116 protein-coding genes (2 of these 116 cut by a window edge) are annotated in these 110,963 nt (G+C 70.2%); 84 read left to right on the top strand and 32 right to left on the bottom strand.

The genetic code is table 11. The features are described from left to right. The 8 genes from ACGFIS_RS16085 to ACGFIS_RS16050 form a co-directional block, all read left to right on the top strand. Positions 1-95 carry the end of an MCE family protein gene (locus tag ACGFIS_RS16085; protein WP_392971415.1) on the top strand. The gene continues 1,213 nt to the left of window position 1, outside the view, so only the last 95 of its 1,308 coding nucleotides appear in the window; its start codon lies off the left edge, out of view; it ends in the stop codon at positions 93-95. Next, the gene (locus ACGFIS_RS16080) at positions 92-1,414 is read left to right on the top strand and encodes an MCE family protein (RefSeq protein ID WP_392905522.1); all 1,323 of its coding nucleotides are present in this window, start codon (positions 92-94) and stop codon (positions 1,412-1,414) included. The genes ACGFIS_RS16085 and ACGFIS_RS16080 overlap by 4 nt, the downstream gene beginning before the upstream one ends. Then, entirely contained in the window at positions 1,411-2,901 is a 1,491-nt protein-coding gene (locus ACGFIS_RS16075; protein WP_392905520.1) for an MCE family protein, read from the top strand. Before ACGFIS_RS16080 ends, ACGFIS_RS16075 begins: the two co-directional genes overlap by 4 nt. A 19-nt stretch (positions 2,902-2,920) precedes the next feature. Beyond that, positions 2,921-3,409 (top strand): hypothetical protein, encoded by a 489-nt coding sequence (locus ACGFIS_RS16070; protein WP_392971412.1) that lies wholly within the window; start codon positions 2,921-2,923, stop codon positions 3,407-3,409. After that, a complete protein-coding gene (locus ACGFIS_RS16065) occupies positions 3,406-4,383 on the top strand; it encodes a hypothetical protein (RefSeq protein WP_392971409.1) in 978 nt (325 codons plus the stop codon). The genes ACGFIS_RS16070 and ACGFIS_RS16065 overlap by 4 nt, the downstream gene beginning before the upstream one ends. A gap of 539 nt (positions 4,384-4,922) precedes the next feature. Further along, positions 4,923-8,390, top strand: a complete 3,468-nt coding sequence (gene rpoB / locus ACGFIS_RS16060; protein WP_392905513.1) for a DNA-directed RNA polymerase subunit beta — start codon at positions 4,923-4,925, stop codon at positions 8,388-8,390. A gap of 20 nt (positions 8,391-8,410) precedes the next feature. Next, complete coding sequence (locus ACGFIS_RS16055) at positions 8,411-12,283, top strand: DNA-directed RNA polymerase subunit beta' (protein ID WP_392905510.1); 3,873 nt, start codon at positions 8,411-8,413, stop codon at positions 12,281-12,283. Between the two features lie 243 nt (positions 12,284-12,526). Then, a complete protein-coding gene (locus ACGFIS_RS16050) occupies positions 12,527-12,754 on the top strand; it encodes a hypothetical protein (RefSeq protein WP_392905507.1) in 228 nt (75 codons plus the stop codon). Between the two features lie 83 nt (positions 12,755-12,837). Here the strand turns inward: ACGFIS_RS16050 and ACGFIS_RS16045 are convergent, their stop codons facing one another. From ACGFIS_RS16045 to ACGFIS_RS16030, 4 genes are all read right to left on the bottom strand, one after another. Next, complete coding sequence (locus ACGFIS_RS16045) at positions 12,838-13,410, bottom strand: hypothetical protein (protein WP_392905505.1); 573 nt, start codon at positions 13,408-13,410, stop codon at positions 12,838-12,840. A gap of 251 nt (positions 13,411-13,661) precedes the next feature. Further along, positions 13,662-13,883: a hypothetical protein gene (locus ACGFIS_RS16040; RefSeq protein WP_392905502.1), complete on the bottom strand. Its 222-nt coding sequence runs from the start codon at positions 13,881-13,883 to the stop codon at positions 13,662-13,664. A 3-nt stretch (positions 13,884-13,886) separates the two neighbouring features. After that, positions 13,887-14,240 carry an ArsR/SmtB family transcription factor gene (locus ACGFIS_RS16035; RefSeq protein WP_392905500.1) on the bottom strand — a complete coding sequence of 118 codons (354 nt, stop codon included), beginning with the start codon at positions 14,238-14,240 and terminating at the stop codon, positions 13,887-13,889. Next, positions 14,227-14,664 carry an SRPBCC domain-containing protein gene (locus tag ACGFIS_RS16030; RefSeq protein WP_392971406.1) on the bottom strand — a complete coding sequence of 146 codons (438 nt, stop codon included), beginning with the start codon at positions 14,662-14,664 and terminating at the stop codon, positions 14,227-14,229. Before ACGFIS_RS16030 ends, ACGFIS_RS16035 begins: the two co-directional genes overlap by 14 nt. Positions 14,665-14,859: 195 nt before the next feature. On the opposite strand from ACGFIS_RS16030, the gene ACGFIS_RS16025 reads away from it, so the two are divergent. Then, on the top strand, positions 14,860-16,233 hold the full coding sequence (locus tag ACGFIS_RS16025) for an FAD-binding oxidoreductase (RefSeq protein ID WP_392971403.1): 1,374 nt from the start codon (positions 14,860-14,862) through the stop codon (positions 16,231-16,233). Positions 16,234-16,249: 16 nt separating this feature from the next. Continuing rightward, positions 16,250-17,800 (top strand): acetolactate synthase large subunit, encoded by a 1,551-nt coding sequence (locus tag ACGFIS_RS16020; RefSeq protein WP_392905493.1) that lies wholly within the window; start codon positions 16,250-16,252, stop codon positions 17,798-17,800. Here ACGFIS_RS16020 and ACGFIS_RS16015 read toward each other — a convergent pair. The 3 genes from ACGFIS_RS16015 to ACGFIS_RS16005 all read right to left on the bottom strand — a co-directional run bounded on the left by ACGFIS_RS16015 (position 17,769) and on the right by ACGFIS_RS16005 (position 21,584). Further along, entirely contained in the window at positions 17,769-19,400 is a 1,632-nt protein-coding gene (locus ACGFIS_RS16015; protein WP_392971400.1) for an FGGY-family carbohydrate kinase, read from the bottom strand. The two genes, ACGFIS_RS16020 and ACGFIS_RS16015, sit on opposite strands and share 32 nt — an antisense overlap. Positions 19,401-19,419: 19 nt before the next feature. After that, complete coding sequence (locus ACGFIS_RS16010; protein WP_392971397.1) at positions 19,420-20,820, bottom strand: pyridoxal phosphate-dependent decarboxylase family protein; 1,401 nt, start codon at positions 20,818-20,820, stop codon at positions 19,420-19,422. A gap of 119 nt (positions 20,821-20,939) precedes the next feature. Then, positions 20,940-21,584, bottom strand: a complete 645-nt coding sequence (locus ACGFIS_RS16005; RefSeq protein WP_392971394.1) for a CGNR zinc finger domain-containing protein — start codon at positions 21,582-21,584, stop codon at positions 20,940-20,942. A gap of 21 nt (positions 21,585-21,605) precedes the next feature. On the opposite strand from ACGFIS_RS16005, the gene ACGFIS_RS16000 reads away from it, so the two are divergent. Beyond that, positions 21,606-22,058 (top strand): VOC family protein, encoded by a 453-nt coding sequence (locus ACGFIS_RS16000; protein ID WP_392971391.1) that lies wholly within the window; start codon positions 21,606-21,608, stop codon positions 22,056-22,058. A 173-nt stretch (positions 22,059-22,231) separates the two neighbouring features. Here ACGFIS_RS16000 and ACGFIS_RS15995 read toward each other — a convergent pair whose 3' ends face one another. The 3 genes from ACGFIS_RS15995 to ACGFIS_RS15985 all read right to left on the bottom strand — a co-directional run bounded on the left by ACGFIS_RS15995 (position 22,232) and on the right by ACGFIS_RS15985 (position 25,109). Continuing rightward, positions 22,232-22,969, bottom strand: a complete 738-nt coding sequence (locus ACGFIS_RS15995) for a DUF2382 domain-containing protein (RefSeq protein ID WP_392971388.1) — start codon at positions 22,967-22,969, stop codon at positions 22,232-22,234. A 326-nt stretch (positions 22,970-23,295) separates the two neighbouring features. Beyond that, positions 23,296-23,949, bottom strand: a complete 654-nt coding sequence (locus tag ACGFIS_RS15990) for a response regulator transcription factor (protein WP_392905478.1) — start codon at positions 23,947-23,949, stop codon at positions 23,296-23,298. Further along, positions 23,946-25,109, bottom strand: a complete 1,164-nt coding sequence (locus tag ACGFIS_RS15985; protein WP_392905475.1) for a sensor histidine kinase — start codon at positions 25,107-25,109, stop codon at positions 23,946-23,948. Before ACGFIS_RS15985 ends, ACGFIS_RS15990 begins: the two co-directional genes overlap by 4 nt. Before the next feature lie 132 nt (positions 25,110-25,241). Between ACGFIS_RS15985 and ACGFIS_RS15980 the strand changes: the two genes are divergently transcribed. From ACGFIS_RS15980 to ACGFIS_RS15825, 32 genes are all read left to right on the top strand, one after another. Beyond that, complete coding sequence (locus ACGFIS_RS15980) at positions 25,242-26,558, top strand: ABC1 kinase family protein (RefSeq protein WP_392905472.1); 1,317 nt, start codon at positions 25,242-25,244, stop codon at positions 26,556-26,558. Continuing rightward, positions 26,555-26,977 carry an aldo/keto reductase gene (locus ACGFIS_RS15975; protein WP_392905975.1) on the top strand — a complete coding sequence of 141 codons (423 nt, stop codon included), beginning with the start codon at positions 26,555-26,557 and terminating at the stop codon, positions 26,975-26,977. The genes ACGFIS_RS15980 and ACGFIS_RS15975 overlap by 4 nt, the downstream gene beginning before the upstream one ends. Before the next feature lie 241 nt (positions 26,978-27,218). Continuing rightward, positions 27,219-28,841 carry a hypothetical protein gene (locus tag ACGFIS_RS15970; RefSeq protein WP_392971385.1) on the top strand — a complete coding sequence of 541 codons (1,623 nt, stop codon included), beginning with the start codon at positions 27,219-27,221 and terminating at the stop codon, positions 28,839-28,841. Positions 28,842-29,344: 503 nt separating this feature from the next. Continuing rightward, a complete protein-coding gene (rpsL, locus tag ACGFIS_RS15965; protein ID WP_358448900.1) occupies positions 29,345-29,719 on the top strand; it encodes a 30S ribosomal protein S12 in 375 nt (124 codons plus the stop codon). Next, positions 29,719-30,189 carry a 30S ribosomal protein S7 gene (gene rpsG, locus ACGFIS_RS15960; RefSeq protein ID WP_021597494.1) on the top strand — a complete coding sequence of 157 codons (471 nt, stop codon included), beginning with the start codon at positions 29,719-29,721 and terminating at the stop codon, positions 30,187-30,189. Before rpsL ends, rpsG begins: the two co-directional genes overlap by 1 nt. Before the next feature lie 42 nt (positions 30,190-30,231). Continuing rightward, positions 30,232-32,343 carry an elongation factor G gene (fusA, locus tag ACGFIS_RS15955; protein WP_392905467.1) on the top strand — a complete coding sequence of 704 codons (2,112 nt, stop codon included), beginning with the start codon at positions 30,232-30,234 and terminating at the stop codon, positions 32,341-32,343. Positions 32,344-32,425: 82 nt separating this feature from the next. Next, positions 32,426-33,619 carry an elongation factor Tu gene (gene tuf, locus ACGFIS_RS15950; protein ID WP_392905465.1) on the top strand — a complete coding sequence of 398 codons (1,194 nt, stop codon included), beginning with the start codon at positions 32,426-32,428 and terminating at the stop codon, positions 33,617-33,619. Positions 33,620-33,728: 109 nt separating this feature from the next. Beyond that, the gene (rpsJ, locus tag ACGFIS_RS15945; RefSeq protein ID WP_018657599.1) at positions 33,729-34,037 is read left to right on the top strand and encodes a 30S ribosomal protein S10; all 309 of its coding nucleotides are present in this window, start codon (positions 33,729-33,731) and stop codon (positions 34,035-34,037) included. Positions 34,038-34,051: 14 nt separating this feature from the next. Further along, positions 34,052-34,702 (top strand): 50S ribosomal protein L3, encoded by a 651-nt coding sequence (rplC, locus tag ACGFIS_RS15940; RefSeq protein ID WP_392905462.1) that lies wholly within the window; start codon positions 34,052-34,054, stop codon positions 34,700-34,702. Then, a complete protein-coding gene (gene rplD / locus ACGFIS_RS15935; RefSeq protein WP_392905459.1) occupies positions 34,699-35,301 on the top strand; it encodes a 50S ribosomal protein L4 in 603 nt (200 codons plus the stop codon). Before rplC ends, rplD begins: the two co-directional genes overlap by 4 nt. An 11-nt stretch (positions 35,302-35,312) precedes the next feature. Next, the gene (rplW, locus tag ACGFIS_RS15930) at positions 35,313-35,612 is read left to right on the top strand and encodes a 50S ribosomal protein L23 (protein ID WP_392905456.1); all 300 of its coding nucleotides are present in this window, start codon (positions 35,313-35,315) and stop codon (positions 35,610-35,612) included. 40 nt (positions 35,613-35,652) lie between these two features. Then, a complete protein-coding gene (rplB, locus tag ACGFIS_RS15925; protein ID WP_392905454.1) occupies positions 35,653-36,486 on the top strand; it encodes a 50S ribosomal protein L2 in 834 nt (277 codons plus the stop codon). Positions 36,487-36,498: 12 nt separating this feature from the next. Continuing rightward, positions 36,499-36,780, top strand: coding sequence for a 30S ribosomal protein S19 (gene rpsS / locus ACGFIS_RS15920; RefSeq protein WP_358448886.1), 282 nt, complete (start codon positions 36,499-36,501; stop codon positions 36,778-36,780). A 31-nt stretch (positions 36,781-36,811) separates the two neighbouring features. Continuing rightward, on the top strand, positions 36,812-37,192 hold the full coding sequence (gene rplV / locus ACGFIS_RS15915; RefSeq protein WP_358448884.1) for a 50S ribosomal protein L22: 381 nt from the start codon (positions 36,812-36,814) through the stop codon (positions 37,190-37,192). After that, entirely contained in the window at positions 37,192-38,058 is an 867-nt protein-coding gene (rpsC, locus tag ACGFIS_RS15910) for a 30S ribosomal protein S3 (protein WP_392905451.1), read from the top strand. The genes rplV and rpsC overlap by 1 nt, the downstream gene beginning before the upstream one ends. A 7-nt stretch (positions 38,059-38,065) precedes the next feature. Then, on the top strand, positions 38,066-38,485 hold the full coding sequence (gene rplP / locus ACGFIS_RS15905) for a 50S ribosomal protein L16 (protein ID WP_358448880.1): 420 nt from the start codon (positions 38,066-38,068) through the stop codon (positions 38,483-38,485). Beyond that, positions 38,485-38,724 carry a 50S ribosomal protein L29 gene (gene rpmC / locus ACGFIS_RS15900; RefSeq protein ID WP_392905447.1) on the top strand — a complete coding sequence of 80 codons (240 nt, stop codon included), beginning with the start codon at positions 38,485-38,487 and terminating at the stop codon, positions 38,722-38,724. Before rplP ends, rpmC begins: the two co-directional genes overlap by 1 nt. Next, the gene (gene rpsQ, locus ACGFIS_RS15895; protein WP_392905444.1) at positions 38,721-38,993 is read left to right on the top strand and encodes a 30S ribosomal protein S17; all 273 of its coding nucleotides are present in this window, start codon (positions 38,721-38,723) and stop codon (positions 38,991-38,993) included. The genes rpmC and rpsQ overlap by 4 nt, the downstream gene beginning before the upstream one ends. A gap of 77 nt (positions 38,994-39,070) precedes the next feature. Next, positions 39,071-39,439, top strand: a complete 369-nt coding sequence (gene rplN, locus ACGFIS_RS15890) for a 50S ribosomal protein L14 (RefSeq protein WP_358448874.1) — start codon at positions 39,071-39,073, stop codon at positions 39,437-39,439. Continuing rightward, positions 39,439-39,747: a 50S ribosomal protein L24 gene (rplX, locus tag ACGFIS_RS15885; protein WP_392905440.1), complete on the top strand. Its 309-nt coding sequence runs from the start codon at positions 39,439-39,441 to the stop codon at positions 39,745-39,747. Before rplN ends, rplX begins: the two co-directional genes overlap by 1 nt. Positions 39,748-39,752: 5 nt before the next feature. Further along, positions 39,753-40,343: a 50S ribosomal protein L5 gene (gene rplE / locus ACGFIS_RS15880; protein ID WP_392905438.1), complete on the top strand. Its 591-nt coding sequence runs from the start codon at positions 39,753-39,755 to the stop codon at positions 40,341-40,343. A gap of 4 nt (positions 40,344-40,347) precedes the next feature. Beyond that, positions 40,348-40,533: a type Z 30S ribosomal protein S14 gene (locus ACGFIS_RS15875; protein ID WP_018657585.1), complete on the top strand. Its 186-nt coding sequence runs from the start codon at positions 40,348-40,350 to the stop codon at positions 40,531-40,533. A gap of 145 nt (positions 40,534-40,678) precedes the next feature. Then, positions 40,679-41,077 (top strand): 30S ribosomal protein S8, encoded by a 399-nt coding sequence (gene rpsH / locus ACGFIS_RS15870; protein ID WP_358448868.1) that lies wholly within the window; start codon positions 40,679-40,681, stop codon positions 41,075-41,077. 16 nt (positions 41,078-41,093) lie between these two features. After that, positions 41,094-41,630 (top strand): 50S ribosomal protein L6, encoded by a 537-nt coding sequence (gene rplF / locus ACGFIS_RS15865; RefSeq protein WP_392905433.1) that lies wholly within the window; start codon positions 41,094-41,096, stop codon positions 41,628-41,630. Between the two features lie 2 nt (positions 41,631-41,632). Further along, a complete protein-coding gene (gene rplR / locus ACGFIS_RS15860) occupies positions 41,633-42,019 on the top strand; it encodes a 50S ribosomal protein L18 (RefSeq protein ID WP_392905431.1) in 387 nt (128 codons plus the stop codon). A 34-nt stretch (positions 42,020-42,053) separates the two neighbouring features. Next, the gene (gene rpsE / locus ACGFIS_RS15855) at positions 42,054-42,674 is read left to right on the top strand and encodes a 30S ribosomal protein S5 (RefSeq protein WP_373293705.1); all 621 of its coding nucleotides are present in this window, start codon (positions 42,054-42,056) and stop codon (positions 42,672-42,674) included. Continuing rightward, complete coding sequence (gene rpmD / locus ACGFIS_RS15850; RefSeq protein WP_021596720.1) at positions 42,671-42,853, top strand: 50S ribosomal protein L30; 183 nt, start codon at positions 42,671-42,673, stop codon at positions 42,851-42,853. Before rpsE ends, rpmD begins: the two co-directional genes overlap by 4 nt. 1 nt (position 42,854) lies before the next feature. Beyond that, positions 42,855-43,334, top strand: coding sequence for a 50S ribosomal protein L15 (rplO, locus tag ACGFIS_RS15845; RefSeq protein ID WP_392905427.1), 480 nt, complete (start codon positions 42,855-42,857; stop codon positions 43,332-43,334). A 226-nt stretch (positions 43,335-43,560) separates the two neighbouring features. Then, positions 43,561-44,859 carry a preprotein translocase subunit SecY gene (gene secY, locus ACGFIS_RS15840; protein WP_392905425.1) on the top strand — a complete coding sequence of 433 codons (1,299 nt, stop codon included), beginning with the start codon at positions 43,561-43,563 and terminating at the stop codon, positions 44,857-44,859. After that, complete coding sequence (locus ACGFIS_RS15835) at positions 44,859-45,509, top strand: adenylate kinase (RefSeq protein WP_392905422.1); 651 nt, start codon at positions 44,859-44,861, stop codon at positions 45,507-45,509. The genes secY and ACGFIS_RS15835 overlap by 1 nt, the downstream gene beginning before the upstream one ends. A 124-nt stretch (positions 45,510-45,633) precedes the next feature. Beyond that, positions 45,634-46,464 carry a type I methionyl aminopeptidase gene (gene map, locus ACGFIS_RS15830; protein ID WP_392905420.1) on the top strand — a complete coding sequence of 277 codons (831 nt, stop codon included), beginning with the start codon at positions 45,634-45,636 and terminating at the stop codon, positions 46,462-46,464. A gap of 73 nt (positions 46,465-46,537) precedes the next feature. Continuing rightward, positions 46,538-46,984, top strand: a complete 447-nt coding sequence (locus ACGFIS_RS15825; protein ID WP_392905418.1) for a DUF1707 domain-containing protein — start codon at positions 46,538-46,540, stop codon at positions 46,982-46,984. Between the two features lie 31 nt (positions 46,985-47,015). On the opposite strand, the gene ACGFIS_RS15820 is transcribed toward ACGFIS_RS15825, so the two are convergent. Continuing rightward, positions 47,016-47,831 carry a phosphodiesterase gene (locus tag ACGFIS_RS15820; RefSeq protein WP_392971381.1) on the bottom strand — a complete coding sequence of 272 codons (816 nt, stop codon included), beginning with the start codon at positions 47,829-47,831 and terminating at the stop codon, positions 47,016-47,018. Between the two features lie 264 nt (positions 47,832-48,095). Here ACGFIS_RS15820 and ACGFIS_RS15815 point away from each other — a divergent pair, with 264 nt between their 5' ends. After that, positions 48,096-48,662: a GNAT family N-acetyltransferase gene (locus ACGFIS_RS15815; protein ID WP_392905414.1), complete on the top strand. Its 567-nt coding sequence runs from the start codon at positions 48,096-48,098 to the stop codon at positions 48,660-48,662. A 17-nt stretch (positions 48,663-48,679) separates the two neighbouring features. On the opposite strand, the gene ACGFIS_RS15810 is transcribed toward ACGFIS_RS15815, so the two are convergent. Beyond that, entirely contained in the window at positions 48,680-49,276 is a 597-nt protein-coding gene (locus ACGFIS_RS15810; protein WP_392905412.1) for a hypothetical protein, read from the bottom strand. A gap of 264 nt (positions 49,277-49,540) precedes the next feature. On the opposite strand from ACGFIS_RS15810, the gene infA reads away from it, so the two are divergent. The 8 genes from infA to truA all read left to right on the top strand — a co-directional run bounded on the left by infA (position 49,541) and on the right by truA (position 54,583). Continuing rightward, positions 49,541-49,762 carry a translation initiation factor IF-1 gene (gene infA / locus ACGFIS_RS15805; RefSeq protein WP_018657567.1) on the top strand — a complete coding sequence of 74 codons (222 nt, stop codon included), beginning with the start codon at positions 49,541-49,543 and terminating at the stop codon, positions 49,760-49,762. 72 nt (positions 49,763-49,834) lie between these two features. After that, on the top strand, positions 49,835-49,948 hold the full coding sequence (rpmJ, locus tag ACGFIS_RS15800) for a 50S ribosomal protein L36 (RefSeq protein ID WP_021596712.1): 114 nt from the start codon (positions 49,835-49,837) through the stop codon (positions 49,946-49,948). 187 nt (positions 49,949-50,135) lie between these two features. Further along, entirely contained in the window at positions 50,136-50,516 is a 381-nt protein-coding gene (gene rpsM, locus ACGFIS_RS15795; protein ID WP_358449826.1) for a 30S ribosomal protein S13, read from the top strand. A 61-nt stretch (positions 50,517-50,577) separates the two neighbouring features. Next, a complete protein-coding gene (rpsK, locus tag ACGFIS_RS15790; RefSeq protein ID WP_021596710.1) occupies positions 50,578-50,979 on the top strand; it encodes a 30S ribosomal protein S11 in 402 nt (133 codons plus the stop codon). 19 nt (positions 50,980-50,998) lie between these two features. Further along, positions 50,999-51,625 carry a 30S ribosomal protein S4 gene (gene rpsD / locus ACGFIS_RS15785; RefSeq protein WP_392905408.1) on the top strand — a complete coding sequence of 209 codons (627 nt, stop codon included), beginning with the start codon at positions 50,999-51,001 and terminating at the stop codon, positions 51,623-51,625. Between the two features lie 119 nt (positions 51,626-51,744). Then, positions 51,745-52,758 (top strand): DNA-directed RNA polymerase subunit alpha, encoded by a 1,014-nt coding sequence (locus tag ACGFIS_RS15780; protein ID WP_392905405.1) that lies wholly within the window; start codon positions 51,745-51,747, stop codon positions 52,756-52,758. A 94-nt stretch (positions 52,759-52,852) separates the two neighbouring features. Next, positions 52,853-53,371 (top strand): 50S ribosomal protein L17, encoded by a 519-nt coding sequence (gene rplQ / locus ACGFIS_RS15775; protein WP_392905403.1) that lies wholly within the window; start codon positions 52,853-52,855, stop codon positions 53,369-53,371. 324 nt (positions 53,372-53,695) lie between these two features. Beyond that, positions 53,696-54,583 (top strand): tRNA pseudouridine(38-40) synthase TruA, encoded by an 888-nt coding sequence (gene truA / locus ACGFIS_RS15770; protein ID WP_392905401.1) that lies wholly within the window; start codon positions 53,696-53,698, stop codon positions 54,581-54,583. Here the strand turns inward: truA and ACGFIS_RS15765 are convergent. From ACGFIS_RS15765 to ACGFIS_RS15755, 3 genes are all read right to left on the bottom strand, one after another. Further along, positions 54,580-56,241 carry a hypothetical protein gene (locus ACGFIS_RS15765; RefSeq protein ID WP_392905398.1) on the bottom strand — a complete coding sequence of 554 codons (1,662 nt, stop codon included), beginning with the start codon at positions 56,239-56,241 and terminating at the stop codon, positions 54,580-54,582. The genes truA and ACGFIS_RS15765 overlap by 4 nt on opposite strands. A 24-nt stretch (positions 56,242-56,265) precedes the next feature. Further along, positions 56,266-57,318 carry a hypothetical protein gene (locus ACGFIS_RS15760; protein WP_392971377.1) on the bottom strand — a complete coding sequence of 351 codons (1,053 nt, stop codon included), beginning with the start codon at positions 57,316-57,318 and terminating at the stop codon, positions 56,266-56,268. 118 nt (positions 57,319-57,436) lie between these two features. Beyond that, entirely contained in the window at positions 57,437-58,360 is a 924-nt protein-coding gene (locus ACGFIS_RS15755; protein WP_392905394.1) for a CAP domain-containing protein, read from the bottom strand. 602 nt (positions 58,361-58,962) lie between these two features. On the opposite strand from ACGFIS_RS15755, the gene rplM reads away from it, so the two are divergent. The 3 genes from rplM to glmM all read left to right on the top strand — a co-directional run bounded on the left by rplM (position 58,963) and on the right by glmM (position 61,617). After that, the gene (gene rplM / locus ACGFIS_RS15750; protein ID WP_358448831.1) at positions 58,963-59,415 is read left to right on the top strand and encodes a 50S ribosomal protein L13; all 453 of its coding nucleotides are present in this window, start codon (positions 58,963-58,965) and stop codon (positions 59,413-59,415) included. A gap of 100 nt (positions 59,416-59,515) precedes the next feature. Beyond that, on the top strand, positions 59,516-60,034 hold the full coding sequence (rpsI, locus tag ACGFIS_RS15745) for a 30S ribosomal protein S9 (RefSeq protein ID WP_392905391.1): 519 nt from the start codon (positions 59,516-59,518) through the stop codon (positions 60,032-60,034). A gap of 239 nt (positions 60,035-60,273) precedes the next feature. Next, positions 60,274-61,617, top strand: coding sequence for a phosphoglucosamine mutase (gene glmM / locus ACGFIS_RS15740; RefSeq protein ID WP_392905388.1), 1,344 nt, complete (start codon positions 60,274-60,276; stop codon positions 61,615-61,617). Here glmM and ACGFIS_RS15735 read toward each other — a convergent pair. Beyond that, entirely contained in the window at positions 61,614-62,291 is a 678-nt protein-coding gene (locus ACGFIS_RS15735; protein WP_392971374.1) for an HNH endonuclease family protein, read from the bottom strand. The two genes, glmM and ACGFIS_RS15735, sit on opposite strands and share 4 nt — an antisense overlap. Positions 62,292-62,477: 186 nt before the next feature. On the opposite strand from ACGFIS_RS15735, the gene ACGFIS_RS15730 reads away from it, so the two are divergent. The 4 genes from ACGFIS_RS15730 (at position 62,478) to ACGFIS_RS15715 (ending at position 66,065) form a co-directional block, all read left to right on the top strand. Next, positions 62,478-63,422, top strand: coding sequence for an ABC transporter ATP-binding protein (locus ACGFIS_RS15730; RefSeq protein WP_392905383.1), 945 nt, complete (start codon positions 62,478-62,480; stop codon positions 63,420-63,422). Continuing rightward, complete coding sequence (locus ACGFIS_RS15725; protein ID WP_392905380.1) at positions 63,419-64,297, top strand: ABC transporter permease; 879 nt, start codon at positions 63,419-63,421, stop codon at positions 64,295-64,297. Before ACGFIS_RS15730 ends, ACGFIS_RS15725 begins: the two co-directional genes overlap by 4 nt. 107 nt (positions 64,298-64,404) lie before the next feature. Next, the gene (locus ACGFIS_RS15720) at positions 64,405-65,352 is read left to right on the top strand and encodes an ABC transporter ATP-binding protein (protein WP_392905378.1); all 948 of its coding nucleotides are present in this window, start codon (positions 64,405-64,407) and stop codon (positions 65,350-65,352) included. Next, complete coding sequence (locus ACGFIS_RS15715) at positions 65,349-66,065, top strand: ABC transporter permease (protein WP_392905375.1); 717 nt, start codon at positions 65,349-65,351, stop codon at positions 66,063-66,065. Before ACGFIS_RS15720 ends, ACGFIS_RS15715 begins: the two co-directional genes overlap by 4 nt. Before the next feature lie 21 nt (positions 66,066-66,086). Here ACGFIS_RS15715 and ACGFIS_RS15710 read toward each other — a convergent pair whose 3' ends face one another. After that, entirely contained in the window at positions 66,087-66,965 is an 879-nt protein-coding gene (locus ACGFIS_RS15710; protein WP_392971371.1) for an LLM class flavin-dependent oxidoreductase, read from the bottom strand. Beyond that, positions 66,950-67,543 (bottom strand): YitT family protein, encoded by a 594-nt coding sequence (locus ACGFIS_RS15705; protein WP_392971368.1) that lies wholly within the window; start codon positions 67,541-67,543, stop codon positions 66,950-66,952. The genes ACGFIS_RS15710 and ACGFIS_RS15705 overlap by 16 nt, the downstream gene beginning before the upstream one ends. 50 nt (positions 67,544-67,593) lie before the next feature. Between ACGFIS_RS15705 and ACGFIS_RS15700 the strand changes: the two genes are divergently transcribed. Further along, positions 67,594-68,079 carry a MarR family winged helix-turn-helix transcriptional regulator gene (locus ACGFIS_RS15700; RefSeq protein WP_392971365.1) on the top strand — a complete coding sequence of 162 codons (486 nt, stop codon included), beginning with the start codon at positions 67,594-67,596 and terminating at the stop codon, positions 68,077-68,079. A 140-nt stretch (positions 68,080-68,219) separates the two neighbouring features. Then, complete coding sequence (locus ACGFIS_RS15695) at positions 68,220-69,590, top strand: alkaline phosphatase PhoX (RefSeq protein ID WP_392971362.1); 1,371 nt, start codon at positions 68,220-68,222, stop codon at positions 69,588-69,590. Between the two features lie 70 nt (positions 69,591-69,660). Here ACGFIS_RS15695 and coaA read toward each other — a convergent pair whose 3' ends face one another. Both coaA and ACGFIS_RS15685 read right to left on the bottom strand, forming a co-directional pair. After that, positions 69,661-70,605, bottom strand: coding sequence for a type I pantothenate kinase (gene coaA, locus ACGFIS_RS15690; protein WP_392971359.1), 945 nt, complete (start codon positions 70,603-70,605; stop codon positions 69,661-69,663). 25 nt (positions 70,606-70,630) lie between these two features. Then, on the bottom strand, positions 70,631-71,836 hold the full coding sequence (locus ACGFIS_RS15685) for an RNA-guided endonuclease InsQ/TnpB family protein (protein ID WP_392905359.1): 1,206 nt from the start codon (positions 71,834-71,836) through the stop codon (positions 70,631-70,633). 137 nt (positions 71,837-71,973) lie between these two features. Here ACGFIS_RS15685 and glmS point away from each other — a divergent pair, with 137 nt between their 5' ends. The 3 genes from glmS (at position 71,974) to ACGFIS_RS15670 (ending at position 75,864) form a co-directional block, all read left to right on the top strand. After that, the gene (gene glmS / locus ACGFIS_RS15680; protein ID WP_392905357.1) at positions 71,974-73,818 is read left to right on the top strand and encodes a glutamine--fructose-6-phosphate transaminase (isomerizing); all 1,845 of its coding nucleotides are present in this window, start codon (positions 71,974-71,976) and stop codon (positions 73,816-73,818) included. Between the two features lie 101 nt (positions 73,819-73,919). After that, positions 73,920-74,867 carry an ATP-binding cassette domain-containing protein gene (locus ACGFIS_RS15675; protein WP_392905354.1) on the top strand — a complete coding sequence of 316 codons (948 nt, stop codon included), beginning with the start codon at positions 73,920-73,922 and terminating at the stop codon, positions 74,865-74,867. 7 nt (positions 74,868-74,874) lie between these two features. Beyond that, complete coding sequence (locus tag ACGFIS_RS15670) at positions 74,875-75,864, top strand: ABC transporter permease (RefSeq protein ID WP_392905352.1); 990 nt, start codon at positions 74,875-74,877, stop codon at positions 75,862-75,864. 161 nt (positions 75,865-76,025) lie between these two features. On the opposite strand, the gene ACGFIS_RS15665 is transcribed toward ACGFIS_RS15670, so the two are convergent. From ACGFIS_RS15665 to ACGFIS_RS15655, 3 genes are all read right to left on the bottom strand, one after another. Beyond that, positions 76,026-76,232, bottom strand: a complete 207-nt coding sequence (locus ACGFIS_RS15665; RefSeq protein ID WP_392905350.1) for a DUF397 domain-containing protein — start codon at positions 76,230-76,232, stop codon at positions 76,026-76,028. A 245-nt stretch (positions 76,233-76,477) separates the two neighbouring features. Further along, positions 76,478-76,699 carry a DUF397 domain-containing protein gene (locus ACGFIS_RS15660; RefSeq protein WP_392905348.1) on the bottom strand — a complete coding sequence of 74 codons (222 nt, stop codon included), beginning with the start codon at positions 76,697-76,699 and terminating at the stop codon, positions 76,478-76,480. Positions 76,700-76,737: 38 nt separating this feature from the next. Further along, positions 76,738-77,598 (bottom strand): helix-turn-helix domain-containing protein, encoded by an 861-nt coding sequence (locus ACGFIS_RS15655; RefSeq protein ID WP_392905346.1) that lies wholly within the window; start codon positions 77,596-77,598, stop codon positions 76,738-76,740. A 256-nt stretch (positions 77,599-77,854) separates the two neighbouring features. Between ACGFIS_RS15655 and ACGFIS_RS15650 the strand changes: the two genes are divergently transcribed. From ACGFIS_RS15650 to tsaD, 8 genes are all read left to right on the top strand, one after another. Then, complete coding sequence (locus tag ACGFIS_RS15650) at positions 77,855-79,342, top strand: NAD(P)H-hydrate dehydratase (protein ID WP_392905343.1); 1,488 nt, start codon at positions 77,855-77,857, stop codon at positions 79,340-79,342. A gap of 245 nt (positions 79,343-79,587) precedes the next feature. Next, complete coding sequence (gene alr / locus ACGFIS_RS15645; RefSeq protein WP_392971356.1) at positions 79,588-80,712, top strand: alanine racemase; 1,125 nt, start codon at positions 79,588-79,590, stop codon at positions 80,710-80,712. An 11-nt stretch (positions 80,713-80,723) separates the two neighbouring features. Beyond that, positions 80,724-81,791: an alpha/beta fold hydrolase gene (locus tag ACGFIS_RS15640; protein WP_392905337.1), complete on the top strand. Its 1,068-nt coding sequence runs from the start codon at positions 80,724-80,726 to the stop codon at positions 81,789-81,791. Between the two features lie 2 nt (positions 81,792-81,793). Next, the gene (gene tsaE / locus ACGFIS_RS15635) at positions 81,794-82,258 is read left to right on the top strand and encodes a tRNA (adenosine(37)-N6)-threonylcarbamoyltransferase complex ATPase subunit type 1 TsaE (RefSeq protein ID WP_392971580.1); all 465 of its coding nucleotides are present in this window, start codon (positions 81,794-81,796) and stop codon (positions 82,256-82,258) included. 130 nt (positions 82,259-82,388) lie between these two features. After that, complete coding sequence (locus tag ACGFIS_RS15630) at positions 82,389-83,543, top strand: hypothetical protein (RefSeq protein WP_392971353.1); 1,155 nt, start codon at positions 82,389-82,391, stop codon at positions 83,541-83,543. 67 nt (positions 83,544-83,610) lie between these two features. Beyond that, entirely contained in the window at positions 83,611-84,291 is a 681-nt protein-coding gene (tsaB, locus tag ACGFIS_RS15625) for a tRNA (adenosine(37)-N6)-threonylcarbamoyltransferase complex dimerization subunit type 1 TsaB (protein WP_392971350.1), read from the top strand. 20 nt (positions 84,292-84,311) lie between these two features. Beyond that, the gene (gene rimI / locus ACGFIS_RS15620) at positions 84,312-84,782 is read left to right on the top strand and encodes a ribosomal protein S18-alanine N-acetyltransferase (protein WP_392905974.1); all 471 of its coding nucleotides are present in this window, start codon (positions 84,312-84,314) and stop codon (positions 84,780-84,782) included. After that, positions 84,779-85,813, top strand: a complete 1,035-nt coding sequence (tsaD, locus tag ACGFIS_RS15615) for a tRNA (adenosine(37)-N6)-threonylcarbamoyltransferase complex transferase subunit TsaD (RefSeq protein ID WP_392905327.1) — start codon at positions 84,779-84,781, stop codon at positions 85,811-85,813. The genes rimI and tsaD overlap by 4 nt, the downstream gene beginning before the upstream one ends. On the opposite strand, the gene ACGFIS_RS15610 is transcribed toward tsaD, so the two are convergent. The 3 genes from ACGFIS_RS15610 to ACGFIS_RS15600 all read right to left on the bottom strand — a co-directional run bounded on the left by ACGFIS_RS15610 (position 85,810) and on the right by ACGFIS_RS15600 (position 90,462). Further along, complete coding sequence (locus ACGFIS_RS15610; RefSeq protein WP_392905324.1) at positions 85,810-86,754, bottom strand: phosphotransferase family protein; 945 nt, start codon at positions 86,752-86,754, stop codon at positions 85,810-85,812. The genes tsaD and ACGFIS_RS15610 overlap by 4 nt on opposite strands. 211 nt (positions 86,755-86,965) lie before the next feature. Next, entirely contained in the window at positions 86,966-88,615 is a 1,650-nt protein-coding gene (locus ACGFIS_RS15605) for a hypothetical protein (RefSeq protein WP_392905322.1), read from the bottom strand. A gap of 626 nt (positions 88,616-89,241) precedes the next feature. Beyond that, a complete protein-coding gene (locus ACGFIS_RS15600) occupies positions 89,242-90,462 on the bottom strand; it encodes an SAM-dependent methyltransferase (RefSeq protein ID WP_392971346.1) in 1,221 nt (406 codons plus the stop codon). Positions 90,463-90,704: 242 nt separating this feature from the next. On the opposite strand from ACGFIS_RS15600, the gene groES reads away from it, so the two are divergent. The 4 genes from groES (at position 90,705) to ACGFIS_RS15580 (ending at position 94,644) form a co-directional block, all read left to right on the top strand. Next, a complete protein-coding gene (gene groES / locus ACGFIS_RS15595; protein ID WP_205717442.1) occupies positions 90,705-91,016 on the top strand; it encodes a co-chaperone GroES in 312 nt (103 codons plus the stop codon). Between the two features lie 85 nt (positions 91,017-91,101). Then, on the top strand, positions 91,102-92,727 hold the full coding sequence (gene groL, locus ACGFIS_RS15590) for a chaperonin GroEL (RefSeq protein WP_392971343.1): 1,626 nt from the start codon (positions 91,102-91,104) through the stop codon (positions 92,725-92,727). Positions 92,728-93,133: 406 nt separating this feature from the next. Next, a complete protein-coding gene (locus tag ACGFIS_RS15585) occupies positions 93,134-93,721 on the top strand; it encodes a sigma-70 family RNA polymerase sigma factor (RefSeq protein ID WP_392905973.1) in 588 nt (195 codons plus the stop codon). Beyond that, positions 93,718-94,644 (top strand): hypothetical protein, encoded by a 927-nt coding sequence (locus ACGFIS_RS15580; RefSeq protein WP_392971340.1) that lies wholly within the window; start codon positions 93,718-93,720, stop codon positions 94,642-94,644. Before ACGFIS_RS15585 ends, ACGFIS_RS15580 begins: the two co-directional genes overlap by 4 nt. Positions 94,645-94,665: 21 nt before the next feature. Here the strand turns inward: ACGFIS_RS15580 and ACGFIS_RS15575 are convergent, their stop codons facing one another. After that, positions 94,666-95,055 carry a DUF5319 domain-containing protein gene (locus tag ACGFIS_RS15575; protein WP_392905312.1) on the bottom strand — a complete coding sequence of 130 codons (390 nt, stop codon included), beginning with the start codon at positions 95,053-95,055 and terminating at the stop codon, positions 94,666-94,668. A 231-nt stretch (positions 95,056-95,286) separates the two neighbouring features. Here ACGFIS_RS15575 and guaB point away from each other — a divergent pair, with 231 nt between their 5' ends. The 3 genes from guaB to ACGFIS_RS15560 all read left to right on the top strand — a co-directional run bounded on the left by guaB (position 95,287) and on the right by ACGFIS_RS15560 (position 100,083). Next, a complete protein-coding gene (gene guaB / locus ACGFIS_RS15570) occupies positions 95,287-96,783 on the top strand; it encodes an IMP dehydrogenase (RefSeq protein ID WP_392905310.1) in 1,497 nt (498 codons plus the stop codon). A gap of 353 nt (positions 96,784-97,136) precedes the next feature. After that, positions 97,137-98,252, top strand: a complete 1,116-nt coding sequence (locus ACGFIS_RS15565; RefSeq protein WP_392905971.1) for a GuaB3 family IMP dehydrogenase-related protein — start codon at positions 97,137-97,139, stop codon at positions 98,250-98,252. Positions 98,253-98,349: 97 nt separating this feature from the next. Further along, positions 98,350-100,083 (top strand): glycerol-3-phosphate dehydrogenase/oxidase, encoded by a 1,734-nt coding sequence (locus ACGFIS_RS15560; RefSeq protein WP_392905307.1) that lies wholly within the window; start codon positions 98,350-98,352, stop codon positions 100,081-100,083. A 138-nt stretch (positions 100,084-100,221) separates the two neighbouring features. Here the strand turns inward: ACGFIS_RS15560 and ACGFIS_RS15555 are convergent, their stop codons facing one another. Further along, positions 100,222-100,869, bottom strand: a complete 648-nt coding sequence (locus tag ACGFIS_RS15555; protein WP_392905305.1) for a TetR/AcrR family transcriptional regulator — start codon at positions 100,867-100,869, stop codon at positions 100,222-100,224. A 279-nt stretch (positions 100,870-101,148) separates the two neighbouring features. Here ACGFIS_RS15555 and ACGFIS_RS15550 point away from each other — a divergent pair, with 279 nt between their 5' ends. Beyond that, complete coding sequence (locus ACGFIS_RS15550; protein WP_392905303.1) at positions 101,149-102,729, top strand: succinic semialdehyde dehydrogenase; 1,581 nt, start codon at positions 101,149-101,151, stop codon at positions 102,727-102,729. Between the two features lie 9 nt (positions 102,730-102,738). Next, entirely contained in the window at positions 102,739-104,490 is a 1,752-nt protein-coding gene (locus ACGFIS_RS15545; RefSeq protein ID WP_392905300.1) for an FAD-dependent oxidoreductase, read from the top strand. Between the two features lie 155 nt (positions 104,491-104,645). On the opposite strand, the gene ACGFIS_RS15540 is transcribed toward ACGFIS_RS15545, so the two are convergent. Continuing rightward, positions 104,646-105,548: a zinc metalloprotease gene (locus ACGFIS_RS15540; protein WP_392905297.1), complete on the bottom strand. Its 903-nt coding sequence runs from the start codon at positions 105,546-105,548 to the stop codon at positions 104,646-104,648. A 147-nt stretch (positions 105,549-105,695) separates the two neighbouring features. Here ACGFIS_RS15540 and ACGFIS_RS15535 point away from each other — a divergent pair, with 147 nt between their 5' ends. Further along, positions 105,696-106,427 (top strand): DNA alkylation repair protein, encoded by a 732-nt coding sequence (locus ACGFIS_RS15535; RefSeq protein ID WP_392971337.1) that lies wholly within the window; start codon positions 105,696-105,698, stop codon positions 106,425-106,427. Here the strand turns inward: ACGFIS_RS15535 and ACGFIS_RS15530 are convergent. Continuing rightward, positions 106,415-107,374, bottom strand: coding sequence for a zinc metalloprotease (locus ACGFIS_RS15530; RefSeq protein WP_392905292.1), 960 nt, complete (start codon positions 107,372-107,374; stop codon positions 106,415-106,417). The two genes, ACGFIS_RS15535 and ACGFIS_RS15530, sit on opposite strands and share 13 nt — an antisense overlap. 226 nt (positions 107,375-107,600) lie before the next feature. Between ACGFIS_RS15530 and guaA the strand changes: the two genes are divergently transcribed. Beyond that, positions 107,601-109,202 (top strand): glutamine-hydrolyzing GMP synthase, encoded by a 1,602-nt coding sequence (guaA, locus tag ACGFIS_RS15525; protein WP_392971334.1) that lies wholly within the window; start codon positions 107,601-107,603, stop codon positions 109,200-109,202. A 210-nt stretch (positions 109,203-109,412) separates the two neighbouring features. Here the strand turns inward: guaA and ACGFIS_RS15520 are convergent, their stop codons facing one another. Both ACGFIS_RS15520 and ACGFIS_RS15515 read right to left on the bottom strand, forming a co-directional pair. Next, complete coding sequence (locus ACGFIS_RS15520) at positions 109,413-109,955, bottom strand: carboxymuconolactone decarboxylase family protein (RefSeq protein ID WP_392971331.1); 543 nt, start codon at positions 109,953-109,955, stop codon at positions 109,413-109,415. Between the two features lie 2 nt (positions 109,956-109,957). Next, a complete protein-coding gene (locus ACGFIS_RS15515) occupies positions 109,958-110,512 on the bottom strand; it encodes a peroxiredoxin (RefSeq protein ID WP_392971328.1) in 555 nt (184 codons plus the stop codon). A gap of 408 nt (positions 110,513-110,920) precedes the next feature. Here ACGFIS_RS15515 and ACGFIS_RS15510 point away from each other — a divergent pair, with 408 nt between their 5' ends. Beyond that, on the top strand, positions 110,921-110,963 hold the beginning of the coding sequence (locus tag ACGFIS_RS15510) for a Scr1 family TA system antitoxin-like transcriptional regulator (protein ID WP_392971325.1). It continues 1,268 nt past the right edge of the window; the window shows 43 of its 1,311 coding nt (coding positions 1-43); the start codon lies at positions 110,921-110,923; its stop codon lies off the right edge, out of view.

Raw genomic sequence — 110,963 nt, 5'->3', positions numbered from 1 at the left:
AGTCGGCGAAGCCGGGCGGCAGCAGGACCGGCGCCGCCGCGCCGCAGAGCAAGCCCAAGGACATCACCGCGCTGCTGCCTGGAGGTGGCCGATGAGCACGACACGGCGGGTGCGCCGGACGGGACGTCTCGCCGGCCGCCGCGCACGGCTGTTCGGCGTCACCGCCGTCGCGGGCGTGACGGCCCTGTCGGGCTGCTCGTTCAACGGCGTCGCGTCGCTGCCGCTTCCCGGCGGTCCCGACCTCGGCTCGGACCCCAAGACCGTGAAGATCGAGTTCGAGAACGTGCTGGACCTCGTCCCGCAGTCGGCGGTCAAGGTCAACGACGTGTCGGTCGGCCAGGTCGAGGAGATCGACCTCGCCGGCGGGCCGGGCGGGCAGGGCGGGCAGCGCGGCTGGCACGCCGTCGTCACCGTCAAGGTGCGCGGCGACGTCAAGCTTCCCGACAACTCCGTCGCCACGATCGGCCAGACGAGTCTCCTCGGCGAGAAGTTCGTGCAGATCGACTCGCCGACGAACGAGCCTCCGTCCGGGGAACTCGAGGAGGGCGACCTGATCCCGCTGAACCGCACGACCCGCGGCACCGAGATCGAAGAGGTGCTGTCGGCGATGTCGCTGCTGCTGAACGGCGGCGGGCTGGAGCAGGTCTCCACGATCAGCCACGAGCTGCAGGCGGCGATGGGCGGCCGCGAGTCCACGATCAAGTCGGTGCTGCACCGGGTCGACACCTTCGCCGGGACGCTGGACCGCAACCGCGCCGCGATCACCCGGGCGCTGGACAGCATCGACCGGCTCAGCGGCAAGCTGGCGGACGAGCGCAAGACGATCCGGGACACCATCGACGAGACCGGCCCGGCGATCGCCGTCCTGAACCGCAACCGCGCCGACCTCACCAAGATGCTGGTCGCGCTGAACAAGCTCAGCCGCACCACCACCCACGTGATCAACCAGTCGAAGGCCGACCTGCTCGCCAATCTCAAGGATCTCGACAAGATCCTGCGGAACCTCAACAAGGCCGGCTCCGACCTGCCGAGGGCGCTGGAGTCGGTCATCACGTTCCCGTTCCCCGGCACGTTCGGGAACGTCATCGAGGGCGACTACGGCAACGTCCACATGACCGTCGACCTGGACTTCGAGTCCATCGCGCACAACCTGCTCGGCGGCACCGACCTTGAGGGGCTGCTCGGCAGCGGCAAGGAGATGCGCGGCATGCTCCAGGTGCCGAACGTGACGCTGCCCGACACCCCGCTGGGCGTGCTGCCCCAGACCGGGGACGGCAACGGCTCCGGCGGGCTGCCGGGGCTGCCCGCCGGCGGGACGAACCAGCAGGGAAACCAGCCGGGACGTCCGGGCGCGCTCGGCCCGCCGTCCGATGACGGCGGTCTGCGGACCCTGATGACCGGGGGCCTTTCATGATTCTCAAGCGCGGCATCATCTTCCAGCTGATCGCCTTCGCGGTGATCACCGTCGTCGGCGTGACGATCGTGTCGGTGAACTACATCGGGATCGGCCGCGACCTGCTCGGCCAGGAGTACGTCGCCTACGTCGACCTCACCGACTCCGGCGGCGTGTTCACCAACGCCGAGGTCACCTACCGCGGCGTCCCGGTCGGACGTGTCGGGCCCATCGAGCTGACCAAGGACGGCATCCGCGTCAAGCTGGAACTCGAACGCGGCGAGCAGATCCCGCGCGAGGGCACCAAGGCCATCGTGGCGAACCGGTCGGCGGTCGGCGAGCAGTACATCGACCTGGAGCCCACCAAGAAGAGCGGGCCGTACCTGCACGAGGGCGAGCCGTACACGATCCCGCGGTCGCGCACGGAGCTGCCGGTGTCCACGGCCGAGCTGCTGCGCAACGTCGACTCGCTCGTCGGGTCGGTGGACACCAAGGACCTCGGCATCATCGTGGGCGAGCTGAACAAGGCGTTCTCCGGCTCCGCCGAGGACCTGCAGTCGATCCTGGACGACACCGACCGGCTGCTGAAGACCGCCGAGCAGGCCTACCCCGACACCAAGCAGCTGCTGGACAACAGCGTGACCGTCCTGGACACCCAGCGCGGGCAGGGTGCCAACATCCGGGGCTTCGCACGGAACCTGAACGAGCTGAGCGCCTCGCTGCGCAACGACGACCCGGCGCTGCGCAGCACCATCGACGGCGTGCCGGGCGCGGTGGACGAGACGCACAAGGCCATCAACCAGCTCGCGCCGACGCTGCCCGTCCTCCTGGCCAACCTCACCACCACCGGCCAGATCATCTCGTCCCGCAAGGCGGGGCTGCGTTCGATGCTCATCCTTTACCCGCTGGCCGTCGGCGGTGCGTTCACCGTCACGCCTGGCGACGGAACCCAGCACCTGGGCCTCGCGCTGAACATCGACTCGCCGCCTCCGTGCACCGACGGCTACGAGAAGGTGAAGCGCCGCTGGCCGCAGGACACCTCCGAGAAGAAGCCGCGCCTGGACGTCGGCTGCACGGCGCCGCATGACTCGCCCAGCGCCGTCCGCGGCCCCCGCAACTTCCCCCGCGAGGCCATCGCGCCTTATCCGCAGGTCCCGCCCGGCGCGACCGCGGGCGCCGGGTTCCCGGAGGGCGGCGCGTACGTGAACGACGGCGACGGCGATGACGGCGACGGTGGCAAGCCGGAGGCCAAGAGCGACGGCAAGACCTCGGGCAAGACCTCGGCCAAGACCCAGGCCGCTCCCGAGCCCACCGCACAGCTGACGAACGGCCGCCTGTACTTGTCCTATCCGGCCAATTCAGTCGAATTCGCTGGATACGATCCAACGACCGGTGCGGTCTACGGACCCGACGGCAAGCGCTACGCGATGCCCCGCAGCGCCGGTACCCGTGAGTTGGGAGAGGAAAACTCGTGGAAGTGGCTCCTGCTCGGACCGCTGAGCCAGTGAATCCGGGAGGGCGGACCCGATGAGGCGGCGGCTGCCTCTGGTGAGCGCCATCGTGCTGAGCGTCGTCGTGGCCGGCCTGGCCGTCGCGGCCGGCTGGCTCGGCGTGATCACTCTCCAGAACAAGGACGAGGCCGACCAGAAGGCGAAGGCGATCCAGTCGGCGCGGCAGATGGGCGTCAACCTGATGTCGCTGAACGTCGACACCGCCCAGCGCGATCTGGACCGCATCGTGGCCGGCACCACCGGTGATCTGAAGAACAAGCTGGCGTCCCAGTCGAAGGCCTTCATGGACCAGGTCACCAAGGCCAAGGCGAAATCGACGGTCAGTGACGTCGAGGCCGCGCTGGTCTCCATCGACGACGACTCGGCCGAGGTGATGGTCTCCCTGACCGGGACCGTCACCAACGACAAGGTCAAGAACGGCACGCCTCAGGCGTACCGGTACCAGATGGACCTCACGCGGGTCGACGACCGCTGGCTCGTGTCCGGACTGGAGGTTGTCCCGTGACGATGCTCGGCCGGGGCAAGCGCTCCCCGAAGGACAAGGACGCCGGCAAGAAGCCGGCGGGCAAGAAGAAGCCCGCGACGAAGGCGGACAAGGCCGCCGAGGAGGCCGCCGAGGCCGCCCGGCTGGCGGAGGAGGCCGCCGCCAAGGCCAAGGAGGAGGCCGCGCGGCTCGCGCAGATCGCCGCGGACGAGGCCGAGCAGACCGAAGAGGACTCCGGCGAAGACGTCAAGTCGCTGGAGAAGCCCCGGCGTGGCCGGAAGGCCTCCGAAGGTGCGTCCACCGATGATGAAGCGTCAGAGGACGACTCAGGCGCTTCAGAGGCCACCTCCGCCGTCGCGGAGCCCATAGAGGACACCGAGACCGCCGAGCCGGACTCCGACGATTCCGGCGAGGAATCCGACGACGTCGACGAGGGCGAAGTCGATGAAGTCGATGAAGTCGAGGACGACGAGGACGAGGACGACGACGAGCCGCGCCGCCGCATCCGCGCGGGCGGGCTTTCGACGGTCATCGCCGTCCTGGCCGTCCTGACGGTCGCGCTCGGTGCCGGCACGACGATGCTCGCCATGAAGGTCGGCGAGCAGAAGGCGACCGCGGCGGCGGCCAAGGAGGCGTCGATGGCCTCCTCCCGCGCGGCCCAGAAGCTGTCGTCGTACGACTACCAGACGCTCGACTCCGACCTGAAGGCCGCGTCCGCCACGACGACGGGCAAGCTGCACACCCAGTACGAGAAGCTCGCCCAGCAGCTCAAGACCATCGCCGTCCAGCAGCAGGCCATCTCCACCACGACCGTGATGAAGGTCGGCGTCGTGAGCGCGACGCCCGACAAGGTCGTGACGCTCGTCTACGCCAACCGCTCGTCGGTCACCAAGGACGACAAGGAGCAGCGGCTCCCCGAACCGCTGCGCATCAAGATGACGATGGTCGAGGACGACGGCAAATGGCTGGCGTCCGAACTCACCGTCATCTCCTGATCCCCCGCTGATCCGCTGACCCCCCGCTGATCCGCCGCCCGGACCAGGCACAAGACCCGTCTTGGACCGGACCTGGGCCGGCGGAGCACGGCAGGCGCGTGGAGCGAGCGCAGCGAGCGGAGGGCGCATGCCCGTCGACGCAGGCGACCGCAGCGGCGCAGCACCGAACACAACGGGCACGACGACCGCAACGGCGGCGTGAGGATCGCCCGCGTCGCAACGGGTTTTTGGGGGGGCCGCCCCCTCACTAAACTATGGCCTTCCTCACTGCAGGTCAGGGCCCGAAAAGTCCAACTCCGCTCTTGACTGAGAGGCGCTGAGGGGCGATGCTCCATGGCAACGTGATGCATACTGCGGCGCTAGAGTTGCGAGCGGTGTACCAGTCGGCTACACTGCCCCTTTGCGCTGCCCTCTGACTATCCGCGTGTGAGAGCACCCCTGCCGTGGTCCCTTTTGGACCCCTTTGTGCAGGTCTCAGACGTGGATCGTCTGGCGTGCGTGTCGTCAGTTACGCCGCGAGCCCTCGGAAGGACCACCTCTTGGCAGCCTCGCGCAACGCCTCGAATACCGCAACCGGTCCGAACCGCGTCTCCTTCGCGCGCATCAAGGAGCCGCTCGAAGTCCCGGACCTCCTTGCTCTGCAGACCAACTCCTTTGACTGGCTGCTGGGCAACGAGAGGTGGAAGGCCCGGGTCGAGGCGGCCCAGAAGGCCGGAAGTAAGAGTGTCCCGACCCAGTCGGGGCTGGAGGAGATCTTCGAAGAGATCAGTCCGATCGAAGACTTCTCCGGGACCATGTCCCTGTCGTTCCGCGACCACCGGTTCGAGCCGCCCAAGTACTCCGTCGAGGAGTGCAAGGACAAGGACATGACCTACTCCGCCCCCATGTTCGTCACGGCGGAGTTCATCAACAACACCACCGGTGAGATCAAGAGCCAGACGGTGTTCATGGGCGACTTCCCGCTCATGACCCCGAAGGGCACCTTCATCATCAACGGCACAGAGCGGGTCGTCGTCTCCCAGTTGGTCCGCTCGCCCGGCGTGTACTTCGACCGGGCACTCGACAAGGCGTCCGACAAGGACATCTACGGCTGCCGGGTCATCCCGAGCCGTGGCGCCTGGCTCGAGTTCGAGATCGACAAGCGCGACAACGTCGGCGTGCGCATCGACCGCAAGCGCAAGCAGCCGGTCACCGTGCTGCTGAAGGCGCTCGGCTGGGACGAGGCGCGCATCCGTGAGCGCTTCGGCTCCTACGAGTCGATCAACGTCACCCTGGAGAAGGACCACACCTCCGGCCAGGACGACGCACTGCTCGACATCTACCGCAAGCTGCGCCCGGGTGAGCCGCCGACGCGCGAGTCCGCGCAGACGCTGCTGGAGAACCTGTACTTCAACCCGAAGCGCTACGACGTCGCCAAGGTCGGGCGCTACAAGATCAACAAGAAGCTCGGCCTCGACCTGGACATGAACCAGGGCACGCTCACCGAGGACGACATCGTCTCCACGATCGAGTACCTCGTCCGGCTGCACGCCGGCGAGGAGGAGGCGACCCTCAGCGCCGTCGCGGTGCCGATCGAGGTCGATGACATCGACCACTTCGGCAACCGGCGCCTGCGCACCGTGGGCGAGCTGATCCAGAACCAGGTCCGCCTGGGCCTGGCCCGGATGGAGCGCGTCGTCCGCGAGCGGATGACCACCCAGGACGTCGAGGCGATCACGCCGCAGACCCTGATCAACATCCGGCCGGTCGTCGCCTCCATCAAGGAGTTCTTCGGCACCAGCCAGCTGTCGCAGTTCATGGACCAGACCAACCCGCTGGCCGGGCTGACGCACAAGCGGCGGCTGTCCGCGCTGGGCCCCGGTGGTCTGTCGCGTGAGCGGGCGGGCATGGAGGTCCGCGACGTCCACCCGTCCCACTACGGCCGCATGTGCCCGATCGAGACGCCGGAAGGCCCGAACATCGGGCTGATCGGCTCGCTCGCCGCGTTCGGCCGGGTGAACCCGTTCGGGTTCGTCGAGACGCCCTACCGGCGGGTCACCGACGGCATCGTCACCGAGCAGATCGACTACCTGACCGCCGACGAGGAGGACCGCTTCGTCGTCGCGCAGGCCAACTCGCTGATCAACGACGACGGCACCTTCGTCGACGACCGCGTCCTGGTCCGCCTCAAGGGCGCCGAGGTCGAACTCGTCCCCGCCCGCGAGGTCCAGTACATGGACGTCTCGGCGCGGCAGATGACCTCGGTCGCCACCGCGATGATCCCGTTCCTGGAGCACGACGACGCCAACCGCGCGCTCATGGGCTCCAACATGCAGCGCCAGTCCGTCCCGCTGCTGCGCAGCGAGGCGCCGCTGGTCGGCACCGGCATGGAGTACCGTGCCGCGACCGACGCCGGCGACGTCATCACGGCCGAGAAGGCCGGTGTCGTCGAGGAGGTCTCCGCCGACTACGTGACCGTCATGAACGACGACGGCACGCGGACGACCTACCGCGTCGCCAAGTTCAAGCGGTCCAACCAGGGCACCTGCTTCAACCAGAAGCCGATCGTCGAGGAGGGCCAGCGGGTCGAGCTCGGCCAGGTCGTCGCCGACGGTCCGTGCACCGACGACGGCGAGATGGCGCTCGGCAAGAACCTCCTCGTGGCGTTCATGCCGTGGGAGGGCCACAACTACGAGGACGCCATCATCCTCAGCCAGCGCCTGGTGCAGGACGACGTCCTCTCCTCGATCCACATCGAGGAGCACGAGGTCGACGCCCGCGACACCAAGCTGGGCCCCGAGGAGATCACCCGGGACATCCCGAACGTCTCCGAGGAGGTCCTGGCCGACCTCGACGAGCGCGGCATCATCCGCATCGGCGCCGACGTCGTCCCCGGCGACATCCTGGTCGGCAAGGTCACGCCCAAGGGCGAGACCGAGCTGACCCCGGAGGAGCGGCTGCTGCGGGCGATCTTCGGTGAGAAGGCCCGTGAGGTCCGCGACACCTCGCTGAAGGTGCCGCACGGCGAGCAGGGCAAGGTCATCGGCGTCCGGGTGTTCTCCCGCGACGAGGGCGACGAGCTCCCGCCCGGCGTGAACGAGCTGGTCCGGGTGTACGTCGCGCAGAAGCGCAAGATCACCGACGGCGACAAGCTCGCCGGCCGGCACGGCAACAAGGGCGTCATCTCCAAGGTGCTGCCGGTCGAGGACATGCCGTTCATGGAGGACGGCACCCCGGTCGACATCGTCCTGAACCCGCTGGGCGTCCCCGGGCGCATGAACGTGGGCCAGGTCCTGGAGACCCACCTCGGCTGGGTCGCGTCCCGCGGCTGGAAGATCGAGGGCGACTCCGAGGACTGGCAGAAGGCGCTCAAGGCGATCGGCGCCGACGAGGCCGAGCCGTGGACGAAGACCGCCACGCCGGTTTTCGACGGTGCCCGCGAGGACGACGTCACCGGCCTGATCGCGAGCACGCTGCCCAACCGCGACGGCGACCGCATGGTCGAGCCGGGCGGGAAGGCGCGGCTGTTCGACGGCCGTACCGGCGAGCCCTACAAGGACCCGATCTCGGTCGGTTACATCTACATCCTCAAGCTGCTCCACCTGGTCGACGACAAGATCCACGCGCGGTCGACCGGCCCGTACTCCATGATCACCCAGCAGCCGCTCGGCGGTAAGGCCCAGTTCGGCGGCCAGCGCTTCGGTGAGATGGAGGTCTGGGCGCTGGAGGCGTACGGCGCCGCCTACGCCCTGCAGGAGCTGCTGACCATCAAGTCCGACGACGTCCTCGGCCGCGTGAAGGTGTACGAGGCCATCGTCAAGGGCGAGAACATCCCCGAGCCCGGCATTCCCGAGTCCTTCAAGGTGCTCATCAAGGAGATGCAGTCGCTGTGCCTCAACGTCGAGGTGCTCTCCAGCGACGGCATGTCCATCGAGATGCGCGACACCGACGAGGACGTCTTCCGTGCGGCGGAGGAGCTCGGCATCGACCTGTCCCGGCGTGAGCCGAGCAGTGTCGAAGAGGTCTGATCAACTCAAGGGGAAATCTGTTGCTTGACGTCAACTTCTTCGACGAGCTACGCATCGGCCTGGCGACCGCTGACGACATCCGCCAGTGGTCGCACGGCGAGGTGAAGAAGCCGGAGACGATCAACTACCGGACCCTCAAGCCGGAGAAGGACGGGCTCTTCTGCGAGAAGATCTTCGGCCCGACCCGGGACTGGGAGTGCTACTGCGGTAAGTACAAGCGCGTCCGGTTCAAGGGCATCATCTGCGAGCGCTGCGGCGTCGAGGTGACCCGCGCCAAGGTGCGCCGTGAGCGGATGGGCCACATCGAGCTGGCCGCTCCGGTCACGCACATCTGGTACTTCAAGGGCGTCCCGTCCCGCCTCGGCTACCTGCTGGATCTGGCCCCGAAGGATCTCGAAAAGATCATCTACTTCGCGGCCTACATGATCACCAGCGTGGACGCCGAGCGGCGCGACCGCGACCTGCCGACGCTGGAGGCCCACATCTCCGTGGAGCGCCAGCAGATCGAGCAGGCCCGCGACGCGCAGGTCGAGGCCCGCCAGCAGAAGCTGGAGGGCGACCTGGCGGAGCTGGAGGAGGCCGGCGCGAAGGCCGACCAGAAGCGCAAGGTGCGCGACGGCGCCGAGCGGGAGATGAAGCAGCTGCGCGACCGCGCGCAGCGCGAGATCGACCGCCTCGACGAGGTCTGGAGCCGCTTCAAGAACCTCAAGGTCCAGGACCTGGAGGGCGACGAGCTGCTCTACCGCGAGATGCGCGACCGGTTCGGCAAGTACTTCGAGGGCGGCATGGGGGCCGCGGCCATCCAGGCCCGGCTGCAGAACTTCGACCTCGACGCCGAGGCCGAGAAGCTGCGCGACATCATCCGCACCGGCAAGGGCCAGAAGAAGGCCCGCGCCCTCAAGCGGCTGAAGGTCGTCTCCGCGTTCCTCAACACCCGCAACAGCCCGCTCGGCATGGTGCTGGACTGCATCCCGGTGATCCCGCCGGACCTGCGTCCGATGGTGCAGCTGGACGGCGGCCGTTTCGCGACGTCCGACCTGAACGACCTGTACCGCCGTGTCATCAACCGGAACAACCGGCTCAAGCGCCTGCTCGACCTGGGCGCGCCCGAGATCATCGTCAACAACGAGAAGCGGATGCTGCAGGAGGCCGTCGACGCGCTGTTCGACAACGGCCGCCGCGGCCGCCCGGTCACCGGGCCGGGCAACCGTCCGCTGAAGTCGCTGTCGGACATGCTCAAGGGCAAGCAGGGCCGGTTCCGGCAGAACCTGCTGGGCAAGCGCGTCGACTACTCCGGCCGTTCGGTCATCGTCGTCGGCCCGCAGCTGAAGCTGCACCAGTGCGGCCTGCCCAAGCAGATGGCGCTGGAGCTGTTCAAGCCGTTCGTCATGAAGCGGCTCGTCGACCTCAACCACGCACAGAACATCAAGTCCGCCAAGCGGATGGTCGAGCGGGCCCGCCCGGTCGTGTGGGACGTGCTGGAAGAGGTCATCACCGAGCACCCGGTGCTGCTGAACCGGGCGCCGACCCTGCACCGCCTCGGCATCCAGGCGTTCGAGCCGCAGCTGGTCGAGGGCAAGGCCATCCAGATCCACCCGCTCGTCTGCACCGCGTTCAACGCGGACTTCGACGGCGACCAGATGGCCGTGCACCTGCCGCTGTCGGCCGAGGCCCAGGCCGAGGCGCGCATCCTGATGCTGTCGACCAACAACATCCTGAAGCCGTCGGACGGCAAGCCCGTCACCATGCCCACCCAGGACATGGTCATCGGCCTGTACTGGCTGACGACGCAGAAGGACGGGTCCGCCGGCGAGGGGCGCGCGTTCGGGTCGGTCGCCGAGGCGATCATGGCCTACGACCGGGGCGAGCTGGACCTGCAGGCGAAGATCCACCTGCGGCTGAAGGACGTCCCGCCGCCGCGCGAGTGGATCGCGCCGGAGGGCTACGAGCCGGGCCAGCCGTACCGGCTGGAGACCACGCTCGGCCGCGCGCTGTTCAACGAGACGCTGCCGGACGACTTCCCGTTCGTCGACGACGAGATCAGCAAGAAGCAGCTGTCGGCGATCGTGAACGAGCTGGCGGAGACCTACCCGAAGGTCGCCGTCGCCAACGCCCTCGACGCGCTGAAGAGCACCGGGTTCCACTGGGCGACCAGGTCCGGTGTCACGATCGCGATCGACGACGTGCTCGCGCCGCCGAACAAGCAGGAGATCCTGGGCGGTTACGAGCAGCGTGCCGAGAAGGTGCAGCGGGAGTTCAACCGCGGCCTGATCACCGATGATGAGCGCAAGCAGGAGCTCATCGAGATCTGGAACAAGGCCACCGCGGACGTCGCGGTGGACATGGAGGCGTCGTTCCCGAAGGACAACCCGATCTGGATGATGATCCAGTCGGGTGCCCGCGGCAACCCGCTGCAGCTCCGCCAGATCGCCGGCATGCGCGGCCTGGTCTCCAACCCCAAGGGCGAGACCATCCCGCGTCCGATCAAGTCGTCGTTCCGCGAGGGCCTGTCGGTCGTCGAGTACTTCATCTCGACGCACGGCGCCCGCAAGGGCCTGGCCGACACCGCGCTGCGCACCGCCGACTCGGGTTACCTGACCCGGCGCCTGGTGGACGTCGCGCAGGACGTCATCGTCCGCGAGGAGGACTGCGGCACCGACCGCACGATCCCCTTCGAGGTCGCCGACAAGCTGTCCGACGGCACCCTGGTCAAGCTGGCCACCTCGGAGACGAGCCTGGTCGGCCGCACGATCGCCGAGGACGTCGTCGTCGACGGGACGGTCATCTTCCCGGCCGACACCGACCTGTCCGACGCGGTCGTGTCGCGCCTGGTCGAGGCGGGCGTGGACAAGGTCCGTACCCGCAGCGCCCTGGTCTGCGAGGCCAAGATCGGCGTCTGCGCCGCCTGCTACGGCCGTTCGCTGGCCACCGGCAAGCGGGTCGACGTCGGTGAGGCCGTCGGCATCATCGCCGCACAGTCCATCGGCGAGCCCGGAACGCAGCTCACCATGCGGACCTTCCACACCGGTGGTGTGGCGGGCGGCGACATCACGCACGGTCTGCCGCGTGTCCAGGAGCTGTTCGAGGCCCGCATCCCCAAGGGTGTGGCCCCGATCAGCGAGGTCGCCGGGCGCGTCAAGATCGACGAGACGGAGAAGGCCCGCAAGGTCGTCGTCGTCCCGGACGACGGCTCCGACGAGATCGCCTACCCGGTGCCGATGCGGTCCCGCCTCCTGGTCAAGGAGGGCGAGGCCGTGGGCGTCGGCCAGCAGCTCATCGCGGGCGCCATCAACCCGCACGAGGTGCTGCGCATCCTCGGTCCCCGCGCCGTGCAGCTCCACCTGGTCCAGGAGGTCCAGGAGGTCTACCGGTCGCAGGGCGTGTCGATCCACGACAAGCACATCGAGATCATCGTCCGCCAGATGCTGAAGCGGGTGAACATCCTCGAGTCGGGCGACACCGACCTGCTGCCCGGTGACCTGATCGAGCGGCCGATCTTCGAGGGGCGCAACCGGTCCGTCGTGGCCGAGGGCGGGGTTCCCGCCGCCGGCCGTCCCGTCCTGATGGGCATCACCAAGGCCTCGCTCGCGACCGAGTCGTGGCTGTCGGCGGCGTCCTTCCAGGAGACGACCCGGGTGCTCACCGAGGCGGCGATGCACGCCAAGAGCGACCCGCTGCTGGGCCTCAAGGAGAACGTCATCATCGGCAAGCTCATCCCGGCCGGTACCGGCATGCCGCAGTACCGCAACGTCCGGGTCGAGCCCACCGAGGAGGCCAAGGCGGCGGTGTACTCCGTCGGCTCCTACGACGACGGCGCCGAGTACGCCTTCGGCCAGGGGTCCGGCGAGGCCGTGCCGCTGGAGGAGTACGACTTCGGCCAGTACAACCGGTAACACCCGCACGACCCGTGAGGGCCGCCGTCCGCAGCACGCGGGCGGCGGCCTTCCGCATTGACGGAGCCCCAGGCTCCTGGACGAACTCCGTCGCCCGTCGGCGCGGCGGGCCGGCCGAAGCGTTGACCTGGGCATATAGTCGCTTTCTTGACCCTTTGAGGTGTTTTGCCACTGGATGCCCCGGGGACGATGACAGCCGTTGGCTGATGCGCATGACGGGGGAGAAAGCATATGAAGAGGGTCATGACCGGCGCCTTGATCGCCGCGGTCGTCGGGATCACCGGTACGGGCGGCGCCGTCGCCGCCGAGGCGTCCAACGCGCCCGCACGGCAGGATTGCCGCACCTACTCCAGCGTCACCGAGTGCGGCCAGCCCCAGCTCACCGAGAAGCAGAAGGCGTGCGTGACCACGGCGACCCAGCAGGGCATGACCGAACGCCGCGCCAAGGTGGAGTGCCGCGCCTTCGCCTGACCCGGCGTGTCTTCGCGGCACTGCTGTCCCAGGTCAAGCGGTAGCCCGCGTCCCGGCGCACCAAGCCTGAACCGCGGGATTGGCTAACCGCGGTGGGGGCGGGCCTGGGTGCCGGGAGGAAGCCCGAATGCGCGCGCTGCCTCGGCGTCTGGGGCGTCAACGCCGTTGCCCCGACGGTGGCGCCGGTCGAATTCGGCGACCCCGCGTGCGGAGAACATGCGCTCCAGGGACGGACGGAATCCCGCGCCGTCGACCGGCTCCGCGACGTCCTGGACGACCGGTACGTCACCGCGATGGTCCAGCGTCACCAGCAGCGGGGTGCGGGTCCCGGTGTGGGTTACCAGATCGCCGCCCTCCCGGGCGTAGTCGTTGCACATGACCTCAAGTGACACACGCACCTGGGGGCCGCGCCGCTCGGTCTCGATCGGGTCCTCCGCGCAGAACCAGCGCGGGCTCAGCCGGGCGGGCAGAGAACTCGGCCACACCACCGCGCGGCCGCTCTCCAGGTACCGGTCGATCACCGGCAGGACGTCGCCGGTGAGGTGCCGGTCGACGTGTGGCGCGGGCGGCCACACCCGCCACGATTGCCGCCAGGCCGCGACGCCGACGGCGAGCGCCGCGACGGCGGCGAGGGTCACCCAGGTCCTTGGCTGCACACAGCGCACCGTAACGGAGGCTCGGCCGGGCCGTGTCCGTGGACGCCTCGTCCGACCACTTCCTCCGATACCAGGCGCGATAGCGATGCGAGATGGCGTGATGCCTCGTCTGCCTGGGCTTCATCCGTCTGCTCGCCGCCCTGCTGGAAGAGCCGAAGGGCCCGCCGCACGGCTGCTCCGCGAACTCGGCGCCGACCCCGGCACCGTCCGATCCGAAGCCGTCCGGCACCTCGAAGACGGTGCCTGACGGTTCAGCCGTCGTCGGGGAGGCGGACGATGTGCGGGACTCCGACGGGGTTGCTGATCCAGTGGGCGTTCATCCCGGAGGGGAGCGGCTCCAGTTCGTCCTGGACGCCGATGCCATGCGCGGCCAGGTGCGCGGCGGCACGGTCGACGTCGTCGGTGAACAGTTCCAGCCAAAGGTCAGGGTGTGCGTAGTTGTCGACCCGGTCGAACCACAGGGTCAGGTTCATGGTTCATCTCTCCTGGGTCTGATCGAGGTGGTCGCGCAGGCGGTCCAGGTGGCCGTCCCAGTCACGCGTGAGCGCGGCCAGGAACGACTGGGCCACTGCCACCGGCCCGGTCTGCAGGCGGTAGCGGATCCGGCGCCGCTCCCCGGCCTCGGCCCGGACGAGTCCGGCGTCGGTCAGCAGACGGAGGTGTTTGGCGATGGCCTGCCGCGAGATGGGCAGCCGGCCGGCCAGATCCGTCGCCGTCGCGGGTCCGTGCGCGGCGAGGTCGGCGAGAATGCCGCGCCGGGTCGGGTCCGCCAGCGCGGTGAAGACCGCCTGTGCGATCGGCTCGGCATCGGGATGATCAGGCCGCGGCATCGAGGTACTCGGCCAGTTCGGGCAGCTTCGTCCGCCATCCCGTGACGTTGCCCTCGTAGGCGGCGGTGAGGTCATCCGGCAGCTGGGCGAAGCCGGTCTCCACGACCGTGAGCCGGGTGCCGGCGGGCGTCGGCTCCAGCGTGAACTCCACGTGGGTCCGGCGGGGATCGCTCGGAGGCAATCCCTCGATCGCCCATGTGTAGGCGAACCGGCGGGGCGGCTCCACGACCTGGATGCACAGGATGTTCTCCTCGTCCTGCCCCCACCGCACGCGGGCCTGGCCGCCGGGGCGCAAGTCGTCGACCTCGGCACTGGACCCGAACCAGCCACCCAGACCTTCGGGCGTGGTCAGAGCCGCCCACACCTTCTCGGGAGGGTGGTGAAGGTCGAGCACGCGCTCGATCCGATCCGGTACGGGCACCATGACCTCCAAGTGACGCAATCAACTGGTTGCAACATATATCGCAACCATTGGATTGCGCAACTTTGGCCGTGGGACCTTCGGCCTCGTCGAGGCGCCCGATGGTCCCTGCCCAGGGCGGGAGGGGGAGGTCAGACTTGCCGGACGGAGATGCGGTGGAATCGCCGATTCAGGCCGCGGATGCCGGTGGGAGGGAACATGGCGGACGTCCGCACGGCGCTGGCGGATGTCGTCGGCCCCGAGCATGTGCTGTCGGGCGACGCCGTCCCCCCGCACTATGGCCGGGACGAGTCGCTGGGCGTCGCGGTGGAAGGGCCGTTCACGGTGGTGCGCCCGGCGGACACCGCGCAGGTCGCCGCGGTGCTGCGGGTCGCCGGCGGGCTCGGGGTCCCGGTGACGGCCCGGGGATCGGGGACCGGCCTGTCCGGCGCGGCGGTGCCGTGTCCGGGCGGCCTGGTGGTGTCCTTCGAGCGGATGAACCGGATCCTGGAGATCGACGCGGACGATCAGGTGGCGGTGGTGCAGCCGGGCGTCACGCTCGCGGAACTCGACCGCGCGACCGCCGACGCGGGGCTGGTGTATCCGGTGTTCCCCGGCGAGGACGGCGCCGCCGTCGGCGGCACGATCGCCACGAACGCGGGCGGCATGCACGCGGTCAAGGACGGCGTGACCCGCCACCACGTCCTCGGCCTGGAGGCGGTGCTCGCGGGCGGCGAGGTGATCCGCAGCGGCGGCCGGTACGTGAAGACGTCCACCGGCTACGACCTGACCCAGCTGATCGTGGGATCGGAGGGCACGCTCGCCCTGGTCACCGAGGCGACGCTGCGGCTGCGGCCCCGGCTCGCGAACCGGGCCGGGGTGCTGGCGCCGTTCCCCGGCACGGCGGCGGTCACCGCGGCCGTCCCGCGGCTGACCGGCGGGGGGCTGGACCCGCTCGTCCTGGAGTACGTCGACATGCTCGCCATGGCGGCGATCACCGCGAACGCCGGGCTGGATCTCGGGGTTCCGGAGCATGTCCGGGACACCGCGCAGGCCTATCTGCTCGTGGTCCTGGAGAACCATTCGGCCGATCGGCTGGACGAGGACGTCCAGGCGCTCGGGGAACGGCTCGCGGACCTCGGCGCCGCCGACGGGTACGTGCTCGCCGGCGACGCTCTCCGGCGGTTCGTCACGGCGCGGGAGAACGCGTTCTGGGCCGCCCGCGCCGCCGGGGCCGACGCGATCGTGGACGCGGTCGTGCCGCGCGCCGTCCTGGCCGGATTCTTCGCCGCCGTCCACGAGATCGGCGACCGGCATGGGACGCTCATCAGCGGCTGCGGTCACGCGGGTGACGGCAATGTGCACCTTTCACTGTTCCAGCCCGACCCCGAGGTGCTGACCGCCGTGATGAGCGGCATATTCGCCAAGACCGTCGAGGCGGGCGGCACCATCAGCGGGGAGCACGGCATCGGACGGGAGAAGGTCCCCTATTTCCTCGCCCTGGAGGATCCGGCGAAGGTGGAGCTGATGCGGCGGATCAAGAAGGCCTTCGATCCGGACGGGATACTCAACCGGGGCGTCCTGTTCGGCTGAGCATGGGGAGACACTTATGAACGGCGCGCAGGCGATGGCGCACACCCTGTCGGACGCGGGCGTCGACGTGTGGTTCGCGAATCCGGGCACGTCGGAGCTGCATCTCGTGGCGGCGCTGGACGGCGAACCGCGTGCCCGGGGCGTGCTGTGCCTGTTCGAGGGCGTCGCGACGGGTGCCGCCGACGGGTACGGGCGGATGGCGCCGCGGCCCGCCGCCGTCCTGCTGCACCTCGGCCCGGGACTCGGGAACGGGCTGGCCAACCTGCACAACGCGCGGCGGGCACGGACACCGGTCGTGGCCGTCGTCGGTGACCATGCCACCGGCCATCAGCGGTTCGACGCGCCGCTGCAGTCCGACATCGCGGCCGTCGCCGGGTCGGTGTCGCGCTGGGTGGGCCGGCCCGCGGACGCGGCGGACGCCGGTTCCGCCGCGGCGGAGGCGGTCGGGGCCGCACTGGCCGGGGGCGTCGCGACGCTCATCGTCCCCGCGGACGTCGCCTGGTCGGAGGGCGGGCGGGTCGCGGCGCCGCCGCCCCTTCCCGCGCCCGAACCGGCGGGCGACGATGTGCTGGAGGCGGCGGCCGCCGCGCTGACCGGCGGTGAACCGTGCGTCCTGCTGATCGGCGGCGACGCGACCCGCCGCGCCGGGCTGGAGGCGGCCGACCGCATCGCCACGGCGACCGGGTCGCGGGCGCTGTGCGAGACGTTCCCGGCCCGCCTGGAGCGCGGCGCCGGGCTCCCGGCGATGGGGCGGCTGCTCTACCTGGGCGACATGGCGGCGGCGCAGCTGGAGGGCGCCCGGCACATCATCCTGGCCGGTGCGCGGCGGCCCGCGACGTTCTTCGCCTACCCGGGCCGCACCGGCGACCTCGTCCCGGACGGGTGCCGGGTGCATGACCTCGGCGGCGACGCGGCCGCGGCGCTCACCCGGCTCGCCGACGCGGTCGCCGCGGACGTCGAACCGACCCCGCGGCCCGCGGCGCGGCCGGACATGCCGTCCGGGACGCTCACGGCGGAGACGGCCGCCGCCGTCGTCGGGGCGCTGCTGCCCGAGGGGGCGATCGTCTCGGACGAGTCGAACACGTCGGGGCTGTGGCTGGCGGACGCCACCGCGGGCGCGCCGCCGCACGACTGGCTGACCCTGACCGGTGGCGCGATCGGCCAGGGAATGCCCGTCGCGGTCGGCGCCGCGATCGCGTGCCCGTCCCGGCCGGTCGTCTGCCTGGAGTCGGACGGCAGCGCGATGTACATGCCGTCGGCGCTGTGGACGCAGGCCAGGGAGGGGCTCGACGTCACCACCGTCGTGTTCGCCAACGGTTCCTACGCGATCCTGTCGATGGAGATGACACGGGTCGGGGCGACGGCGGAACCGCCCGCCGCGGGGAGCGTGGCGCGGGACATGGTCGACCTGTCGCGGCCGGCCCTGGACTTCGTCGCGCTGGCGTCCGGCATGGGGGTTCCGGCGACCCGGGCCCGCACGGTGGAGGAGTTCGCGGTCCAGTTCGGCCGGGCGGTCACCGAACCGGGCCCGCACCTCATCGAGGCCGTCGTGCCGCCGCTGGGATGAGCCGCCGCGGGCGGGGCGCGGCGGCCGTGCGGCGGGCGCCGCGCCCGAGCCGGCGGAACATGCCGCGCTGGCTCCGGTACAGGCCGGGGAACTCGCGGTAGAGCCGTTCGTACTCCGCCCCGGCGGCGGGGTCGGGGGTGAAGACGCGGTCGACCCCGATCCGGACGTCCTCGCGGCGGACGGCGCCGAGCGACAGCCCCGCGAAGACGGCCTGGCCGCGCAGGCCGGCGTTCATCGGGTCGGCGACCCGCTCGACGGTGCGGCCGAGCACATCGGCGTGGATCTGGCACCACAGGTCGGACCGGGCACCGCCGCCGATCAGCCTGATCGGGTCGAGGGGGCGTCCCGCGAACCGCTCGACCGCCTCGTGCAGCCAGCGGTTGTTGTAGGCGACGCCCTCCAGGACCGCGCGGACGAGGTCGTCCTGCGTCGTGGTCAGCGACAGGTTGTGGAAGCCGGCGCGGGCGTCGCGGTCGTCCACCGGGGACCGCTCGCCGTCCAGCCAGGGGGTGAAGATGACGCCGTGACTGCCCACCGGCACGGTTTCGGCCCGGCGCACGAGCCGTTCGTAGTCGGATGCGGTGGTGGTGGCGGCGCCCACGATCGTCTCGTGCAGCCATTGCAGGCACCGGCCGCCGGTCTCATGGTTGTTGGCGACGACGTAGGAACCGTCCCCCAGCCCCGGCACGCTGGCGATGGACCGCAGGACGTCGGTCTTCTTGAACGGCACCGACAGCCCGATCCAGGACGTCGTGCTGATCGCGAGGTGGGCCTGGAAGTCGTCCATCGTCCCGGCGCCGCGGACCGACGCATGCAGGTCGGGCAGGCCCGTGACCACCGGCAGCCCGGCGGGCACCCCCAGCTCCCCGGCCACCCGCTCGGGGATCACGCCCACCACCGAGCCGACGGGCCGCAGCGGCGGGAGCCGGCCGGTGTCGATCCCCGCCCTGCGGGCCAGGCCGGCGTCGTACCGCAGCGTCCCGGGCCGCCGGTTGTCGGTCAGCCAGGCCGCCGTCATCGAGGCGTGGGTGGCGGCGGCGACCCCGGTCATCCGCATCGTCAGATAGTCGACCGGTTCCATGAACCAGCGCGCCGCGGCGTACACGGCGGGCATCTCGTGGCGCAGGAACAGCAGGTGCCCGATCGGGTCGGCGCCCGACGGCGACGGCGCCCCACCCGTCCGGCGCACCCAGGCGAGGATGTTGCGCGGGGCGTACCCGGCGACCGGTCCGCCGATGAGGGCCCGGGAGTACGGCGCGCCGCGCGTGTCGTCGTGCAGCATGCAGTCGCCGACGGGACGGCCCGACTCGTCCACCGGCACCGTGCTGGCCCACTGGCCGGTGCACGAGGCCGCGACGAGCTGCTCGGGGCGGATCACTCCGGCGGCCATCACCCGCCGCGCGGCGGCGGTGATGAGTTCCCACCACTGCCCGGCGTCCTGGGTGGAGGCGCCGTCACCGGACCGGCGGGTGGTGACCACGCCGAGTTCGCACAGGGCGATCTCCCCGGTGAGCGAGACGAGGCCGATCTTCACCCCGGTCGAGCCGAGGTCGACGGCGAGGACGTAGCGGTCCCCGGGGGCGGGCGCGCGTGCGGGCATGGTCGGTTCCTCCGCCCGGTCAGCGCGCGGCCGGAGGCAGCGACTGCTGGGTGTCGAGGATGCCGGTCATGATCTGCCGGATGAAGTCGTCCGCCTCCTCGGTGAGCCCGCCCGGCACACCCCCGTACACCGCGCCCGAGAGGGGAGACTCGCCCGCCTCGTGCCGTTCGGCGGCATACCGTACGGCGTCGGCGAGGTCGGCCGCGAAGGCGTCCGCGACGCCGGGCCGGGTCTGCGGTCTGGTGACGGCCATGTGGATCGCATCGGGATACTGCTGGCCGTTGAACCGCCAGCCGCGTCCGGACATGAAGTCGTACACGTGGTAGATGTCGAACACGTCCGACGTGAAACTGAACAGGAACGTCGGCTCTCCCATGACGCGCAGCTCGGGGTGCGACCGGACGGCCTCCAGCATCTGGCGCGCGGTGCCGAAGATCTGCTCGGCGTACCGCCGGTAGCCTGCGCGTCCGAGCCGCACCATCCCGGCCCAGGTGGCGGCCAGCAGCCCGCCCGACCGGGAGCCCTCGATGCCCGGCGACAGGTACTTGCCGCCGCTCCACCCGGTGTGGAAGAAGTACAGCTCGTTGCGCAGCGCGCTGTCGCGGAACAGCAGCGTGGACGTGCCCTTGAGGCCGTACCCGTACTTGTGGGTGTCGGCGGAGATGCTGGTCACGCCCGGCAGCCGGAAGTCGAACGGCGGGATGTCCAGGCCGAGCTCCTCACCGAAGGGGAGGACGAACCCGCCCAGGCAGGCGTCGACGTGCAGGCCGACGCCGCGGATGAGCGCCAGCTCCGACAGGTCCGCGATGGGATCGATCGTGCCGTACCCGTAGTTGCCCGCCGAGCCGATCACCGCGACCGTGTTCGCGTCGATGAGCCCGGCCGCCGCGGTGACGTCCACCAGGGTCGTGCGGGGGTCGGCCGGCGCCTCCCGCACTTCGATGCCGAACAGGTGGCCGGCCTTGTCGAACGCGGGGTGCGCGGTCTCCGGTTTGACGATGTTGGGCCGGGCGATGCCGCGGTGCCGGGCGGCCGCGTCCCGGTAGGCCAGCATCGCGTGCAGGATGCTCCCGGTGCCGCCGGTCGTCACCAGGCCGCCCGGGTCGGTCTCGGTGACCGCGCCGCCGTGCATGAGGTCGAGGGTCATGGCGAGGATCTCGCCCTCGAACTTCGTCGCACTGGGGAACATGTCGCGCTGGAGCACATTGGCGTGACCGAACAGGCCGTACGTCTCCGTCATGAAGTCGTAGTGCTCGTGGTCCCCGCAGTACACCGTCCCGGACGCCTTGCCCGTCTCCCAGAAGGCGTCCTCCTGAGCCGCCATCTCGCGGACTTCGGCGAGGATCTCCGCCCGGGGCCGCCCCTCCTCGGGCAGCCTCTCGTAGCTCCGGAACCGGCCGGCGTAGGGGTAGTCCGTCATGTGTCCGCCTTCCAGACCTGCGCGGCGACCTCCTCGCGGGCACGCCTACCAACGATCCTGAGCCGACGTCCCCCCGGGGAACAGGGACTTTCGTCCCGTCCGTTCGGCGGTCGCCATGATCAACTCCCGTCATCGGATGAGGGGCAGGCCTTGCTCGATCCATGGTCCGGCTCGGACTGGCGGGCGCGTGAGGCTCTCACCTTGTGGAGGTTGCCGCAGTGCTCCATCGAGCACCAGCGGCGGCGGCCGGGGCGTGAGGTGTCGACGTAGACGAGCTGGCAGTTGTCGCCGGCGCAGGTGCGGATGCGGTGGGCGAACGGGCCGGTCAGCAGGTCGATGGCGTCCCGCGCGACGGTGGCCAGCAGGTGTGTGCCCTTGGGGGTTCCGGCCCACTGCCGCTCCCCGTCCGGCGTGATGCCGGGTGCCAGCGCCGGACGGGCGGCGGCCTTGTTGAGGGTCCCCAGGTCGTCGGGCGGGTACGGGTCGCTGTGCAGGTGGGCGATGACCACCTGGAACAGCGCGTCGCGCAGGTTCCGCGCGTTGGTCACCTCGGCTTTCGAGACCTGCAGTGCGGGTGTCGGGGTCAGCCGTGACCGCTCTGCCCAGGCGGCCAGGTCGGCGGGCTCGAACAGGACCTCGTACCTGCGGTAGGGGCCGGGGCCGCCGGTGGTCAGCAGCTCCAGGCACAGCGCGCCGGGGTCGAACCGGTAGGTGGCGCCGGTACGGGAGCGCAGCGTCAGTCCCGTGGTTGCAGAGGAGGCCATGTAACTAATATAACTGGTTACATGGCATTGGGTTGGAAGCTGGTCATCGACAGTACGGACGCATCCGCGCTCGCGGACTTCTGGGCAGCGGCCCTGGGCTACGAGGTGGAGGATCCCAGCGCGCTCGTCGAGCAGGTGCTGGCCGCCGGCCGCATCGGCGAGGAGGCGGTACACGAACATCGCGGACGCAAGACCTTCCGCGGCCATGCCGCGATCCGCCACCCCGAGGACCCGTTCGACGAGGTCAGCGGCGTCGGCCGCGGACGGCGGCTGCTCTTCCAGGACGTGCCCGAGGGCAAGTCCGGCAAGAACCGCCTGCACATCGACGTCCACAGCGAGCCCGGCGGCCTCGACGAGCTGGTCGCCCGGCTGGAAGGGCTGGGAGCGACCCGCGTCCGCGAGTTCGACCGGGGACCCGCCGGGCACTGGTGGGTCATGCAGGACCCCGAAGGCAACGAGTTCTGCGCCGCGTAGGCCGGGCTAGTGATTCGCCGCGCTCTTGCCGACCGCGTAGACGTCGCCCATGACGGTCTTGGTGTGCCAGTACTCGCCGCGGGATGGCTCCGGCCTGATGCGGTAGCGCGGAGTGGCGGGGGCAGGGCGTGGGGACGCCCCAGGCCGCCGGTCGGCCCGGGGCGGGAGACGGGTCACCGCTCGCGGCGGCCTCGCCGTCTTGCGTCCTCCTCTTCCATCTCGATGCGCTCCTTGCGGATCTCGCCGCCGACGGTCTCCTCTTCGGTGACGGTCTCCTTACTGGCCCGCACGCGCTCCACCGGGGTGGTCTCCTTGGACACCACCGGCCGCTCCTCGTGCAGGGTGACCTCGTGCTCGGCCTCGGTGATCTCCGATCCGCGCATCGCCGCGTCCCGGTTCTCATCGGTGATCGGCTCGCGCTCGACCCGGACCTCTTCGTGGCTGACCGGAACGGTCATCTGCTGCTCTTCGGTGACCACGTACTTGCGCAGTCTGGCCCGGCCGCTCTCCCGGGTCTCCTTGTGGACGTGGAGCTGCTCCTCAGAGCGGGTCATCGCGTCGTCGGGCTCGCGTGCCCGCTCCGGCGCCGCCTCCCCGGGCTGTGCGGGGGCGCGCGTTCCGCCCGGCTCAATGCCGTAGTAGCGGTACAGCCGCTCCTCCTCGTCCGCCGATATGTGCCCGGCCTCGACGTCCACGTGGGGTGCCTGCTTGATGAATTCCTTCTCGTACCCCGCCTCGACATGGTCGGAAACCCACTCGGCTCCGCTGGTCGGGACGAAGGTCTCCTTGTTGCCCAGCAGTCCGATCTGGATGCCCAGCCACTCGGGACGCCCGGTCCGGTCGTCGAGGAAGACGTGCTTGACGTCGCCGACCTTGCTGCCGCCCTCGTCGTAGAGCGGGTGGTCCAACACCTGAGGAATTTGTTCCTTGGTAAGCATGTGCATCCTTTCTTTGACTCTTGAAGCCCTACCACTGAAAAGCGAAAGGATGCCTCTTCCAGGGTAAATTCCATTAAAGGCTGATTTGCACACATTTTCTGGCCTGTCGGGAACAATGCAGCGCTTTGTCGGTGTTGCGCGGTCGGCTCGCCGGCCTCGGGGCGCGTGGTCGGACCGGCGCACCCGGCGCGGGCGACGGTTCCCGCCTGGACGTCCTCGCCGCGGAGTTCGGCCCCACGACCGCGCCGCCGCGATCCCCGGCACCGCACCGCCACCGCCATGGCCGGGACGCCCGGCGGCTACGCGTCGGGCTCGTCGCCGGCGAGGCCGTGCCGGAGGGCGTAGATGACCGCGGCGGCGCGGTCGCGGAGGCCGAGCTTGGTGAAGATGCTGCCGACGTGGGTCTTGACCGTGCCCTCCGCTATGTGGAGCCGGGCCGCGATCTCGGGGTTGGTGGCGCCCGTGCCGATGAGCGACAGCACCTGGCGTTCCCGCAGCGAGAGATCGCCGGACGACGCCGGGCGGGGACGGAGCCCGGTCCGGTAGGCGCGCAGGACCTGCGGGGTGATGGCGGGGTCGAGCCAGCCCTTCCCGGCGGCGACGGCGCGGGCCGCCTGGATGATCTCCTCGCCGGGCGCGTCCTTCAGCACGAAACCGGCGGCGCCGGCCGCGAGCGCGGCGGCGACGACCTCGGGGTCGTCGAACATGGTGAGGACGAGCACGGGCGGTGCGCCGGGGCGGGACCGCAGCAGCCTGGTCGCCGCGGCGCCGTCCAGCCGTTTCATCCGGACGTCCATCAGCACCACGTCCGGGGCGCAGCGGGCCGCCGCCCCGGTCACTTCGTCGCCGTCCGCGCACTCGCCGACGATCTCCACGTCCGGTTCGCCGTCGAAGATGCGCGCCAGCCCGGCGCGGACGAGTTGCTGGTCGTCGACGAGCAGCAGCCTGATCACGAGGCCGTCCCGGTGAGGGGGATGGTCGCGTGGACCGTCCAGCCGGGACCGTCGGGTCCGGCGCGCAGGTCGCCCCCGAGCGCGGTGACGCGTTCGCGCATCCCGACGAGTCCGAGCCCGCCCGCCGCGGACCGGCCGCGCGGGCCGGCCGGTCCGGGATCGGTCACGGTCACCTCGGCGGTGCCGTCCCCGACCGCCACGGTGACCTCGGCCGCCGCGCCGGGCGCGTGCCTGGCGGTGTTGGACAGGGCCTCCTGGACCACCCGGAAGATGGTAAGCCCGACCGCCGGGTCGACGGTGCCCAGGTCGCCCCGGGTGCTGAGCGTGACCGCGAACCCTCCGTCCCGCAACTCGGCGACCAGGGCGCCGGTGTCCTCCGCGGTGGGCGGGGCGAGGGTGACGGACGGTCCGGCGGCGGACGGGTCGCGCAGCAGGACCAGGCCGCGGTGGACGTCGCGGACGCTCTGCCGCCCGGCCCGCTCGGCCTCCGCCAGCGCCTCGCCCGCCGCCCCGGTGTCGCCCCGGGCGGTGGCGAGCCTCGCCGCGGTGATGTTCAGCATCACCACGCCCAGCCCGTGCCCGACCAGGTCGTGGACCTCGCGTGCGATCTTCCGGCGCTCCTCGGCCACGGCCTCCCGGGCGAGCCGCAGCCGCGCCTCGTACAGCTTTCCGTGGACGCGGAACGCCGAGCCGAGCACCAGGAAACCGGCCCCCCACATGAGCCACGCCGGCCAGAGCGGCAGCCCGCCGGCCAGCAGCTGCCGGACGGGGGCGAGCGCGAGCGTCAGCGGCACCGACCAGGCCAGGTCGCGTCCCCGGGCGAGCACGACGAGATGGATCCAGATGGGCGCGCCGGCGATCGCCAGCGCGCCGTCGGAGTAGGTGCCCTCGGCGAACGGGAACGGCCGGAACCCGCCGCCCCGGCCCGCCGGGGGTGCCAGCGCGATGATCAGGAGGAGCAGCGGCGCCAGCACCGGCACCGCCCTGACGGGCGGCTTCCACGGCCGTATCGACTGCCACGCCCACAGCGCGGCGTACCCGGTGACCAGGACGGTCCGGACGGGCGGGGACGGGGCCAGCAGCACCGCGAGCAGCGCCCAGCACGTTCCCACCCAGGCGAGCAGCCTCAGCAACGGCCAGGGCGGGGTGGTCCAGCGCATGCGCAGATCCTAGATTTCCCCGGGCGGCGCGGTCATCGGACCGTGGTCGCACTGCCGCTCCCCCCACGGTCGGGGCGAGCCGGGGACCGCGGGGCGAAGCGGCCGGGCCGGGGCGCCGCGGATGCTGGCGCCATGCGAATTCAGGCGTTGTCCCGGATGGCGAGGCTGTCGGCGCTCCCGCTGGGAATCGGCCGGCGGACGGCCGTCGCCGGCGGGCTCAAGGCGCTCGGCCGGCTGACCGACGAGGCGTCGCTGGAACTGCACGAGCGCACCGCCGACCAGCTCTTCGACGTCCTGGGCGGGCTCAAGGGCGGGCTGATGAAGTTCGGCCAGGTCCTGTCGGTGTACGAGACGGCGCTGCCGCCGGCGATCTCCGCGGTCTACCGGGAGCGGCTGGCCCGGCTGCAGGAGGCGGCCCGGCCCGAGCACGCCGCCCGGGTACGGCAGGTGCTGGCGGACGACCTCGGCCCCGGCTGGCCGGACCTCTTCGCCGCCATCGACCCGGAGCCCGCCGCGGTCGCCTCACTGGGCCAGGTCCACCGCGCCGTCTGGTCGGACGGCCGTCCCGTGGCGGTCAAGGTGCAGCACCCCGACGCCAGGGAGCAGTTGCTGGACGACCGCGACCTGACCGTGTTCGCGATGCGCTGGTTCACCTCCTTCATCGCCCCCGAACTGGACGGCCGCGCGCTGGCCGCCGAACTGATGGACGGCCTGGCCGCGGAACTCGACTACGCACGGGAGGCCGCGGCGCAGGAGGCGTTCAGAGCGGGTTACCTCGACGATCCCGACTTCGCCGTCCCCGAGGTGCTCCTTCAGGACGGCCGGGTCCTCGTCTCGGAATGGATCGGGGGCACCCCGCTGGCGCAGATCATCGCCACCGGGAACCAGGAGCGGCGGGACCGCGCCGGGCTCCTCCTGACCAGGCTCATGTTCTCCGGCATCCCCAGGACCGGGATGATGCACGGTGACCCGCATCCCGGAAACTTCCGGCTGTTCGACGACGGCCGCCTCGGCGTCCTGGACTTCGGCGCGGTGTACCGCCACGAGCCCGGCACCCCGAGCCCGCTCCACAAATGGATGCGCGTCCACCTCGCCGAAGACCCGGAGGAACTTGTCGACGTCCTCCGCGACCTGGGCTTCCTGCGGCCCGGGGTGCGGGCGGACGGCGCCCGGCTCAGGGCGCTCTTCGAACGGACGGGAGCGGCCGTCCGGACCGAGACCTTCCGCTTCGACGGCGCCTTCCTCCGCGACACCCTCGAAGGGATGACGGCCTCGATGCCGGTCGGCCTCGGCCTGGCCTTCCCACCGGGCTACGTCCATGCCCAACGCGCCCTCGGCGTGGGCATCGGCGTTCTCTGCCAGCTCGGCGCGGAGGTCCCGTTCCAGCGCGAGGCCCTGCACTGGCTCGCGGACCGACCCCGGCACCGGCGCCATGACCTGGGCATATAGCGGGTTTCCTTGACCTTTGGGGTGGTTGTGTCGCCGCATGGCCGGGGGAGGATGACGCCCAGGGGCTCGTCCCATCCGGACGGGCCCCTGCCGCCGCCCGCTCAGCGGCGTGCGATCAGGCGGCCCGGCTGCCGCTGCCCGCCACGATCCCCGCCCCGACCGCGACCTGGAAGACGGAGGCCGGTTTCGACGTCGTCGATGCCGTCCGCGATGTCGCGAAGGAGCGGGGCGTCCCGCCGGCGCAGGTGGCGCTCGCGTGGCTGCTCGGCCGGCCCGGGGTGACGGCACCGATCGTCGGCGCGACGAAACTCACTCATGTGGAGGACGCCGTCGCGTCGGAGGCACTGAAACTGGACGAGCGGGAAGTCGCGCGACTGGAGGCGCCGTACCGCCCGCACCCGGTCGCCGGGCATTCCTGACGGACCAGAAGCCGGCGGCCCCGGACCTGAACGTTCCGGGGGTGCCCGGCGTCTATGAAGAGTGATGATTTGCGATACCACCGGCGATCGGGGCAGGCTGGGGACGAGAACGCCCACGCATGACGAGACGGCTACGTGGGGACATGGGTGACAAGGGTCGGAGGCCGCGTTATGCGCCGCGCGCTTCTGAACTTCCGGGAGCTGGGGAGCCCCGGGACGACGGCGCTGAAGGAGCCCGACGATGACCGAGAATGACGGCACGCAGGGTCCGCAGCGGCCGTTGCCGGACGACGAGGGCCGACCCGGGCCGTCCGAGAGCCAGGAGCCGCCCGCCCGGCCGCTGGGAGACCGCACCGTGGTGTTCGGGGCTCCGCAGCTGGGCGGCAATGCCCCCGCGCCGCAGCCGCAGGAGCCCCGCGAAGAAGAGCGGCCGGCGCCGCCTCCGCCGCCCCCCACGATGGTCGAGCAGCCGATTCAGCAGTACGGCGAGCAGCCCCCGGCGCCGCCGCAGCAGCCGTTCGGCGGTCCGCAGGAACAGCAGGCCCCGTACGGGCAGCCGCCGGCCCCGCCCTACGGCGCGCCTCCCGGTCCGGGCGGGTTCCCGCCGCCGCAGGAGCAGTACGTCCCGCCGGGGGAGCAGCAGCCCTATGGCCAGCCGCAGCCCGGTTACGGCCAGCCGTCCGAGCAGGCTCCGTACGGCCAGGCGCCTGAGCAGGCTCCCTATGGCCGGCAGCCTGAGCAGGCCCCGTACGGCCAGCCGCCCGAGGCGCCGCAGTACGGGCAGCAGCCGGGATACCCGCAGCAGCCGATGCACAGCGCGCCCCAGGAGCAGCAGCCGCAGTACGGGCAGCCCCCGTTCGGCGGCCAGGGCGGCGGCTTCCCGCCGCCCGAGGCCGGTGCGCCCGGCGAGCAGGCACCGGCGCAGCCCGAGCAGCTGCAGGAGGACCGCACGCTGATCGTCCCCGGCCCGGCCGCCGCCGCGCCGGAAGAGCCGCAGCGGCCCGTGGTGGACGACCAGGCGACGCTGCACTGGTCGCCCGGTACCGACATCCCGGTCGCCACCGGCCCAGAACGCAAGCAGGAGCCTCCGGCGGCGGAGCCGTGGCAGGCCCCGACACCGCCGTCCACGCCCGAGCCGTGGTCGCCGGAGTCGTCCCAGCCCGGCGTCCAGCCGGCACAGCCCGCGCAGCCGGGTCAGCACGGCCAGGTCGACAGCGAGCGGACGATGATGGTGCCGCCGCCCGAGTCGGGGTACGGCGCCGGTTCGCAGCCGACCGGCAACCCGGTGGAGGACCTGTACCGCCCGCCCGGTGAGAGCGGCGTGGAGGACGCGCGTCCGACCGAGGCGTTCGACCCGTCCCAGGGCCGCGCCGACCTGCAGGGCCGCGTCGAATCGCAGGGCATGGCCGAGCACACCCGGATGGACATCGGCCAGCAGCAGTGGGGCCAGGCCCAGCAGCAGGGCGGCCAGCAGTTCGGGCAGCAGCAGGGGTACGGGCAGCCCGAGCAGTTCGGTGGCCAGCCCGCCGAGCAGCAGCAGGGTTACGGCCAGCAACCCTATGGACAGCAGCAGGACTTCGGGCAGCAGGCTCAGCAGCAGGGTTACGGCCAGCAGTTCGGCCAGCCGGGCGAGCAGCAGGCCCAGGGGCAGGGACAGCAGTTCGGCCAGCAGCCCTACGGCCAGCAGGGGCAGCCGGGCCAGCCGGGGCAGTACGGTCAGCCGGGACAGTACGGGCAGCAGCCCGGTTACGGGGCCGAAGGGGGCAAAGGCAGCAAGGGCAGCAAGAACATGCTCCTGCTCATCGGCGGCGTCGTTGCCGCCGTGGTCATCATCGTCGTCGTGGTCGTCACTTTCGTTCTGTAGCGACCGGTCCGGCACGGCGTAAAAGCTGGTCCACATCTTCCCCAACTGTGGGATGTGGGACAGAATGCCGACGGGTCCTCCCTCCTTCGGAGGGGGGAACATCCGTCGGCATTCCGTCGTTCAACGTCCCGGGAAGAAGGCTTTCCAAGGCTCGCGGGCTTGCGCCCGAGGGCGGGCGCACGGTAGTGCCCTGTTCACTTTGCACTTTGGCGCGGCGGTCGGTAACCTTCTCACTTGTGCCCGCTGTGCGCGGGTCGCTATGCGTGTGCGTCGGCGAGGTCTGAGAGGCCAGCCCCAGCGCCGCATCTACTCCCCGGCTTGATTCGGCCCTGTATGGGCCGGGCGGTCTGTGTCGGTTTCGCGCGGCTGTATTTCCGTGAGGTGGCGACACGCCCGACCGCGTGGGTCGGAGAGGTCGGGAAACCGGCAGGTCACAGCCTCGCCTGAGGCTGGGATTGCAGCATTAAGACTTACCGGCTTGGTACGAGGAAGACGGAGACGCGGTGCCCACGATCCAGCAGCTGGTCCGAAAGGGCCGGACGGACAAGGTGACCAAGAACAAGACGCCCGCGCTGAAGGACAGCCCCCAGCGGCGGGGCGTCTGCACGCGCGTCTACACGACGACGCCCAAGAAGCCGAACTCCGCGCTTCGGAAGGTCGCCCGTGTCCGGCTGACCAGTGGGATCGAGGTCACGGCCTACATCCCGGGTGTCGGGCACAACCTGCAGGAGCACTCGATCGTGCTCGTGCGCGGCGGTCGTGTGAAGGACCTCCCGGGTGTTCGCTACAAGATCATCCGCGGTTCGCTCGACACGCAGGGCGTCCGCAACCGCAAGCAGGCGCGCAGCAAGTACGGCGCGAAGAAGGAGAAGAGCTGATGCCGCGCAAGGGCCCCGCTGGCAAGCGCCAGCTGATCGCTGACCCGGTGTACAACTCGCCGCTGGTCACCGCGCTCATCAACAAGATTCTCCTGGACGGCAAGCGTTCGATCGCGCAGAGCATCGTGTACGACGCTCTGGAGGGCGCCCGCGAGAAGACCGGCAACGACCCGGTCGTCACGCTGAAGCGCGCGCTCGACAACGTCAAGCCGACCCTGGAGGTCCGCAGCCGCCGCGTGGGTGGCGCGACCTACCAGGTCCCGGTCGAGGTGCGGCCGGCCCGCAGCACCACGCTCGCCCTCCGGTGGCTGGTGGTGTACGCCCGGCAGCGCCGCGAGAAGACCATGACCGAGCGGCTGATGAACGAGCTGCTCGACGCCAGCAACGGCCTCGGTGCGTCTGTGAAGAAGCGCGAGGACACGCACAAGATGGCGGAGTCCAACAAGGCCTTCGCCCACTACCGCTGGTAACCCCGGCGGGAATCGCAACGACGAGACGACGCGAGGACGACAGTGGCTACCAAAACCGGTGTAGACCTGGCCAAGGTCCGCAACATCGGGATCATGGCCCATATCGATGCGGGCAAGACCACGACGACCGAGCGGATCCTGTACTACACGGGCATCAGCTACAAGATCGGCGAGGTCCACGACGGCGCGGCCACCATGGACTGGATGGAGCAGGAACAGGAGCGGGGGATCACCATCACCTCCGCCGCCACCACCTGCCACTGGCCCGTGGACGACGACGATCACACGATCAACATCATCGACACTCCGGGGCACGTCGACTTCACCGTTGAGGTGGAGCGCAACCTGCGGGTGCTCGATGGCGCGGTCGCGGTGTTCGACGGAGTCGCCGGCGTGGAGCCCCAGTCCGAGACGGTGTGGCGCCAGGCCGACCGGTACGGCGTGCCCCGCATGTGCTTCGTCAACAAGCTCGACCGCGTCGGCGCGGAGTTCCACCGCTGCGTCGACATGATCGAGAACCGGCTGAACGCGACGCCGCTCCCGCTGCAGCTGCCGATCGGCGCCGAGGCCGACTTCAAGGGCGTCGTCGACCTCGTGACGATGAAGGCCCTGGTCTGGAACGAAGAGGCCAAGCTCGGCGAGATGTACGACACCCTCGACATCCCCGAGACGCACGCCGAGACGGCGCGCGAGTGGCACGACAAGCTGGTCGAGACCCTCGCCGAGAACGACGACGAGATCATGGAGCTGTACCTGGAGGGCGAGGAGCCCACGGTCGAGCAGCTCTACGCCGGCATCCGCCGCGCGACGATCGCCGCGAAGCTCACCCCGGTGATGTGCGGCACGGCCTTCAAGAACAAGGGCGTGCAGCCGCTGCTGGACGCGATCGTCCGGTACCTGCCCTCCCCGATGGACGTCGAGGCCATCGAGGGCCACGCCGTCCGCGACGAGGAGAAGGTGCTCACCCGGAAGCCGAGCGAGGAGGAGCCGTTCTCCGCGCTGGCGTTCAAGATCATGAGCGACCCGCACCTGGGCAAGCTCACCTTCGTGCGCGTCTACTCGGGCGTCATGGAGTCCGGGTCGAACGTGATGAACTCCGTCAAGGAGCGCAAGGAGCGCATCGGCAAGATCTACCGGATGCACGCCAACAAGCGCACCGAGATCGAGCGCGCCGGCGCCGGTGACATCGTCGCGGTGATGGGGCTCAAGCAGACCACCACCGGCGAGACGCTGTGCGACGACAAGAACCCGATCGTGCTGGAGTCGATGAACTTCCCGGCACCGGTCATTCACGTCGCGATCGAGCCGAAGACGAAGGCCGACCAGCAGAAGCTGAGCACCGCGATCCAGCGGCTGGCCGAGGAGGACCCGTCCTTCACGGTCCGCACCGACGATGACACGGGCCAGACCGTGATCTCCGGCATGGGCGAGCTCCACCTGGAGATCCTCGTCGACCGGATGAAGCGCGAGTTCAAGGTCGACGCCAACGTCGGCAAGCCGCAGGTCGCCTACCGCGAGACGATCAGCAAGCGGGTCGAGAAGGTCGAGTACACCCACAAGAAGCAGACGGGTGGCTCCGGCCAGTTCGGCCGCGTGATCATCGACCTGGAGCCGCTGGGCGGCGGGTCCGACGGCTACGAGTTCGTCAACAAGGTCACCGGTGGCCGCATCCCGCGGGAGTACATCCCTTCGGTCGACGCGGGCTGCCAGGAGGCCGCCGAGTTCGGTGTCCTCGCCGGCTACCCGATGGTGGGCGTCAAGGTCACTTTGCAGGATGGCGCCTACCACGAGGTCGACTCGTCGGAAATGGCGTTCAAGGTCGCCGGTTCCATGGCGTTCAAGGAGGCCGCCCGCAAGGCGTCCCCCACGCTGCTGGAGCCGATGATGGCGGTCGAGGTCACCACGCCCGAGGAGAACATGGGCGACGTGATCGGCGACCTCAACAGCCGCCGCGGTCAGGTCCAGTCCATGGACGAGCGGCACGGCATGCGCGTCATCAAGGCGCTTGTGCCCCTGTCCGAGATGTTCGGCTACGTGGGTGATCTGCGAAGCAAGACCCAGGGCCGGGCTGTTTTCGTCATGCAGTTCGACTCCTACGCCGAGGTTCCCACGAACGTCGCGCAGGAGATCATCGCCAAGGCGCGGGGCGAATAACCACCGGGCCTGCCCACAGATCACCAAGACGTACATCGAAGCGGTCGTCTAAACGGCCGAGGATCGCAACAAGGAGCAACCAGTGGCGAAGGCCAAGTTCGAGCGGACGAAGCCGCACGTGAACATCGGCACCATTGGACACATCGACCACGGTAAGACCACCCTTACCGCGGCGATCACCAAGGTGCTCCACGACAAGTACCCGGACCTCAACCCCTTCACGCCGTTCGAGGACATCGACAAGGCGCCGGAGGAGCGCGAGCGCGGCATCACCATCTCGATCGCGCACGTCGAGTACCAGACCGAGGCCCGGCACTACGCGCACGTGGACTGCCCGGGTCACGCGGACTACATCAAGAACATGATCACCGGTGCGGCGCAGATGGACGGCGCCATCCTGGTGGTGGCCGCGACCGACGGCCCGATGCCGCAGACCAAGGAGCACGTGCTCCTGGCCCGCCAGGTCGGCGTGCCCTACATCGTCGTCGCGCTGAACAAGTGCGACATGGTGGACGACGAGGAGATCCTGGAGCTCGTCGAGCTCGAGGTCCGCGAGCTGCTCACCGAGTACGAGTTCCCGGGCGACGACCTGCCCGTCATCCGCGTGTCCGCCTTCCAGGCCCTGCAGGGCGACGAGGCGTGGGGCGAGAAGATCGTCGAGCTGATGACCGCCGTCGACGAGAACGTGCCGGAGCCGGTCCGCGACATCGACAAGCCGTTCCTGATGCCGATCGAGGACGTCTTCTCGATCACCGGCCGCGGCACGGTCGTCACCGGCCGCGTCGAGCGCGGTGTCGTCAACGTCAACGAGACCGTCGACATCATCGGCATCAAGGAGAAGTCGACGACCACCACGGTCACCGGCGTCGAGATGTTCCGCAAGCTGCTCGACCAGGGCCAGGCGGGCGACAACGTCGGCCTGCTCCTGCGCGGCATCAAGCGCGAGGACGTCGAGCGCGGCCAGTGCGTCATCAAGCCGGGCACCACGACCCCGCACACCGAGTTCGAGGCGCAGGTCTACATCCTGTCCAAGGACGAGGGCGGCCGCCACACGCCGTTCTTCAACAACTACCGCCCGCAGTTCTACTTCCGCACCACGGACGTGACCGGCGTGGTGAACCTGCCCGAGGGCACCGAGATGGTCATGCCGAGCGACAACACCGAGATGCGCGTCGAGCTGATCCAGCCCGTCGCCATGGAGGAGGGCCTGAAGTTCGCCATCCGCGAGGGTGGCCGGACGGTCGGCTCGGGTCGCGTCACCAAGGTCATCAAGTAACACCACTCTCGTGTGCGGCGGCCCGGCCGCTGGGAGACCGAAGCCGGGCCGCCGCATCACGACCACCGAAGTAAACAGCGGCACTACAGCAAAGGACACCGAGGCCACCATGGCGGGACAGAAGATCCGCATCCGGCTCAAGGCCTACGACCACGAGGTCATCGACACCTCGGCGAAGAAGATCGTTGAGACGGTGACGCGGACGGGCGCCAAGGTCGCGGGCCCGGTGCCGCTGCCGACCGAGAAGAACGTGTACTGCGTCATCCGCTCGCCGCACAAGTACAAGGACAGCCGCGAGCACTTCGAGATGCGCACGCACAAGCGGTTGATCGACATCATCGACCCGACGCCCAAGACGGTCGACTCGCTGATGCGGCTCGACCTTCCGGCCGGCGTTGACATCGAGATCAAGCTCTGAGGGACGCACCGACAATGAGTAAGCAGAGGAAGGGCGTCCTGGGCGAGAAGCTCGGCATGACCCAGGTCTTCGACGATGAGGGCCGGATCGTTCCGGTGACCGTCGTCCAGGCCGGGCCGTGTGTCGTCACCCAGCTCCGCAGCCAGGAGAAGGACGGCTACACCGCCGTCCAGCTCGGCTTCGGGCAGATCGACCCGCGCAAGGTGAACAAGCCGCGCACGGGTCACTTCGAGAAGGCCGGCGTCACGCCGCGCCGCTATCTCGTCGAACTGCGGGCGGACGACACCACCGAGTACGAACTCGGCCAGGAGATCACCGCCAGCGTCTTCGAGGCCGGCCAGAAGATCGACGTCACCGGTACGAGCAAGGGCAAGGGCACCGCCGGTGTCATGAAGCGCCACGGCTTCAAGGGCCTCAGCGCCTCGCACGGCACCCAGCGCAAGCACCGCTCACCGGGTTCGATCGGCGGCTGCGCGACCCCCGGTCGCGTCTTCAAGGGCCTTCGCATGGCGGGACGGCACGGCAACGCCCGTACCACCGTGCAGAACCTGACCGTCCACGCCATCGACGCGGAGAAGAACCTGCTGCTCATCAAGGGCGCGGTTCCCGGTCCCAACGGCGGCGTGGTGCTGGTCCGCGACGCAGTGAAGGGAGCGGGCAAGTGACGACGAAGCTCGACATCGACCTGCCCGCCGAGGTCTTCGACGCGAAGACCAGCGTGCCGCTGATCCACCAGGTCGTGGTGGCGCAGCTGGCCGCGGCGCGGCAGGGCACGCACTCGACCAAGACCCGCGGCGACGTCCGCGGCGGCGGCAAGAAGCCGTACCGGCAGAAGGGCACCGGCCGGGCCCGGCAGGGCTCGATCCGCGCTCCCCAGTTCGCCGGCGGCGGCGTCGTGCACGGCCCGCAGCCGCGGGACTACTCGCAGAAGACGCCCAAGAAGATGAAGGCGGCCGCGCTGCGCGGCGCCCTGTCGGACCGCGCGCGGTTCGGCCGGGTGCACGTGGTGGACGGCCTCATCGAGGGCGACACCCCGAAGACGAAGACGGCGCTGAAGGCGCTGCGCGAGGTCACCCAGGCCAAGCGCGTCCTCCTGGTCCTGGACCGCGAGGACGACCTGACCTGGAAGAGCCTGCGCAACGAGCCGAGTGTGCATGTGCTCGTCTCCGACCAGCTCAACACCTACGACGTGCTGGTGAACGACGACGTGGTCTTCACGAAGACGGCCTACGACGCGTTCATCTCGCGCGCGGCGAAGAAGTAAGGAGGGTCGCCATGAACAAGATCGCCGACCCCCGCGACATCATCATCGCGCCGGTCGTCTCGGAGAAGAGCTACGGGCTGCTGGACGAGAACAAGTACACCTTCATCGTCCGCCCGGACGCCAACAAGACGCAGATCAAGCAGGCCGTCGAGTCGGTGTTCGGCGTCAAGGTGACGAACGTGAACACGCTCAACCGGCAGGGCAAGCGCAAGCGCACACGGTTCGGCTACGGCAAGCGCAAGGACACCAAGCGCGCCATCGTCAGCCTGGCCGAGGGCGAGCGGATCGACATCTTCGGAGGCCCGGCCTAGAAGGCCGGGGCCCGAAGCAGACAAGGGATGAACGAATAAGATGGGCATCCGTAACTACAAGCCGACGACTCCGGGTCGTCGCGGCTCCAGCGTGGCCGACTTCGTCGAGGTCACACGCAGTGAGCCCGAGAAGTCGCTGCTGCGTCCGCTCCCCAAGAAGGGCGGCCGCAACAACCACGGCCGCATCACGACCAGGCACCAGGGCGGCGGGCACAAGCGCGCCTACCGCGTGATCGACTTCCGCCGGCACGACAAGGACGGCGTCCCGGCGAAGGTCGCGCACATCGAGTACGACCCGAACCGCACCGCGCGGATCGCGCTGCTGCACTACGTGGACGGCGAGAAGCGCTACATCCTCGCCCCGCGCGGCCTGAAGCAGGGCGACCGGGTCGAGAACGGGCCGGGCGCCGACATCAAGCCGGGCAACTGCCTGCCGCTGCGCAACATCCCGACGGGTACCGTCATCCACGCCATCGAGCTGCGGCCCGGCGGCGGCGCCAAGATCGCCCGCAGTGCGGGCGCCGGCGTCCAGCTGCTGGCCAAGGAGGGCAAGTACGCCACGCTGCGCATGCCGTCCGGTGAGATGCGGATGGTGGACGTGCGGTGCCGCGCGACGGTCGGCGAGGTCGGCAACGCCGAGCAGTCGAACATCAGCTGGGGCAAGGCCGGCCGCATGCGCTGGAAGGGCAAGCGCCCCACCGTCCGCGGTGTGGCCATGAACCCGATCGACCACCCGCACGGTGGTGGTGAGGGCAAGACCTCCGGTGGCCGGCACCCGGTGAACCCGGCCGGCAAGAAGGAAGGCCGCACTCGCCAGGCGAACAAGTCGAGCGACCGGCTGATCGTCCGTCGTCGCAGCAAGAAGAAGCGGTAGGAGTCGCTCGTCATGCCACGTAGCCTTAAGAAGGGCCCGTTCGTGGACGACCACCTGATGAAGAAGGTGGACACGCAGAACGAAAAGGGCACCAAGAACGTCATCAAGACGTGGTCGCGGCGCTCCATGATCGTGCCGGACATGATCGGTCACACGATCGCCGTGCACGACGGCCGCAAGCACGTCCCGGTGTTCATCACCGACGCCATGGTGGGGCACAAGCTCGGCGAGTTCGCGCCGACGCGGACGTTCCGCAGCCATGTCAAGGAAGACCGCCGCAGCCGCCGAGGCTGAGCAGGCAGTAATCGTACGGAGAGGAACAGCGATGGAAGCCAGGGCCCAGGCGCGGTTCATCCGCGTCACGCCCAGGAAGGCCCGCCGCGTGGTGGACCTCATCCGCGGCCTGCCTGCCGCGGAGGCTCAGGCGGTGCTGCGGTTCGCCCCCCAGGCTGCGAGTGAGCCTGTGGGCAAGGTGCTGGCGAGTGCCATCGCCAACGCCGAACACAACTTCAAGCTCGACTCGGACACGCTGGTCGTGAGCCGTGCGTGGGTCGACGAGGGGCCGACGCTCAAGCGTTTCCGCCCCCGCGCCCAGGGCCGGGCTTACCGCATCAACAAGCGCACGAGCCACATCACAGTGGTCGTGGAGTCGCGGGACGAGGCTTCGGCCGGTGCCGGCGGTAAGAAGACGAGGAGGGCCCGGTAGTGGGTCAGAAGATCAACCCGCACGGGTTCCGGCTCGGCATCACCACCGACCACAAGTCCGTGTGGTTCGCCGACAAGCTCTACAAGGACTACGTCAAGGAAGACGTCCAGATCCGGCGCATGCTGCAGAAGGGCATGGACCGGGCGGGCATCTCCAAGGTGGAGATCGAGCGGACCCGTGACCGTGTAGAGGTCAACATCCACACCGCCCGGCCGGGCATCGTCATCGGCCGCCGCGGCGCGGAGGCCGAGCGCCTCCGCGGCGACCTGGAGAAGCTGACCGGCAAGCAGGTCCGGCTGAACATCCTCGAGGTGAAGAACCCCGAGATCGACGCGCAGCTCGTCGCGCAGGGCGTGGCCGAGCAGCTGTCCAGCCGGGTCGCGTTCCGCCGCGCCATGCGCAAGGCGATCCAGTCGGCGATGAAGTCGGGCGCCAAGGGCATCAAGGTGCAGTGCGGCGGCCGTCTCGGCGGCGCCGAGATGTCGCGGTCGGAGTTCTACCGCGAGGGCCAGGTCCCGCTGCACACGCTGCGCGCCGACATCGACTACGGCTTCTACGAGGCCCGGACGACGTTCGGCCGCATCGGCGTCAAGGTGTGGATCTACAAGGGCGAGGCCGCGTCGACCCGCGCCGAGCGCGAGCAGCAGGCCGCGCAGCAGCGTGCGGCCGGCGGCGGCGGTGGCCGTGAGCGTCGCGGTGACCGCCGCGGCGGTGGCGGCGGTGGCCGCGGTGGCCGTGGCGGCCGCGGCGGCGCCGGTGGCGAGCGCGCCGGCGGCGGCGAGCGCGGTGGCGCACCGAAGAAGCAGCAGAGTTCCGAGCAGCCGGCGCAGACGGCCGAAGCTGCTCCGCAGGGTGAGGGGAGCTGAGTAACCCATGCTGATCCCTCGCAAGGTCAAGCACCGCAAGCAGCACCACCCGAAGCGCAGGGGCATGGCCAAGGGCGGGACCAGGGTGACGTTCGGCGAGTACGGCATCCAGGCCGTCGAGAGCGCGTACGTGACCAACCGGCAGATCGAGGCCGCTCGTATCGCGATGACGCGGCACATCAAGCGCGGCGGCAAGGTCTGGATCAACATCTTCCCGGACCGTCCGCTGACCAAGAAGCCCGCCGAGACCCGCATGGGTTCCGGTAAGGGCTCGGTCGAGTGGTGGGTCGCCAACGTGAAGCCGGGTCGGGTGCTGTTCGAGCTCTCCTACCCGAACGAGGAGGTCGCTCGCGCGGCCCTCACGCGTGCGATCCACAAGCTTCCAATGAAGTGCAAGATCGTTAAGCGGGAAGTGGGTGAGGGCTGATGGCCAAGGGACTTGCCGCCGACGACCTGCGGACCGAGCCCGAGGACGTCCTGGTCACCAAGCTCAAGGAAGCCAAGGAGGAGCTGTTCAACCTCCGCTTCCAGGCCGCGACCGGCCAGCTTGAGAGCCACGGGCGGCTGCGCACCGTGAAGCGCGAGATCGCCCGCATCTACACCGTGATGCGGGAGCGCGAGCTCGGCATCGTCACGGTCGATGACGCCGTGGAGGACGACGAATGACCGACCAGCAGACCGACAAGCGGGTCGCCCGCAAGGTCCTTGAGGGCCTCGTGGTCAGCGACAAGATGGACAAGACCGTGGTCGTGTCCGTCGAGGACCGCGTGACCCACCGCAGGTACCACAAGGTGATCCGCCGTACGAAGAACTACAAGGCGCACGACGAGGCCAACGAGTGTGGTGTCGGCGACCGCGTCCGTCTCATGGAGACCCGGCCGCTGTCGGCCACCAAGCGGTGGCGTGTGGTCGAGGTCCTCGAGAAGGCCAAGTAATTACTGGTTCCACCAGGCTGATCGCCGGCGCCCGCCGGGCGCGGCGATCAGAACCGGTGTGACGAACAGGAGTTGACGTGATCCAGCAGGAGTCGCGACTCAAGGTCGCCGACAACACGGGTGCGAAGGAGATCCTCTGCATCCGGGTTCTCGGCGGCTCGGGTCGGCGCTACGCGGGAGTCGGCGATGTCATCGTCGCGACGGTGAAGGACGCCCTTCCCGCCGCCGGCGTGAAGAAGGGTGACGTCGTCAAGGCCGTCGTCGTGCGCACCCGCAAGGAGCGCCGGCGCCCGGACGGCTCCTACATCCGCTTCGACGAGAACGCCGCCGTTCTGATCAAGGACGGTGGCGACCCCCGCGGCACCCGTATCTTCGGCCCGGTGGGCCGCGAACTGCGCGAGAAGAAGTTCATGCGCATCATCTCGCTCGCGCCGGAGGTGCTCTGATGAAGATTCGTAAGGGCGACGAGGTGATCGTCCTCGCCGGCAAGGACAAGGGTGCGACGGGCAAGGTCCTGCGCGTCCTTCCGCGCGCCGAGCGCGTGGTCGTCGAGGGCGTCAACCTCATGACCAAGAACGTCAAGGCCGACCAGCAGCGTGCCGGCAGGGAAAGCGGTCGCATCACGATGGAGGCGCCGCTGCACGTCAGCAACGTCGCGATCGTCGAGGACGGCAAGCCGGTCCGGGTCGGTTACCGCATCAACGAGGACGGCACGAAGGTCCGGATCTCGCGCCGTAGCGGTAAGGAGATCTGAGACCGATGACCGACACCGTCACCGAGACGCAGACCGACGCCCGCCCCGTCCCCAAGCCGCGGCTGAAGCTCCGCTACCGCGAGGAGATCGCGGGGCAGATGCGCGAGCAGTTCGGCTACGCCAACGTCATGCAGATCCCCACGCTGACCAAGATCGTGGTCAACATGGGCGTCGGCGACGCGGCCAAGGACGCCAAGCTGATCGAGGGCGCGATCCGCGACCTGTCGCTGATCACCGGCCAGAAGCCGGCCGTGAACCGGGCCAAGAAGTCCATCGCCCAGTTCAAGCTGCGCGAGGGCATGCCGATCGGCGCGCACGCCACGCTGCGCGGCGACCGGATGTGGGAGTTCCTGGACCGGCTGCTCGCGACCGCGCTGCCCCGTATCCGTGACTTCCGCGGCCTGTCGCCGAAGCAGTTCGACGGCAACGGCAACTACACCTTCGGGCTGACCGAGCAGGTCATGTTCCACGAGGTCGACCCGGACAAGGTCGACCGGCAGCGGGGCATGGACATCACGGTCGTGACGACCGCGAAGAACGACGACGAGGGCCGGGCGCTGCTCAAGCTCCTGGGCTTCCCCTTCAAGGAGAGCTGAGCACATGGCGAAGAAGTCGCTGATCGCCAAGGCGGCGCGGAAGCCGAAGTTCGGCGTGCGCGCCTACACTCGGTGCTCGCGCTGCGGGCGTCCGCGCTCCGTCTACCGGAAGTTCGGCCTGTGCCGCGTGTGCTTCCGGGAGATGGCCCACCGCGGCGAGCTGCCTGGCATCACGAAGTCCAGCTGGTGACCGCGACCCCCGGGGCGATGATCCCCGGGGGCGGACGCCGGCCAGTAATGACCGACCGGGCACCCGCGAGGGTGCCCATGACCGCGCCGAAGGTCCACGGGCCACATCAGCCCGAGGAAACCGCGGCGAGGAGGGCCAGCAGGCCATGACGATGACCGACCCGATCGCAGACATGCTGACGCGTCTGCGGAACGCGAATTCGGCGTACCACGACAGCGTGGCCATGCCGTACTCGAAGATCAAGGCGCACATCGCCGAGATCCTCCAGCAGGAGGGCTACATCTCGGGCTGGACCGTGGAGGACGCCGAGGTCGGCAAGAAGCTCCTGATCGAGCTGAAATTCGGCCCGACCCGGGAGCGTTCGATCGCCGGGATCAAGCGCGTCTCGAAGCCGGGTCTGCGCGTGTACGCGAAGAAGGACAACCTGCCCCGGGTCCTCGGCGGGCTGGGCGTCGCGATCATCTCGACGTCCTCCGGCCTGATGACCGACCGGCAGGCGGGCAAGCGCGGCGTGGGCGGCGAAGTCCTCGCCTACGTCTGGTGAGGGGAGGGTTCTAGAAATGTCTCGAATCGGACGAAACCCCATCACTGTGCCCAGTGGCGTCGAGGTCACCGTCGACGGCCGCGAGGTCACCGTCAAGGGGCCGAAGGGCACGCTGTCGCACACCGTGGTCGAGCCCATCGAGGTTCAGCTGGACGGCGGCACACTGTCGGTGACCCGGCCGAACGACATCAACAAGGTGCGCGGTCTGCACGGGCTCACCCGGACGCTGATCAACAACATGGTCGTCGGTGTGACCGACGGCTACAAGAAGACCCTGGTCATCCAGGGTGTCGGTTACCGTGTGGTGGCCAAGGGCAAGAACCTGGAGTTCTCGCTCGGATACAGCCACCCGATCACCGTCGAGCCGCCCGAGGGCATCAGCTTCACGGTGGAGCGGCCGACCCAGCTGATCGTCGAGGGCATCGACAAGCAGAAGGTCGGCGAGGTCGCCGCCAATATCCGCAAGCTGCGCAAGCCCGACCCGTACAAGGGCAAGGGCGTGCGCTACGAGGGTGAGCAAATCCGCCGCAAGGTCGGAAAGGCTGGTAAGTAGTCATGGCAGGCACCAAGACCCTGGCCGGCAAGGCCACGAGCGGTCGTGTGCTTTCACGGAAGCGCCGGCACCTGCGGGTCCGCAAGAAGGTCCTCGGCAGCGCCGTGCGGCCTCGCCTGGTCGTGACCCGTTCCAGCCGGCACGTGTTCGTCCAGGTCATCGACGACGACAAGGGCCACACGCTGGCCAGCGCGTCGACGATGGAGGCGGACCTGCGCGCCGACTCCGGCGACAAGACGGCCAAGTCCCGCAAGGTCGGCGAGCTGATCGCACGGCGGGCCCAGGAGGCCGGCGTCTCCGCGGTCGTGTTCGACCGCGGCGGCAACAAGTACCACGGTCGCATCGCCGCCGTCGCGGAAGGTGCGCGCGAGGGAGGCCTGAAGGTCTGATGACCGTGGACACGGCAAACGAGAGGAACCACTGATGGCAGCGCAGAGGCGTGGTGGCGGTCAGGGTGGCGACCGTCGCGACCGCCGCGACGACCGCCGCGGTGGCGCCGACAAGGGCCAGTCGTACATCGAGAAGGTCGTGGCGATCAACCGTGTCGCCAAGGTCGTCAAGGGCGGTCGTCGCTTCAGCTTCACCGCCCTGGTGATCGTCGGTGACGGCAACGGCACCGTCGGCGTCGGCTACGGCAAGGCCAAGGAGGTGCCCGCGGCGATCGCCAAGGGCGTCGAGGAGGCCAAGAAGCACTTCTTCAAGGTGCCGCGGATCCAGGGCACCATCCCGCACCTGGTGCAGGCGCGGGACGCGGCGGGCGAGGTCCTGCTGCGTCCGGCGAGCCCCGGTACCGGTGTGATCGCGGGTGGCCCGGTGCGCGCCGTCCTGGAGGCCGCCGGCATCCAGGACGTGCTCAGCAAGTCGCTGGGCAGCGACAACGCGATCAACATCGTGCACGCGACGATCGCCGGTCTGAAGGCGCTCAAGCGTCCCGAGGAGATCGCGGCCAAGCGCGGCCTGCCGATCGAGGACGTCGCCCCCGCGGCGATGCTGCGGGCGCGTGCCGCGGGCAGTGAGCCGAGGCCGGAGGTCGCGAGCTCATGAGCAACCTGAAGATCACGCAGACCAAGTCGGTGATCAGCGAGAAGCAGAACCAGCGTGACACGCTGCGCACCCTCGGCCTGAAGAAGATCGGGCAGAGCGTGGTCCGCGAGGACCGCCCCGAGGTGCTCGGCATGATCCGGACGGTGGCCCACCTGGTCACCGTCGAGGAGGTCGACTGACATGGCGGCTGATCTCGGTAAGAAGGACGTTTCCGAGGGAACCCCGCTCAAGGTGCACGACCTGCGTCCGGCCCCCGGCGCCAAGAAGACCAAGATCCGCAAGGGTCGCGGCGAGGCGTCCAAGGGCAAGACCGCGGGCCGCGGCACCAAGGGCACCAAGGCCCGCAGCACCGTCCCCGTCGGTTTCGAGGGCGGCCAGATGCCGCTGATCCGCCGGGTGCCGAAGCTGAAGGGCTTCAAGAACCCGAATCGGGTCGAGTTCCAGGTCGTGAACCTGGACAAGCTCGCCGCGCTCTACCCCGAGGGCGGCGAGGTCACGGCGGAGGACCTGGCGGCCAGGGGCGCTGTGCGCCGCGGCCGTCCGGTGAAGGTCCTCGGCACCGGCGACATCTCCGTCGCGGTTCAGGTGAAGGCGCACGCCTTCTCCGGATCCGCCAAGGAGAAGATCGCCGCCGCCGGTGGAACCGCCGACGAGCTGTAGGAAGAGACACCTTGATACCGGGGCCGTGTTCGCCGTGCGCCGGGGGCCGTGAGGTCCCGGCGGCGGGCGGGACGGCCCCGGTCCCGTCTGCTGTTAGAGTCACACGGGCGAAGGCGATCCGAGTGAGATTCCGCACTCCGGTATCTCAGCGGGTATCCTCCGCCCGAAATCATGGACCTGTAACCGGCCCCTCGGCGGCCATGAACTCGCCAGTCACGCAGGAGGAATGGTGCTGACCGCGTTCGCTCGGGCTTTCCGTACGCCTGACCTGCGTAAAAAACTGTTGTTCACGTTGTTCATCATCTTGGTGTTCCGGCTCGGGTCGATCGTCCCGACGCCGAACGTCGATGTGGGCGTGCTGAAGGAGACCGCGGACGCGGCCAAAGAGAGCAATCAGCTCTACGGCCTTGTCGATCTGTTCAGCGGCGGCGCGCTGCTGAGGCTGTCGATCTTCGCGCTCGGCATCATGCCCTACATCACGGCGAGCATCATCCTCCAACTGCTCGTGGTGGTGATCCCGCGCCTGGAGGCCCTGAAGAAAGAGGGCCAGGCAGGCACGACGAAGATCACTCAGTACACCCGTTATCTGACGGTCGGGCTGGCGATTCTGCAGGCCACCGGCATTGTGGCGATGGCGAGCACGGGGCAGCTGTTCCAGGGTGTGTCCGGCGCCGGGGACATCCTTTACGAGACGAGCCTCTTCCCGATCATCACGATGGTCATCTGCATGGTGGCGGGCACCACGGTCATCATGTGGCTGGGTGAGCTGATCACCGACCGGGGCGTCGGCAACGGCATGTCGCTGCTGATCTTCACGCAGGTGGTGGCGGTCTTCCCCGCCCAGTTCTGGAGCATCTACAAGGCCAAGGGCGGCCTCGTCTTCGCGATCGTGCTGATCGTCGGCATGGCGATCATGGCCGGTGTCGTGTTCGTCGAGCAGGCGCAGCGGCGAATCCCCGTCCAGTACGCCAAGCGCATGGTGGGCCGCCGCATGTACGGCGGGACGTCGACCTACATCCCGCTGAAGGTCAACCAGGCCGGCATCATCCCCATCATCTTCGCGTCGTCGCTGCTCTACCTGCCGGTTCTGGCGACCCAGCTGTGGCCCGACACCAAGTGGCTGCAGAAGGTCCAGCCGTACCTGCAGCAGGACAACGCCTGGCACATGGCGATCTACTTCGGCTTCATCATCTTCTTCACCTACTTCTACGTGGCGATCACGTTCAACCCCACTGAAGTGGCCGACAACATGAAGAAGTATGGTGGATTCATCCCAGGTATCCGCCCTGGCCGGCCGACCGCCGAGTACCTCGACTTCGTGCTGACCAGGATCACCACACCCGGTGCCCTGTACCTGGGGCTCGTGTCCCTGATTCCGATGGTGGCGTTCGCACTCCTGAACGCGACCCAGGAGTTCCCCTTCGGCGGCGCGAGCATCCTCATCATCGTCGGCGTCGGACTGGATACCGTGAAGCAGATCGAGAGTCAGCTGCAGCAGCGCAACTACGAGGGTTTCCTGCGGTAGTGCGTATCGTCCTGGTGGGCCCCCCTGGAGCGGGCAAGGGGACGCAGGCCCAGTTCATCGCATCTCATCTGTCCATCCCGAAGATCTCGACAGGTGACATTTTCCGCGCCAACGTGAGCGGCGGCACCGAGCTCGGCCGGCAGGCCAAGCAGTTCATGGACCGCGGCGATCTGGTGCCCGACGAGGTAACGATCGCGATGGTGCGCGACCGGCTCGGCGAGGACGACGCCCGCGACGGGTTCCTCCTGGACGGGTTCCCCCGCAACGTCCCGCAGGCGGAGACGTTGAAGAAGATCCTCGCGGAGTGGGACACCCGGCTGGACATGGTCCTGGAGCTGGTGGTCGACGAGGACGAGGTCGTCCGGCGACTGTCGGGCAGGCGCACCTGCGACAAGTGCGGGCGCATCTGGCACGTCGACTTCGACGACAAGCAGGACGACATCTGCGACGACTGCGGCGGACGCCTGTTCCAGCGCGACGACGACAAGGAAGAGGTCGTCATGCATCGCCTGGAGGTCTACAAGCAGGACACGGCCCCGCTGGTGCAGTTCTACGCCGACGAGCACACGCTGGTCGGCATCGACGCGACCGGCCCGGTCGAAGAGGTCACCAAGCGCGCGTTGACCGCGCTCCGCCCGCTGGAGACGTGACGGTGGGACGCGGGGCCGCGCGGCCCCGCGTCCTCCGCTCCGGCCCGTGTGGACCCGTTGTGCGGGCGTGGTGATGCGGGCGGCGTGCTGATGCCGGTGCGGGCGGCCCTGTTCAGGGGGAGAGATGTTCAACAGACGACGTAGGCTCGAGATCCAGATGAAGACCCCGGAGCAGATCGAGCTGATGCGCGCGGCCGGGCTGCTGGTCGGCCGGACGCTGGAGCTTCTGCGGGAGGCCGTCAAGCCGGGCATCACGACCCTGGATCTGGACCGGCTGGCCGAGCGGCACATCCGCGACAACGGCGGCGTCCCCTCCTTCAAGGGCTACCACGGTTTCACCGGGACGATCTGCGCGTCGATCAACGAGGAGATCGTGCACGGCATCCCGGACGCCGGGAAGGTGCTGCGGGACGGCGACGTCATCTCCATCGACTGCGGCGCGATCGTCGAGGGCTGGCACGGCGACGCGGCGATCACCGTCCCGGTGGGGGAGATCACCGCGGAGCTGCGGCGGCTCCTGGAGGTGACCGAGGCGTCCCTGTGGCACGGTCTCGCGGCCGGAACCGCCGGGGCCAGGCTCACGGACATGTCGCACGCGATCGAGGCTCACATCCGCTCTGAGGGCGCCTACGGCATCGTCGAGGGCTACGGCGGCCACGGCATCGGCACCGAGATGCACATGGACCCGCTGATCCCGAACCACGGCGCAGCCGGGCACGGGCCCGTCCTGGAGCCGGGGATGTGCTTCGCGATCGAGCCGATGGTGAACCTCGGCACGAAGGAGGCCGTGGAGCTGGACGACGGCTGGACGGTCGTCACCCTCGACGGGCGTTCCTCGGCGCATTTCGAGCACACGTTCGCGGTCACCCCCGACGGCCCGCGCGTCCTGACGGCCCTGGACGAGGGCCGGGAGTGGTTCGCGAAGCTCGGTGTCGAGGCTTACGCCAAAGATTGAAGGCGTGGCCGGAGGCTCAGCCTGTTCGTCCCTTCATAATGGGAATTGATGCTTCTTGCTGAGCGGAGGAACCATGGCGCCGAACCCTGACTTCCGGGCCTCGGACGCCGACCGCGACCGGGTGGCGGCGAGCCTGCGGGAACACTGCGGCGAGGGCCGGATCACGATGGACGAGCTGCAGGAGCGGCTGGACGCGGTGTACGACGCGAAGACCGTCGGGCAGCTCCAGGAGATCACCGCGGACCTGCCCGAGGAGGACCTCTACCAGCTTCCCGTCCCGGCGTCGCAGGGGAAGAGCACCGCGTCGCCCGCCACGGTCCCGTCGCGGGAGCTTTACATCACCGGCAACCGGGCGATGTGGGCCACGTGGGCGACGGTCAGCGCGATCAACTTCACGGTCTGGCTGATCATCGCGATCTCGGCCGGGTGGGTCTACCCGTGGTGGGTGTGGGTGATAGGACCGTGGGGCGCGGTCCTGCTCATCCGCACGCTCTTCGGCAACCGGCCGGGGGACTGCTGACCGGACGGGTCGCGGGCCACGTCGCCGGGGGTCACTCGACGTCCATCAGGGGGCGGTAGTTCCCGGTCGGGACGAAATGCGTGGTGGCGGTGCCGTCCTCGCCGACGAGGTGGATGGCGAACCCCGCGGGTTCCCCGGTGACCGCGGCGCGCCCGGGCTGGGTCAGGTCGAGGAACAGCTGCCGGTAGGTGCTGGGGCAGGTGGTGCTGACGGTCCCGGCGATGGAGCCGACCGAGCCGCGGTGGACGTGCCCGGAGATCACCCGCACCACCTGCCGGTGCCTGGCGATCACGGACGCGAAGCCGGCGGGGTCGACGAACCGCATGTCGTCGATGAACCGGATCCCGATGGGGAACGGCGGATGATGGGTGGCGACGACCGTCGGGGTGCGGGGTGCGGCGCCGAGCGTCGTGTCGAGCCAGGCGAGCCGGTCCTCGCTCATGTGCCCGTGCGGATGGCCGTCCACGGTGGTGTCGCAGCAGACGAGCCGCACGCCCGCGACGTCGACGGCGTACTGGACGGGGGCCCGTGGAGCGCTCCCCGCCGCCGCGACCGCCGGAACGTCGTTGAAGACCTTGCGCATCTCGTCGCGGTCGTCGTGGATGCCGGGCATCGGGTAGACGGCCATCGGCAGCGGGGACAGCAGCGCGTGCAGGCGGGCGTACTCGGCGGGCCGCCCGCCGTCGGCGAGGTCGCCGGTGAGCACGACGGCGTCGGGGCGGGCGGGCAGCGAGAGCAGGCTCGACACGGCGGCCCGCAGCGCGCGGACCGGCCCGGAACCGTCGTCGACCTGCCCGTCGCGTCCGGCGGCCAGGTGGATATCGCTCAACTGCGCGATGATCGCCATCGATCCTTCCCCCTTGCCCAAGCACATCACGGACCCGCGGCCGAGGCACCCCCCGAACCACCCCCGGGGGTACCGGGACGATCTTCGCGTCCGCACGGCCCCACTGTCGACCCGGCCCCGCCGCAACGCCCCGGACGGCCCCGGGCGCCCGTGCCGGGGACGTACCGCTACCTTGCCTTCCGGCGAACCGCGGCGGAAGGGATGCGCATGCAGGCGATATGGAAGCCCAAAGGGATGGGCCGCGTATGCGCACGCGGCCGTCATGTGATCACGACCCCCAGGCTGCTGCTCCGCTCGCTGACGATGGCGGACGCACGTCTCACCGGGGCCCTCGGCAGCGATCCCGAGGCGCAGCGATGGCTCGGCTGGAGCCCGGAGGACCTGGTTGCCGAAGACGAACGCGACCGCCTGCTCTCGGCGCCGGCGACCGGCGGGCGTGCCCGTTTCGGGCTGCCGAGCCGGTGCGTGCAGACGGGGATGCTGGCGATCGATCCCGAGCGCGGCACGGTCGCCGGAACCCTCATGCTGACCCCGCGGTCCGCGGATCTCTGCGAGCTGGGCGGCTACCTGGCCCCCGCGTACCGGGGCCGCGGGCTCGGTGCCGAACTGTTCGCGGCCGGGCTCGCGCTCGCCCAGCTGCATCTGCGCATCACCGAGGTCCGGGCGGGTGCGGAGCCGGAGAACCTCGCGTGTGTCCGCTCGCTGTGGAGAGCCGGCTTCGACCCGGCCGCCGGCCCGGAGACGCATGTGCTCCCGGACGGCCGGGTCATCCCGTCCGCCTGGTTCTCCGTCGTCGAGCCGGAACCCGCGCGGTGTCCGTCCGGCTGGTGAGCCGCCCGGCCCGGCGCTCAGGCGACGTGCGGGATGACCAGGGACAACGCCGAGGTGACCTCTTCGGGGGCGGGGGCCACGTCCGGCACCACGTCGCGGAGGGCGAGCCAGCCGTTGATCGCCTGGACGGTCGGCTTGGCCTCGACGAGCTGCGGGTCGTCCAGCTCGTACCAGGCGGCCACCTTGGACCAGCGCCACAGCCGGTGGCCGGCGGTCGACATCTCCGACGAGGGGAAGCCGGCGACGCCGCGGGAACCGGTGATGGCGTGCCGGACCGAGTCGAGGGAGCGCCCGACCCGCTCGCTGATGTCGCGGATCGTCAGCAGCGGGTCGGCCTCGACCTGCAGGACGTGCACGCCGGGCGCGCTGGTCTCGACGTGCTCCACGACCTCCATGATCGCCACCGCGAGGGTGCGGCCCGCCCAGGAGCAGGATGCGTTGCCCATGCGGTCGGCCGGATGGTGATGGGTGGCTGGAGGACGGTCGGCCGAGCGGAACTCGGGCTCGCTGATGATCGACACCGTGACCGCGCCGTGCGTGCGGTCGAACAGCGGGTCCAGTTCGTCCTCGTAGAGGGGACGGCTGAGGATCAGCGCGAAGTCATAGCTCGGCATGCTGACCCTCCTCGGACGTATCTCTCCTCGAAAGGTACAACGCGCAGGCGAGGTATGCTTGGGTCGGGAGCGGTCTCCCGACCCGTATCATGCGTTGATTTCGCATAAGGCGACCGGTTGACGTAGACTCCTTTGTCGGTCCGTCGTCGGCCGCCCGATTCCCTGTTCCGGACGCTTCAAGCGTCGTGGCGGTGGGTTGTGGCCGATTCTCCTCGCGGAGAGCCGGGCCGAGTCCAATGAGCCGACCAGTGAAGCGCGGAGGACATGCCCAAGAAAGAAGGGGCCATCGAGATCGAGGGCACCGTCATCGAGTCCCTCCCGAACGCCATGTTCCGGGTGGAACTCGACAACGGGCACAAGGTGCTCGCCCACATCAGCGGCAAGATGCGGATGCACTACATCCGAATCCTGCCGGACGACCGCGTCGTTGTGGAGTTGAGCCCCTACGACCTCACGCGCGGTCGGATCGTCTACCGCTACAAGTAAACCCACCAATCCCACTGGGGTTGCCTTCCCCGTGCGTGGCGGCGCGGGGGTGACCCTGATCTAGGAGACCCAGTGAAGGTCAAGCCGAGCGTGAAGAAGATCTGCAACAAGTGCCGCGTCATCCGCCGGCACGGCCGGGTCATGGTGATCTGCTCCGACCCGCGCCACAAGCAGCGTCAGGGCTGACGCACAGCCCGCACAACAGCAAGCGCATCGCAGCCTTCGCACGTGGCCGTACGTCCCTTGACCGGACGTACGGCACCGTCGTGTGGAGGAGCACCCTCGGACCGCCGGAGGCCGGGGCCGCCACCCGGGCAGGGTGTGTGCGGACGCGATGCGTCCATACCTCCGCGAAATGAAGGGACTGCCCACGATGGCACGCCTCCTCGGCGTCGACCTCCCGCGCGAAAAGCGCCTGGAGGTCGCTCTCACCTACATCTTCGGCATCGGCCGTACGCGGGCGCTGGAGACCCTTGAGGGCACCGGCATCAGCGGCGACCTGCGCGTCCACCAGATGGGCGACGAAGAGATCATCAAGCTCCGCGACTGGATCGAGTCGAACTACAAGATCGAGGGTGATCTTCGACGCGAGGTCCAGGCGGACATTCGCCGCAAGATCGAGATCGGGTGCTACCAGGGCATCCGGCACCGCCGCGGGCTTCCCGTGCACGGTCAGCGCACGCAGACCAACGCGCGTACCCGCAAGGGCAAGAAGAAGACCGTGGCCGGCAAGAAGAAGGTCGGCAAGAAGTAGTCCGCACGGTCCCTGACCGGGGCCGTCACCGGATCGATGACCTCAAGAGTAGAGAGAGCACATGCCTCCTAAGAGCCGTGTCGGCGCCAAGAAGGTGCGCCGCAAGGAAAAGAAGAACGTCGCTCACGGGCACGCCCACATCAAGAGCACGTTCAACAACACGATCGTTTCGATCACCGACCCCAACGGCAACGTGATCTCCTGGGCCTCCTCGGGCCATGTCGGCTTCAAGGGCTCGCGCAAGTCCACCCCGTTCGCCGCGCAGCAGGCCGCCGAGGCCGCCGCCCGGCGCGCGATGGAGCACGGCATGCGCAAGGTCGACGTCTTCGTGAAGGGCCCGGGCTCGGGCCGCGAGACCGCCATCCGGTCGCTGCAGGCGACCGGCCTGGAGGTGGGCTCGATCCAGGACGTCACGCCCGTTCCGCACAACGGCTGCCGCCCGCCGAAGCGTCGCCGGGTCTGAGCAGGGGAGATCTAGAACAATGGCTCGTTACACCGGTGCGGACTGCAAGCTCTGCCGCCGCGAGAAGATGAAGCTGTTCCTCAAGGGCAGCAAGTGCGAGGGCCCCAAGTGCCCGATCGAGATCCGTCCTTACCCTCCGGGTGAGCACGGCCGCGGTCGGCCGAAGGAGACCGAGTACCTCCTGCAGCTCCGTGAGAAGCAGAAGGCAAAGCGCATCTACGGCGTCCTGGAGCGGCAGTTCAGCAACTACTACGTCGAGGCCAACCGCCAGCAGGGCAAGACGGGTGACAACCTGCTCACGCTCCTGGAGCGCCGCCTCGACAACGTGGTCTACCGCGCGGGCTTCGCCAAGTCGCGCGACATGGCCCGTCAGCTCATCCGCCACGGCCACATCCGGGTCAACGGCAAGAAGGTCGACATCCCGTCGGCCCTGGTGGGCGAGGCCGACATCGTCGACGTCAAGCCCAAGTCGATGGAGATGACGCCGTTCCAGGTCGCCAAGGCCGAGGTCGGCGACCGTCCCGTCCCGGCGTGGCTCGGGGTGGACGGCGAGAAGATGCGGATCCTCGTGCACTCGATGCCGGTCCGGCAGCAGATCGACGCTCCCGTCCAGGAGCAGCTGATCGTCGAGCTCTACTCCAAGTAGGAGCTCCGCGTCCCGCCGGGATTCTGCGGTTCGTCCCGTGGGATCCCGGCGGTTCGGGGAACACTCAAGAGAACACTGCGGTAGTCAAATAGCGGGCACCGCGGAAAGAAGGCACCACCATGCTCATCGCTCAGCGTCCCACTCTCACCGAAGAGCAGGTCGACGAGTACCGGTCGCGGTTCACCATCGAGCCGCTGGAGCCGGGCTTCGGCTACACGATCGGCAACTCGCTGCGTCGTACCCTGCTCTCCTCGATCCCCGGTGCGGCCGTCACCAGCATCCGGATCGAGGGCGTCCTGCACGAGTTCTCCACCGTGCCCGGGGTCAAGGAGGATGTCACCGACATCATCCTGAACCTCAAGGAGCTCGTCGTCTCGTCCGAGCACGACGAGCCCGTCGTCATGTACCTGCGCAAGCAGGGCCCGGGCGAGGTGACCGCGGCCGACATCGCGCCGCCGGCGGGCGTCGAGGTCCACAACCCGGACCTGCACATCGCCACGCTGAACAACAAGGCCAAGCTGGAGATGGAGCTGACGGTCGAGCGCGGCCGCGGCTACGTCTCGGCCGCGCAGAACAAGCAGCCGGGCCAGGAGATCGGCCGGATCCCGATCGACTCCATCTACTCGCCCGTGCTGAAGGTCACCTACAAGGTCGAGGCGACCCGAGTCGAGCAGCGCACCGACTTCGACCGCCTCATCCTGGACGTGGAGACCAAGCAGTCGATGCTGCCGCGCGACGCGGTCGCCTCCGCCGGCAAGACCCTCGTCGAGCTGTTCGGCCTCGCCCGGGAGCTCAACGTCGAGGCCGAGGGCATCGACATGGGCCCGTCCCCGACGGACGCCGCGCTCGCCGCGGACCTGGCCCTGCCGATCGAGGAGCTGAACCTCACGGTCCGCTCCTACAACTGCCTCAAGCGCGAGGGCATCCACTCGGTGGGCGAGCTCGTCGCCCGCAGTGAGCAGGACCTGCTCGACATCCGCAACTTCGGCGCCAAGTCGATCGAAGAGGTCAAGCAGAAGCTCAACGACATGGGCCTGTCGCTGAAGGACTCCCCGCCCGGATTCGACCCGAGTGCGGCGGCGGACAACTACGGCGACGACGACCAGAGCTACGCCGAGACCGAGCAGTACTGACAAACCCGATTCCGGCGGCCGGGGGCGCGTTCCCCGGCCGTCCGGAACCAGCTGACGCCGGTACCTGGTACGGCCGGCGCAGAAAGGAAGCACCATGCCCAAGCCCACCAAGGGCGCCCGCCTCGGCGGCAGCGCTGCGCACCAGAAGCTGATGCTGGCGAACCTGGCGACCGCGCTGTTCGAGCACGGCCGGATCACCACCACCGAGGCCAAGGCCCGGCGGGTGCGTCCGCTGGCGGAGAAGCTGATCACCAAGGCGAAGAAGGGCGACCTGCACAACCGTCGCCTTGCGGCGAGGACGATCCGCGACAAGGGCGTCCTGCACGAGCTCTTCACCGAGATCGCGCCGCGTTTCGCCGACCGTCCCGGCGGCTACACCCGCATCACCAAGATCGGTCCGCGGAAGGGCGACAACGCCCCGATGGCCGTGATCGAGCTGGTGCAGGAGCAGATGCCGGCAGCCAAGGCCGCCCCGGCGCCGGAGCTCAGCGAGGAAGAGCTTCCCGCCGAGGGTGACGTCACCCTCAGCAAGGCCGAGCCCGAGGCCAAGGACACCAAGGCCGAGGCGGCGGAAGCCGGGGACGACGAAGACAACGAGGGCGACGCTAAGTAAAGCCCTGATTGCCAAGGGTGCCTCCCGCCTACGTGGGGACGGTCCCGTGGCGCCCGCAGAAGGGCTGTCGCTGGAGGATTGCTCCCCGCGCGTGCGGGGTCGCCGATCCCCTTGGCCATTGCGTTGACGGTTTCGGCCGACATGATGAAGAGGCCCGCCGCTCCCCCTCCGGGACGGCGGGCCTTACATTTGCCAGACTTGATCACATGGTCATGTCAGGGGGGCGACGCATCGCTGGCGAGCGTGTCAGGGGAGTGCCCATCGAGCGGAGCGGCTCATGGGGGAACGGAACAGGCAGTGACGCAAAAGGATCAATCGGCTGACATGACCGCTCTTGTACGACTCCGGCTCGACATCTCCTACGACGGGTCGGACTTCGCGGGCTGGGCGAGACAGCCGAACCAGCGCACCGTCCAGGGCGTCATCGAGGACGCGCTGGCGCGCATGCTGCGCCTGGACCCGCCGCCCATGCTCACCGTCGCCGGCCGTACGGACGCCGGCGTCCATGCCCGGGGGCAGGTCGCCCATCTGGTGGTGCCCGTCGCGGCGTACTCGGCGATCAACGGGACGATGCCGCGCCGCCTCGCGGGGCTGCTGCCGCCCGATGTGCGGGTATGGCGCGTGTCGATCGCCCCGGAGGGGTTCGACGCGCGGTTCTCGGCACTGTCGCGCCGCTACGTGTACCGGGTGTGCGACAACCCGTTCGGTGTGGAGCCGCTGCGCCGCCACGACGTGCTGTGGCATCCGCGTCCGCTGAACCTGGATCGGATGAACGAGGCCGCGCGGCGCTTGGTGGGGGAGGCCGACTTCGCCGCGTACTGCCGCAGGCGGGAGGGCGCGACGACCATCCGGGAACTGCTGCGCTACGAGTGGGCCCGCGATGAGCGCGACCCGTATCTCGCTCTCGCGACCGTGGAGGCGGACGCGTTCTGCCATTCGATGGTCCGCGCGCTCATCGGTGCGCTGCTGATGGTCGGGGACGGCCGCCGCGAGGTCGAGTGGCCCGCCGAGGTGCTGGCCGCCCGCGTCCGCGACTCGGGGGTGACCGTGGTGTCCGCGCACGGGCTGTCGCTGGAGGAGATCCGCTACCCGGACGACGACAGCCTGGCCAGGCGCGCGCAGGAGACGCGCCGCGTCCGGACGCTCAACGCCGCCGCCGCGGCCGGCGCGGAGCCGACCCCGGCGGCGACCGACCTGGAGGCGCGGGGCTAGCCGCGGGCGCGGGCCATGATCGGGCGGAGGTCGTAGTCCAGGAACTGCTGGGCCGCCTGCTTGATCACCGGGTCGCCGGGCTGGGCGTTCTTGCCGTTCGCCCACTGGACGTAGGCGTAGGCGACGTACCGTCCGCGGACCGTCGCGGCGGCGTACCCGCCCGCCCGGTCCAGGTCGGGGTTGTGCTTGCTGCCCATGCCGCGGAACCACTCGTACCGGGCGGGGTCCCCGGCCTGGCTGACCCTGAGCGCGGACTCCTTCGTCGGCATGACCGCGATCCCGGACGTGACGGCCAGCGACCGGGACCGGTCGATGAACGTCGCACGGATGATCTTGCGGCATTTCTCCTGGGTGAGCACCTGGAGCATGGAGCCCCTGGCCGCGTACGACACGTCACGGTTGAGCGACCAGCGGTCGAGGGCGAAGGTCCGCCCGCCGAGCTTGACGACCCCGGTGGGGAACACGTCCTTGAACGCGAGCGGCTTGGTGTCGGTCCGCTCGTTGGTGATGTCCACACCCGTGGTGGGGATGGGCGGGGCGGGGGACGGCGTGTCCGCCGGGGTGGGCTTCGCCGCGGCCGGTGACTCGGTGGCCTTCACGTCCGTGGCCTGGTCGCCGCTGGAGTCCGTCCCGCCGATGGTGAACAGGGCGACGGCCGCCGCGAGGATCACCGCCGCGCCACCGCCGATCAGCAGCGGCCGGCGCTTGCCGCCGCCGCTCTTGGGCGTGGCGGGGGGAGGCCCGCCGGGCGGTGGCGGCGTGTCGAGCGGGACGCCGCCCTCCACGTGGTAGATCGGCGCGATCACGGCGGCCTGCTCGGCGGTCACCGCGGCTTCCTCGGACGGCTCGGCCTGCGGGAACGGTCCGCTGCCGGTGGGCGGCGTGACGCCGACCGGCAGGATCGCGTCCGGTTCGAGGACCGGCCCGAGCGAAGCGGCGGACGCGTCCTCCGCCTGCTTGGCCTTCTCGAAGGCCGAGGGCTCCGCGGTCTCCGCCGTCGCGGCCGCCGTCGCTTCGGAGAGCGGGGCCGCCTCGGAGGGGCGGTCTTCCGCCGCGTTCTTCACGACGGTGTCGTCCACTGCGGCTTCGTCCTCTGTCTTTTCGTGTTCGGGGGCGTCCGGGGATTCATCGCCGGCGTTCGCCGGTGCGCCGTCGTCCGGTTGGACGGCGGAGAAACCGTCGGGGTCGGTGTCGCCGTCCGCCAAAGGGCGCTTGACGATCGGCTCGGCGGGGACGGCCCGGCGGGAGTCGATGTTGGGGACGCCGACTCCGGCGACGAGCGTCCCGGGCGGGACACCGGTGGCCTCGGGGCCGACCGGACCGTCCGCGGCGGGTTCGCCGGCACCGAAGACGATCTCGTCGTCCGATGCCTCGGCGGATGCCTCCTCCGGGACCGGGGCTTCGGCGGGCGCCTCTTCGGCGGGCGGGGCCGTTTCCGAGGATTCGGCGGCCCACCATGGGGCCTGCAGGCCGAACGCGGGCAGCCGGATGGATGCGGACGCCGTGGGCTCCGCCTCGCCGGCGGGCGGCACGGCGTCCGCCGGAGGCGGGTCGGCCGGGGGGACCGCGCCGCCGAAGCTGGGCGGCACCGAGTCGGCGGGGACGGCGGACGTCCCCGCCTGCTCGGCGGAGTCCCGGGTGTCTCTAGGTCCAGACATAGGCAGAGAGGGTATTCAAACCGGTCACTTTTGGAGGGGCTTGCCTTCGGTTTCCCTGTAGTGCAGGGCCAGCGCCAGGTTGCTGCCCTTCACCATCTCCACACCGAAGATGCGGACGGCATCATGGTACTTCTTTGCGATCTTCTTGCCGTCCGGCCGCTGTACCCACGTCATGAGCAGGTAGTGGCCGCGGGCCTGCGAGGTGCCGAGCGCCTCGCCCCTGCCGTTGGTCCTGGTGATGCCCTTGCCCGGCAGTGCCTGCAGGAAGGCGTCCTTGTCGGCGGCGGCCTTCACGGCCTTCGCGGCGGCGGCCTCGGTCTCGAGGTTGAACACGCCGACGGTGCCGATGAGCTGGCCCTTCGTCAGCGCGTAGGTCGCGCGCAGCGCCTGCGTGCAGTCGCCCTGCTTGAGGGCCTTCTCCAGGGCCCTGCCGCCGACGACGCCGGTGCAGCTCTTCTTGGAGCTGACGGCCGTCCGCACGTACTTGTGACCGCGCGCCTCGAACTTCCCGTTGCCGAAGACCTCCTTGGCCGTCAGCGGCTTGGGGTCGGTGATGCGGTTCTTGAGCTTGACCGCCGCCAGGACGGGCTTCGTGGGGCTCGGCGTGGGCGTCGGCGTCGCGGCCTGGGACGGTTTCGCGTCCTCCGGCTCGGAGTCGCCCTCCAGCACCGACGACAGTCCGATGCCGCCGGCGATGAGCAGGAGCCCCGCGACCGCCGCGCCACCGATGATCAGTGGCAGGTTGCGGCGCCGTTCCGGCGGGGGCGGCCCGGACGGCATGGGCGGCAGGCCCGCGGCGGCACCGTAGGGGTCCTCGAACCGGTCCCCGTCGAACTGGTCCCCGTCGAACTGGTCCCCGTCGAACTGGTCTCCGTCGAAGGGCTCGCCGCCGAACGGCCCGCCCGGCGGGCCGCCGCCTGGCGGCATCGCGCCGGGCCCCGCATCGCGTGGCGCGAACGGGGCTTCGTTGCCGGCATGGCCGTACGGCGGCGCTTCGGCTCCGGGTCCGTACGGCGTGTGCGGCGGCTGCCGGTGAGGCCGGCCGCCGGGCTTGCCTTGATCGCCCGGATAACCCATGGGTTGGACCTTACCGTTCCTCGTTCAGGACTCTGGACCTTCGGAACACCCACCATGACATGGGGGCGAATCGGACGCCGGTGATTTGCCGAAGGTCACCTGCCGGAGCGGTGGCGGGTCACTTCCAGCCGAAGTTCTGCGTCCACAGGGGCCCGCCGGAGCCGGATGCCTTGCCCACGCCGATGGCGCGCAGGTCGCAGTTCAGGATGTTGGCCCGGTGCCCCGGGCTGTTCATCCAGCCCTCCATCACGGCCGCCGGGGTGGGGTAGCCCTTGGCGATGTTCTCCGCGCCGGGGCTCGGGTAGCCGGCGGCCTCCATCCGCTTCCACGGGCTGTCGCCGTTCTGCGACGTGTGCGAGAAGTAGTTGTTGGCGGCCATGTCGGCGGAGTGCTTCCGGGCCGAGGTGACGAGCCGCTGGTCGATGTGCAGCGGCTTGCAGCCGGCCTTGGCGCGCTCGGAGTTGGTGAGCGACACCACGGCCGTCTCGGCGCCGGACGATCCCGTGGACGAGCCACCCGAGCCTCCGGAGGAGGTGCCGCCACTGGACGGCTTGCTGCTCGACGCCGGAGGCTCACCGGACTTGGACGGCTCGGCGGTCGGGCGGCTCGGGTCGCGCATCGCCTTCAGCGGCGGCGTCTGCACGTCCGCGGTCGGCGCCGGGGCGCTGGACGGCCGCGCACCGCCCGCGCCGGCCGTCTCGGGGGTGGTCGACGGGTCGCTCTGCGGACCGGGCGGGATCACGGTGGACGGCCGCGTGTCGGGCCCGGACGCGGACGTCCGCTCGGACCGGAGTTCGGGCAGCAGGAAACGGTCGATCGCCACGCCGGTGCTGATGGCGAGGCCGGACGCGGTGACGGCCACCACGATGCCGGTCATGCCCTTCGCCCGGGAACGCTTGCGTCCCTTGCCCGGCGGCCGGCCGCCCGGGGGCCTGCCGCCCTGGGGCCGGCGGCCGCCGCCGGCAGGCGGTCCCGCGTGGGAACCGGTGCGGCGCGGCCCACCGGCGACGAGTTCGTCGCGCGAGGGGTAGGGGCCGCGCATGGCGGCGTCACGGGGTGCGGCGCCGTCCCGCCCGGTGTGTCCGGGGCGGCGGCGTCCGGCGGGTTCGCCTGGTCTGCGGGGAGTAGACAGCGGGGGCTCCCGTGTGCGGGCCGGCCGGAGCCGGCGTGGACCTGGTCGCCGGGGACAATATCGTCTTATGTACATCCGGTAACGGAGATCGCCCGAAAAAGATCGAAACCACTACATAGTGTGATCATCAGGGTGCCGACCGTCCACCGGGAGGGCTGGAACCGTCGAGAAGGCGATGTCACCGCCTTGACGGCCGTGTACGCGGGCCCGCCGCGGCGGCCGCGTCGCTGCTTTGCTCTTCTCTGCGCGGCCAGGTATTCTGCGTCTTTGTTGTGTGCGTCGACGCCTGCGCGGTGCGGGCGTCCAGGCGACGCGACGACGTGTCGGTGTGCCCCGGAGTGCTCGCGCTGCAGGCGTGGGCGCCGGTACGGGCGCCGGCCTCCCGGAGCGCCAGGTCGGACGAGGTTTCTGATCGGCGCGAGCAGGATTCCGCTGAGAACTATCACCCGCCCGCAAGGGTGGGCGAGGACCGAAACCGCTGAGAAGTCGACGAGAAACGAAGGCCTACGACCGTGCGCACGTACACCCCTAAGCCCGCTGACGTCCAGCGTCAGTGGTACGTCATCGACGCGACCGATGTCGTGCTGGGCCGTCTCGCCAGTCAGGTCGCGCAGCTGCTTCGGGGTAAGCACAAGCCGATCTACGCTCCGCATCTCGACACCGGTGACTTCGTCGTCATCGTGAACGCCGACAAGGTGTCGCTGTCCGGCAACAAGGCCGAGCGCAAGCGGGCCTACCGGCACTCCGGCTACCCGGGCGGCCTGCGTTCGGTGTCCTACACCGAGCTGCTGGCCAAGAACCCCGAGCGCGCCGTCGAGAAGGCGATCAAGGGCATGCTGCCCAAGAACTCCCTCGGCCGGAAGATGTTCGGCAAGGTGAAGGTCTACGCCGGGCCGGACCACCCGCACCAGGCGCAGAAGCCGGTTCCGTTCGAGATCACCCAGATCAGCCAGATCAGCAAGTGACATCCGCGCACGAGCCGATCGTGCGCATCCTGGAACCCGAGGCCGCCGGGGCACCCGCAGGACGGGCCAGCCGCCCTGGCTAGAAAACCCAAGGAGAACCGTGGACGAAACCACCGAGCCGGGCGCCGAGGCCGGCACCGAGCAGGTCGAGTCGTACGAGGACGCGCCGTCCGAGTACAGCACCGAGACGCCCGAGGCCGCCGGAGAGAGCTTCCTCGGCCAGCCCGTCGCGACCGGCCCCGCCGCCGGCACCGGCCGCCGCAAGCAGGCCATCGCACGGGTCCGCATCGTCCCCGGCACCGGCCAGTGGAAGATCAACGGCCGTACCCTGGACCAGTACTTCCCGAACAAGGTCCACCAGCAGATCGTGAACGAGCCGTTCGTGCTGCTGAGCCTGGAGGGACAGTTCGACGTGCTCGCGCGCGTCAACGGCGGCGGCACCACCGGCCAGGCCGGTGCGCTGCGTCTCGGCATCTCCCGCGCGCTGCAGTTCGCGAACATCGAGCACCGCCCGGCGCTGAAGAAGGCCGGCTTCCTCACCCGTGACGCGCGGGTGCCGGAGCGCAAGAAGGCCGGTCTCAAGAAGGCCCGTAAGGCTCCCCAGTACAGCAAGCGTTGATCGACGGTACGAGCCGTCGCACCCGTGGTTTCCAACCGCCGGCCCGCGTGGGCCGGCGGACCGGGTGCGGCGGCTCGTCCTGTTCTCCGGGCTCCGTCCGAGGCCGGCTCCGTCATCGCGGCCGCGTGCGCCGCACACGGATGGCAGACTCGGTGCCCACCAGATCTCACCGCGCGGCGCGGCGGGGTGTGACCCCGGCTTCCCGTCCGCGCGGTTTTCGTCCTATCGGGAGTTGAACTGTGGCTCGTCTGTTCGGGACCGATGGCGTGCGAGGGCTCGCCAACCGCGATCTGACCGCCCCGCTCGTCATGGACCTGTCCATCGCGGCGGCGCGGGTGCTGGGCGAACAGGGCGCCTTCAAAGGTCACCGGCCGCTCGCGGTGGTCGGGCGCGACCCGCGGGCCTCCGGCGAGTTCCTTGAGGCGGCCGTGGTGGCGGGCCTGGCGAGTTCCGGGGTGGACGTACTGCGCCTCGGCGTGCTGCCGACGCCCGCCGTCGCGTATCTGACGCACGCACTGGACGCCGATCTCGGCGCGATGCTGTCGGCGTCGCACAACCCGGCCCCCGACAACGGCATCAAGTTCTTCGACCGCAGCGGATACAAGCTGCCGGACGAGATCGAGGACCGCATCGAGGCGCGGCTCGGCGAGGTGTGGGACCCGCCGACCGGCGCCGGAGTGGGCCGGGTCCGGGATGCGCACGGCGCGGTCGAGCAGTATGTGGCGCACCTGCTGTCGACGCTCCCGGTGTCGCTGGACGGCCTGCGGGTCGTGGTCGACTGCGCCAACGGCGCGTCCTGCGATGTGGCGCCGGAGGCGCTGCGCCGCGCCGGCGCGGAGGTGTTCACGATCGGGACGGCGCCGGACGGCCTGAACATCAACTCCGGCTGCGGCTCCACGAACCTCGACGCGCTGCGCAAAGCCGTCGAGGAGCACGGCGCCGACGCGGGCATCGCGAACGACGGCGACGCCGACCGCTGCCTGGCCGTGACGGCGTCCGGCGAGGTCGTGGACGGCGACCAGATCATGGCGATCCTGGCGCTGGACCTGCGGGAGGCGGGGTCGCTGGCCGCCGATACCGTGGTCGCGACCGTGATGTCGAACCTCGGGTTCAAGCTCGCGATGCGTGAGGCCGGGATCGCCGTGGTGGAGACCGCGGTCGGTGACCGGTACGTCCTGGAGGCGATGAAAGAGGGCGGTTTCGGCTTCGGTGGCGAGCAGTCCGGCCACGTGATCATGCTGGACCACGCCACGACCGGCGACGGCGTCCTGACCGGCCTGCACCTGCTCGCCGCGATGGTCCGCCGGGGCCGTCCGCTGGACGAGTTGACGAAGGTGATGACGCGGCTGCCGCAGGTGCTCATCAACGTCCGGAACGTCGACAAGTCCCAGGCGAAGACGTCGCCGGAACTGGCCGCGGCCGTCGCCGCAGCCGAGGAGGGCCTCGGCGACACGGGACGGGTGCTGATCAGGCCCAGCGGCACCGAGCCGATGGTCCGCGTGATGGTCGAGGCGGCGTCGCAGGACCAGGCGCAGTCGGTCGCCGAACACCTCGCCGGCGTCGTCCGCACCGCGCTGGGCTAACAGCGTCCGAGGAAGTCCTGGAGGGCGGCGTGGTCGGCGCGGGTCACGGGCAGTGCGTACTTGTCGGCGACGGCGATGTACCTGATCGCGTAAGCGCACTGGAAGCTCTTCTGCGGCTTCCATTCGCCGGGCCCGGAGTCGCTCTTCTGCCGGTTGGGCACGCCCCACACGGCGAGGAGGTTGCCGTGGTCGTTGGCGAACTTCTCCCGCTCGTCCTCGCTCCAGTCTGAGGCGCCCATCCGCCAGGCGAGCGCGAGCGGGTAGACGTGGTCGATCTGGACCTCGGCGGCGTCCTTCTTGGCGAAGGTGATGTCCTTGCCGGTGTAGGGGTCGCGGAGGCGGCCGGTCATGACGACGCAGTCGCCCCTCTTGCCGACGTCCGCCAGGTCGCGGGCGAGGACGTCGTTGCGCTGGTCGCAGCCGTTGCGGTCGATGTCCTTCCAGCGCGTCCCGAACTTTTCGCGCTCGTAGCCGTCGCCGCCGCCCTCGGACGCGATCTTCAGCCCGGAAAGGGCGGCGCGGGCACGGGCCTCGTCGCCGGACGAGGGCCCGGCGCCGCCCGAGGACCCGGTACCGCCCGACGGCGGGGAACCGCTCTCCGAGAGACCCACGCCGGCGTCGCAGCCCGCCGCCAGCGGGACGGCGAGCGCGAGGCCCGCCACAGCCGTACGCACGGCCGTCCGCACCATGCCCTCACCACCCGGTATCTATCGACATCTACCCAGATAGTCGATCAAACCGCATGGCCCGGTGTGGGACCAGGGGGCGAACTTAGGTCGATCCGGCGGCGGACCAATGGCCCCTCTGTATCGCCCTTTAGGTTGACGTGCCGCGTCCTGCCAGACGCTAGGTTCGTAACCATGCCGATCATCGCCACCCAGGGCCTGACGATGAGGTTCCCCCGGGTGACCGCCCTGGACGACCTCTCCGTGGCCGTCGAGCCGGGCGTCGTCGGGCTGGTCGGCGCCAACGGCGCCGGCAAGTCGACCCTCATCAAGATCCTGCTCGGGCTGCTGCCGCCGACGTCCGGCACCGCGACCGTCCTCGGCCTCGACATCGCGCGCGAGGGCCTGCGGATCCGGGAGAGCGTCGGGTTCATGCCCGAGTACGAGTGCCTGCCCCCGGACGTGTCCGCGACGGAGTTCGTCGTGCACATGGCCCGGATGTGCGGGCTGCCCCCGACCGCGGCCCGCGAACGCGCCGCCGACACGCTCCGGCATGTCGGCCTGTACGAGGAGCGCTACCGCCCCATCGGCGGGTACTCCACCGGGATGCGGCAGCGGGTGAAGCTCGCGCAGGCCCTCGTCCACGACCCGAAGCTCGTGTTCCTGGACGAGCCCACCAACGGCCTCGACCCCGCCGGACGCGACGAGATGCTCGACCTGATCCGCCGCATCGGCGCCGAGTTCGGGATCAGCGTCCTCGTCACGTCCCACCTGCTGGGCGAGCTGGAACGGGTCTGCGACCACGTCGTCATCATCGACGGCGGGAAGCTGCTGCGCTCCCAGGCCGTCGAGGCGTACACGACCGCCAGCGGCGTCCTCACCGTCGAGGTGGACGAGGGACGCGACACGCTCGGGCAGCACCTCTACGACCAGGGCGTGTCCGTCCACCCGGAGGGCCGGTTCCTCGTCGTCGACATCGCCGGGGAGACGACCTACGACCTGATCCGCGACGGCGTCGCCGACCTGGGGCTGCGGCTGATCCGGATGGAGCAGCGCCGCCACCACATCGAAGAGGTCTTCCAGGCGGACGCTCCTGGAGCGCAGGCGGCCGGAACCGTCCCGCAGGAGGCGTACCGATGAGCACCAGCACGATCCACGACATCGGCTACCGCCACTACGAGGGCCGCCGCAACGGCCGCGCCTACGTGCTGCGGTCCCTGTACGTCCACAACCTGCGCGCCGCCTTCGGTCTCGGCCGGCCCGCCCGCGCGAAGATCATGCCGTTTCTGGTCGCGGGCCTCATGATGCTGCCCGCCGCCGGGTCGGTCGCCGCGTTCGCCTTCACCAAGGAGGACGACGCGCTGATCCCGTACTCCGCGTACGCCAACGTCATGCAGGTCATCGTGGCGATCTTCCTGGCCACGCAGGCGCCGGTGCTGGCCTCGCGGGAGGTGCGCTTCCACGTCATCCCGCTGTACTTCTCGCGACCCGTCGGGCACCTCGACTTCGTCCTGGCGAAGGGCGCCGCGATGGCGACCGCGCTGTTCGCTCTGATGGCGGCGCCCGTCACCCTCCTGTACGTCGGCGGTCTCGTCGCCAAGGCGCCCGATTCGGGGCAGCAGCTCCTGGAGTACCTCGGCGCCCTGGTCGGCTGCGTGCTGTACGCGCTCGTCCTGTCGGCGATCGGGATGGTGGTCGCGGCGTTCACCCCGCGGCGCGGCTTCGGCGTCGCCGCGGTCATCGCCGTCTACATGCTCAGCACCGCGTTCGTCGGCATCGTCCAGGGGATCGCCGAGGCGCGGACCAACTTCACCCTCCAGGGCTGGATCGGGCTGGCGGCCCCGTTCAACCTGGTGGACATCGTCCAGGTCAGGTTGCTCGGCGCCGAGTCGTCCTCGCCCGGCATCGCGCCCGGCGTCACCGGCGGCGTCGTCGCGCTGGCGCTGTGCGCCGTCATCGTCGCCGGCTCGATCGCGGTCCTGTACCGCCGTTTCCGGAAGGCGGGCCTCTCATGAACGAGCGGAGCGAGCCGGGGGGTGTGGGGGGTCGTCCCCCCACAGGGCATCCGATGGAGCGGAGCGAGCCGGGGGGTGTGGGGGGTCGTCCCCCCACAGGGCATCCGATGGAGCGGAGCGAGCCGGGGGGTGTGGCGCGGCGTCCGAGTGAGCTGGTTCTGGAGAACGTGTCTCGCTGGTACGGCAACGTCGTCGCCGTCAACGGCGTCTCGATGAAGGTCGGGCCGGGCGTCACCGGGCTCCTCGGCCCGAACGGCGCGGGCAAGTCGACGCTCATCCACATGATGGGCGGGTTCCTCGCGGCGTCGTCCGGCACCGTCACGCTGGACGGGACGCCGATCTGGCAGAACCCGGGCGTCTACCGCAGCCTGGGCCTCGTCCCGGAGCGGGAGGCCGCCTACGACTTCCTCACCGGCGAGCAGTTCATCCTCGCGATGGCGAAGCTGCACAAGCTGCCCGACCCGTCCGCCGCCGCCCGCCGCGCGATCGGCCTGGTGGAGATGGACTACGCCGCCGGACGCCAGATCGGCAACTACTCCAAGGGCATGAAGCAGCGCATCAAGATGGCGTCCGCCCTGGTGCACGACCCGCCCGTCCTGCTGCTGGACGAGCCGTTCAACGGCATGGACCCGCGGCAGCGGCTCCAGCTGATGGACCTCATCCGCCGGATGGCCGACGAGGGCCGCACCATCCTGTTCTCCTCCCACATCCTGGAGGAGGTGGAGCGGCTCGCCAGCCACATCGAGGTGATCGTCGCCGGCCGGCACGCCGCGTCCGGCGACTTCCGCAAGATCCGCCGGCTGATGACCGACCGGCCGCACATATTCCTCGTCCGCTCGTCCGACGACCGCCGGCTCGCCGCCGCCATCATCGCGGACGGCTCGGCCCGCAGCGTGCAGCTCACCGACAAGGGCCTGCAGATCGAGGCCGTCGACTTCCAGCGTTTCACCTGGCTGCTCCCGCAGGTCTCCCGCGACGCGGACGTGCGCCTCTGGGAGGTCTCCCCGGCGGACGAGTCCCTCGAAAGCGTCTTCTCCTACCTGGTGGCACGATGAACCCGACCATCGCGGTGATCACGTTCCGGGCGATGCTCGGCCGCAAGCGGGCGCTGCTCCTGCTGGGCCTGCCGGTGCTCCTGCTGGTCCTGTCGGTCATCCTGCGCGCGACCGGCAACAACGACCTGGACCTCTCGGCGCACGTCCTGCAGAACTTCGGGCTCGCGACCCTGCTGCCCCTGCTCGCGCTGATCGCCGGGACGGGCGTGATCGGGCCGGAGATCGACGACGGCCAGATCATGTACGTGCTGACGAAGCCGATCCCGCGCGAGGTGGTCGTGCTGACCAAGCTGGTCGTCGCGATCGTCCTGGTGACGGTGTTCGCGGTCGTCCCGACGCTGCTGGCGGGTCTCGTCCTGATCGGCACGACCGCGCAGGTGACGCCCGCTTTCGCGATCGGCGTCCTGGCCGGCGGCGTCACCTACAGCGCGGTGTTCGTCGCCCTCGGCGTCATGAGCCGCAACGCCGTCACGATCGGTCTGCTGTACGCACTGGTCTGGGAGACCCTCCTCGGCAGCTTCGCGCCGGGCGCCAAGTCGGCGTCCGTCCAGCAGTGGTCCTTGTCGCTCACCGACGCCCTCACGGACGCGTCGCCGGTGACGTCGACGGTCGGCCTGCCCCTGGCCGTCACGCTGCTGGCCCTGGTCGCCGTCGCCGCGACGCTCCTGGCGACCTTCCGCCTCCGCACCCTCCCCGTCGCCAGCGCCGACTGACGCCGGCGCGGGCGTGGGAGGTCACGCGGTCGGGGCCGTCGTCTCCTTGCGGAGTTCGGGGAGGACCTCTTGGGCGAGCCGCTCGGCCTGCTCGCCGGGCCCGGGACCGGTGGGCATGAAGTTGAACGTGGTGAAGCCCATGGCGGCGAAGCCGAGGAGCTTCTCGACGACGGCGTCGGGTGGGCCGCTCACCGTGCCGGGCTCGTCGCCGGCGTGCTCGCCGACGCGGACGCCGACGTTGTAGGCGCAGGTGATGTCGGCGGGGTCCCGGCCGGCGGCTTCGGCGGCGGCCAGGACGCGCTCTCGCATGGCCCTGGCCTTGTCGGGCGGGGCGAAGCCGAGGGACGGGATCCACCCGTCGGCCAGCCGTCCGGTGAGGTCGAGCGCCCTCGGCCCGAAGGTGCCGAGCCAGATCGGGATGCGGCGCCCGGGTTTGGGCTCCAGGTCGGCCGCGTCGGTGTGGTGCAGCCGGCCCCGGAAGGTGAAGGCCGGTTCGGACCACAGGCCGCGGGCGATGCGGACGGCGTCCTCAAGACCGTCGATCTTGTCCCGCGGGGTGGGGACGCGCATGCCGAAGGCGCGGAACTCGTCGTCGGAGTATCCGCCGCCGAGCCCGAGCACCAGCCGCCCGCCGGACAGCCGGTCGAGCGTCTCGGCCATCTTCGCGACCATGGCGGGGTTGCGGTAGGGGACGCCCAGGACGCGGGTGGCCACGCCGATCCTGGACGTCGCCGCGGCGATCCACGACAGCATCGTCCAGGTCTCCATGGTCGGGTGCGCGGTGCAGGGGTGATCCGAGGCGGACACGAAGTCGAAGCCGAGTTCCTCGGCTTTGCGGGCGTCGGCGGCCGGGTCGGCGCCGGGGGCGGCCGAGGTGGAGATGTTCAGGCCGTAGCGCATGGTCGTACCTCCAGTTTGGCGATGAAGAACTGGGCGAGGGGTCCGATGCTCACTGCGTAGAGGACGGTCCCGATTCCGACGGTGCCGCCGAGCAGCCAGCCGAGCACCAGGACGGTGGCCTCGATCGCGGTGCGCATGACCCGGATCGAGTGGCCGCGTGCGGCGAGGCCGGTCATGAGCCCGTCCCGCGGCCCGGGACCGAGGCCCGCGCCGATGTACAGGCCCGTCGCCGCGCCGTTGCCGACGATGGCGGTCACGAGGAACGCGACCCGCCAGCCGAGATGGTGCGGTTCGGCGACGGCCGCCAGGGTCGCGTCGACGGCGAGGCCCACGACGATCACGTTGCTGACCGTCCCGAGCCCGGGCGGCTGGCGCAGCGGGAACCACAGCAGCAGCACCAGGACGGCGGTGAGGTTGACGATCCAGCCGAGCGGCAGGCCGGTCCGTCCGGCGAGGCCCTGGTGGAGGACGTCCCACGGGTCGAGTCCCAGTCCGGCGCGGACCATCAGCCCGATGCTTACGCCGAAGAGGACGAGCCCGGCGTACAGGCCGCCCAGCCGCCGCCACTTATTTGACATGTCAAGAAAAATACGGAGGCGGTACATGACATGTCAAATAAGATGGCGCCATGGACGAACCGCGCTGGCTCACCCCCGCCGAAGACCGCGCCTGGCGCGGCTACCGGCGCCTGTCCCTGCTGCTCGACCGGCAGCTCGCCGGCGACCTGGCGGCCGACTCGGGCCTGTCGGAGGCCGACTACGACGTGCTGTCGAACCTCTCCGAGACGCCCGGCGCCCGGATGCGGCTGACCGACCTCGCCGCGCACATGCGCTGGTCGCCGAGCCGCCTGTCGCACCAAGTGACCCGGATGCAGCGGCGCGGGCTGGTCGCCCGCGACACCAGTCCCGCCGACGGCCGCGCCGCGGTCATCGTCCTCACCGGCGAGGGCCGCCGGACGATCGAGGAGGCCGCACCTCGTCACGTGGCGTCCGTGCGGCGCCACCTCATCGACCTGCTGACCCCCGAGCAGGTGGACGCCCTCGCCGCCATGACCGACACGGTCGTCGCCCACCTCGTCGACGTGGAATCACAGCGATCGGGCCCGGTCTCATGACCGGAATCTGTGTCGATCCACGGACGCGGCCGGGGCGCTCCGGGTTCGGGGGGACTGTGCAGGTCTGCCATATGCCTGTGCTGTGACGCGTGTTACAACGGCCGTGGAAGGTCTTTGATCGTCCACCAGGGAGTGTGCTCATGTCAGTCTCGCGCCGCCGGGTCCTGGCCGGGACGGGTGCGGTGGGGGTGGGGATCGCCTTCACCGGCGCCGTCGAGGAACTGTTCGCCGGTGACGCGGCCGCCGCGCCGATCGGCGGCCGTGAGGGGTACGGGCCGCTGGTGCCCGACCCGAAGGGTGTGCTGGACCTGCCGCGCGGGTTCCGATACACCGTCCTGTCCCGCGAGGGGGAGCCGCTGCGTTCGGGGGAGGGGACGGTGCCGAGCAACTTCGACGGCATGGCCGCCTTCCCCGCGAGGGGACGCACCTGGCTCGTCCGCAACCATGAGAACCGCCCGGACGCCGAGCACCGGGTGCCGCCGGTCAAGGGCGTCACCTACGACCCGGGGGCCCTCGGCGGCTGCACCGCGCTGGAGGTCGGCCACGGCGGGCGGGTGCACACCGAGCGGGTCGCGATCGCGGGGACGGCGGTGAACTGCGCGGGCGGCCCGACCCCATGGCGCACCTGGCTGACCTGCGAGGAGAACGAGGACAAGGCGGGCACCGGGGACTTCACCAAGGACCACGGGTTCATCTTCGAGGTCGACCCGTACCGGCAGGGCCGCACCGTTCCCGAGCCGCTGACCGCGATGGGGCGGTTCCAGCACGAGGCGATCGCCGTCGACCCGCGCGACGGGACCGTGTACGAGACCGAGGACGCGTTCGACAGCCCGTTCGGGCTGTTCTACCGGTTCCGGCCGAGGAGCCCTCGCGGCGGGTTCGGGAGCCTGCGGGCCGGCGGGCGGCTGGAGGCGATGCGCGTCCCCGGCGTCCCGGACCTGTCGGTGGTGCAGGAGCCCGGCACCGTGTTCCACCACGTCGGATGGGAGCGGGTGCCCGACCCGCTCGCGAAGGAGACCCCGATCCGGTTGCAGGACTTCGGGCGCGGCGGCGTCACGCACGCGCAGAAGCTGGAGGGCTGCTACTGGGGCGGCGACCGCGTCTACTTCGTGACGAGCTTCGCGCGTAAGGACGAGGGGTCGGGCGCCGATCACTTCGGGCAGGTGTGGTCGTACGAGCCGCGGAGCCGGCGGCTGACCCTCGTGATCGTGTTCGGCCCGGACACCGACGTGCAGATGCCGGGCGAGTCGCCCGACAACATCTGCCTCGCGCCGCACGGCGGGCTGATGGTGTGCGAGGACGGCGGCGGCGCGCAGCACGTGTACGGGGTGACCCGCCGCCGCGAGGTGTACGCCATGGCCCGGAACCGGCAGAACATCGGGACGGACGCCGAGCCCGAGTGGGGCGAGTTCGCGGGCGTCACGTTCTGCGGAGGCGGCCGGACGATGTACGTGAACGTCTACGATCCGGGCACGACGTTCGCGATCACCGGCCCCTGGAACCGCTACTGACCCCGCTCACTCGCGGCATGCCGGGGGTCATACGAACCGGACGGCACCGGCTCGCCGCGAGTCGCCGGGCTCAGATGCGCCGCAGGCGGACTCGCTGGACGGAGTGCTCCCTGTCCTTGTGCAGGACGAGGGTGGCGCGGGCGCGGGTCGGCAGGATGTTGGAGACGAGGTTGATCTCGTTGACGTCCCGCCAGACGCGCTGCGCGAACGCGGCGGTCTCGTCCTCGTCCAGTTCGTGCGCGTACTTGTGGAAGTACGAGCGCGGGTCGGTGAACGCGGTGCGGCGCAGCGCGAACAGCCGGTCGATGTACCACTGCCGGATGTCCTCGACGCGGGCGTCCACGTAGATGGAGAAGTCGAAGAAGTCGGACACGCCGAGGCTGCCGGCGGGCGGCGCCTGCAGGACGTTCAGGCCCTCGACGATCAGGATGTCGGGACGCCGGACGGTCTGCGTCGCACCCGGGACGACGTCGTACTCCAGATGCGAGTACACCGGGATCGCGTGCTCGTCCGCGCCCGACTTGATGGCGGAGACGAACCGGACGAGGGAGCGGCGGTCGTAGGACTCGGGGAAGCCCTTGCGGTCCATGATGCCGCGCTCGGAGAGGATCGCGTTCGGGTACAGGAAGCTGTCGGTGGTGACCAGCTCCACCGTCGGATGCTCGGGCCAGCGGGCGAGCAGCGTGCGCAGCAGCCGGGACGTGGTGGACTTGCCGACCGCGACGCTGCCCGCGATCCCGATGATGAACGGGGTGGGCTGCACCTCGCCGCCGACGAAGCCGCTGACGGTGTCGCGCAGGCGCCCGTCCGACAGGAAGAACAGGTTCAGCAGCCGGGACAGCGGAAGGTAGACCTCCTCGACCTCGGTGATGTCGATCGGGTCCTTGAGCCCGCGCAGTGCCTCCAACTCACCGGGCGTGAGCGGCAGGGGCGTGTTCTCGCGCAGGCCGCGCCAGGCTTCACGGGAGAGTTCCACGTAGGGGCTCGGCACGCTGTCCCATCCGCCGCTCGTCATGACTGAAACATTGACTTCCTCCCCCTCATAAGAGGGGGATTCTCCCCCTCACGGGTGAGGTTTCCTGCTTCGCGGCCGATGGCCGAAGGGGGGTCCCTCGCGGTCTCACATCAGCTCCACAGGCCGACACGGCTTGACCAGCCGCCAGGATGTTCTTCGCGGCGTTGACATCCCGGTCGTGCCGGGTGCCGCAGGACGGGCATCGCCACGTCCGGGTTTCGCGAGAGAGCTCGGCGAGCAGGAATCCGCACGCCGAGCATGTCTTGGAGGACGGATACCAGCGATCGATCACGATCAGAGTCCGGCCGGCCCGTTGACTCTTGTAAGTGAGCTGGCGGCGGAACTCGCCCCATCCGCAGTCGGAGATGCACTTGGCCAGCGTGCGATTCTGGACCATCCCCCGCACGTTGAGGTCCTCAACCACGATCACGTCGTGGTCGCGGACGATCTGTGCTGAGGTGCGGTGCAGGAAGTCCTTGCGGGTATCACGAACCTTGCTGTGGGCACGGGCGACCTTGGTTTTGGCCTTGGCGCGGTTCGCCGATCCGTGCTGCTTACGGGCCATGCGCCGTTGGTAACGGGCAAGATTGCGTTCCCGCTTGGCCAGCGGGCGTGGGTTGGCGATCTTCTGGCCGGTCGACAGGACCGCGAACTCCCTTACTCCGAGATCGACCCCGACGGCGCTGCCGGTCCTCGGGAACGCTTCGGGTTCTGAGTCGGTCTCTATAGCGAAGCTGGCGTAGAAGCGGCCGTCGGGGTTGCGGGAGATCGTCACTGTGGTCGGAGCGAGGGTGGCCGGGTCCACATCGGGCCATGACCATACGAATTCCAAGGGAGCGTCCAGCATCTTGGCCAGATACAGCCGCCCCTCCCTCCAGCGGAACGCCGAGCGGGTGTAGGTCGCCGACTGGCGACCATGCCGTGACTTGTAGCGGGGGTAGCGAGCGCGCCCAGCGTAGAAGTTGACGAACGCGGTGTGTTGATGCCGCAGCCCCTGCTGCAATGGCACGGACGACACTTCCGTCAGGAATGTCAGCCCGGGATCGCGTTTGAGGTCGGTCAGATACCGATCGGACTCAGGGTAGGACGTGGAAACACCTTCTGTGTGGTAGCGGCCATGCCGCCAGGCCAGCACCCTGTTCCACACTAGGCGCACACAGCCGAAGGTGCGGTTCAGGGCTGCAGCCTGATCCGGAGTGGGGTAGACCCGTACCTTGTACGCCGTGCGCATGACCGAAACCTTACATGACCGAACCATGATCGGTAAGTGGTTCGCTTCCTCGGTCCCCCTCGGGCGTGCGGGCTGTGCCATCGTCTACGGCCCCTTGTAGGTAGGTCCTGGGGAGGACACCGAATAGAGTTGCCGCCATGTGCGGAATCGTGGGGTACGTAGGCGGCCGGCCGGCGTTGGACGTGGTCGTGGAGGGGTTGGCGCGGCTGGAGTACCGCGGCTACGACTCGGCCGGGGTGGCCGTGCTGGCCGACGGGAAGCTGGCGACGGCCAAGCGCGCGGGCAAGCTCGTGAACCTCCGGGGCGCCCTGGAGGAGGAGCCGCCGCCCGCCGGGACACTCGGCATGGGGCACACGCGGTGGGCGACGCATGGCGCGCCGAACGACCGGAACGCGCATCCGCACGTCGACTGCACCGGGTCCGTCGCGGTGATCCACAACGGGATCATCGAGAACTTCGCCGAGCTGCGGGCGGAGCTGCAGGAGGCCGGGCACGGGCTCGTCTCCGACACCGACACCGAGGCGGTCGCGCACCTGCTGGAGGACGAGCTGAAGGCGGGCGGCGACCTCGCCGAGGCGATGCGCCGCGTCTGCCGCCGGCTGGAGGGCGCGTTCACGCTCGTCGCGGTGCACACCGGCGACGCCGACCTCGTGGTGGGCGCCCGCCGGAACTCCCCGCTGGTCGTCGGGGTCGGCGACGGTGAGAACTTCCTCGCCAGCGACGTCGCGGCGTTCATCGCGCACACCCGGGACGCGATCGAGCTCGGCCAGGACCAGGTCGTCGAGCTGCGCGCCGGCGGGGTGACCGTCACCGACTTCGAAGGACGTCCCGCCGAGGTGAAGGAGTACCACGTCGACTGGGACGTGTCGGCCGCGGAAAAGGGCGGCTACGACTACTTCATGCTCAAGGAGATCGCCGAGCAGCCGCGGGCCGTCGCGGACACCCTGCTCGGCCGGATCGGCACCGACGGCCGGCTCCACCTGGACGAGATGCGCATCCCCGACCGGGAGCTGCGCGAGGTCGACAAGATCATCATCGTGGCGTGCGGGACGTCCTACCACGCCGGGCTCATCGCCAAGTACGCGATCGAGCACTGGGCGGGGCTGCCCTGCGAGGTGGAGCTCGCCAGCGAGTTCCGCTACCGGGACCCGATCCTGTCCCCGACGACGCTGGTCATCGCGATCTCCCAGTCGGGGGAGACGATGGACGCGCTGATGGCCGTCCGGCACGCGCGGGAGCAGAAGGCCAAGCTCCTCGGCATCTGCAACGTCAACGGCTCGACGCTGCCGCGCGAATGCGACGGCGTCCTGTACACGCACGCCGGGCCGGAGATCGCGGTCGCGTCGACGAAGGCGTTCCTCACCCAGCTCGTCGCCGTCTACCTCATCGCGCTCTACATCGCGCAGGTGCGCGGCACCAAGTGGGGGGACGAGGTGTTCGCCATGGTGCAGCTCCTGGAGCGGATGCCGGAGAAGGTGGAGAAGGTCCTGGAGACGATGGGGCCGGTCCGCGAGCTGGCCCGGTCGCTGTCGGACGAGCATTGCGTGCTGTTCCTCGGCCGGCACGTGGGCTTCCCCGTCGCGCTCGAAGGCGCGCTGAAGCTGAAGGAACTCGCGTACATGCACGCCGAGGGCTTCGCCGCCGGGGAACTGAAGCACGGCCCGATCGCGCTCATCGAGGAGGGCCTGCCGGTGGTGGTCGTCGTGCCGCCGCGCGCGCGGGAGGTCCTGCACGACAAGATCGTGTCGAACATCCAGGAGATCCGGGCGCGGGGCGCCCGCACCATCGTGATCGCGGAGGAGGGCGACGAGTCGGTCAAGCCGTACGCCGACACGCTGATCAGCGTGCCCGCCGTTCCGACGCTGCTCCAGCCGCTGGTCACGACCGTCCCGCTGCAGGTGTTCGCGTGCGAACTGGCCACCGCGAAGGGCCATGACGTCGACCAGCCCCGCAACCTCGCCAAGTCCGTGACGGTCGAGTAGCCGCCCGGCTTCACCTGCGTCGTCCGGGTCGTCCCGGAACCTCCCGGCGGTGGGGCGCGTCCCAAGAAAATCGGGATCGGCCCCGCGTCGGGAGGTGACGGGTGTCAGGACACGACGATCTCGGGATCGAGGCACGCGGGGTGGTGCGGGACTTCGGGCCCGTGCAGGCCCTGCGCGGCCTCGACCTCACCGTCCCGTACGGGCAGGTCACGGCGCTTGTCGGGCCGAACGGCGCGGGCAAGACGACGCTTCTGCTCATCCTCGCGACGCTGCTGGCGCCCGACCGGGGCACCGTGCGGATCGCGGGGCATGACGCGCTCACCGAGCCCGGCAGGGCCCGCGACGCGCTCGGCTGGATGCCGGACACGTTCGGCGTGTACGACCAGCTCACCGTGGACGAGTATCTGGCGTTCTTCGCCGACGCCTACGGGCTGCCGAAGGCGGAGCGTCTCCGGCGGCTCAGGGCGCTGCTCAGCCTCGTCCACTTGGACGACCGCCTCGGGCAGCCCGTCCACGCCCTGTCGCGCGGGCAGAAGCAGCGGCTCGGGCTGGCGCGCGCCCTCGTGCACCAGCCCCGGGTCCTGCTGCTGGACGAGCCCGCGTCCGGCCTCGACCCGCGCTCGCGCATCGAGCTGCGCGACCTGCTGCGGTCGCTAGCGGCGGACGGGGTCGCGGTGCTGGTGTCGAGCCACATCCTCAGCGAGCTGGAGGAGATCGCCGACCGGGTCGTCCTGGTCGACCACGGCCGGACGGCGGGGGACCACGCCATGGCGGACCTCGCCGGCATGGCGGCCCGCGTCCGCTGGCGGATCCGCTCGCTCGCCCCGGGCCTGCTCGCCGACGCGCTGACCCGGACCCTCGGCGGGCGGACGGACCTGGAACCCCTCAGCGACCTGCCGGGCGGCGCCGAGGTCGGCCCGCTCACCGAGACCGAGGCGGCCGGGCTGCTGGCCGACCTGGTCGCCGCGGACGTGCCCGTCACCGGCCTGGCACCCGCGGGCAGCGCACTCGAATCGGCCTACCTGGCGATGACCGGCAACCGGAGGTGAACCCGCCATGACCGCGCGCGGAATCGGCCTGGTGGCACGGCAGGAGATCAGGACCCGGCTGCGGACGGGCCGCTGGAAGACGCTGCTGGCCATCTGGTTCGTCACCGTCAACGGGCTCGGGCTGCTGCTGCGGCTGGCGCTGGAGGCCGATGACACGTCGAGGGAGTTCGGCGAGCCGGGCGTTCCGATGTTCGGCAGCGTCCTGTTCGGCGTGCTCGTGCTGACGCTGCTGATCACCCCCGCGCTCAGCGGCCAGTCGATCAACGGGGACCGGGAGCGCGGGACGCTCGCCACGCTGCAGGTCACCCGGCTCACGCCCTGGGAGATCGCGCTCGGCAAGCTCGCCGCCGCGTGGGGGACGGGCCTGGTCACGCTGCTGCTGACGCTGCCGTGCGTGCTGTGGCCGGTGGCCGAGGGCGCGGTCGGCGTGGGGCGCGCCCTGGTCGTCCTCACCGTCATGGCCCTGCTCATCGGCGTGGTCTGCGCGGTGTCGCAGGCGTGGTCGGCGCTGCTGGCGCGGAGCATCACCTCGGTGCTGATGTCGTACCTGACGGTCTTCGGGCTGCTGGCGGGCACGCCGCTGCTGTTCATGATCGCGGTTCCGGTCACCGCGGAGCACCGCCGGGTGGAGTCCGCGTACGGCGTCCACGGGGAGACGATCGAGCACACCGAGCGCGTCTGGTGGCTGCTCGCGCCCAACCCCGTGGTCGTCCTGGCCGACGCGGCGCCGAGGCTGCCCGAGCGCGAGATCATCGCCGGCGACGTGAGGTACATGCGGTCGCCGTCGAACGATCCGCTCGGCGGGCTCAGCCGCGAGGTGCGCGACATCCGCGAAGGGGACGGCGGCCACCACGGATCCGACCGGGGCGAGGGCGGTTCCGTCTGGCAGTACGGGCTGCTGTTCGACCTGTTTCTCGCCGCCGGTGCTATCTGCCTGACGGCCACCCGGCTGCGCACGCCCCTTTACCGCGTTCCGAAGGGCGTCCGCGTGGCCTGAAACCGGGCCGGTACGATCACGAAGACAAAATAGCCCGGCAGCACCGCGACCGACGTGAAAATGTTCAGCGCCAACCGCGGCCGAACGCATTTATCGACACTGCGTGCAATTCTCCGATTGAGCTGGAATTCTCAGTCGAAGTGAAACTTGCAGAGACGCTTTCAGGGGCGGTCGAAACGGCCCGCCCTGATGTGCTCGGTGAACCTGCGCCATTCATCGAGGCCGAACGCGAGGCGAGTGGCGGTGTCCTCGGTGTCCCGCACGGATATCGCCTCGTCGTCCAGTCGTGCGACCTCGACGCAGCCGTTGCTGGCGCATCGGGAGCTCCTTCTCCATCGGGCGGGCAGTGTCCCATGGACCAAACTCATGCCGGCTCCTGCCTTGAAAGTTGCATTGCTCTCGGCCGCGCTGCCGGTGCCAGACACAAGGTAACAAGATCGCAAAAAACTCCTGATCACCTGCGGTCAGTACGGTGCGCGGGTGACAGGAGTGACGAGGTAGAAGCAGAGTTTCGGCTGGGGGAGCAACGAGCCGAGTCCGGCGTGGACCCGGCTCGTCCACCGCGGCGCCCTACCGTGCCCTCAGCGGGCGGCGGCCGGGCTCTGGCCGCGTCTCATCGGCGCAAATCGAATTCGCCCTTCTTGGCTCGTCCGACGAACTCCTGCCACTCTCCCTGGGAGAACGACAGGACCGGGCTCTGCGTGCCGTGCTTGGCGTCACGCGCCCCAATGGAATGGGACGAACCGTCCAGTGTGGCGACTTCGACGCACGTGTTACTCGCCCCGCAGTGGGCGCTTCTCCTCCATTGCGGAGCAGGAGTGGCGAAAGGGGACACTCGGTGCCTTTCACAAGGATTGAGCCCCTTTGCGGGCCTCACCAGGCGTCTCTGGCCTCGGTGATGCGTCGCCGTGATTCGGAGGCGTCCAAGGCCTGAGTGGCCAAGCTTGTATAGGCGAGCCTGTACATATACGTAACAGTCTCATCCGCAAAGTGGCTGATTGTCAGGGATTCGGTGTGCACGATATCAGGGAAAACGATGTCGTGCACCGGTGAGAATTCCAGCAGGATAAACGACTCCGCCAACACCGAGTGTGTCACGTCCAAAGGCAGGATCTGTACCTTCACATGCGGAAGCTCGGTCATCCGGCACAGATGTTCAAGCTGCTCGCGCATCACCTTCTGGTCCCCGATCCGGCGCTTGAGAACCGCCTCGTCGAGAACGACCGACAGTTCCAGCGGATGGGCCCGGTGCAACAGGTCCCGCCGCCGCATTCGCACGTCCAGCCGGCGTTCGAGTTCCTGTGGCGGCAGGGTCGCGAGGTCGCTCCAGCCACCGATCACGTGCCGCGCGTAACTCTCGGTCTGCAGCAGGCCGGGGAAGACGGTGCTGCCCCATTCCCTGACGGCCGTGGCCTCGGACTCCAGCGCGATGAAGTCGGCGAGTTCGCTCGGCAGGTCGCGGTATTCCTCCCACCATCCCCGTTGGGCGGCGTCGTGCGCCAGGGAGACGAGGTCGTCGCGGCGGGCATCGTCGATCTCGTACAGGTCGAGGAGACGTCGCACGTCGCTGATCTTCGCGCCGGTCCGCGCGTTCTCGATCCGGCTGACCTTGGCGGTCGACCAGGTCAGCCGATCGGCGACCTCGTCTCCCGTGAGCCCCTTCCGCTCGCGCAGTCTCCGAAGTTCGGCCGCCAGCCGCCGTTGCCGGACGGAGGGACCTCGGGAAGTGCTCATTGATCGGGCCTCTCCAGTCCCGGCGGACTGATCTGGGCGCATTCTGCCGCACCGGAGTGCCGCAGTGCGAATACATCGGACCGGATGAGGAAGATTCTACGGCCGATGGTTCTCTCCCGCACATGACACCGAAACTTGCAGTGCAACGTACAAATGCCACTCGCGCGGGTCCGTCACCCTGCGAGAACGGGGAAGCGGGATTGCGGAGAGCCTCCGCGTGGCACGCTACGTGTGTGATCGACTTGGGGAGCCGCGGATGAGGTACGCGCACGAGGTCGGCAAGGTACGGACGGCCGAGCAGGCCCTGATGGCCCGGCTCCCCGCCGGTGCCCTGATGCAGCGCGCCGCCGCCGGCCTCGCGTCCGTCTGCACCCGGCTCCTGCCCGCCGTGTACGGGGCACGCGTCGTCCTGCTCGTCGGCGGCGGCGACAACGGCGGCGACGCCCTCTACGCCGGGGCCCGCCTCGCCCGGCGCGGCTCCCGCGTGCAGGTCGTCCAGGCCGGCTCCAAGATCCACCCCGGCGGTCTCGCGGCCCTGCGCGCCGCCGGCGGCCGCGTCCTGCCCGGCGGCGAGGCCGCCGCCATCGACGACGCCGACCTGATCATCGACGGGCTGACCGGAATCGGCGGGACGGGCGGCCTCCGCGAACCCCACGCCCGGTACGCCGCGCTGGCCTCCGCGTCGACCGGCCTCGTCGTCGCCTGCGACGTCCCGAGCGGCGTGGACGCGAGCACCGGCCGCGTCGACGGAGCCGCCGTCCACGCCGACGTGACCGTCACCTTCGGGACGCACAAGCCGGGCCTCCTGATCGACCCGGGCGCGTCCCACTGCGGTGTGGTCGAACTGGTCGACATCGGACTCGGCCCCGACCTCCCCGACCCCGACGTCGTCGCCGCCCGCCCGGACGACGTCCAGCCGCCCGAGCCCGGCTCCGAGTCCGACAAGTACCGCCGCGGCGTCGTCGGCGTCCTCGCCGGCGGCGACGAGTTCACCGGAGCCGCCGTCCTCACCACGGGCGGCGCCGTCCGCGGCGGCGCCGGCATGGTCCGCTTCGCCTCCGTCGCCCACCCGGTCGAACTCGTCCGGCACCGCTGGCCCGAGGCCGTCACCACGGTCATCGAGCCGGGCTCCGGCGGTCCCGCGATCCTCGACCGCGTCGGCCGTGTCCAGGCGTGGGTCGTCGGCCCCGGCCTCGGCACCGGCGACGCCGGCGAGTCGCTCCTGGAGGCCGTCCTCACCACCGAGCTGCCCGCGCTCGTGGACGCCGACGGCCTCACCGTCCTGTCCCGCCGCCGCGACCTGCTGCGCCGCGCCGCCCCGACCGTCCTCACGCCCCACGCAGGTGAGCTGTCGCGCCTCATCGGCGCCCGCCGCGAGGACATCGAAGCCAGGCGCCTCGAACACGTCCGCCGCGCCGCCGCCGAACTGTCCGCCACCGTCCTGCTCAAGGGCTCCACGACCCTGGTCGCCGAGCAGGACCGTCCCGTCCGAGTCAACCCGACCGGTACCCCGCGCCTGGCCACCGCCGGCACGGGCGACGTCCTGTCCGGCCTCATCGGCGCCCTCCTCGCCGGCGGAATGCCCGCCATCGACGCCGCCGCCGCCGGCGCCTACCTCCACGGCCTCGCCGCCCGCCTCGCCGCCGCCCCCGACCCCGGCCCCGATTCCCCCATCAGCGCCCACGACGTGATCACCGCCCTCCCCGTGGCCTTCCGCAACCTCAACCAGGGCGTCGAGTCCTAGAGACCTCTCGGCGAACGGCTTCGCCGGAATTGACCACTGCCCTTACGCTTTCCGGCCGTCGCGATCGTGCGTACGGACCGCCGACCTCGGCCACCGCCGCAACCCCGCGACAACCTGGACCGCCGCGATCGCGTCCGAAGGCAGGTTTCGAGCGTGCGAGAAACCTGATCGCGCAGCGAGCCGCCAAGGCGAGTTCGGAGCGATGCAGCGATCGCACTGCAAATAAACACGGCAGACTGGTGACCATGAGGGTTCCGGCGGAGGCGCGAATCGATCTCGGTGCCATTGGCGACAACATCGGGCTGCTGCGTGAGCGCGCGGGGGGCGCCGAGGTCATGGCCATGGTGAAGGCCGAGGCGTACGGGCACGGGCTGGTCGAGGCGGCCCGCGCCGCGCTCGCCGGCGGAGCCTCGTGGCTGGGCGTCGCGAAGCTGGCCGAGGCGCTGCGGCTGCGGGACGCGGGTCTCACCGTCCGGACGCTGGTGTGTCTCGGGGTGCCCGGTGAGCCGTACGAGGCCGCCGTCGCCAGGGACGTCGACCTCACCGTGGGCGCGGTGTGGCTGCTCGACGAGGTCGTGCGGGCGGCGGAGCGGGCGGGGCGCCCGGCACGGATTCACCTCAAAGCCGACACGGGCATGTCCCGCGGCGGGGTGCGGGGCCGGGACTGGGAGGCGCTGGTCGACGCGGCGCTGAAGGCCGAGTCGGCGGGGCAGGTGCGGGTGGCCGGGGTCATGTCCCACTTCGCCTGCGCGGACGAGCCGGGCCATCCGTCGGTGGCGGCGCAGATCGGCGCGTTCACCGAGATGGCCGGGTACGCGGAGAAGGCGGGGGCACGGTTCGAGGTACGGCACCTGTCGAACTCGGCGGCCACGCTGACGTCGCCCGAGGCCCGGTTCGACCTCGTCCGGCCGGGGATCGCCGCCTATGGGCTGACGCCGGTGCCGTCGCTCGGCACGTTCGGGCTGCGTCCCGCGATGACGCTCGTGGCGGACGCGGCGCTGGTCAAGCGGGTCCCGGCAGGCAGCGGAGTGTCATACGGTCACACGTACCACACCGAACGGGACACGACCCTCGCCGTGGTGCCCGCCGGGTACGGGGACGGGATCCCCCGGCACGGGTCCAACCTGCTGCAGGTGCTCGCGGGCGGGCGGCGCCGGACGATCGCCGGGCGGGTCTGCATGGACCAGTTCGTCATCGACCTCGGCGACGACCGGCTCTCGGCGGGCGACGAGATCGTCCTGTTCGGGCCGGGCGATCGTGGTGAGCCGACCGCGCAGGAGTGGGCGGACGCACTGGGAACGATTTCCTATGAGATCGTCACCCGCATCGGGTCCCGGGTACCGAGGGCGTACCCGGGAGGGGCGCTGTAGGGGGCGCGTGTATGGACAGCAGAAGCAGGCGCAGGCTCGGCGTCGCCGGTGCCGTCGCGGGCGCAGGGGTCGGCGCGGCCGTCGGCGTGCGGCACGCCGTCGTCGGCCGGGTACGGCTGCGGCCGGATCCGGACGCCGGCGAGCCCTTCGGCGAGCTGCGCGGCCGGGAGCTGACCGTGCAGTCCGACGACGGCCTCCTCCTGCACGTCGAGGTGGACGGCCCGGACGACGCCGACCTCACCATCGTGTTCTGCCATGGCTACACCCTCAACCAGGACGCCTGGCACTATCAGCGCCGTGACCTGCAGGGATCCCTGCGGATGGTGTTCTGGGACCAGCGCAGCCACGGCCGTTCGGGACGCAGCGAGCCCACGCACGCGACGATCGAGCAGACCGGCGACGACCTGCACGCCGTGCTGAAGGCGACGGTTCACCCGGACCGGCCCGTCATCCTCGTCGGGCACTCGATGGGCGGTATGTCGATCATGGCGCTGGCGGACCGGCATCCGGAGCTGTTCGACCGGCAGGTCGTCGGGGTCGCGCTGATCAACACATCCTGCGGTGACCTGGCGGAGATGACGCTGGGGTTGCCGCTGGTGCTGGCCAAGGTCGTGAGGCCGCTGGCCCCCCGGACGCTGCGCGGCCTCGGCCGCCGCGCCGAGCTGGTGGAACGGGCCCGCGGGCTGGGCGCCGACCTGGCGTTCGTCGTGACGCGGAAGATGGCGTTCGCCGACAAGCACGTGAGCCCCACCGTGGTCGACTTCCTGGAACAGATGATCAGGGCGACGCCCATCGATGTGATCGCCGAGTTCTACCCGGAGCTGATGGCGCACGACAAGGTCGCCTGCCTTGAGGTCCTCGGCAACGTGCCGACGCTGGTGCTCTGCGGCGGGGAGGACAGGCTGACCCCCGCCGAACACGGCCGCCGCATCGCCGACGCGCTGCCGGACGCGGAGATGGTCGAGGTGGAGGAGGCCGGGCACGTGCTGCCGCTGGAGTACCCGGGCGTGGTCACCGGCGGGCTGCGCCGGCTGGTCGAGCGCGTCCGGCCGAGGTACAAGAAGGAGCGCACCGCGTGAATGTGATTTCGCTCACTGTTTCCACGGCTGAGGACATGCGTGAGCTGGGCGTACGTCTTGCCGGCGTGCTCCGTCCCGGTGACCTGCTCGTGATGACGGGGCACCTGGGCGCGGGCAAGACGACGCTGGCGCAGGGCGTCGGCGAGGGCCTGAAGGTGCGCGGGCCGATCACTTCGCCCACGTTCGTGATCGCGTGCGTGCATCCCTCGCTGGCCGGCGGGCCGCCGCTGGTGCACGTGGACGCCTACCGGCTCGGCGGTTTCGCGGAGCTGGACGACCTCGATCTTGATGCGTCCCTCGACGAATCGGTGACGATCGTGGAATGGGGGGAAGGGCTCGCGGAGGGGCTCGCCGAGGACCGGCTGGATGTGATCATTTCGCGTGGGGACGGGCCCGGCGAGGCACGTGAAGTAAGGATCGTCGGCATCGGTCATCGCTGGTCCGACCTGGAACTTGGCGCCAGATGACTGGGTCCGAACAACTTCTGCGTTTTTTGTAACTTGGGGTGGTCCACTTTACGGCTGCATGTCGTACTCTTTGCCGGAACGAGCCTCACCTTCACGACTTATTGATTTCCGCAAGCAGGAGTGGGATCCGGTGAGTGGTAGCCATCGCAGCGGTAGTCACCGCGACAGCTACCGCGGTTCGGACGGTGGCCAGGACGGCGGTTACCGGCAGGACGGCGGTGTATACGGCGCGGGTGGCGACGAGTACGCGCCGTACCCGGGCCAGGAGCCCCGCGGTTCCTCGGGAACCGGCGGGTACGAGTCCGGCAGGTATCAGTCCGGCGCGTACGAGTCAGGCGCGTACCAGTCCGGTGCCTACGAGTCGGGTGGTTACGAGTCCGGTGGCCGCTATGGCGCCGGCCGATCGGGTAGCGGTCCCTACCAGAGGGAGACCGGCCCGTACCAGACCGGGAGCGGCCAGTACGGCCGGGACACCGGCGGGTACCGGAGCGACACCGGCGGATTCCGAAGCGACACGGGCGGCTACCGGACGGGCAGCGGTTCCTACCGGTCCGCCGGCGGCGGATACCGGACCGGCAGCCACCGCGTCGTGCGCGATCGCCGCACCGGAAGGCGCTGGGCCGTCGTCTTCGGCGGCATCGGCGCCGCGATCGCCGTCTGCGTCCTCGCCGCGTTCGTCGTCCTGAGCGGCGTCGGCGCGAGCGGCGGCGACGACGGCGGCCAGGTCGTCGGCAGCGGCGCCAGCGAGAGCTCGCCGATGTCGAAGGGCGAGCGCTCCGCCGTCCCCGACTCCTGCACGATCATCGGCCAGGACGTCATCGACCGGCTGGCGCCCGACTCCGAGCGCAACGAGGCCGACAACTACCAGAGCAGCGACCGGCAGAACCAGTGCGTCTGGGGTGCCTACGCGGGCGACAACAAGCGTCAGCTCACCGTCGAGCTCCGCGCGATCGCCGCCGAGGGCGGCCAGACGGCCACCGACACCGCCGGCGCCAAGTTCGGCTCCGAACGCTCCGCCGACGAGTCCGGCAAGGCCCTTCTGCCCGGCCAGGAGCTCAAGGAGAAGATCCGCCTCGACGATGTCGGCGACGACGCCTACGTCGTCTACAGCGTCGACGACGGGCAGGGGGCCGGCGAGGCGATCGGCAACGTCCGCGCGGGCAACGTCCTCATCACCATCCACTACTCCGGCTCCAACGACGGCGACCCGCTCTCCTGGGACGACGCCAAGAACGGAGCCGTCGAAGTGGCCAAGACCGTGATCCAGGCCCTCAACCAGTCCTGATCCGGCGGAGCCGCCCGTCCCGGCCGGGCGGTTCCGCGGCGGGCTCTGACCTGTAGGCTTTCAACCCGTGCTGGTCTTGGCTTTCGATACCGCGACCGCCGCGATCACCGTGGCGCTGTACGAGTGGACACCGGGTGAAGGCGCCGTCCCGCGTGGCGTGGCCGAGGCGGTCGACCGGCGCAGACACACCGAGCTGCTCACCCCGTCCATCGCGGGGGTGATGGCGGAGGCCGGGGCGGCGGCGGGTGATCTGAGCGCGATCGCCGTCGGAGTGGGGCCGGGGCCCTACACGGGGCTTCGGGTCGGGCTCGTCACCGCCCGCTCCATGGGGGAGGCGCTGAGCATCCCGGTGCACGGCTTCTGCACGCTGGACATCATCGCGTGGGCGACCGGCAGGGCCGAGCCGTTCGCCGTCGCCACGGACGCCCGCCGCAAAGAGGTCTACTGGGCGCGATACGACACGTGCGGCGCGCGGGCCACCGGGCCTGCCGTGGGGCCGCCGTCCGACGTGCTGGACGGGGCGCCCCCCGGGCTCCCCGTCGTCGGTGAGGGCGCGGCCCTTTACCCGGACGTCCTCGGCGGTTCGGAGCACGAGCCGCTGCTGCCGACCGCCAGTGCGCTGGCGGAGCTGGCCGTCGCGCGCCTGGCCGGGATGAAGGGACCGGAGCTCCTGCCGCCCGAGCCCCTCTACCTGCGCAGACCGGACGCCAAGGAGCCGGGGCCGCGCAAGAGGGTGACGCGGGCGTGAGCGGAGTCGTCCTGCGAACGATGACCGGCGCGGATCTGCCGGCCGTCCACCTGCTGGAGCAGTCGCTGTTCCCCGAGGACGCGTGGAGCGCGGAGATGCTCAACGCCGAGCTCGCCGACCAGCCGCGGACGCGGCACTATGTCGTCGCGGAGGCGTCCGGCGGCGACATCGTCGGCTACGCCGGCCTGGCCGCGGCCGGTGGGCAGGCCGACGTGCAGACCATCGGGGTCCGCGCCGACCAGCGGGGGAGCGGCGTCGGGGCCGCGCTGCTCACCGAGCTGCTGGACGAGGCCGTCCGCCGCAACAGCGAGGCGGTGTTCCTGGAGGTCCGCGCCGACAACGACGGGGCCCGCCGGCTCTACGAGCGGTTCGGCTTCGACAAGGTCGGTATCCGCAGGCGCTACTACCAGCCTTCGAACGTGGACGCGATCGTCATGTGCCGCAAGCTCCGCACCCGTCCGCCCATGGGGTTCAGTAGGGAGAGAAAGTGATTCGGGACGAGCCGCTGGTCCTCGGCATCGAGACGTCGTGCGACGAGACCGGCGTCGGCATCGTCCGGGGCAAGACGCTGCTCGCGGACGCCATCGCCTCCAGCGTCGACCAGCACGCCCGGTTCGGCGGCGTCGTGCCGGAGGTCGCGTCGCGCGCGCACCTGGAGGCGATGACACCGACCGTCGAGCGGGCGCTCGCGGACGCCGGCGTCGCGTTCACCGACGTGGACGCGTTCGCGGTGACGGCGGGCCCCGGCCTGCCGGGCGCGCTGATGGTGGGTGTGGCCGCCGCCAAGGCGTACGCGCTGTCGCTCGGCAAGCCGCTGTACGGCGTCAACCATCTGGCCGCTCACGTGTGCGTCGACCAGCTCGAACACGGCCCGCTGCCGAAGCCGTGCGTGGCGCTGCTGGTGTCCGGCGGCCATTCGTCGCTGCTGCTGGTGCCGGACGTGGCGGCGGACGTCCGGTCGCTCGGCAGCACGGTGGACGACGCGGCGGGCGAGGCGTTCGACAAGGTCGCGCGCGTCCTCGACCTCGGCTTCCCCGGCGGCCCGATCATCGACCGGATGGCCCGCGACGGCGACCCGGCCGCGATCGCGTTCCCGCGCGGGAAGTACAAGGACGGCACCTACGACTTCTCGTTCTCCGGCCTGAAGACGGCGGTGGCCCGCTGGGTGGAGGCCAGGGAGCGCGCCGGCGAGCCGGTCCCGGTCTCGGACGTGGCGGCGTCGTTCCAGGAGGCCGTCGTGGACGTCCTGACGCAGAAGGCGCTGAAGGTCTGCAAGGACAACGGCGTCCACGACCTCCTGATCGGCGGCGGCGTCGCCGCGAACTCGCGGCTGCGGGCCCTCGCGGCGGACCGCTGCGAGGCCGCCGGCATCCGCCTGCGCGTCCCCCGCCCGAAGCTCTGCACCGACAACGGCGCGATGGTGGCCGCGCTGGGCTCAGAGCTCGTCACCTCGGGCGCCGCCCCGTCCGACCTTCGGCTTCCCGCCGACTCCAGCCTCCCCATCGAGGCCATAACCCTTTAGCACTGCGCCAGGAGCTGGGCCAGGTAGTCCTCGTAGAGGGGGACTTCGGCTTCGTCCAGGGCGCGGTTGTCGTCTTCGGGGAGCAGGTCCAAGAGGGTGCGGATGTCCCAGTAGGGGTCGTGTGGGTAGCCGCCGGAGACCTGGTCGAAGATGGACAGGAAGCGGTCGGCGACCGGCGGTCCGTAGCGGAGGGCCAGTCCGCGGCGCATGCGGGCGATGTCGACGGCGATGGGCCCGGACGAGGTGTCGGACCAGTCGACGACGCCGGTGAGCCTGCCGTAGGACCAGAGCGTGTTGTCGGCGTGGTAGTCGCGGTGGATGAAGCGGACGGGTGAGTCGGGGGCGGGGCGGGCGGCGACTTCGTGGGCGCGTTCCCACAGGCCGGGACGCAGGGCGTGCTTGGGCGGGAGCCGCACGTCGAGCCGGTTGTGGGGGACGTACGGCGGCATGGTGGACGCCCCGTTCAGGGCGTGCACCGGCAGCAGCGCGGCGGCCAGCTGGATGAGGTATTCGGGCAGGTCGTCGGGCGACGGGCGCGGCGGGTGGCCGGTGAGCCGGGTGACGAGCAGGGCGGGGACGTCGCAGTAGGCGCCGGCGGGGTCGGCGGCGACGAGGGCGGGGGTGGGGATCTCGCAGCCGGCGAGCAGGGCGAGCGCGGCGATCTCGCGTTCGGGGGAGAACTCGGTGGCGCTGTAGCGGCGGCGCCGCCCGGGCGCCGGGCCGCGGGGCGTCCAGCGGCGCAGGACGAGGCGGTGGGGGCTGCCGGAGCGGCTTTCGACGAGCAGGGCGTGGTTGGCGTGGGCGGTGCCGCCGGGGAGCGGCCGCACCATCCGGACTTCGGCGCCCTTGCCGAGGCACTCCTCGACCCACCGCAGGGTGGCGTCGCCGGGTGGGGTGCCGGTCGTGAGGCAGGGAGCCGGTGTGTGGGTCACCTGATCCATGAAAACGGATTCCGAAGAGTATGGGGAGTGATTTTATGAAGACGGAACGTAACAAAAAGCACGTCATCGCGCTGTGGCGAACAAACACCTTCGGTCGCCGCGGTGCTTTGCCGGACAAACTTCGCGGATTCCGCGGGGTATCCACCTGCCGGACGGGAACCGGGCGCGGACCGGGTGGGCCCGCCGACGGCGGCCCACCCGGCGGTGCCGGTCAGTCCTTGCTCTCGCGGCGGGGGCGCAGCAGTGCCTCGGCGAGGGCGAGCATCGTCTCCTCAAGTGTGGACAGCCGCTTGAGCACGTCCTCGTGCACCGCGTTGACCTGCTTGGAGACATCGTCGTGGACGCCGTCGACCTTACGGCCGACCTCGTCCTCGACGTGGGAGAAACGCTTGGCGAACTCGGCCGCCGCGGCCTCCGCCCGCCGGCCCGCCTCGTCCTGCATGCCTTCCACGCGCCGCGCGAACTCGTCGTGGACGCCGCCGACCTGCCTCGCGACGTCCTCCTGCATGTTGCCGACCTGCTTGGCGACGTCCTCGTGGATGCTGCCGACCTGCCGCGTGACGTCGGTGTGGATGTCGCCGATCCGCTTGCCGAAGTCATCGTGGACGCCGCTGACCTGCCGCGACACCTCGTGGTGAACGGACTCGACCTGCTTGGTGACGTCGGTGTGCACCGACTCGATGCGGCGGGAGACGATGTCGACCTGCGTGGTGAACTCCTCCAGCGCGCCGTCGACCCGCTTGGCGACCTCCTCGTGGATGCCCTCGATGCGCTTGCGGACGTCGTCGTGAACGTCCTCGAACCGCTGGGAGAACTCGTCCATGCGCTTGGCGACGTCGCTGTAGGCCGTCTCGGCGATCTGCGACATGGTCGCCTTGACCTCGTCGCGGTCGGGCCGGGCGCGCAGCTCCTCGATCAGCGGGTCGACCGCGTCGGCGAGGTGCTTCTCCAGCGCGTCGAACCGGTCGCCGTACTCGGCCGCCGGACGCTGGGCGATCTCGTTCAGCAGCCGGTGCAGCTCGCCGATCTCCAGCGTGGCGGGAAGCCTGCTGATCCGCTCGCCGACGCCGTCGATGCGGCCGTCGATGCCCTCGAACCGGCCGTCGAGGCCGTCCATCTTGCCGGACAGCCCTTCGAGCCGGCCGTCGACGCCGTCCAGCCGCCCGTCCAGCCCGTCGAGCCGGCCGCCGACGCCCTCCACCCGGCCGCCGACCGCCTCAAGCCCCTGCTCCATCCGCTCGGCCATCTCGCCGAGCGCCTGGTCGACCCGCGCCGTGACGCCGTTGATCGAGTGTTCGAGCCGCTCGGACCGGTGGCCGAGTTCCGCCAGCGACTTGTCGAGCCGGTTGAAGCGGACGGAGGCGGCCTCCATGCTGCCCTGGAGCTTGTCGAGCCGCTTCGTCATCTCGTCCATGCGCTGCGACGCCTGCTGCGTGGCGTCGGTGATGTGCTGCGCGGAGTCGAGGACGGCCTGGATGCGGGTCAGGCCCTCGTCGACGTTCTCGGCGACGACGCCGACGTCGGCCCACAGTGCGGGCAGTTCGGCGACGGGCTTGACCCGGTCGCCGAACGCCTCGATGTGCTCGGCCAGCCCCTCGGCCCATTCCGGGGGTTTGCCGGCCAGCTCGTCGACCTGCCCGCGGACGCTGTCGAGCTGCCCGGTCAGCCCGGTGAGCTCCCGCTCGCGGACCTCGCGGAGCAGCCACTCCATGCCTTCCAGCCGCTGGCGAATCTCGTCGAGGACCTGACCCTGTGAGCGCTGTTCATAGACGTGGTCCTGCGCCGCACGGGCGAGCAACTCCCGCATCCGATCCGAGACCGGTTGACCCCCCGTCTGCAGGAAGTTGTGATTCGTTTCCACCCGATGCTCCTTCGTGTGCCGGCGCGAGAAATGACGCACGGCAATGAATCTCTGGAGACGCCACTGTAGTGCGTGTGGACAGTGCCTATAACGGGTAGCAGAGAACGTAGCGAGTTCTGTGGAATGCACCGGTTATCCGGCTGGGGCGGATAGCGAATGATCCCCCGGGCGCGCGGGAATTTACCGCTTCGCGGCCATCGGGGAAGATCGTGGGGATGTGCTCGGCGACCGGGGCTGGACGGGACGGTGTCCGCCCGGTGTTCTGTCCGTACATCTCGTCCAACATCGGCAGTTCGCGAACACGGAATGAATACGCGGCGGCCGACACGTGTGCACGGGACGTGATGCCCCCCGGCGGGAATCGGGCCATTTTGATGACGCATTCGGGGGTGCCGAAGTCCCCCTCGCTGAACCTGCCTTGGTGTTTCCGCCGCAGCCGCCTCCGGCGAAACGATTCACCGGCCGCGTCATGTCCTTGCCGGGTGCCCGCAATCCATGGTGACCGCAATGCCGGAAAGCGCGAATGATTTGCACGGCCGTGGCGCGTCGCCCGCTTCCGCTTGGCGTTGCCCCGCCGCGGGGAAGATCTTTGGACTCGATCCGCGCCCGGCCCCGCTCCGGGCGGGTCAGCCCCTCGGGACGGGGTGGGTCAGGAGGGCGACCGGGTCGCGTCCCACGCGGGTGAGCACCAGCGTCAGCCCGGGGGCGCCGCGGGCCGCGCGGCGCCCGGCGAAGCCCAGGTCGCGGCGCAGGCGGTCGACGTCGATCGCCGAGCCGCGCTTCTTCACGGTGAGCACCCCTGTGCCGCGGCGGCGCAGTTCCGCGCGCAGGCGCTTGACCGAGAACGGCAGGACGTCCTCGACCTCGTAGGCCGACGCGAACGGCGTGGGGCGCAGCTCGTCGGACGTGACGTACGCGATGTGCGGGTCGGCCAGCCCGCCGCCCACCTGGTCTGCGACCTCACCGACGAGATGGGCGCGGATCACGGCGCCGTCGGGCTCGTACAGGTAACGGCCCCAGGCGCGCACGTCCGGGTCGTCATGGCCTTGGGGAGTGAGCGTCCACATCTGCGGATCGAGGTCGGAGGAGAGCAGGGTGGCTCGGCGGCGCACGTCCCCGGAGAGCGCGCCGAGCCACAGGGCCGCTTCCTTGACATCGCCGCCGAGCGAGACCCACTCTGCTTCGGCGCCGTCCGGGACGGCCTCATGCGGTATCCCCGGCGCGACCTTCACGCAGGCGGTGGGTACCCGGCGGGCCAGATCCAGGACGACGTCGAGTGGCGGCTCATAGGAGCGGGGGTCGAAGACCCGGCCTCGTGCAGTGCGCCGCCCAGGATCGGCGAACAGCGCATCGAAGCCGTCCGGGTTCTCTTCGGTCGCGTCCCCCACGCGTACGGAGGCGAGGTCGTCCAGCCCCAGGGCGGTGATGTTCGCCTTGGCCACCTCAGCGGTCAGCGGGTCGAGTTCCACACCTTCTCCGGCGAGGCCCTTCCGCGCACGTGCGATGAGGTCCGCTCCTATCCCGCACCCCAGTTCCAGCACACGCGCGCCGGGAAGACGGTCGGCGAACCGCCGGGCACGGTGTGAGGCCACGCTGGCGCGGGTCGACTGCTCCAGCCCCGTCTGGGTGAAGTACATGCGGCGGGCGTCGTCACCGAACTTGGCCCGGGCCCGCTCACGCAGCCGCACCTGGGTGAGCGCCGCCGAGACGAGCGCGGGGTCGTGCCGTTCGCGTAGCCGGGACGCGGTCGTGAGCAGCGCGTCCTCGCTCACGTCCAGACCGGACGTCTCGCTGAGCAGCGCCTGGCCCGCCGGTGACTCCAAAGCTCGGAACGACGCGATGTCCATGGTGGGAAAGTTAGCTTCCGGTGAACGGGGAGCGGCAGGTGCCGTGTGCGCCCGTGTCCGTGTTGACGGGGTACCGGGCACGGAATAGTCTCCATGACTGGCACTCTCCTAGCTAGAGTGCCAACACAGCGACAAGGTCGGTCTGGCACCCGCGACGGCAGGCCGGTCCAGGGTCGCCTCTCTGTCACATGTGCTGGCCGGTCCACCGTGGCCGGCCGAGGACCAATCGAAGGGGAGGTCAGATCGTGACGACCGCCACCAAGGTTGTTCTCAAGCCGCTTGAGGACCGTATCGTCGTCCAGCCGCTTGAGGCCGAGACCACCACCGCGTCGGGCCTGGTGATTCCGGACACCGCCAAGGAGAAGCCCCAGGAGGGCACCGTCCTTGCCGTTGGCCCGGGTCGCGTCGACGACAAGGGCGAGCGCGTCCCCGTCGACGTCAAGGTCGGCGAGGTCGTGCTCTACAGCAAGTACGGCGGCACCGAAGTCAAGTACAACAACGAGGACTACCTCGTCCTCTCGGCCCGCGACGTGCTCGCGGTCATCGAGAAGTAATCACCGAGACGTGATGCACCCGCCCCGGTCGGCGCCGCCTTCAGCGGGGCTGCCGGGGCGGATCGCGTGAAAGAGGAGTATCCGCATGGCGAAGATCCTGGAATTCGAGGAGGACGCTCGCCGGGCTCTTGAGCGCGGCGTCAACGCTCTCGCGGACGCCGTCAAGGTGACGATCGGCCCGCGCGGCCGCAACGTCGTCATCGACAAGAAGTTCGGCGCGCCGACGATCACCAACGACGGCGTGACCATCGCCCGCGAGGTGGAGCTGGAGGACCCCTACGAGAACCTCGGGGCCCAGCTCGCCAAGGAAGTGGCGACCAAGACCAACGACATCGCGGGCGACGGCACCACCACGGCGACCGTCCTCGCGCAGGCGATGGTCCGCGAAGGCACCCGCAACGTGGCGGCCGGCGCCTCGCCGCTCTCGCTGAAGCGCGGGATCGACGCGGCCGCCCAGTACGTGTCCGACCAGCTCCTCAAGTCGGCCCGCGAGGTCGAGGAGAAGGGCGAGATCGCGCACGTGGCGACCATCTCCGCGCAGGACCCGCAGATCGGCGAGCTGATCGCGGAGTCGTTCGAGAAGGTCGGCAAGGACGGTGTCATCACCGTCGAGGAGGCCCACACGATGGGCCTGGAGCTGGAGTTCACCGAGGGCCTCCAGTTCGACAAGGGGTACCTGTCGCCGCACATGGTGACCGACCCCGAGCGCATGGAGGCCGTCCTGGAGGACGCCTACGTGCTCATCGTGGACGGCAAGATCTCCAACGTGCAGGAGTTCCTGCCGCTGGCGGAGAAGGTCGCCCAGACCAAGAAGCCGCTGCTCGTGGTGGCCGAGGACGTCGAGGGCGAGGCCCTGGCGCTGCTGGTCGCCAACAAGATCCGCGGCACGTTCACGTCCGTCGCGGTCAAGGCGCCGGGCTTCGGCGACCGACGCAAGGCGATGCTGGGCGACATGGCCACCCTGACTGGCGGCCAGGTCGTCAGCGAGGCCATCGGCCTCAAGCTCGACTCGATCGGGCTGGAGGACCTCGGCCGCGCCCGCCGGATCACGGTCACCAAGGACGCCACCACCGTCGTCGACGGTGAGGGCTCCGCGGACGAGATCACCGCGCGGATCAACCAGATCAAGGTGGAGATCGAGAACTCCGACTCCGACTGGGACCGCGAGAAGCTGCAGGAGCGGCTGGCCAAGCTGGCCGGCGGCGTCTGCGTGCTGCGCGTCGGCGCCGCCACCGAGGTGGAGCTGAAGGAGAAGAAGCACCGCCTCGAGGACGCCATCTCGGCGACCCGCGCGGCGATCGAGGAGGGCATCGTGGCCGGCGGCGGCAGCGCCCTGGTGCACGTCGCCGCCGAGGGCTTCGACACCCTCGGCCTGTCCGGTGACGAGGCCACCGGCGCGGAGGCCGTCCGCCGCGCGCTGGACGAGCCGCTGCGCTGGATCTCCGAGAACGCCGGCCAGGAGGGCTACGTCGTGGTCTCCAAGGTGCGGGGGCTGGACGCGGGCCACGGCTACAACGCCGCCACCGACGAGTACGGCGACCTGATCGCGCAGGGCGTCATCGACCCGGTGAAGGTGACGCGCAGCGCGGTCACCAACGCCGCCTCGATCGCGGGCATGCTGCTCACGACCGAGGCGCTCGTGGTCGACAAGCCGGAGGAGCAGGAAGAGGCCGCCGGCGGCCACGGTCACGGCCACGGGCACGGCCACTGAGTTCTGAGGTCGCCCGGCCGGGCGGGCGTGCGGTTCATCCCGTCTCGTCCCGTCAGGAGAACGCTGACAGACCCCCGTCCATCCGGGCGGGGGTCTTGTCGTGTGTCGACACTTGAGCTGTAGCGAGCTCAATGAGCTGTTTCTGGCTGTTTCAGCCTTTTTGAGACGAAAGCGGCTAGATGAATCCAGGAACTCAACGAGGTCGGCCGACAGCGATGTGTAGTTTCGCCAGGATTGCTCCAGCACTGTGACCATTCCGTTGTAGAGGACGGTGCAGACACGCCCGGGAGTGCTGGGCATCATGCTTGACGTGACCGAGGGAAGCTACGCCGGGACCATGGCCGCGCGCGCTATCGACCCCTCGGGAGGGCCCGGCCCTCCACCGTCCCACGACACCGGCCGTGGGATCCGGGTGCTGCGCGCGGCACAAACGGGTGACGGCGACCTCAAAGAGCTGACGAACCTCGCCGTCCAGGGCGACCCGGGGGCCATCGAAGTCCTCATCGGCGAGGTGCGCCCCATGATCGTCCGGTACTGCCGGGCCCGGCTCGGACGGGTCTCCGGCCAGTACCACATCGCCGACGACGTGGCCCAGGAAGTCTGCATCGCCGTCCTGTCCGCCCTTCCCCGCTACCGGGACATGGGGCGGCCGTTCGCGTCCTTCGTCTTCGGCATCGCCGCCCACAAGATCGCCGATGCGCTGCGCAGCGCGGTCCGCGCGGCCGTGCCCACCGAGGACCTTCCGGACGGCCCCGACGACCGGCCCGGGCCCGAGGAGACGGTGGTCCGCTACATCGAGGCGCAGCGCGCCCGCGACCTGCTGACGCGCCTTCCCGACCACCAGCGCGAGCTCGTGCTCCTGCGGGTGGTGGCGGGCCTGTCGGCCGAGGAGACCGGAAATGTGCTGGGCATGTCCGCGGGGGCGGTACGGGTCGCGCAGCACCGGGCGCTGGCCCGGCTCCGGGCGATGGCGAGAGAGGAGTCGATCGCTTGACGGAGCGCGGCCCCTTCACCGGCCTGCGCGGCGCCCCGGACCCGGCCGACCCTCCGAACCCCGGCGATTCCGGCGCGCCCGCGAGCCGGTCGCAGGCCGCCGCCCTGCCCGCGGATCTGGCGGCGGTACGCCGTACCGACGCCATCATCGATTCGCTGGCGGCGTGGCGCGCTGCCGGCTCGGCGCCGCGTTCCGCCCCCGGCCCGGCTGACCGTCCCGGCGGCGACCGTCCCGAGGGCGACCGCGCCGAGGCCGGACGCCCGCGCCAGGCCGACGACCCCGACCCGGCGGTGCGGCTGCTGCGCGCCCTGATCGCCGACGTGGACGACCCGGGCTCCGAAAGCGGCGCCGGTTCCGAAGCCGGTCCCGGACCGGCCCCGCCACGCCCGCCCGCGCCGTCCGGCCCCGGCGGCCCACGGCGCCGCGGCCGCGGCACGATCGTCGCGCTCGGCGTGGCCGGGGCCGTCCTCGCCAGTACCGGCGTCGCCGCGGCGGGCAGCGGGGCGACCGACCATCCGTCCGCCGCTCCGGCCGCTCCGGGCACCACCGCCTCCTCCGATGCCGCCGACGACACGGAGAAGACCGTCCGCGCCGACACCGACGCCGGGACCTACGAGCGCCCGCGGCCACCCGTCCGGCCCGCCCCGGAACCGGAACGGCGGGGACCGGCGCCGACGCCGTCCGGCGACCCCGGGGACCCCGGGGACCGGGAGGCCAGGCCGCGGCCGAGGCTTCCGTTCCCGTTCGGGCCGCGCCCCCGCCACCCGGACACCCCGTCCACGACCATCTACTCCACCCCCGCCGCCGGGACGGACGGCGCCTCCGACGACGACGGCGACATCGGCCGCCAGATAGACGACATCCGCAGACGCACCCAAGAACGCATGAACCGGCACCAGAACCCCTACAACCGCGACGACTGATCGTGCGCGCCGACGGGCCGGTCAGTTCTCGTCGCGGCCCTCTTCGCTGTCGATCACGCCGTCGACGTAGCCTCGGGCGTACTCCCAGCTGACGTAGTCGACGGGGTCGGGGGCCAGGGCGGGCTCGTGCACGCGGGGGAGGCCCTCGTCGAGCAGGTGGCGCAGGTTGCCGTGCAGGAGATCCCAGTCGATGTAGTGGAGCCTGCCGCAGTCACCGCAGTCGACGGTGAGCCCTCGCACCCCGAGCGGCTCCAGCAGTGCGCGGAAGACCTCCAGGTCGGCGAGGTCGGCCAGCACGTCCTCGCGCTCCGCCACGCTCAGCGGAGCGGCCTCTTCACCGGGGTCGCCGAGCGACGCCGCCGGGTCCTCCGGGTCTCCGGCGAACGGGTCGAGCGGAGCATCGTCGTGCACACCACCCACGCTACTGCCTGATGCCCGGGGCGGTGCACCCCCGGTCTTCTCCGTGCGCGAACGATCACAGAAAGTGGGAATGCACGGCGCCGTCCCGCTTGTTGCGTGATGTCATCAAGACCACGCGCCCGCCGTGTGCAACACCCGGCCCCGGCGGCGGCCCACGCTCTACCATGGGAACAGGGTCGCCGTGACCTGGCTCGATGCCTCCACCACTACGGGAAGGTAGTCATGAATCCCGCCGCCGAGCCCGACAAGTTCCTCCCGCAGGGCCTGACCTTCGACGACGTGCTCCTGCTGCCGGGCTACTCCGACCTTCAGCCCGGCGAGGCCGACACCACGACCCGGCTGACCCGCGGCATCACGCTGCGCATCCCGCTCGCCTCGGCGGCCATGGACACGGTGACCGAGGCCCGCACGGCGGTCGCGATGGCGCGGCAGGGCGGCATCGGCGTCCTGCACCGCAACATGTCGATCGAGGAGCAGGCCGAGCAGGCCGACCGGGTCAAGCGCTCCGAGGCCGGGATGATCACCAACCCGGTGACGTGCCTGCCGGACGCGACGCTCGCCGATGTCGAGGAACTGTGCGCCCGCTACCGGATCTCGGGCGTGCCGGTCACCGACGTACGAGGCGTCCTGGTCGGCATCGTGACCAACCGGGACATGCGCTTCGAGTCCGACCTGTCCCGTCCGGTCCGCGAGGTCATGACGGCGATGCCGCTGATCACGGCGCCCGTGGACGTGACGCGCGACGAGGCGTTCCGCCTGCTGCGGGGCAACAAGGTGGAGAAGCTCCCGCTCGTGGACGCCGACGGGCGGCTCAAGGGCCTCATCACCACCAAGGACTTCACCAAGAGCGAGCAGTACCCCCACTCCACCAAGGACGCGGACGGCCGGCTGCTCGTCGCCGCGGCCGTCGGCGTCGGCGAGGACGCGATCCGCCGTGCCCGCGCGCTGATCGAGGCCGGCACCGACGTGATCATCGTGGACACCGCGCACGGCCATTCCAAGGGCGTCGCCGACACGATCGCCGCGATCAAGGCCAATGCGGCCGTCGAGGTCGTCGGCGGCAACGTCGCCACCTACGCGGGCGCCCAGCTCCTGGCGGACGCGGGCGCCGACGCCGTCAAGGTCGGTGTCGGGCCCGGCTCGATCTGCACCACCCGCATCGTCGCCGGCGTCGGCGTCCCGCAGATCACCGCGATCTTCGAGGCGGCCCGCGCGGCGAAGGAGGCCGGTGTCCCGGTGATCGGCGACGGCGGCCTGCAGCACTCCGGTGACATCGCCAAGGCCCTCGTCGCGGGCGCCGACACGGTGATGCTCGGCAGCCTGCTCGCCGGTGTCGAGGAGTCCCCCGGCGAGCTGATCTTCGTCCACGGCAAGCAGTACAAGTCGTACCGGGGGATGGGCTCGCTCGGCGCGATGCGCAACCGGGAACGCGGCGCCTCCTTCTCCAAGGACCGTTACGCGCAGGCCGACGTCAGCAGCGAGGAGAAACTGATCCCCGAGGGCGTGGAGGGCCAGGTGCCCTACCGCGGCCCCCTCGCCAACGTCGCGCACCAGCTCATCGGCGGCCTGCACCAGTCCATGTGGTACGCGGGGACGCGCACGATCCCCGAACTCCAGGAACGCGGCCGGCTCATGCGCATCAGCCCCGCCGGCCTCCGCGAAAGCCACCCCCACGACATCCAGATGACCGTAGAGGCGCCCAACTACCAGGGCCGCTGAACCCGCTGAACCCGCTCCCCGCCCCGGCGGCCGGCAAGGCCCGCGCCGCCGCGCCGGGGCGCGTGGACGGCGGCGGCCATGGACGGCGGCGCCATGTCGCGGGCGGCCACCGCGCCGCGCGCGCGATGTGTACCGCGCCCGGCCGGCCCCAAGGTCGGGCGGCTCCAGTGTCGGGCGGTTCCGGTTTCCCTTGGGGGCGGCGTGTGTGCCGTGGCCGGTGGGGGCTGACGTAAGCTCTTCGGGGCTTGTTCCTGCGGTCGGCGGGAACACCGAGCGGGGGCCGTGCACGGTGATCCGCTCGGGACGAGCCGGGCCGTCGGGCAAGGAAGAGGAAGGGCGCAGTGGCTGCTGAGGTGGAGATCGGCCGGGGCAAGAGCGGCCGCCGGGCGTATGCGTTCGACGACATCGGCATCGTGCCGTCCCGCCGGACGCGCGATCCCGAGGAGGTCAGCGTCGCCTGGCAGATCGACGCCTACCGGTTCGAGATGCCGCTGGTCGTCGCGCCGATGGACAGCGTCGTCAGCCCCGCCACCGCGATCGCGGTCGGGCGGCTCGGCGGCCTCGCCGTCCTCGACCTCGAAGGGCTGTGGACCCGCTACGAGAACCCCGAGCCGCTGCTCGCGGAGATCGCGTCGCTGGACGACGTGCGCGCCACCCAGCGGCTCCAGGAGATCTACACCGAGCCGATCAAGGAGGAGTTGATCGGCCGCCGGATCCAGGAGATCCGCGAGGCGGGCGTCACCGTGGCCGCGCGGCTGTCGCCGCAGCGCACCGCCCAGTTCCACAAGGCCGTCATCGACGCGGGCGTCGACCTGTTCGTGATCCGCGGCACCACCGTGTCCGCCGAGCACGTGTCGGGACGCGCCGAGCCGCTGAACCTGAAGCAGTTCATCTACGACCTCGACGTACCCGTGATCGTCGGCGGCTGCTCCACCTACACGGCGGCGCTGCACCTCATGCGCACCGGCGCCGCGGGCGTGCTGGTCGGGTTCGGCGGCGGGTCCGGGCACACCACCCGGACCGTCCTCGGTGTCGCGGTGCCGATGGCGACGGCGGTCGCGGACGTCGCCGCCGCCCGCCGCGACTACATGGACGAGTCCGGCGGACGCTACGTCCACGTGATCGCCGACGGCGGCATGGTCAACAGCGGCGACATCGCCAAAGCGTTCGCCTGCGGCTCCGACGCCGTCATGGTCGGCTCGCCGTTCGCCCGCTCCACGGAGGCGCCGGGACGCGGCTACCACTGGGGCAGCGAGGCCCACCACGGCGACGTCCCCCGCGGCACCCGCCTCGAAATCGGGACGATCGGGACGATGGAGCAGATCCTGCATGGTCCGTCACATGTCGCGGACGGGTCGATGAACCTGATCGGGGCCCTGCGCCGCGCGATGGCCACGTCCGGCTACACGGAGTTGAAGGAGTTCCAGCGGGTACAGGTCGTGGTGGCTCCCCGCCGGTCCACCGACTGAGATCGAACCACCGCGGATTCGGTCGTTCCCGGGGTGGACCCGTCCCTACCCTTGGGTAGGAAAGCTCGGAAACAGAACCGCTGTGGGGGGAATCGCGATGACGGGATCACCTGTGACAGGCCTTGGCAGCTCCCGCCTCGGCCCCGCCGAGCGCGCCGCGGCGCTCGACCACATGGCCCGTGAGGAGTTCGACGTCGTCGTGGTCGGCGGCGGCATCGTCGGCGCGGGCGCCGCGCTCGACGCCGCCACCCGGGGTTTGTCGGTCGCCGTGGTCGAGGCGCGCGACTTCGCGTCCGGCACGTCGTCCCGCTCGTCCAAGCTGATCCACGGCGGGCTGCGCTACCTGGAGCAGTACAACTTCGACCTCGTCCGGGAGGCCCTGACGGAACGCGGTCTGCTGCTGCAGCAGATCGCCCCGCACCTGGTGAAACCCGTCCCGTTTCTACTGCCCACCACGCACCGCGTCTGGGAGCGCGCGTATCTCGGCGCCGGCGTGGCGCTGTACGACGTGCTCGCGTTCCAGATGGGCAGCACTCGCGGCGTCCCCCACCACCGGCACCTCAGCCGGCGCGGCGCGCTGCGGCTCGCGCCGTCCCTGCGCAAGGACTCCTTCACCGGCGCGATCCAGTTGTGGGACGCGCAGGTCGACGACGCCCGGTTCGTCATGACGGCCCTGCGGACGGCGGCCGAGTACGGCGCGCAGATCGCGTCCCGCACCCAGTGCCTCGGTTTCCTGCGCGAAGGCGAACGCGTCACCGGGCTGCGCATCCGCGACCTTGAGGGGAACACGACCAGCGAGGTCCGCGCCAAGCAGGTCGTCAACGCCACCGGCGTGTGGACGGACGACATCCAGGAACTCGTCGGCGGCCGCGGGCAGATCCACGTGAAGTCGTCCAAGGGCATCCACCTCGTCGTCCCCAAGGACCGCATCCACTCCGCGACCGGGATCCTCCTGCGCACCGAGAAGTCCGTGCTGTTCGTCATCCCGTGGGGCCGCCACTGGATCATCGGCACCACCGACACCGCCTGGGACCTCGACAAGGCCCACCCCGCCGCGTCCAAGGCCGACATCGACTACGTCCTGGACCAGGTCAACAGGGTCCTCAACACCCCCCTCACCCATGACGACGTCGAGGGCGTCTACGCGGGCCTCCGCCCCCTCCTCACCGGCGAGACAGAGGAGACGTCGAAACTCTCCCGCGAACACGTTGTCGCCCACCCCGTCCCGGGCCTCGTCCTCGTCGCGGGCGGCAAGTACACCACCTACCGCGTCATGGCCAAGGACGCCATCGACGCCGTCGCCCACGGACTCGACGGCAAGATCCCCGAATCCTGCACCGACCGCGTCCCCCTCGTCGGCGGCGACGGCTTCCAGGCCATGTGGAACGCCCGGCACCGCCTCGCGACCCGCTCCGGCCTCCACGTCGCCCGCATCGAGCACCTCCTGGGCCGCCACGGCACCCTCGTGGACGACCTGCTGGAACTGATCTCCGAGAAGCCCGACCTCGCCAAGCCCCTCACCGGCGCCGACGACTACCTCCGCGCCGAAGTCGTGTACGCCGCCACGCACGAAGGCGCCCGCCACCTCAACGACGTCCTCGCCCGCCGCACCCGCATCTCCATCGAAACCTGGGACCGCGGCCTCGGCGTCGTCCAGGAGGCCGCCGACCTCCTCGCCCCCGTCCTCGGCTGGTCCAAGAAGCAGCGCGACCGCGAAATCGAGTACTACCGCAAGCGCGTGGAAGCCGAACGCGCCTCCCAAAGCCAGGATGGCGACCAGGAGGCCGACGCCCACCGCCGAGGTGCCCCCGACATCGTTCCGACCGCCTAGCAGTTCCCTTGGCGTCGGGCCTTGGAGGCCCTCCTTCGGCGGGAACTGCGGTGCGATCGCTGCATCGCTCCGGACTCGCCTGGCGGCTCGCTGCGCGATCAGGTTCTTGCTCGCTCGCGTGGGCTGAGGGGCGTTGGATCAGGCTTGTTCGCGGCCGAGCATGAGGCTTTTGCCGGTGGCGTAGAGGTCGGCGGGGACTCGGGCCGGGTCCAGGAGGTGCTGGAAGGCCAGGCCGAAGTCGAGGGCCAGGGCCAAGGTCGCGCGTTCGTCGGGGGGAATCTCGCCGGTGGTCTCCAGTTCGCTCGCCATCCGGGCGCGGCGTTCGGCGTACCAGTCGGCGATGCGCCAGCCGGCGGCGTAGTCGCGCATGCCGTAGAGCCAGAACTCGACCAGGAGCAGGGCGAGGCGGCGGGCGTGGTCGTCGGTGTCGCGGCGGGGCGAGGAGCGGGCGGTGTGGTCGATGTCCTCCTCGGCTGCGCGGAGTTCGTCGCAGACGTCGACGTTGCGGTCGGTGGTGAAGCGCTCCATCAGCGCGAGCAGAAGGTCGGTCTTGCCCGCGAAGTTGGAGTAGACGGCGCCCTTGGTGAGCCCGGCGGCCGCCGCGATGTCGTCGAGTGAGGCGCCGTGGATGCCGTGGTCGGCCCAGAGTCGTTCGGCGGCGGTGAGTAAGGCGGTGCGGGTCTGCGCGCGGCGGTCGCGGCGCGGTGGGACGCCGCCGCCGGACGGGCGCGGGGGGCGGGGCGCGCCCGCCGTGTCACCCTCGGGCCGATGCACGCGGTCCGTCATATGGTGCTCCCCTTTTGTGTACGGCGTCCCGCGGTTCCGGGCGCGGCAGCGGACGCCCGGCGGCGGGTCGCGCGCCGAGATTCTCCTCCTGCTCTTCGGAATACACCGATCGGACATGGTCAGTCCCCCGGTTGTACAACTTCGCCTGCCTTGGAACGGTCCGTTCGGCAGTGGATCATCAGTGCGGGACGGAAAACCGGGAGGTGTGCGGCAAACCACCAGAACCGGAGCGTTACCTGCGGGTAGTCAAAAGTGGCCAGGGGGTCATACGCTGCCGGTATGGCATCCCCGACGGTCCCTGCCAAAGGCGTGGCAGAGCACAAGCTCCCCCAAACTCTGATTGACCGGCTGGCCTCGCATGTCGCCTCGGGCGGCGCCGACACCACGACGATCCCCACCCCGTTCACCGGTGAGCCCCTCGCGACCGTTCCGATCTCCGGCGCCGACGACGTCCGCGCGGCGTACGAGCGGGCGCGGGAGGCGCAGCGGGCGTGGGCGCTGCGGCCGGTGCGCGAGCGGGTCAAGCCGTTCCTGCGGCTCGCCGACGCCCTGGTCGACCGGCGCGAGGAGATCCTCGACGTCATCCAGCTGGAGACCGGCAAGGCCCGCCGCCACGCGCTGGAGGAGTTCCTGGACGTGGCGCTGTGCTCGCTCTACTACGCCCGGCGGGCCTCGAAGCTGCTGAAGCCGAGGCGCAGGCAGGGCATGATGCCGGGCGTCACCCGCGTGCGGGAGCTGCGGCACCCGAAGGGCGTCGTCGCCCTGATCGCGCCGTGGAACTACCCGTTCGCGCTCGGCGCCAGCGACATCGCGCCCGCGCTGATGGCGGGCAACGCGGTGATCCACAAGCCGGACACCCAGACGTGCCTGTCCAGCCTGTGGGTACTGGACCTGCTGATCGAGCTCGGCCTGCCGCGTGACGTGTGGCAGATCGTCGTCGGCGACCCGGCCGAGATCGGCGACCCGCTGATCGACAACGCCGACTATGTCTCGTTCACCGGGTCCACGCGCGGCGGCAAGGCCATCGCGGAGCGGGTCGCGCCGCGGCTCGTGGCGTACTCGCTGGAGCTCGGCGGCAAGAACCCGATGATCGTGATGCCGGACGCCGACGTCGAGCGCACCGCGCGGGGCGCCGTCCGTGCCTGCTTCACCAACGCCGGGCAGCTGTGCATCTCGATCGAGCGGATGTACGTCCACGAGGACATCTACGACCGGTTCGTCCCCCGGTTCGTCGAGGTCGTGAAAGACATGAAGCTCGGCACCGGCCTGGACTTCGACGCCGAGATGGGCTCCCTGACCTACCAGCGGCAGCTGGAGGCGGTGACCCGGCACGTCGACCAGGCCGTCAAGGAGGGCGCGACCGTCCTCGCGGGCGGCAAGGCCCGTCCGGACGTCGGGCCGCTGTGCTACGAGCCGACGATCCTCGCCGACGTCAGCGGCGACATGGACCTGTGCGCGAACGAGACGTTCGGCCCGGTCGTCGCCGTCTACAAGTACAAGGACGAGGACGACGTCGTCGCCCGCGCCAACGACACCCCGTACGGGCTGAACGCGTCGGTGTGGACGAAGAACACGTCGAACGGCCGCCGCCTCGCCGCCCGCATCCAGGCGGGAACCGTCAACATCAACGACGGGTACGGCGCGGCCTACGCGTCCTACGACTCCCCGATGGGCGGGATGAAGCAGTCCGGGGTGGGACGCCGCCACGGCTCCGAGGGCCTGCTGAAGTTCACCGAGGTGCAGACCGTCGCGAGCCAGCACTTCATGGACCTCGAACCTCCGGGCTCCATCGGCTACGACAGGTTCGCCGGCTTCATGGCGAACGGCATCAAGCTGATGAAGAAGCTGCGGATCAAGTAGGGAACGCCCATGAAGCATGACTTCGACGTGCTCGTCGTCGGGTCCGGGTTCGGCGGCAGCGTGTCGGCCCTGCGGCTGACCGAGAAGGGCTACCGGGTCGGCGTGATCGAGGCGGGCCGTCGCTTCGACACGAACCCGTCCGGAGCGCCCGGATCCCGGTATCCGGAGCTGCCCAAGACGAACTGGCGCGTCGCCCGCTACCTGTGGGCCCCGGCGCTCGGCCTCACCGGTATCCAGCGGATGCACCTCATCCGCGGCGCCAAGTCGAGCCGGGTGATGGTGCTGGCGGGCGCCGGTGTCGGCGGCGGGTCGCTGAACTACGCCAACACGCTGTACGTCCCGCCGGAGCCGTTCTTCAAGGACCGGCAGTGGGCGCACATCACCGACTGGCAGGACGAGCTGGCGCCCCACTACGAGCAGGCGAAACGCATGCTCGGCGTCGTCCAGAACACGACGACGACCGCCGCCGACGAGGTCATGAAGAAGGTCGCCGACCGGATGGGCAAGGGCGACACCTTCGTCAAGACACCCGTCGGCGTCTACTTCGGCCGTGGCGCGGGCATCGAGAGCGCGGATCCGTATTTCGGCGGGACGGGCCCGCGCCGCCGCGGCTGCCTGGAGTGCGGCGAGTGCATGGTGGGCTGCCGCCACGGCGCGAAGAACATGCTCACGGAGAACTACCTCTACCTGGCCGAGAAGGCCGGCGCCCGCGTGATGCCGCTCAGCCGCGTCACGTCGGTCACGCCCCTGCGCGGTGGAGGGTACGAGGTCGAGATCGTCCGGACCGGCTCGTTCGGCCGCAACCGCAAGACGTTCACGACCGAGCAGGTCGTGTTCGCCGCCGGTACGTACGGCACGCAGAAGCTGCTGCACAAGCTCAGGTCGACCGGCGCGCTTCCGCGGCTGTCGGACCGGCTCGGCGCGCTGACCCGCACCAACTCCGAGGCGATCCTCGGCGGCGGCCGCCGCAACGGCAGGCCCGGCCCCGACTTCTCCGAGGGCGTCGCGATCACGTCGTCGTTCCATCCGACGCCGGACACGCACGTCGAGCCCGTCCGCTATGGGCGCGGCTCGAACCTCCTCGCCGGCCTGCAGACCCTCCTCGTGGACGGCGACCGGCCGGGCGAGAGGCACAGCCCCCGGATCCTGAAGTTCGCCCGCGAGGTCGTCCGCCGCCCCCGTGACCTGGTGCAGCTGTTCGACGTCCGGCACTGGTCCGAGCGGACGGTGATCGCGCTCGTCATGCAGACCCGCGACAACTCGATCACCCTGCGGCCGAAGAGGGGCCCGTTCGGCTGGGACGTCCGCGCGTCCGCCGGCCACGGCGAGCCCAACCCGACGTGGATCCCCGAGGGCCATGAGGCGACGCGCCTGATCGCCGAGGAGATCGGCGGCATGCCCGGCGGCTCCTGGGGCGACCTGTTCGACGTCCCGATGACCGCGCATTTCCTCGGCGGCTGCGCCATCGGCGACTCCGCCGAGTCCGGTGTGATCGACGCCTACCATCGCGTCTTCGGGCACCCCGGCCTGCACATCGTGGACGGTTCCGCGGTCTCCGCCAACCTGGGCGTCAACCCTTCGCTGACCATCACCGCCCAAGCGGAGCGTGCGATGTCGTTCTGGCCGAACCGGTCCGAGGACGACCCTCGCCCCTCCCTGGGCAACCCGTACCGCCGTGTCGCCCCCGTCGCGCCGAAGAACCCGGTCGTTCCCGCCGGCGCCCCCGCCGCCCTCAAGCTGCCGATCGTCGACATCACCTGACACGGCCGCCCCCTTCCCGGACTCGACTCTTCGGATTGTCGAGTCCCGGGGACGGCGTCGGCACTAGAACGCGATTCTGTGGAAAATCGGCGGCGAACCCGCCGCCGCACGGGCATGAACACCCGCGCCCGGGGGCGCGGGTGTTCAGTGGCGGGTCAGGCGCGGTAGGCGGACCACTGGGCTTGCATGCGGTCGGCCTGGCCTGGGGTGAACTCGTACATGCAGGCGTCGTAGCTGTAGTCCATGAAGTTGTGGACGGGGTCGGCTCCGGTGGAGGAGCAGGTGTCGCGGCCGGTCGGGCAGCCGGAGGCGGGGCTCTGTTCGGCGGGGGTGTCGGAGACGCGGTCTCCCTGGCCGCGGCAGCCGCCCTGGAACGTGTGGTACAGCCCCATCCAGTGGCCGACTTCGTGGGTGCCGGTGTCGCCTTCGTTGTAGTTGCCGATCGAGCCGCCCGGAAGGCTCTGGTAGTGGACGACGACGCCGTCCATGCTGGGCTGGGAGCGGTAGCTGCTGGGGAACGTGGCCCAGCCGAGGAGGCTGCTGCCCAGGTCGGCGGTGTAGAAGTTGAGGTCTTGTGCGTTGCCGGCATGCAGGGCGTTCTTCATCTGGCGTTCGTTGCCCTGTGGGTTGGAGAACCAGGACGCGTTGTTCGTCCGTTTGATCTCCGAGAGCGTGAACGAGATGCCGCTGCCGGCGTAGGCGTCGTTGAGGACGTCGAGTTGCCGGTTCAGCGTCGCGTCCGAGACGTTGCCCGCGCTGCCGTACACGACGTGGAAGTGCACGCGGACGGTGATGGCCGCGGCGGCGCGAGTTGTCCTCAGACTGCTGATGCGGTTCTGGAAGTCCTTTTCCATCGCGGCGATCTGGGCCGTCCCGGGCTGGTTCCGTTCGGTGATGTGGGCACCGGCGCGGACGCGGGCGTCGGCGGGCTGGTCGGCGCATTCGGAGGATGGCGTGGACGTGGCGGGAGGCGCGGACGGGGCGGCTTGGGCGGCGGGCGCGTACGCCGTGAAGACGGCGAGCATGCCGAGGACGGTGGCGATTCCGGCGCGGTTCATGGAACTCCTTGGGGGCGGCGCGAGCGGGGGAGCGCGCGCAAGGGAGCGGAGTCATCGCTGGATTTAGGGTGAATGCCAATAGGGGTGTTGTCTTTAGCAAACCTGGACGAATCTGGCGCCCGGGTGTGGCGGCGTAGCGTGTTCCGCATGGTTGTGGAGGGCGAGGCGGCGCGGGTCCTGACGGAACTGCGGGCGCAGGGCGATCCGGTGCGGGCCGAGAATGAGAAGCGCTACCTGAAAAGCGACTTCGTGCACATCGGTGTGCCTGTGCCGGCGGTGCGCAAGGTGGCCGTGTCGGCGGTGAAGGCCCTGCCCACGCGGGACGAGGTGCTCGCTCTCGCCGAGGCCCTCTGGGGTGTGACCCAGGAGGGACGTCCCGTGCATGAGGCTCGTATGGCGGCGATAGAGGTGCTCGTCAAGCGGGCGGCGCTGCTGGGGCCAGGCGACCTGGCGTTGGCTGAACGGTTCGTCCGCGACTCGGCGAGTTGGGTGTACGTGGACGGCGTCGCGGAGAAGGTCGTCGGCAGGCTGGTCGTCCGGTACCCGGACCTGGGGACGGCACTGGACGCATGGGTCAGCGACCCCTACATGTGGATGCGGCGCACGGCCGTACTGGCTCTGCTGGCGGGCGTGCGGGTGGGCGAGCCCGATCTAGGCCGGATCGACCGCTTCGGGGACGCGCTGATCGGCGAACGCGAGTTCTTCATCCGCAAGGCCCTCGGGTGGGTGCTGCGGGAGTTGTCCAAGAAGGACCCGGGCTGGGTGACCGAGTGGGTCGAGGCGCGGATCGCGGTCATTTCGGGAGTGACGCTCAGGGAGGCCGTCCGGCGGCTTCCCGGAGAAGACGCCGAACGGCTGCTCGCGGCTCAGCGGCGGTAGGCCTGCCACACCTTGTGCATGCGTGAGCCCTGGCCGGCGGTGAAGGACGTCATGCACGTGTCGTAGCTGTAGTCCATGTAGTTGTGCACGGGGTCGTCCCCAGGTGAGAGGCAGGTGTCCTTGCCGGTCGGGCAGCCGTTCGTGGGGTCGCGCTGGGCCGGGGTGTCCGCGACCCGGTCGCCTTCGCCGCCGCAGCCGTCCTGGAACGTGTGGTAGAGCCCGAGCCAGTGGCCGACCTCGTGTGTGGCGCTGAACCCCTTGTTGAAGTTCTCGATGGGGCCGCCGGGCATGCTGCCGTAGTGGATGGTCACGCCGTCCATCTTGGGCTCGGACTCGTACTTCCAGGGGAACGTCGACCAGCCGAGAAGGTCGCCGCCGATGTAGGCGCTGTAGAGGTTCAGGCTGTCCTTGCCGCCTTCGCGCAGCCTCGGCTTGTACGTCCTCTCGTACCCTTCGGGGTCGTTGAACCAGGCCGCGTTGTCCGTACGGCTCACGTCGCGGAGTTCGAAGGAGATACGGGTGTCGGCGCCGCCGTTCCGGCCGCCGTAGGAGGCGTTCAGCGTACTGATCTGGCGCTTGACCATCGCGGTGGACACATTGCCCCTCGCGCCGTTGTGAAGCACGTGGAAGTAGACCGGAATGCTGATCCGCGGTGCGGCGCGGAGGTCGGTGGCGGCCGACCGGCCGTCCGTTTCACCGGGCGGGCGCAGGCCCAGGTCGTCCAGTATCCGGTTGAGGCGCTGCTCTACGGTGGCGGCCTCCGCGGGGGTCAGGTCGTTCTGCCGGTGGCCGTGCTCGTGGCCATGCGGCCCTGGCCGCAGCCGTGCTTCGGCGTGCGCGCAGTCGTCCAGGCGTGCGGTCGCCGGGCCCGCGGTCGCCGGGGGCGGCCCGGACGGCATGGCGGGGACGAACGCGGCGATCAGGGCGGCGGCGGCGAGCAGCTTCACGGCACTCCTAAGGAGGATGTCGCGGACGGGAACCAGGCGAGCACAAGGCGTCACCAACAGGTATCAGAGCGGAGTGGTCCGGGGAGTGTGATCAAGGTAAATGGATGCCGACCGTTATCGGTCAATCGCATCATGTGACAGCGGTAGGTGCGGGTGCGCGCATCGGTGCAGGCAGCCGCCCCCGTAGACTGGGGGAACCCTTCCGGCCGTGCGAAAGGCGTTGTTGGTGGCCGCAGACCAGTCCTTTGACACCGTTCTCGTTGTCGACTTCGGGGCGCAGTACGCGCAACTGATCGCGCGTCGCGTCCGCGAGTGTCACGTGTTCAGCGAGATCGTGCCGTCCACCATGCCTGCGGCGGAGATGCTCGCCAAGCGGCCGAAGGCCATCATCCTGTCGGGCGGCCCTGCGTCGGTGTACGCGGAGGGCGCCCCGATCGCGCCGGACGGGCTGTTCGACCTGGGCGTCCCCACGCTCGGGATCTGCTACGGCCACCAGGTGATGGCGCAGGCCCTAGGCGGGACGGTCGAGAACTCCGATGTCGCCGAATACGGTGGCGCGACCGTGGCCGTCACGTCCCCGGGCATGCTGTTCGCCGGTCTGCCGCATGAGCAGGCGGTGTGGATGTCGCACCGCGACTTCGTCAGCCGGGCCCCGTCCGGTTTCACCGTGACGGCCAGCACCGACGTGACGCCGGTCGCGGGCATGGAAGACCTTGAGCGCGGCTTCTTCGGCGTCCAGTTCCACCCGGAGGTCCTGCACACCGAGCACGGGATGGAGCTTCTGCGGCGTTTCCTCTACGAGGGCGCCGGTTGCCGTCCGAACTGGACGATGGTGAACATCGCCGACGAGTCGATCGCGGCCGTCCAGCAGCAGGTCGGGCACAAGCGGGCGATCTGCGCGCTGTCCGGCGGCGTGGACTCCGCCGTCGCCGCCGCCCTCGTCCAGCGCGCCATCGGCGACCAGCTGACCTGCGTGTTCGTCGACCACGGCCTGCTGCGCAAGGGCGAACCCGAGCAGGTCGAGAAGGACTTCGTCGCCGTCACCGGCGTGAACCTGCACGTCGTGGAGGCCCAGGACCGGTTCCTCGCCGCCCTCGACGGCGTCACCGACCCCGAAGAGAAGCGCAAGATCATCGGCCGGGAGTTCATCCGGGTCTTCGAGGAGGCCGCCCGCGAGATCGTCGAAGGCGGTTCCGGGTCGTCCACGTCGACGGGTGCGGATGACGCGACCGAACCGGTCGAGTTCCTCGTCCAGGGGACCCTCTACCCGGACGTCGTCGAATCGGGCGGCGGTACCGGCGCGGCCAACATCAAGTCCCACCACAACGTCGGCGGCCTCCCCGAAGACCTCCAGTTCAAGCTGGTCGAGCCGCTGCGGAACCTGTTCAAGGACGAGGTCCGCGCGCTCGGCGAGCAACTCGGCCTGCCGTCCGAGATCGTGTGGCGCCAGCCGTTCCCCGGCCCCGGCCTCGGCATCCGCATCATCGGCGCCGTCACCCGCGACCGCCTGGACATCCTCCGCGACGCCGACGCCATCGCCCGCGAAGAGCTGACGAACGCCGGCCTTGACCGCGACATCTGGCAGTTCCCCGTGGTCCTGTTGGCGGACGTCCGGTCCGTGGGAGTGCAGGGTGACAGCCGCACCTACGGCCACCCCATCGTCCTGCGTCCGGTGACGAGCGAGGACGCCATGACGGCCGACTGGGCGAAGCTGCCCTACGACCTGCTCCAGCGGATCTCCACCCGCATCACCAACGAGGTCCGCGAGATCAACCGGGTCACCGTCGACATCACGTCCAAGCCCCCCGGCACCATCGAATGGGAATGACCCCACCGCGCCCCTGAGCAGCGCCGTCGAGCGCTGCCCGGTCAGGGGCGGCTCCGGTGAACGCACCCCGGGCGGCGCGGCCCGATGCTGACGGCGGCCGGAACACGCGAAACGCTCGGCTGGGATGCCCAGCCGAGCGTTTCATCGGCTCAGGGGCCACTCGGTCGGCGGCCGATCAGGTCCGCCGGGCGCGCCCCGGTGTTCGCCGGGTCAGACCGTGGCGGGGGCCAGGGCGGTCTCGGCGTCCAGGGTCGCGGCGGCGGCGTTGACGACCGCGGCGATCCGCAGCGCCTCCTGCACCAGCTCGCGCGACAGGCCGGCGTCGCGGACGACCTTCTCGTGCGACTCCAGGCACCGCCCGCAGCCGTTGATCGCGGACACGGCGAGGCACCACAGCTCGAAGTCGACCTTGTCCACGCCCGGCTTCCCGATGATCGACATCCGGAGCCTGGCGGGCAGCGTCGCGTACGTCCCGTCCCCGATCAGGTGGGTGGCGCGGTAGTACACGTTGTTCATCGCCATGATCGACGCGGCGCCCTTGGCCGCCTCGAACGCCTCGGCGGACAGGTGGTCGCCCGCCTCCTCGGCCAGTTCCCGGATGACGGTGGCGCTCCGCGTGGTGAGGGCGCAGGCCAGCACCGTCCCCCAGAGCTGCTGCTCGGTGAGCTGCGAGGTGGACGTCAGCGACCCCAGATTGAGCTTGGTGTCCTTGGCGTACGCCGGGAGGGCGCTCTTCAGCGCGTCGACGCTCATGGTCAGGCCCCGGCCAGCAGCTTGGCGGCGTCGAGGGTGTCTTCGCCCTTGTTCCAGTTACAGGGGCACAGCTCGTCGCTCTGCAGCGCGTCCAGCACCCGCAGGACCTCCTTGACGTTCCGGCCGACGGACCCCGCGGTCACCATGACGAACTGGATCTCGTTGTTGGGGTCGACGATGAACGTCGCGCGCTGCGCCACGCCGTCCTCGGTGAGGATGCCGAGCGCCGACGACAGTTCGCGCTTGAGGTCCGCCATCATCGGGAAGGGGATCTCGCGCAGGTCCGGGTGGTCCTTGCGCCAGGCGAAGTGGACGAACTCGTTGTCGACGGACGCGCCGAGCACCTGCGCGTCGCGGTCGGCGAAGTCCTCGTTGAGACGGCCGAACTCGGCGATCTCGGTCGGACAGACGAAAGTGAAGTCCTTCGGCCAGAAGAACACGACACGCCACTTGCCCTCGTAGGACTTGTGGTTGATCGTCTCGAACGCGTTGTCCGCGTCCAGCGAGACGCAGGCGGTGAGTTCGTACTCGGGGAACTTGTCACCGACAGTAAGCACGCATGCTCCTTCGTCACGAGAAAGGGATCGCCTCCGCATGAGAGGCGCAGGAGGGGCCGCGGGCTTCCGCCTCGGCAGCCGATGTCACGCAGCGTGCCGCAGTCCCGTTAAGAAGAGAAATCGATGTATCCCAATCGATTGATATGAGACACCTATCAATCGCGATGACCAGCAGCGAAGTGCCAGGTCGGCGAATTCTAACGACCGTCCAGTAGATGAACGTCACACCGATCCGCCCAAAACCGGCCTCGCTCTCCGTAGCGGGCAAGTGTAAAGGGGAACCGGGTCCGGGTGGTCGGGGCGGGTGGACGGAGCGGTGTCGAGAATGCTTCGGCCGCTCCGACCTACCAGGGGAGCCGCCGGTTCGCGTGGCGGCCCCATGGACGGCACCCGATTCGAGGAGCGGACATGTCACGGAACATCGAGACCGTCAACACCTACCTGGACGGCT

The sequence above is a fragment of the Spirillospora sp. NPDC048824 genome, assembly GCF_043198455.1.
Taxonomy (GTDB): domain Bacteria; phylum Actinomycetota; class Actinomycetes; order Streptosporangiales; family Streptosporangiaceae; genus Spirillospora.
Note: the sequence above shows the minus strand (reverse complement) of the source record. Positions and strands in the feature narration are given on the sequence as shown.

Bases quoted from the DNA above. Each gene is read 5' to 3' on its own strand.
- ACGFIS_RS15650 (WP_392905343.1), top strand. From the start codon at position 77,855: ATGAGGTACGCGCACGAGGTCGGCAAGGTACGGACGGCCGAGCAGGCC.
- rplF (WP_392905433.1), top strand. From the start codon at position 41,094: ATGTCTCGAATCGGACGAAACCCCATCACTGTGCCCAGTGGCGTCGAG.
- ACGFIS_RS16040 (WP_392905502.1), bottom strand. From the start codon at position 13,883: ATGAACCTGACCCTGTGGTTCGACCGGGTCGACAACTACGCACACCCT.
- ACGFIS_RS15765 (WP_392905398.1), bottom strand. From the start codon at position 56,241: ATGTCTGGACCTAGAGACACCCGGGACTCCGCCGAGCAGGCGGGGACG.
- ACGFIS_RS16050 (WP_392905507.1), top strand. From the start codon at position 12,527: ATGACCGGCGCCTTGATCGCCGCGGTCGTCGGGATCACCGGTACGGGC.
- ACGFIS_RS15540 (WP_392905297.1), bottom strand. From the start codon at position 105,548: ATGAACCGCGCCGGAATCGCCACCGTCCTCGGCATGCTCGCCGTCTTC.
- ACGFIS_RS15760 (WP_392971377.1), bottom strand. From the start codon at position 57,318: ATGGGTTATCCGGGCGATCAAGGCAAGCCCGGCGGCCGGCCTCACCGG.
- map (WP_392905420.1), top strand. From the start codon at position 45,634: ATGTTCAACAGACGACGTAGGCTCGAGATCCAGATGAAGACCCCGGAG.
- rpsD (WP_392905408.1), top strand. From the start codon at position 50,999: ATGGCTCGTTACACCGGTGCGGACTGCAAGCTCTGCCGCCGCGAGAAG.
- ACGFIS_RS15560 (WP_392905307.1), top strand. From the start codon at position 98,350: ATGACGGGATCACCTGTGACAGGCCTTGGCAGCTCCCGCCTCGGCCCC.
- ACGFIS_RS15685 (WP_392905359.1), bottom strand. From the start codon at position 71,836: ATGCGCACGGCGTACAAGGTACGGGTCTACCCCACTCCGGATCAGGCT.
- ACGFIS_RS15700 (WP_392971365.1), top strand. From the start codon at position 67,594: ATGGACGAACCGCGCTGGCTCACCCCCGCCGAAGACCGCGCCTGGCGC.
- rplQ (WP_392905403.1), top strand. From the start codon at position 52,853: ATGCCCAAGCCCACCAAGGGCGCCCGCCTCGGCGGCAGCGCTGCGCAC.
- ACGFIS_RS15720 (WP_392905378.1), top strand. From the start codon at position 64,405: ATGGAGCGGAGCGAGCCGGGGGGTGTGGCGCGGCGTCCGAGTGAGCTG.
- ACGFIS_RS15670 (WP_392905352.1), top strand. From the start codon at position 74,875: ATGACCGCGCGCGGAATCGGCCTGGTGGCACGGCAGGAGATCAGGACC.
- ACGFIS_RS16000 (WP_392971391.1), top strand. From the start codon at position 21,606: ATGGCATTGGGTTGGAAGCTGGTCATCGACAGTACGGACGCATCCGCG.
- ACGFIS_RS16020 (WP_392905493.1), top strand. From the start codon at position 16,250: ATGAACGGCGCGCAGGCGATGGCGCACACCCTGTCGGACGCGGGCGTC.
- rplC (WP_392905462.1), top strand. From the start codon at position 34,052: ATGAGTAAGCAGAGGAAGGGCGTCCTGGGCGAGAAGCTCGGCATGACC.
- ACGFIS_RS15600 (WP_392971346.1), bottom strand. From the start codon at position 90,462: ATGGACATCGCGTCGTTCCGAGCTTTGGAGTCACCGGCGGGCCAGGCG.
- rplO (WP_392905427.1), top strand. From the start codon at position 42,855: ATGGCGGCTGATCTCGGTAAGAAGGACGTTTCCGAGGGAACCCCGCTC.
- rplP (WP_358448880.1), top strand. From the start codon at position 38,066: ATGCTGATCCCTCGCAAGGTCAAGCACCGCAAGCAGCACCACCCGAAG.
- ACGFIS_RS16080 (WP_392905522.1), top strand. From the start codon at position 92: ATGAGCACGACACGGCGGGTGCGCCGGACGGGACGTCTCGCCGGCCGC.
- ACGFIS_RS15520 (WP_392971331.1), bottom strand. From the start codon at position 109,955: ATGAGCGTCGACGCGCTGAAGAGCGCCCTCCCGGCGTACGCCAAGGAC.
- ACGFIS_RS15665 (WP_392905350.1), bottom strand. From the start codon at position 76,232: ATGAGTTTGGTCCATGGGACACTGCCCGCCCGATGGAGAAGGAGCTCC.
- rplB (WP_392905454.1), top strand. From the start codon at position 35,653: ATGGGCATCCGTAACTACAAGCCGACGACTCCGGGTCGTCGCGGCTCC.
- ACGFIS_RS16025 (WP_392971403.1), top strand. From the start codon at position 14,860: ATGGCGGACGTCCGCACGGCGCTGGCGGATGTCGTCGGCCCCGAGCAT.
- rimI (WP_392905974.1), top strand. From the start codon at position 84,312: ATGACCGGCGCGGATCTGCCGGCCGTCCACCTGCTGGAGCAGTCGCTG.
- rplE (WP_392905438.1), top strand. From the start codon at position 39,753: ATGACCGACACCGTCACCGAGACGCAGACCGACGCCCGCCCCGTCCCC.
- coaA (WP_392971359.1), bottom strand. From the start codon at position 70,605: ATGACGAGCGGCGGATGGGACAGCGTGCCGAGCCCCTACGTGGAACTC.
- ACGFIS_RS15555 (WP_392905305.1), bottom strand. From the start codon at position 100,869: ATGACGGACCGCGTGCATCGGCCCGAGGGTGACACGGCGGGCGCGCCC.
- ACGFIS_RS15715 (WP_392905375.1), top strand. From the start codon at position 65,349: ATGAACCCGACCATCGCGGTGATCACGTTCCGGGCGATGCTCGGCCGC.
- rpsE (WP_373293705.1), top strand. From the start codon at position 42,054: ATGGCAGCGCAGAGGCGTGGTGGCGGTCAGGGTGGCGACCGTCGCGAC.
- rplW (WP_392905456.1), top strand. From the start codon at position 35,313: ATGAACAAGATCGCCGACCCCCGCGACATCATCATCGCGCCGGTCGTC.
- ACGFIS_RS15755 (WP_392905394.1), bottom strand. From the start codon at position 58,360: ATGCGCGGCCCCTACCCCTCGCGCGACGAACTCGTCGCCGGTGGGCCG.
- guaB (WP_392905310.1), top strand. From the start codon at position 95,287: ATGAATCCCGCCGCCGAGCCCGACAAGTTCCTCCCGCAGGGCCTGACC.
- rplR (WP_392905431.1), top strand. From the start codon at position 41,633: ATGGCAGGCACCAAGACCCTGGCCGGCAAGGCCACGAGCGGTCGTGTG.
- ACGFIS_RS15695 (WP_392971362.1), top strand. From the start codon at position 68,220: ATGTCAGTCTCGCGCCGCCGGGTCCTGGCCGGGACGGGTGCGGTGGGG.
- ACGFIS_RS16010 (WP_392971397.1), bottom strand. From the start codon at position 20,820: ATGACGGACTACCCCTACGCCGGCCGGTTCCGGAGCTACGAGAGGCTG.
- rpsJ (WP_018657599.1), top strand. From the start codon at position 33,729: ATGGCGGGACAGAAGATCCGCATCCGGCTCAAGGCCTACGACCACGAG.
- ACGFIS_RS15820 (WP_392971381.1), bottom strand. From the start codon at position 47,831: ATGGCGATCATCGCGCAGTTGAGCGATATCCACCTGGCCGCCGGACGC.
- rpsM (WP_358449826.1), top strand. From the start codon at position 50,136: ATGGCACGCCTCCTCGGCGTCGACCTCCCGCGCGAAAAGCGCCTGGAG.
- ACGFIS_RS16015 (WP_392971400.1), bottom strand. From the start codon at position 19,400: ATGCCCGCACGCGCGCCCGCCCCCGGGGACCGCTACGTCCTCGCCGTC.
- ACGFIS_RS16035 (WP_392905500.1), bottom strand. From the start codon at position 14,240: ATGCCGCGGCCTGATCATCCCGATGCCGAGCCGATCGCACAGGCGGTC.
- ACGFIS_RS15980 (WP_392905472.1), top strand. From the start codon at position 25,242: ATGCGAATTCAGGCGTTGTCCCGGATGGCGAGGCTGTCGGCGCTCCCG.
- rplX (WP_392905440.1), top strand. From the start codon at position 39,439: ATGAAGATTCGTAAGGGCGACGAGGTGATCGTCCTCGCCGGCAAGGAC.
- rpsH (WP_358448868.1), top strand. From the start codon at position 40,679: ATGACGATGACCGACCCGATCGCAGACATGCTGACGCGTCTGCGGAAC.
- secY (WP_392905425.1), top strand. From the start codon at position 43,561: ATGGTGCTGACCGCGTTCGCTCGGGCTTTCCGTACGCCTGACCTGCGT.
- groL (WP_392971343.1), top strand. From the start codon at position 91,102: ATGGCGAAGATCCTGGAATTCGAGGAGGACGCTCGCCGGGCTCTTGAG.
- ACGFIS_RS15710 (WP_392971371.1), bottom strand. From the start codon at position 66,965: ATGCGCTACGGCCTGAACATCTCCACCTCGGCCGCCCCCGGCGCCGAC.
- rpsS (WP_358448886.1), top strand. From the start codon at position 36,499: ATGCCACGTAGCCTTAAGAAGGGCCCGTTCGTGGACGACCACCTGATG.
- alr (WP_392971356.1), top strand. From the start codon at position 79,588: ATGAGGGTTCCGGCGGAGGCGCGAATCGATCTCGGTGCCATTGGCGAC.
- ACGFIS_RS15705 (WP_392971368.1), bottom strand. From the start codon at position 67,543: ATGTCAAATAAGTGGCGGCGGCTGGGCGGCCTGTACGCCGGGCTCGTC.
- ACGFIS_RS16075 (WP_392905520.1), top strand. From the start codon at position 1,411: ATGATTCTCAAGCGCGGCATCATCTTCCAGCTGATCGCCTTCGCGGTG.
- ACGFIS_RS15780 (WP_392905405.1), top strand. From the start codon at position 51,745: ATGCTCATCGCTCAGCGTCCCACTCTCACCGAAGAGCAGGTCGACGAG.
- ACGFIS_RS15655 (WP_392905346.1), bottom strand. From the start codon at position 77,598: ATGAGCACTTCCCGAGGTCCCTCCGTCCGGCAACGGCGGCTGGCGGCC.
- glmS (WP_392905357.1), top strand. From the start codon at position 71,974: ATGTGCGGAATCGTGGGGTACGTAGGCGGCCGGCCGGCGTTGGACGTG.
- rpmC (WP_392905447.1), top strand. From the start codon at position 38,485: ATGGCCAAGGGACTTGCCGCCGACGACCTGCGGACCGAGCCCGAGGAC.
- ACGFIS_RS15610 (WP_392905324.1), bottom strand. From the start codon at position 86,754: ATGGATCAGGTGACCCACACACCGGCTCCCTGCCTCACGACCGGCACC.
- ACGFIS_RS15640 (WP_392905337.1), top strand. From the start codon at position 80,724: ATGGACAGCAGAAGCAGGCGCAGGCTCGGCGTCGCCGGTGCCGTCGCG.
- rpsG (WP_021597494.1), top strand. From the start codon at position 29,719: ATGCCGCGCAAGGGCCCCGCTGGCAAGCGCCAGCTGATCGCTGACCCG.
- ACGFIS_RS15535 (WP_392971337.1), top strand. From the start codon at position 105,696: ATGGTTGTGGAGGGCGAGGCGGCGCGGGTCCTGACGGAACTGCGGGCG.
- ACGFIS_RS16030 (WP_392971406.1), bottom strand. From the start codon at position 14,664: ATGGTGCCCGTACCGGATCGGATCGAGCGCGTGCTCGACCTTCACCAC.
- ACGFIS_RS16005 (WP_392971394.1), bottom strand. From the start codon at position 21,584: ATGGCCTCCTCTGCAACCACGGGACTGACGCTGCGCTCCCGTACCGGC.
- rplV (WP_358448884.1), top strand. From the start codon at position 36,812: ATGGAAGCCAGGGCCCAGGCGCGGTTCATCCGCGTCACGCCCAGGAAG.
- ACGFIS_RS15810 (WP_392905412.1), bottom strand. From the start codon at position 49,276: ATGCCGAGCTATGACTTCGCGCTGATCCTCAGCCGTCCCCTCTACGAG.
- ACGFIS_RS15545 (WP_392905300.1), top strand. From the start codon at position 102,739: ATGAAGCATGACTTCGACGTGCTCGTCGTCGGGTCCGGGTTCGGCGGC.
- ACGFIS_RS15875 (WP_018657585.1), top strand. From the start codon at position 40,348: ATGGCGAAGAAGTCGCTGATCGCCAAGGCGGCGCGGAAGCCGAAGTTC.
- ACGFIS_RS15725 (WP_392905380.1), top strand. From the start codon at position 63,419: ATGAGCACCAGCACGATCCACGACATCGGCTACCGCCACTACGAGGGC.
- ACGFIS_RS15730 (WP_392905383.1), top strand. From the start codon at position 62,478: ATGCCGATCATCGCCACCCAGGGCCTGACGATGAGGTTCCCCCGGGTG.
- ACGFIS_RS15970 (WP_392971385.1), top strand. From the start codon at position 27,219: ATGACCGAGAATGACGGCACGCAGGGTCCGCAGCGGCCGTTGCCGGAC.
- ACGFIS_RS16070 (WP_392971412.1), top strand. From the start codon at position 2,921: ATGAGGCGGCGGCTGCCTCTGGTGAGCGCCATCGTGCTGAGCGTCGTC.
- ACGFIS_RS15825 (WP_392905418.1), top strand. From the start codon at position 46,538: ATGGCGCCGAACCCTGACTTCCGGGCCTCGGACGCCGACCGCGACCGG.
- rpsK (WP_021596710.1), top strand. From the start codon at position 50,578: ATGCCTCCTAAGAGCCGTGTCGGCGCCAAGAAGGTGCGCCGCAAGGAA.
- rpsQ (WP_392905444.1), top strand. From the start codon at position 38,721: ATGACCGACCAGCAGACCGACAAGCGGGTCGCCCGCAAGGTCCTTGAG.
- infA (WP_018657567.1), top strand. From the start codon at position 49,541: ATGCCCAAGAAAGAAGGGGCCATCGAGATCGAGGGCACCGTCATCGAG.
- ACGFIS_RS15550 (WP_392905303.1), top strand. From the start codon at position 101,149: ATGGCATCCCCGACGGTCCCTGCCAAAGGCGTGGCAGAGCACAAGCTC.
- truA (WP_392905401.1), top strand. From the start codon at position 53,696: ATGACCGCTCTTGTACGACTCCGGCTCGACATCTCCTACGACGGGTCG.
- rpmD (WP_021596720.1), top strand. From the start codon at position 42,671: ATGAGCAACCTGAAGATCACGCAGACCAAGTCGGTGATCAGCGAGAAG.
- ACGFIS_RS15985 (WP_392905475.1), bottom strand. From the start codon at position 25,109: ATGCGCTGGACCACCCCGCCCTGGCCGTTGCTGAGGCTGCTCGCCTGG.